Annotated in this window: 96 protein-coding genes, 3 rRNA genes and 4 pseudogenes (2 of these 103 running past the window's edge); 67 read left to right on the top strand and 36 right to left on the bottom strand. The window is 68.1% G+C overall.

Going from position 1 to position 115,343, the window contains the following annotated elements:
- Positions 1-1,679: the 3' portion of an RNA/DNA-binding domain-containing protein gene (locus QP029_RS03615; protein ID WP_284875499.1), read on the top strand. It extends 82 nt beyond the left edge of the window; only the last 1,679 of its 1,761 coding nucleotides appear in the window; its start codon lies off the left edge, out of view; the stop codon is at positions 1,677-1,679.
- 10 nt (positions 1,680-1,689) lie between these two features.
- Positions 1,690-2,604: an oxygen-dependent tRNA uridine(34) hydroxylase TrhO gene (trhO, locus tag QP029_RS03610; RefSeq protein ID WP_284875498.1), complete on the top strand. Its 915-nt coding sequence runs from the start codon at positions 1,690-1,692 to the stop codon at positions 2,602-2,604.
- On the opposite strand, the gene QP029_RS03605 is transcribed toward trhO, so the two are convergent.
- From QP029_RS03605 to QP029_RS03590, 4 genes are all read right to left on the bottom strand, one after another.
- Positions 2,601-3,149 carry a hypothetical protein gene (locus tag QP029_RS03605; RefSeq protein ID WP_284875497.1) on the bottom strand — a complete coding sequence of 183 codons (549 nt, stop codon included), beginning with the start codon at positions 3,147-3,149 and terminating at the stop codon, positions 2,601-2,603. The two genes, trhO and QP029_RS03605, sit on opposite strands and share 4 nt — an antisense overlap.
- 34 nt (positions 3,150-3,183) lie before the next feature.
- Positions 3,184-4,137, bottom strand: a complete 954-nt coding sequence (locus QP029_RS03600; RefSeq protein WP_284875496.1) for a universal stress protein — start codon at positions 4,135-4,137, stop codon at positions 3,184-3,186.
- 49 nt (positions 4,138-4,186) lie between these two features.
- On the bottom strand, positions 4,187-4,648 hold the full coding sequence (locus QP029_RS03595; protein ID WP_284875495.1) for a MarR family winged helix-turn-helix transcriptional regulator: 462 nt from the start codon (positions 4,646-4,648) through the stop codon (positions 4,187-4,189).
- A 65-nt stretch (positions 4,649-4,713) separates the two neighbouring features.
- The gene (locus QP029_RS03590; RefSeq protein WP_284875494.1) at positions 4,714-5,805 is read right to left on the bottom strand and encodes an inositol-3-phosphate synthase; all 1,092 of its coding nucleotides are present in this window, start codon (positions 5,803-5,805) and stop codon (positions 4,714-4,716) included.
- 170 nt (positions 5,806-5,975) lie between these two features.
- On the opposite strand from QP029_RS03590, the gene QP029_RS03585 reads away from it, so the two are divergent.
- The 9 genes and pseudogenes from QP029_RS03585 (at position 5,976) to dnaB (ending at position 14,439) form a co-directional block, all read left to right on the top strand.
- Positions 5,976-6,338 carry a DUF5318 family protein gene (locus QP029_RS03585; RefSeq protein ID WP_284875493.1) on the top strand — a complete coding sequence of 121 codons (363 nt, stop codon included), beginning with the start codon at positions 5,976-5,978 and terminating at the stop codon, positions 6,336-6,338.
- A gap of 123 nt (positions 6,339-6,461) precedes the next feature.
- Positions 6,462-8,657 carry a transglycosylase domain-containing protein gene (locus QP029_RS03580; RefSeq protein WP_432418700.1) on the top strand — a complete coding sequence of 732 codons (2,196 nt, stop codon included), beginning with the start codon at positions 6,462-6,464 and terminating at the stop codon, positions 8,655-8,657.
- A gap of 14 nt (positions 8,658-8,671) precedes the next feature.
- Positions 8,672-10,135, top strand: coding sequence for a glycosyltransferase family 87 protein (locus QP029_RS03575; protein ID WP_284875491.1), 1,464 nt, complete (start codon positions 8,672-8,674; stop codon positions 10,133-10,135).
- Positions 10,132-10,320 (top strand): hypothetical protein, encoded by a 189-nt coding sequence (locus tag QP029_RS03570; RefSeq protein ID WP_284875490.1) that lies wholly within the window; start codon positions 10,132-10,134, stop codon positions 10,318-10,320. The genes QP029_RS03575 and QP029_RS03570 overlap by 4 nt, the downstream gene beginning before the upstream one ends.
- 17 nt (positions 10,321-10,337) lie before the next feature.
- A complete protein-coding gene (locus QP029_RS03565; protein WP_284875489.1) occupies positions 10,338-10,667 on the top strand; it encodes a hypothetical protein in 330 nt (109 codons plus the stop codon).
- A 136-nt stretch (positions 10,668-10,803) separates the two neighbouring features.
- On the top strand, positions 10,804-11,091 hold the full coding sequence (gene rpsF / locus QP029_RS03560) for a 30S ribosomal protein S6 (RefSeq protein WP_284875488.1): 288 nt from the start codon (positions 10,804-10,806) through the stop codon (positions 11,089-11,091).
- A 94-nt stretch (positions 11,092-11,185) separates the two neighbouring features.
- The gene (locus QP029_RS03555; RefSeq protein ID WP_284875487.1) at positions 11,186-11,791 is read left to right on the top strand and encodes a single-stranded DNA-binding protein; all 606 of its coding nucleotides are present in this window, start codon (positions 11,186-11,188) and stop codon (positions 11,789-11,791) included.
- Positions 11,792-11,879: 88 nt separating this feature from the next.
- Entirely contained in the window at positions 11,880-12,332 is a 453-nt protein-coding gene (rplI, locus tag QP029_RS03550; RefSeq protein ID WP_284875486.1) for a 50S ribosomal protein L9, read from the top strand.
- 623 nt (positions 12,333-12,955) lie between these two features.
- Positions 12,956-14,439, top strand: a pseudogene (gene dnaB / locus QP029_RS03545) (replicative DNA helicase).
- Here the strand turns inward: dnaB and QP029_RS03540 are convergent.
- Positions 14,436-15,599 (bottom strand): MFS transporter, encoded by a 1,164-nt coding sequence (locus QP029_RS03540; RefSeq protein WP_284875485.1) that lies wholly within the window; start codon positions 15,597-15,599, stop codon positions 14,436-14,438. The pseudogene dnaB and the gene QP029_RS03540 sit on opposite strands and share 4 nt — an antisense overlap.
- 378 nt (positions 15,600-15,977) lie before the next feature.
- Here QP029_RS03540 and QP029_RS03535 point away from each other — a divergent pair, with 378 nt between their 5' ends.
- Positions 15,978-16,148, top strand: a complete 171-nt coding sequence (locus QP029_RS03535; protein ID WP_284875484.1) for a hypothetical protein — start codon at positions 15,978-15,980, stop codon at positions 16,146-16,148.
- 7 nt (positions 16,149-16,155) lie between these two features.
- Here QP029_RS03535 and QP029_RS03530 read toward each other — a convergent pair whose 3' ends face one another.
- The 4 genes from QP029_RS03530 to QP029_RS03515 form a co-directional block, all read right to left on the bottom strand.
- Entirely contained in the window at positions 16,156-17,511 is a 1,356-nt protein-coding gene (locus QP029_RS03530; RefSeq protein WP_284875483.1) for an MFS transporter, read from the bottom strand.
- 63 nt (positions 17,512-17,574) lie between these two features.
- Positions 17,575-19,860 carry a heavy metal translocating P-type ATPase gene (locus QP029_RS03525; protein WP_284875482.1) on the bottom strand — a complete coding sequence of 762 codons (2,286 nt, stop codon included), beginning with the start codon at positions 19,858-19,860 and terminating at the stop codon, positions 17,575-17,577.
- Positions 19,861-19,970: 110 nt separating this feature from the next.
- A complete protein-coding gene (locus tag QP029_RS03520) occupies positions 19,971-20,180 on the bottom strand; it encodes a heavy-metal-associated domain-containing protein (protein WP_284875481.1) in 210 nt (69 codons plus the stop codon).
- A 76-nt stretch (positions 20,181-20,256) separates the two neighbouring features.
- The gene (locus QP029_RS03515; protein ID WP_284875480.1) at positions 20,257-20,478 is read right to left on the bottom strand and encodes a heavy-metal-associated domain-containing protein; all 222 of its coding nucleotides are present in this window, start codon (positions 20,476-20,478) and stop codon (positions 20,257-20,259) included.
- Between the two features lie 135 nt (positions 20,479-20,613).
- Between QP029_RS03515 and trxA the strand changes: the two genes are divergently transcribed.
- The gene (trxA, locus tag QP029_RS03510; protein ID WP_284875479.1) at positions 20,614-21,003 is read left to right on the top strand and encodes a thioredoxin; all 390 of its coding nucleotides are present in this window, start codon (positions 20,614-20,616) and stop codon (positions 21,001-21,003) included.
- 224 nt (positions 21,004-21,227) lie between these two features.
- Positions 21,228-22,166 carry a PspA/IM30 family protein gene (locus QP029_RS03505; protein WP_284875478.1) on the top strand — a complete coding sequence of 313 codons (939 nt, stop codon included), beginning with the start codon at positions 21,228-21,230 and terminating at the stop codon, positions 22,164-22,166.
- Here QP029_RS03505 and QP029_RS03500 read toward each other — a convergent pair.
- The gene (locus QP029_RS03500; protein WP_284875477.1) at positions 22,148-23,521 is read right to left on the bottom strand and encodes an NYN domain-containing protein; all 1,374 of its coding nucleotides are present in this window, start codon (positions 23,519-23,521) and stop codon (positions 22,148-22,150) included. The genes QP029_RS03505 and QP029_RS03500 overlap by 19 nt on opposite strands.
- Before the next feature lie 213 nt (positions 23,522-23,734).
- Here QP029_RS03500 and QP029_RS03495 point away from each other — a divergent pair, with 213 nt between their 5' ends.
- The 6 genes from QP029_RS03495 to rrf all read left to right on the top strand — a co-directional run bounded on the left by QP029_RS03495 (position 23,735) and on the right by rrf (position 31,876).
- Positions 23,735-24,109 carry a GntR family transcriptional regulator gene (locus tag QP029_RS03495; protein WP_284875476.1) on the top strand — a complete coding sequence of 125 codons (375 nt, stop codon included), beginning with the start codon at positions 23,735-23,737 and terminating at the stop codon, positions 24,107-24,109.
- Positions 24,106-25,134, top strand: coding sequence for an AAA family ATPase (locus QP029_RS03490; RefSeq protein ID WP_284875475.1), 1,029 nt, complete (start codon positions 24,106-24,108; stop codon positions 25,132-25,134). Before QP029_RS03495 ends, QP029_RS03490 begins: the two co-directional genes overlap by 4 nt.
- Positions 25,135-25,180: 46 nt before the next feature.
- Positions 25,181-25,945: a hypothetical protein gene (locus QP029_RS03485; RefSeq protein WP_284875474.1), complete on the top strand. Its 765-nt coding sequence runs from the start codon at positions 25,181-25,183 to the stop codon at positions 25,943-25,945.
- 664 nt (positions 25,946-26,609) lie between these two features.
- A 16S ribosomal RNA gene (locus QP029_RS03480) occupies positions 26,610-28,134 on the top strand.
- Between the two features lie 394 nt (positions 28,135-28,528).
- Positions 28,529-31,621: ribosomal RNA gene (locus QP029_RS03475) — 23S ribosomal RNA — on the top strand.
- A gap of 137 nt (positions 31,622-31,758) precedes the next feature.
- Positions 31,759-31,876 (top strand): 5S ribosomal RNA (gene rrf, locus QP029_RS03470).
- The 16S, 23S and 5S rRNA genes sit together here, the layout of an rRNA operon.
- Before the next feature lie 65 nt (positions 31,877-31,941).
- On the opposite strand, the pseudogene QP029_RS03465 reads toward rrf, so the two are convergent.
- A pseudogene (locus tag QP029_RS03465) lies at positions 31,942-32,945 on the bottom strand (pseudouridine synthase).
- Between QP029_RS03465 and QP029_RS03460 the strand changes: the two are divergent.
- From QP029_RS03460 to QP029_RS03445, 4 genes are all read left to right on the top strand, one after another.
- A complete protein-coding gene (locus tag QP029_RS03460; protein ID WP_284875473.1) occupies positions 32,938-33,084 on the top strand; it encodes a hypothetical protein in 147 nt (48 codons plus the stop codon). The pseudogene QP029_RS03465 and the gene QP029_RS03460 sit on opposite strands and share 8 nt — an antisense overlap.
- 126 nt (positions 33,085-33,210) lie before the next feature.
- Entirely contained in the window at positions 33,211-34,107 is an 897-nt protein-coding gene (locus QP029_RS03455) for a universal stress protein (protein ID WP_284875472.1), read from the top strand.
- Between the two features lie 290 nt (positions 34,108-34,397).
- Positions 34,398-34,655, top strand: coding sequence for a GlsB/YeaQ/YmgE family stress response membrane protein (locus QP029_RS03450; RefSeq protein WP_284875471.1), 258 nt, complete (start codon positions 34,398-34,400; stop codon positions 34,653-34,655).
- A 191-nt stretch (positions 34,656-34,846) separates the two neighbouring features.
- Positions 34,847-35,479, top strand: coding sequence for a TetR/AcrR family transcriptional regulator (locus tag QP029_RS03445; RefSeq protein ID WP_284875470.1), 633 nt, complete (start codon positions 34,847-34,849; stop codon positions 35,477-35,479).
- Here QP029_RS03445 and yidC read toward each other — a convergent pair.
- Positions 35,406-36,611 (bottom strand): membrane protein insertase YidC, encoded by a 1,206-nt coding sequence (yidC, locus tag QP029_RS03440; RefSeq protein WP_284875469.1) that lies wholly within the window; start codon positions 36,609-36,611, stop codon positions 35,406-35,408. The two genes, QP029_RS03445 and yidC, sit on opposite strands and share 74 nt — an antisense overlap.
- A gap of 106 nt (positions 36,612-36,717) precedes the next feature.
- Here yidC and QP029_RS03435 point away from each other — a divergent pair, with 106 nt between their 5' ends.
- Both QP029_RS03435 and QP029_RS03430 read left to right on the top strand, forming a co-directional pair.
- Positions 36,718-37,530 carry a class E sortase gene (locus QP029_RS03435; RefSeq protein WP_284875468.1) on the top strand — a complete coding sequence of 271 codons (813 nt, stop codon included), beginning with the start codon at positions 36,718-36,720 and terminating at the stop codon, positions 37,528-37,530.
- Complete coding sequence (locus tag QP029_RS03430; protein WP_284875467.1) at positions 37,531-37,683, top strand: hypothetical protein; 153 nt, start codon at positions 37,531-37,533, stop codon at positions 37,681-37,683. It begins immediately after the preceding gene.
- 6 nt (positions 37,684-37,689) lie between these two features.
- Here QP029_RS03430 and QP029_RS03425 read toward each other — a convergent pair whose 3' ends face one another.
- The gene (locus QP029_RS03425; protein WP_284875466.1) at positions 37,690-38,331 is read right to left on the bottom strand and encodes a DUF2020 domain-containing protein; all 642 of its coding nucleotides are present in this window, start codon (positions 38,329-38,331) and stop codon (positions 37,690-37,692) included.
- Here QP029_RS03425 and QP029_RS03420 point away from each other — a divergent pair.
- The gene (locus QP029_RS03420) at positions 38,330-39,658 is read left to right on the top strand and encodes a sensor histidine kinase (RefSeq protein ID WP_284875465.1); all 1,329 of its coding nucleotides are present in this window, start codon (positions 38,330-38,332) and stop codon (positions 39,656-39,658) included. The two genes, QP029_RS03425 and QP029_RS03420, sit on opposite strands and share 2 nt — an antisense overlap.
- Complete coding sequence (locus QP029_RS03415) at positions 39,655-40,293, top strand: response regulator (protein WP_284875464.1); 639 nt, start codon at positions 39,655-39,657, stop codon at positions 40,291-40,293. Before QP029_RS03420 ends, QP029_RS03415 begins: the two co-directional genes overlap by 4 nt.
- 3 nt (positions 40,294-40,296) lie before the next feature.
- On the opposite strand, the gene QP029_RS03410 is transcribed toward QP029_RS03415, so the two are convergent.
- Positions 40,297-40,641, bottom strand: a complete 345-nt coding sequence (locus QP029_RS03410; RefSeq protein ID WP_284875463.1) for a histone-like nucleoid-structuring protein Lsr2 — start codon at positions 40,639-40,641, stop codon at positions 40,297-40,299.
- A gap of 172 nt (positions 40,642-40,813) precedes the next feature.
- On the bottom strand, positions 40,814-41,449 hold the full coding sequence (locus tag QP029_RS03405) for a DUF6474 family protein (RefSeq protein ID WP_284875462.1): 636 nt from the start codon (positions 41,447-41,449) through the stop codon (positions 40,814-40,816).
- Positions 41,450-41,654: 205 nt separating this feature from the next.
- Here QP029_RS03405 and QP029_RS03400 point away from each other — a divergent pair, with 205 nt between their 5' ends.
- Positions 41,655-43,079: a TM0106 family RecB-like putative nuclease gene (locus QP029_RS03400; protein WP_432418717.1), complete on the top strand. Its 1,425-nt coding sequence runs from the start codon at positions 41,655-41,657 to the stop codon at positions 43,077-43,079.
- Here the strand turns inward: QP029_RS03400 and QP029_RS03395 are convergent.
- Positions 43,076-44,287 (bottom strand): MFS transporter, encoded by a 1,212-nt coding sequence (locus QP029_RS03395; protein WP_284875460.1) that lies wholly within the window; start codon positions 44,285-44,287, stop codon positions 43,076-43,078. The two genes, QP029_RS03400 and QP029_RS03395, sit on opposite strands and share 4 nt — an antisense overlap.
- 71 nt (positions 44,288-44,358) lie before the next feature.
- On the opposite strand from QP029_RS03395, the gene QP029_RS03390 reads away from it, so the two are divergent.
- Complete coding sequence (locus QP029_RS03390) at positions 44,359-45,252, top strand: LysR family transcriptional regulator (protein WP_284875459.1); 894 nt, start codon at positions 44,359-44,361, stop codon at positions 45,250-45,252.
- A 171-nt stretch (positions 45,253-45,423) separates the two neighbouring features.
- Here the strand turns inward: QP029_RS03390 and QP029_RS03385 are convergent.
- Positions 45,424-46,027: pseudogene (locus QP029_RS03385) on the bottom strand (superoxide dismutase).
- Between the two features lie 238 nt (positions 46,028-46,265).
- Here QP029_RS03385 and QP029_RS03380 point away from each other — a divergent pair.
- Entirely contained in the window at positions 46,266-47,543 is a 1,278-nt protein-coding gene (locus QP029_RS03380) for a plasmid pRiA4b ORF-3 family protein (RefSeq protein ID WP_284875458.1), read from the top strand.
- A gap of 9 nt (positions 47,544-47,552) precedes the next feature.
- Positions 47,553-48,224 (top strand): peptide-methionine (S)-S-oxide reductase MsrA, encoded by a 672-nt coding sequence (msrA, locus tag QP029_RS03375; protein WP_284875457.1) that lies wholly within the window; start codon positions 47,553-47,555, stop codon positions 48,222-48,224.
- Between the two features lie 4 nt (positions 48,225-48,228).
- On the opposite strand, the gene QP029_RS03370 is transcribed toward msrA, so the two are convergent.
- Positions 48,229-48,918 carry an HAD family hydrolase gene (locus tag QP029_RS03370; RefSeq protein WP_284875456.1) on the bottom strand — a complete coding sequence of 230 codons (690 nt, stop codon included), beginning with the start codon at positions 48,916-48,918 and terminating at the stop codon, positions 48,229-48,231.
- 115 nt (positions 48,919-49,033) lie between these two features.
- On the opposite strand from QP029_RS03370, the gene QP029_RS03365 reads away from it, so the two are divergent.
- Entirely contained in the window at positions 49,034-50,758 is a 1,725-nt protein-coding gene (locus tag QP029_RS03365; protein ID WP_284875455.1) for an alkaline phosphatase D family protein, read from the top strand.
- Here QP029_RS03365 and QP029_RS03360 read toward each other — a convergent pair.
- Both QP029_RS03360 and QP029_RS03355 read right to left on the bottom strand, forming a co-directional pair.
- Entirely contained in the window at positions 50,748-51,647 is a 900-nt protein-coding gene (locus tag QP029_RS03360; protein ID WP_284876139.1) for an alpha/beta-hydrolase family protein, read from the bottom strand. The genes QP029_RS03365 and QP029_RS03360 overlap by 11 nt on opposite strands.
- Positions 51,648-51,815: 168 nt before the next feature.
- Positions 51,816-52,465 (bottom strand): annotated as a pseudogene (locus QP029_RS03355) (alpha/beta-hydrolase N-terminal domain-containing protein); the annotation flags it as partial.
- A 214-nt stretch (positions 52,466-52,679) separates the two neighbouring features.
- Here QP029_RS03355 and QP029_RS03350 point away from each other — a divergent pair.
- From QP029_RS03350 to QP029_RS03335, 4 genes are all read left to right on the top strand, one after another.
- Complete coding sequence (locus QP029_RS03350; protein WP_284875454.1) at positions 52,680-53,633, top strand: L-lactate dehydrogenase; 954 nt, start codon at positions 52,680-52,682, stop codon at positions 53,631-53,633.
- A gap of 97 nt (positions 53,634-53,730) precedes the next feature.
- Complete coding sequence (locus tag QP029_RS03345; protein WP_284875453.1) at positions 53,731-55,623, top strand: pyruvate kinase; 1,893 nt, start codon at positions 53,731-53,733, stop codon at positions 55,621-55,623.
- Complete coding sequence (locus QP029_RS03340; RefSeq protein ID WP_284875452.1) at positions 55,620-56,339, top strand: glycerophosphodiester phosphodiesterase family protein; 720 nt, start codon at positions 55,620-55,622, stop codon at positions 56,337-56,339. The genes QP029_RS03345 and QP029_RS03340 overlap by 4 nt, the downstream gene beginning before the upstream one ends.
- An 18-nt stretch (positions 56,340-56,357) precedes the next feature.
- Positions 56,358-57,272 carry a DUF5926 family protein gene (locus QP029_RS03335; protein ID WP_284875451.1) on the top strand — a complete coding sequence of 305 codons (915 nt, stop codon included), beginning with the start codon at positions 56,358-56,360 and terminating at the stop codon, positions 57,270-57,272.
- A 64-nt stretch (positions 57,273-57,336) separates the two neighbouring features.
- On the opposite strand, the gene QP029_RS03330 is transcribed toward QP029_RS03335, so the two are convergent.
- From QP029_RS03330 to QP029_RS03320, 3 genes are all read right to left on the bottom strand, one after another.
- Positions 57,337-58,404: an LCP family protein gene (locus tag QP029_RS03330; RefSeq protein ID WP_284875450.1), complete on the bottom strand. Its 1,068-nt coding sequence runs from the start codon at positions 58,402-58,404 to the stop codon at positions 57,337-57,339.
- Between the two features lie 334 nt (positions 58,405-58,738).
- Positions 58,739-59,482, bottom strand: coding sequence for a CPBP family intramembrane glutamic endopeptidase (locus QP029_RS03325; protein ID WP_284875449.1), 744 nt, complete (start codon positions 59,480-59,482; stop codon positions 58,739-58,741).
- On the bottom strand, positions 59,479-60,723 hold the full coding sequence (locus QP029_RS03320) for an amidase (RefSeq protein ID WP_284875448.1): 1,245 nt from the start codon (positions 60,721-60,723) through the stop codon (positions 59,479-59,481). The genes QP029_RS03325 and QP029_RS03320 overlap by 4 nt, the downstream gene beginning before the upstream one ends.
- A gap of 34 nt (positions 60,724-60,757) precedes the next feature.
- On the opposite strand from QP029_RS03320, the gene pheA reads away from it, so the two are divergent.
- Positions 60,758-61,708: a prephenate dehydratase gene (gene pheA, locus QP029_RS03315; protein WP_284875447.1), complete on the top strand. Its 951-nt coding sequence runs from the start codon at positions 60,758-60,760 to the stop codon at positions 61,706-61,708.
- Positions 61,709-62,401 carry a histidine phosphatase family protein gene (locus QP029_RS03310; protein ID WP_284875446.1) on the top strand — a complete coding sequence of 231 codons (693 nt, stop codon included), beginning with the start codon at positions 61,709-61,711 and terminating at the stop codon, positions 62,399-62,401.
- Between the two features lie 7 nt (positions 62,402-62,408).
- On the opposite strand, the gene QP029_RS03305 is transcribed toward QP029_RS03310, so the two are convergent.
- The 3 genes from QP029_RS03305 to QP029_RS03295 all read right to left on the bottom strand — a co-directional run bounded on the left by QP029_RS03305 (position 62,409) and on the right by QP029_RS03295 (position 64,676).
- Complete coding sequence (locus QP029_RS03305; protein ID WP_284875445.1) at positions 62,409-62,756, bottom strand: metallopeptidase family protein; 348 nt, start codon at positions 62,754-62,756, stop codon at positions 62,409-62,411.
- 10 nt (positions 62,757-62,766) lie between these two features.
- Positions 62,767-63,837 carry a septum formation family protein gene (locus QP029_RS03300; RefSeq protein WP_284875444.1) on the bottom strand — a complete coding sequence of 357 codons (1,071 nt, stop codon included), beginning with the start codon at positions 63,835-63,837 and terminating at the stop codon, positions 62,767-62,769.
- 65 nt (positions 63,838-63,902) lie between these two features.
- Entirely contained in the window at positions 63,903-64,676 is a 774-nt protein-coding gene (locus tag QP029_RS03295; RefSeq protein WP_284875443.1) for a GntR family transcriptional regulator, read from the bottom strand.
- A 196-nt stretch (positions 64,677-64,872) separates the two neighbouring features.
- Here QP029_RS03295 and serS point away from each other — a divergent pair, with 196 nt between their 5' ends.
- The 4 genes from serS (at position 64,873) to glpK (ending at position 69,625) form a co-directional block, all read left to right on the top strand.
- On the top strand, positions 64,873-66,144 hold the full coding sequence (gene serS / locus QP029_RS03290) for a serine--tRNA ligase (RefSeq protein ID WP_284875442.1): 1,272 nt from the start codon (positions 64,873-64,875) through the stop codon (positions 66,142-66,144).
- 12 nt (positions 66,145-66,156) lie between these two features.
- A complete protein-coding gene (locus tag QP029_RS03285; protein ID WP_284875441.1) occupies positions 66,157-67,098 on the top strand; it encodes a lysophospholipid acyltransferase family protein in 942 nt (313 codons plus the stop codon).
- Between the two features lie 7 nt (positions 67,099-67,105).
- The gene (locus QP029_RS03280) at positions 67,106-67,930 is read left to right on the top strand and encodes an HAD family hydrolase (RefSeq protein WP_284875440.1); all 825 of its coding nucleotides are present in this window, start codon (positions 67,106-67,108) and stop codon (positions 67,928-67,930) included.
- Positions 67,931-68,071: 141 nt separating this feature from the next.
- Positions 68,072-69,625, top strand: coding sequence for a glycerol kinase GlpK (gene glpK / locus QP029_RS03275; RefSeq protein WP_284875439.1), 1,554 nt, complete (start codon positions 68,072-68,074; stop codon positions 69,623-69,625).
- Here the strand turns inward: glpK and QP029_RS03270 are convergent.
- The gene (locus QP029_RS03270; protein WP_284875438.1) at positions 69,622-71,718 is read right to left on the bottom strand and encodes an N-acetylmuramoyl-L-alanine amidase; all 2,097 of its coding nucleotides are present in this window, start codon (positions 71,716-71,718) and stop codon (positions 69,622-69,624) included. The two genes, glpK and QP029_RS03270, sit on opposite strands and share 4 nt — an antisense overlap.
- A 193-nt stretch (positions 71,719-71,911) precedes the next feature.
- Here QP029_RS03270 and glf point away from each other — a divergent pair, with 193 nt between their 5' ends.
- Positions 71,912-73,111 (top strand): UDP-galactopyranose mutase, encoded by a 1,200-nt coding sequence (gene glf / locus QP029_RS03265; protein ID WP_284875437.1) that lies wholly within the window; start codon positions 71,912-71,914, stop codon positions 73,109-73,111.
- 239 nt (positions 73,112-73,350) lie between these two features.
- On the opposite strand, the gene QP029_RS03260 is transcribed toward glf, so the two are convergent.
- Positions 73,351-73,635 carry a hypothetical protein gene (locus QP029_RS03260; protein ID WP_284875436.1) on the bottom strand — a complete coding sequence of 95 codons (285 nt, stop codon included), beginning with the start codon at positions 73,633-73,635 and terminating at the stop codon, positions 73,351-73,353.
- Between the two features lie 343 nt (positions 73,636-73,978).
- Between QP029_RS03260 and QP029_RS03255 the strand changes: the two genes are divergently transcribed.
- The 4 genes from QP029_RS03255 (at position 73,979) to QP029_RS03240 (ending at position 76,461) form a co-directional block, all read left to right on the top strand.
- Positions 73,979-74,620, top strand: coding sequence for an arsenate-mycothiol transferase ArsC (locus tag QP029_RS03255; RefSeq protein WP_284875435.1), 642 nt, complete (start codon positions 73,979-73,981; stop codon positions 74,618-74,620).
- A 15-nt stretch (positions 74,621-74,635) separates the two neighbouring features.
- Positions 74,636-75,181: a phosphatase PAP2 family protein gene (locus QP029_RS03250; RefSeq protein ID WP_284875434.1), complete on the top strand. Its 546-nt coding sequence runs from the start codon at positions 74,636-74,638 to the stop codon at positions 75,179-75,181.
- Positions 75,178-75,588 (top strand): VOC family protein, encoded by a 411-nt coding sequence (locus QP029_RS03245; protein ID WP_284875433.1) that lies wholly within the window; start codon positions 75,178-75,180, stop codon positions 75,586-75,588. Before QP029_RS03250 ends, QP029_RS03245 begins: the two co-directional genes overlap by 4 nt.
- A 234-nt stretch (positions 75,589-75,822) precedes the next feature.
- Positions 75,823-76,461: a three-helix bundle dimerization domain-containing protein gene (locus tag QP029_RS03240; protein WP_284875432.1), complete on the top strand. Its 639-nt coding sequence runs from the start codon at positions 75,823-75,825 to the stop codon at positions 76,459-76,461.
- 15 nt (positions 76,462-76,476) lie between these two features.
- On the opposite strand, the gene QP029_RS03235 is transcribed toward QP029_RS03240, so the two are convergent.
- Both QP029_RS03235 and QP029_RS03230 read right to left on the bottom strand, forming a co-directional pair.
- Complete coding sequence (locus tag QP029_RS03235; RefSeq protein WP_284875431.1) at positions 76,477-77,130, bottom strand: hypothetical protein; 654 nt, start codon at positions 77,128-77,130, stop codon at positions 76,477-76,479.
- The gene (locus tag QP029_RS03230; protein ID WP_284875430.1) at positions 77,055-77,948 is read right to left on the bottom strand and encodes a DUF5129 domain-containing protein; all 894 of its coding nucleotides are present in this window, start codon (positions 77,946-77,948) and stop codon (positions 77,055-77,057) included. The genes QP029_RS03235 and QP029_RS03230 overlap by 76 nt, the downstream gene beginning before the upstream one ends.
- Positions 77,949-78,079: 131 nt before the next feature.
- Here QP029_RS03230 and QP029_RS03225 point away from each other — a divergent pair, with 131 nt between their 5' ends.
- From QP029_RS03225 to QP029_RS03145, 17 genes are all read left to right on the top strand, one after another.
- Complete coding sequence (locus QP029_RS03225) at positions 78,080-80,020, top strand: glycosyltransferase (protein WP_284876138.1); 1,941 nt, start codon at positions 78,080-78,082, stop codon at positions 80,018-80,020.
- Positions 80,017-80,520 carry a phosphatase PAP2 family protein gene (locus QP029_RS03220; RefSeq protein WP_284875429.1) on the top strand — a complete coding sequence of 168 codons (504 nt, stop codon included), beginning with the start codon at positions 80,017-80,019 and terminating at the stop codon, positions 80,518-80,520. The genes QP029_RS03225 and QP029_RS03220 overlap by 4 nt, the downstream gene beginning before the upstream one ends.
- Before the next feature lie 80 nt (positions 80,521-80,600).
- Complete coding sequence (locus QP029_RS03215; RefSeq protein ID WP_432418716.1) at positions 80,601-81,560, top strand: decaprenyl-phosphate phosphoribosyltransferase; 960 nt, start codon at positions 80,601-80,603, stop codon at positions 81,558-81,560.
- A 62-nt stretch (positions 81,561-81,622) separates the two neighbouring features.
- Positions 81,623-83,596, top strand: coding sequence for an arabinofuranosyltransferase AftB family protein (locus QP029_RS03210; RefSeq protein ID WP_284875428.1), 1,974 nt, complete (start codon positions 81,623-81,625; stop codon positions 83,594-83,596).
- Between the two features lie 206 nt (positions 83,597-83,802).
- Positions 83,803-84,831 (top strand): alpha/beta hydrolase, encoded by a 1,029-nt coding sequence (locus tag QP029_RS03205; protein WP_284875427.1) that lies wholly within the window; start codon positions 83,803-83,805, stop codon positions 84,829-84,831.
- Positions 84,832-85,222: 391 nt separating this feature from the next.
- The gene (locus QP029_RS03200; RefSeq protein ID WP_284875426.1) at positions 85,223-87,160 is read left to right on the top strand and encodes an alpha/beta hydrolase-fold protein; all 1,938 of its coding nucleotides are present in this window, start codon (positions 85,223-85,225) and stop codon (positions 87,158-87,160) included.
- A 2-nt stretch (positions 87,161-87,162) separates the two neighbouring features.
- Entirely contained in the window at positions 87,163-87,708 is a 546-nt protein-coding gene (locus QP029_RS03195) for a hypothetical protein (RefSeq protein ID WP_284875425.1), read from the top strand.
- 4 nt (positions 87,709-87,712) lie between these two features.
- On the top strand, positions 87,713-88,624 hold the full coding sequence (locus QP029_RS03190) for a cutinase family protein (RefSeq protein WP_284875424.1): 912 nt from the start codon (positions 87,713-87,715) through the stop codon (positions 88,622-88,624).
- A 172-nt stretch (positions 88,625-88,796) separates the two neighbouring features.
- Positions 88,797-90,647 (top strand): FadD32-like long-chain-fatty-acid--AMP ligase, encoded by a 1,851-nt coding sequence (locus tag QP029_RS03185; protein ID WP_284875423.1) that lies wholly within the window; start codon positions 88,797-88,799, stop codon positions 90,645-90,647.
- A gap of 194 nt (positions 90,648-90,841) precedes the next feature.
- Complete coding sequence (gene pks13 / locus QP029_RS03180) at positions 90,842-95,683, top strand: polyketide synthase Pks13 (protein ID WP_432418715.1); 4,842 nt, start codon at positions 90,842-90,844, stop codon at positions 95,681-95,683.
- 41 nt (positions 95,684-95,724) lie between these two features.
- A complete protein-coding gene (locus QP029_RS03175; RefSeq protein ID WP_284875421.1) occupies positions 95,725-97,299 on the top strand; it encodes an acyl-CoA carboxylase subunit beta in 1,575 nt (524 codons plus the stop codon).
- Positions 97,300-97,425: 126 nt separating this feature from the next.
- Entirely contained in the window at positions 97,426-99,669 is a 2,244-nt protein-coding gene (locus QP029_RS03170) for a GNAT family N-acetyltransferase (protein WP_284875420.1), read from the top strand.
- Positions 99,669-101,147: a flippase gene (locus tag QP029_RS03165; protein WP_284875419.1), complete on the top strand. Its 1,479-nt coding sequence runs from the start codon at positions 99,669-99,671 to the stop codon at positions 101,145-101,147. Before QP029_RS03170 ends, QP029_RS03165 begins: the two co-directional genes overlap by 1 nt.
- Entirely contained in the window at positions 101,147-101,971 is an 825-nt protein-coding gene (locus QP029_RS03160) for a polysaccharide deacetylase family protein (RefSeq protein ID WP_284875418.1), read from the top strand. Before QP029_RS03165 ends, QP029_RS03160 begins: the two co-directional genes overlap by 1 nt.
- Positions 101,968-103,353: an O-antigen ligase family protein gene (locus tag QP029_RS03155; RefSeq protein ID WP_284875417.1), complete on the top strand. Its 1,386-nt coding sequence runs from the start codon at positions 101,968-101,970 to the stop codon at positions 103,351-103,353. The genes QP029_RS03160 and QP029_RS03155 overlap by 4 nt, the downstream gene beginning before the upstream one ends.
- Positions 103,354-103,572: 219 nt before the next feature.
- Positions 103,573-104,634, top strand: coding sequence for a hypothetical protein (locus tag QP029_RS03150; RefSeq protein ID WP_284875416.1), 1,062 nt, complete (start codon positions 103,573-103,575; stop codon positions 104,632-104,634).
- Positions 104,606-105,715, top strand: a complete 1,110-nt coding sequence (locus tag QP029_RS03145; protein WP_284875415.1) for a glycosyltransferase — start codon at positions 104,606-104,608, stop codon at positions 105,713-105,715. Before QP029_RS03150 ends, QP029_RS03145 begins: the two co-directional genes overlap by 29 nt.
- A gap of 1 nt (position 105,716) precedes the next feature.
- Here QP029_RS03145 and QP029_RS03140 read toward each other — a convergent pair whose 3' ends face one another.
- Positions 105,717-106,757, bottom strand: a complete 1,041-nt coding sequence (locus tag QP029_RS03140) for a glycosyltransferase family 4 protein (RefSeq protein WP_284875414.1) — start codon at positions 106,755-106,757, stop codon at positions 105,717-105,719.
- Positions 106,754-108,229, bottom strand: a complete 1,476-nt coding sequence (locus tag QP029_RS03135) for a sugar transferase (RefSeq protein ID WP_284875413.1) — start codon at positions 108,227-108,229, stop codon at positions 106,754-106,756. Before QP029_RS03135 ends, QP029_RS03140 begins: the two co-directional genes overlap by 4 nt.
- A 428-nt stretch (positions 108,230-108,657) precedes the next feature.
- On the opposite strand from QP029_RS03135, the gene QP029_RS03130 reads away from it, so the two are divergent.
- The gene (locus QP029_RS03130) at positions 108,658-109,773 is read left to right on the top strand and encodes a glycosyltransferase family 4 protein (protein ID WP_284875412.1); all 1,116 of its coding nucleotides are present in this window, start codon (positions 108,658-108,660) and stop codon (positions 109,771-109,773) included.
- Positions 109,766-110,857 carry a cellulase family glycosylhydrolase gene (locus tag QP029_RS03125; protein WP_284875411.1) on the top strand — a complete coding sequence of 364 codons (1,092 nt, stop codon included), beginning with the start codon at positions 109,766-109,768 and terminating at the stop codon, positions 110,855-110,857. The genes QP029_RS03130 and QP029_RS03125 overlap by 8 nt, the downstream gene beginning before the upstream one ends.
- 164 nt (positions 110,858-111,021) lie before the next feature.
- Here QP029_RS03125 and QP029_RS03120 read toward each other — a convergent pair whose 3' ends face one another.
- The 4 genes in view from QP029_RS03120 to QP029_RS03105 are tightly spaced (at most 24 nt apart) and all read right to left on the bottom strand, a layout consistent with a single transcriptional unit that may run on beyond the window.
- Positions 111,022-111,483 carry a DUF3054 domain-containing protein gene (locus QP029_RS03120; RefSeq protein WP_349293715.1) on the bottom strand — a complete coding sequence of 154 codons (462 nt, stop codon included), beginning with the start codon at positions 111,481-111,483 and terminating at the stop codon, positions 111,022-111,024.
- A 5-nt stretch (positions 111,484-111,488) separates the two neighbouring features.
- Positions 111,489-112,550, bottom strand: coding sequence for a lysylphosphatidylglycerol synthase transmembrane domain-containing protein (locus QP029_RS03115; RefSeq protein WP_284875410.1), 1,062 nt, complete (start codon positions 112,548-112,550; stop codon positions 111,489-111,491).
- A gap of 4 nt (positions 112,551-112,554) precedes the next feature.
- Entirely contained in the window at positions 112,555-114,966 is a 2,412-nt protein-coding gene (locus QP029_RS03110; RefSeq protein WP_284875409.1) for an MMPL family transporter, read from the bottom strand.
- Between the two features lie 24 nt (positions 114,967-114,990).
- Positions 114,991-115,343, bottom strand: the 3' portion of a protein-coding gene (locus QP029_RS03105) for an NYN domain-containing protein (RefSeq protein WP_284875408.1). The gene runs 325 nt beyond the window's last position; the window shows 353 of its 678 coding nt (coding positions 326-678); its start codon lies off the right edge, out of view; it ends in the stop codon at positions 114,991-114,993.

The raw sequence follows: 115,343 nt of genomic DNA, 5'->3' as shown, positions 1-115,343 counted from the left end.
CGGCTGACGGTTATCCGGAGAGCTTGGATGAAACCCTCAGTGCTTTCGCCAACATGCCCGAAGGTGGACTGATACTACTTGGAATCTCGGAGGGCCCTGGGGTCATCGATGTCACAGGAGTCGGTGATGCCGGTGCATTGATGGATGCGCTCGGAGCGAAAGCTAGAGGGAGGATCAATCCACCCATCAGGCTCGGAGCCGTCGAAAAGCATGTCATCGACGGGAAAGACGTCGTCGCCTGTGTCGTGCCACCTCAGGCGCCTGAACTTCGGCCCTACAGGGTCGGAGAAAATGGTCCCGCGTACATTCGCTCTGGTGACGGTGACCACCAACTGAGTGAGCACGAAGTGCGGATCATGGTGGCACACCAGATGGCACCGCGATTCGATGTACAGCCGGTGCACGGTGCTGACGTGGATCGAGATCTGGATCCACAGTTACTGGATCAGTACCTTTCGCGGCAGCGTCAACGTGCACCGCGTTTAGATGGACTTGATCGAAAGACCCTTCTTGTCAGGACCAATGTTGTGGATCCGGAATCGGGGTCGCCTACCGTGGCAGCGGTCTATGCGATGGGCATTCATCCACAGCAGTTCCTCCCTACGCTGTCGGTCAAGGCCCGAGTCATCCCCGGCGAGGGTAGTGAGTCTCAGTTTCGGCTCCGGAACCAGCGGGAGGGCGCCGGTCCCATCCCTGATCTCCTGGAGTCCACGGTGGACTGGTTGGCGGAGAATTCCGGCGTTTCAGTGGTTTTTGATCCGGAAAGCGGTCATGGTCGCGATATACACGACCTTCCTCTGGTGGCTCTACGGGAGATCGTCGCAAACGCACTCGTTCATCGGGATCTGTCAGCTGCTTCGCAGAATTCCTACATCAACGTCGTGAAGAAGCCGGGCAAACTCTTTGTGACAAACCCAGGCGGCCTTTGGGGGCTGACAGTGAGGCAGTTGGGTAGAACCGGGCCCAGCGCGAGGAATCCTGTGCTCTATGAGATGTGCAGATCCATTACGACGAGCGATGGCAATCGAGTTATCGAAGCGAGCGCGACGGGCATACCCTCGATACGTTCCGAACTCGAGAGGGCGCACCTTCCGGAACCCAGGTTTCGGGACAAGGTCGTCTCTTTCGAGGTTGAGCTGTCGTCAGTTTCCTTGTTCTCCGCAGAGGAGCTGGAGTGGCTCCAGTCCGTTCCCGGACTCTCTCAACTTAGTGTCGGGCAGCGCGTGGCACTGGTTGCGCTGCGTAAAGGTGAGAAGATCACGAATGCCAGTTTCCGAGCCGAGTTTCCGACGATGGACTCGGTTGAAGCTCGACGCCAGCTACAGGAACTAGTCCAGTTCGGCCTTGCTCGTGCCCGTGGCGAGCGCGGTGGCACTGTCTACGTTTATCGGGACGCCTCCTCATCCACCGGCATCGACCAGCCCGATCTCCCCAAGTCCGGAGGGACTGGTCGAGTCCCAGCTCGGGAGCGGCGACGGCGAGTGGTGGACACCCTTACCGGAGCATCTGAGCCGCTGTCCAAGGAAGAGCTCAAAGAGGCAACCACCTTGAGGGATGGGCAGATCAACCCAATTCTCCAGGACCTCAGGAAGCAAGGGGTGGTGGAGTTCACCGAACCGGCTCGGTCACCGAACCAGCGGTACCGCCTGGTCGATCAGAGCACCGACGACGCCGACTAGACTCTCTGCCGTGGCCATCAGCAAAATCCTCCTGTACTACCGTTTCACCCCCGTCGCGGACCCGAAGGCGGTCATGCTCTGGCAGCGTGACCTCTGCGAGTCCCTCGGGCTGCGCGGCCGGATCCTTGTCTCCGAGCACGGCATCAACGGCACGGTCGGCGGCGACATTGACGCGTGCAAGCGTTACATCCGCAAGACGCGCGACTACCCGGGCTTCCACGACATGGAGTTCAAGTGGTCCGAGGGCGGGGCGGAGGACTTCCCGAAGCTGTCGGTGAAGGTCCGGGACGAGATCGTCGCGTTCGGCGCGCCGGGTGAGCTGAAGGTGGATGAGGACGGGGTCGTCGGTGGCGGCGTCCACCTCAGCCCCGAGGAGGTCAACGAGCTTGTCGACGCCCGCGGCGACGACGTCGTATTCTTCGACGGCCGCAATGCGATGGAGGCGCAGATCGGCCGTTTCCGCGACGCCGTGGTCCCGGACGTGGCCACCACCCATGACTTCATCGGGGAGATCGAGTCCGGCAAGTACGACTGGATGAAGGACCGTCCCGTGGTCACCTACTGCACTGGCGGGGTGCGTTGCGAGGTGCTGTCGACGCTGATGAAGAACCGCGGGTTCGGGGAGGTCTACCAGCTCGACGGGGGCATCGTCCGCTACGGGGAGAAGTTCGGCAACAAGGGTCTGTGGGAGGGCTCGCTCTACGTCTTCGACAAGCGGATGCACGTCGAGTTCGGCGAGGACTACACGGAGCTCGGGCACTGCATCCACTGTGATGCCGCGACGAACAACTTCATCAACTGCGTCAACGAGGACACCTGCCGGAAGCAGGCCCTGGTGTGTGAGACCTGCGCCGCCGGGGTGGCCACCGCGCACTGTGGCCGCCCCGACTGCGCGGAGGTCGCCGCCGAGCTCGCCCGGGCCTAGCTGTTCAGGGCGGTGATGAGGATCTGGCCGGCGGTGATGAGCCAGATCATGCAGAAGGGGATCATCACCCAGAACACGCCCATCCAGGGGCGCCAGCGGGTGTAGTTCTTCAGCTTGTGGTTCATGATGAACGCGCAGCCCAGCACGCCGACGATCGGCGGGATGCTGGTGATCACGGACCACCAGATCTGCGCGTCCCGGGTGCACAGGAACGCCGCCTGCCCGGCGTCACAGGCCGGCCCGCCCATGACCCGGAAGATGATCCCGAGAATGAGGGCCAGGGCGAAGGTGACCGCCGGGATGGCGATGAGCCACTGGATGGCCTGTCGGGTGGACTGCGTGTTGCGCGCCGCCTGCACGGCCGGGTCGACGGAGGAGGCCAGCTCCTCGGGGGAGTGTGGTTCCGGGCGGCGACGGTTGGCGAAGTCGGCGTCCGCGGTCAGATCATTCTCGGGGTGCTCGAGGAATCCGCGCCACCGCCCGTTCCGGCGGCCGGAATCGGGGGAGGTGGGATCATGGGGGTCGTCCGGGTGTGCGCCAGTCATGCCCTCGAGCCTAGTCCCCGGGCGGGCAGAAAACTTATGCGTTGGGGGAGGGGTGGATGACCACGGGCACCTGGACGTGGCGGAGGAACTCCGTGGCCGTCGAGCCGACGAAGACCCGCTCGATCGCGCCCATCGGGTTTGACCCGAGGATGAGCAGGTCGCCCTTCTTCCACTTGAGGGCGTCGATCGCTCCGGCCCAGCCGACGCCGGTGCCGATCTCCGATTCGACGGGCAGATCGGGGTAGGCGTCGTGCACGGCGTCATGGGCCCGGTCGAGCATGGCCAGGGAGTGTTCCCGCCATTCGTCCACGAGCTCCCGGGAGAGATCGAGTTTGTCGTTGAACGGCATGTCCGCGATCCCGGAGGGGGAGAAGGCGAGGATCCGCAGGCTCACGCCCCACTTCGCGGCGAGGCCGGCGGCGAAGTGGAGGGAGGGGTCATTCTCAGTGCCCAGGCTCTCCAGGAACGCGAAGTTCATCCGGGTCACGCCCCGCTTGGACAGCTTCACCGCGCGCGGCGCCAGGCCGAGCGGCTTGGGGGAGGAGTGGAGCAGGGAGTCCGCGGTCGTCCCGGCAAGGAACCGTCCCTTGGGGGCGGCGGCGTCCGAACCGAGGATGACCAGCTGGGCGCCGAAGGCGTTGGCCGCCTCGGTGAGCAGCACGGATTCGGAGGGACCGTCGGCGAACACCGAGATCTCCTCGTCCCAGAACTCCCGGTCGACCCCGGCATCGGTGAGCGCGTTCTTGACCGCCTTCTCTGCGGCCGCCGCCTGCCGGGCCACCCACTTCCGGTACTTCCCGCCCAGTTTGCTCAGGGACGAGGACGGCCACGGGCGCACGAAGGTACTGACGACGCGGATGCGGACGTCAGTGGTGCGGCTGAGCCAGGCGGCCAGTTCCAGTGCCTCGGTGCCCGGGGTGTCCGGGTGCCAGGCAATGAGGAGACGGGCGGGGGCGTCAGAGTCAGAGGCAGGGAGAGTGGATGCCATTCAGGATGATGGGGTCGGCGGACGTGGTGTCACAGCCCATTATTCCCGGTCACTCCGTGGTCGTGTCAATCAGGTTCGCGCCGTAGGCGTCCGCCAGTTCGTTGATGACCTCCGCGAGCTCGTCCGCCCGCTTGAGGCCCTCCTCGTCGAGGGTGCCCAGCATCTCCGCCAGGTACGTGGTCCGCTCCTCACCGACGCGCTGGAGCTCGCTGGCCCCGAGGTCGGTGAGGGTGACGCGGACACCGCGCCGGTCCGACTCGTCGCGCACCCGCTCGACCAGCTCACGCTGCTCCAGCTGGTGCAGCGCGTTCGAGGCGGTGGGCATGCGGATGCCCTCCTGCTTGGCGATGTGGCTGATGCGCGAGGGGCCGTTGTCCTTGAGGCGGGCCAGGATCGACAGCTGGGGGCCCGTGAGGTCGGACTGCTCGGCGATGCGGAAATACATCACGTACAGCTTCGTCAGTGCCGGGCGGATCCGGGCGGCAATGTCCTCAGGGGTCGGGTTAGTCATGGCAACCATGATAGACATGTTTGCCCCTGAAATTGTCCAGGGGACCACATGCGGGGTGGGTGTCCCTAGTCATCGGCACCGATGATGAAGGCCTCGAGCTGGGCGCGGGCCTCGTCGTCGCCGAGCTGCACCGGCGGGGACTTCATCAGGTAGGCGCTGGCGGGCAGGACCGGGCCGGCGACCTTGCGGTCCAGGGCGATCTTGGCGGCGCGGACCGCGTCGATGATGATGCCGGCGGAGTTGGGGGAGTCCCACACCTCGAGCTTGTACTCCAGGTTGAGCGGCACCTCACCGAAGGCGGTGCCCTCGAGGCGGACGTAGGCCCACTTACGGTCGTCGAGCCACTCGACGTAGTCGGACGGGCCGATGTGGACGTTGCGGTCGGCGGTCTTGCCGGCGATGGGGGAGTCGACGAGGTTGGAGGTCACGGCCTGCGTCTTGGAGATCTTCTTGGACTCGAGGCGGTCACGGTCGAGCATGTTCTTGAAGTCCATGTTGCCGCCGACGTTGAGCTGCATGGTGCGCTCGAGGCGGACGCCGCGGTCCTCGAAGAGCTTGGCCATGACGCGGTGGGTGATGGTGGCACCGACCTGGGACTTGATGTCGTCGCCGACGATGGGCAGGCCGGCGTCGACGAACTTCTGGGCCCACTCCGGGTCGGAGGCGATGAACACCGGGAGGGCGTTGACGAAGGCGCAGCCCGCGTCGATGGCGGCCTGGGCGTAGAACTTGTCGGCCTGCTCCGAGCCCACGGGAAGGTAGGAGACGACGACGTCCACCTCGGCGTCGCGAAGCGCGGCAGCGACGTCCACCGGCTCGGCCGCGGACTCGTCGATGCTGTCGCGGTAGTGGGTGCCCAAGCCGTCGAGGGTCGGGCCGCGCTGGACGGTGACGCCGGAGGTGGGGACGTCCGCGATCTTGATGGTGCAGTTCTGGGACGCATCGATCGCCTCGGCGAGGTCCTTGCCCACCTTCTTGTCGTCGACGTCGAAGGCGGCGACGAACTCGACGTCGCTGACGTGGTAGTCACCGAACTTGACGTGCATGAGGCCCGGGACCTTCTCGTCGACAGCGGCGTTCCGGTAGAACTCGACGCCCTGGACCAGCGAGGTGGCGCAGTTGCCCACGCCCACAATCGCTACGCGAACCTTGCTCATGGATGGATCCACTCCTCGTACTTTGGGGGTACCGCTACGGGGCACGGGTGTGCCCCACACATAAACGGCCATCGTAGGCCGGGTGTGTGGTCAAACCCGCATTCCGACCCCGCCTGATCGATCAAGAAGCCTGGTCACGGCCCCGGGCGTCGGGCGCTACGATGGCGGGCGTGGCTGTCTATCGCAATGAGGTGTCCCATGAATGGGAACGGCGCGACCTGCTCCGGCGGTGGCGGGCCGGCGCGGTGACCCGGGCGGAGATCTGCGACGCGGACTTCCTCCTCGTCACCGCCGCCACCCACCACGGTCGCCCGGCGGACCGACCCTGCCCGGTGTGCGGGGGAGACGACCTGCGGGTGGTGCGGTGGATCCACGGTGAGCAGCTCGGCCGGATGTCCGGCACCGCCCGCAGCGACGAGGAGATCGACCGGATCGTCGCCACCGGGAAAGAGGCCACCGTCCACACCGTGGAGGTGTGCCCGCGCTGCCGGTGGAACCATCTGCTCACTGCGGTGACGGCGACGGCGTCGTGAAGCACGGCGGGGACGGGGCGCCGGCGATGTGTCGCCGGGTACAAAAGTTTCCACGAATGCCTGCATTGGAAGTAGTGTTCACAGTTGTATCAGTGTCATCAGCAATAGCAGCGGGGTCGACAGGTGTCTGAAGATAAAAGGAAGCCCTCCACCAGCCGGAAGGGTGGGGGCAGTTCGAAGGCGTCGGCGGAGACGCGCTCCGGGAGCCGCGGCAGGACCGTGCTCCTGTGGCTGCTGGGCATTCTCGCGGCGATCATCCTCATCCCGTTGGGTGTGTTCGTCGTCGCCTACACCACCTATGACGTGCCGGAGCCGGAGGAGCTGACCTCGAAGCAGGTCTCCTCCATCTACGCCTCCGACGCCTCCACCGAGCTCGCCCGCGTCGTCCCCCCGGAGGGCAACCGCCGTCAGGTGCCGCTGGATGAGGTGCCGGAGCACCTGCAGAACGCCGTCCTCGCCGCCGAGGACCGGGAGTTCTGGACCAACAGAGGCTTCTCCCTCACCGGCTTCGGCCGCGCGGTCATCGGCCAGCTCACCGGCAACGACTCCGCCGGCGGTGGTTCCACCATCACGCAGCAGTACGTGAAGAACGCCCTGGTCGGCGACGAGCACTCCTACGTCCGCAAGGCCCGTGAGCTGGTGTACTCCATCAAGATGACCAACGAGTGGAGCAAAGAGGACATCCTCTCCGCCTACCTCAACACCGTCTACCTGGGCCGCAACGCCTACGGCATGGAGGCCGCGTCCCACGCCTACTTCAACAAGCCCGTCGCCGAGGTCACCCCCGAGGAGGGGGCGGTCCTGGCCGCCACCATCCAGCTGCCCAGCCAGCTCGACCCGTGGACCAACCCGGAGGGGGCGGAACAGCGTTGGAACTACGTCCTCGACGGCATGGTCGAGATGGACGCCCTGCCGGCGGAGCAGCGCACCGGCATGGTCTACCCCGAGACCCGCGACCCGGCCGAGTACTCCGCCTACACCGAGGCCACCGGCACCAACGGCATGATCAAGAACCACGTCATGGAGGAGCTCCAGCGGGTCGGCATCACCGAGGACGACGTGACCACCCGTGGTCTGCGGATCACCACCACCATCGACATGCAGGCGCAGAACGCCACCCTCAACGCGGTGGAGACGCAGATGGCCGGCCTGCAGGAGGATGCGCGGGCCGCGGTGGCCACCGTCGAGCCGGGCACCGGTGCCGTGCGTTCCTACTACGGCGGTGAGGACGCCGCCGGCTGGGACTACGCCAACGCCGCCCTGCAGACCGGCTCCACCTTCAAGATCTTCGGCCTGGCCGCTGCCCTCCAGCAGGGCATCCCGCTCAGCGCCCAGTACGACTCCTCCCCGGTGCAGCTGCCGGGCGGTATCACCGTGAACAACTGGGACAACTCCTCCGCCGGTTACACCACCATCGCCGAGGCGCTCAAGCGTTCCTACAACACCAGCTTCATCCGCCTGCAGGACGACCTGGAGAACACCACCCAGGACACCGCCGACATGGCCCACGCCCTCGGTGTCGCCCGCAGCCTGCCCGGCATCCCCGCCACGCTCACCGAGAACGGCGGTCAGCCCTACGAGGGCATCATCCTCGGCCAGTACCAGTCCCGGGCGATCGACCTGGCCACCGCGATGGCCACCATCGCCAACCGTGGCGTGTGGCACGAGACCCACTTCGTCGAGCGGGTCGAGACCGGCACCGGTGAGGTCCTCTACGAGCACCAGGCGGGTGACGGTGAGCGCCGCGTCTCCGAGGTCGTCGCCGACAACCTGCTCTCCGCCATGGGGCCGCTCGCCGCCTACTCCAACGGCAACTCCCTCGCCGGTGGCCGCCCGTCCGCCGCCAAGACGGGTACCGCCCAGCTCGGCGACACCGGCAACAACAAGGACGCCTGGATCATCGGCGCCACCCCCCAGCTGGCCACCGCCGTGTGGGTGGGTACCGCCGACAACACCACCGCCATCTTCAACGAGTGGGGCGGCAACATGTTCGGCTCCGGCACCCCGGCCCGCATCTGGAAGTCCACCCTCGACGGTGCCCTGGAGGGCAAGGAGATCGAGCAGTTCGCCTCGCCCGCACCGATCAACTTCGGCACCGGCCCGATGGGTTACGCCCCGGCCCCCGCCTACACCCCGCCGCCGGTGGCCACCGGCCCGGCCGAACAACCCGCCCCGGCCGAGGAGCCGTCGCCGGAACCTGAGCCGGCCCCGGAGCCCGAGCCGGCGCCGGAGATCCAGCTGCCCGAGCTGCCGCCCCCGCCGGGTGACGGTGGCGGCGTGGAGATCGCGCCGGGCATCGTCCTGCCGGACCTGCTCTAGCGCCGCGTCGCCTGATGAGCACCCCGGTGCCCACGCCCTCGCGCGTGCGCAGATCCCGCGTGTCCCCGGCCCACACCGAGCCGGTGGCCCGCGGGTTTCTCGGATTCCTCGGCGGCCCTGTGGGGTACTTCGCCGCCGTCGGCCGCCAGCGGTGGTGGACGCCACTGCGCACCCTCATATTCACCGCCCTGATCTTCCTGTCCTTCGGCTACCTGTCCAAGGCGAACTGCCTCGGTGCGGCGGTCGCCGAGGACGGCACGGTCAGCCTCGACTGGTCGGGCAACCGCCAGTACACCTCCGCCTGTTACAACGACATCGCCCCGCTCTTCGACGGCCGCGGCCTCAGCCAGGGCGGATTCCCCTACGCCTGGTCCTGGACGGAGGGTGATCTCACCCGGTACATGGAGTACCCCGTCCTCGCCGGGTTGTTCCAGGGCGCCATGGCGTGGGTCTCCCGCCTCACCTACCCGCTGGTTGACGTCCTGCCCCTCCCCGTCGCGCCCGCCGCCTGGTACTTCGCGGTCACCGCGCTGGTCATGTCGGCGCTGTGGGTGCTCACCATCCGGCTCGTCGTGGACCTGGCCGGCAACCGGGTGTGGGACGTCGTCCTCGTCGCCGCGTCCCCGCTGGTCATCGTGCACGCCTTCACCAACTGGGACATCCCGTCCATCGCCGCCACGGCCGCCGCCCTCTCCGCGGTGCGCCACGGCCGTCCCGGCTGGGCCGGTGTGCTCATCGGGATCGGCACCGCCGTCAAACTGTGGCCGCTGTTCATTCTCGGTGCCTACCTCATCCTCGCCGTCCGCAGCTCCCGGTGGCGGCCGTTCCTGCTCATGCTCGCCACCACGGTGGCCACCTGGCTGGCCGTCAACCTGCCGGTCATGCTCGCGTACCCCGCCGCCTGGGGTGAGTTCCTGCGCCTCAACCGGGAACGCAGCTGGGAATGGACCACCATCTACGCGATGCTCGCCCGTGGCACCGGCTGGTCGGGCTTCGACGGCGACGGTGTACCCGTCATCCTCAACGCCGTCACCTTCGCGCTGTTCGCGGTCCTGTGCCTGGCGATCTTCGTCCTGGGTGTCCGCGTCACCCGCCGCCCCCGCGTCGCCGAGCTGGTCTTCCTCATCCTCGTGGCCTTCCTCGTGGTGAACAAGGTGTGGTCCCCGCAGTACTCGCTGTGGCTGCTCGTCCCGGCGGTGCTCGCCCTCCCCCGCTGGCGGCTCCTGCTCACCTGGATGCTTCTCGACGCCGCCGTGTGGCCCCTGCTCATGTGGTACATGCTGGGCGCCGAGAACAAGGGCATCCCCCACGAGCTTCTCGACGCCGCCCTGCTCACCCGCCTGCTCCTCCTCACCGTCATGGTGGTCCTGGTGATCCGGCAGATGCTCGGCCGGGAGGCCGACCCGGTCGCCGACGCCCACCACGGGCGCGACCCGCTGGCCCTCTCGGCCGCGGATGATGGGAGGATGAGGGCATGAACACCGCGACGATCATCGGCATCATCTCCATCGCCATCGGCGCGGTCTGCGTGGCCAGCGCCTTCGCCGCCTACATGTACAAGAAACCGACGTACGTCCCCGTCGCCCTGGGGATCGTCGCCTTCGTGACGCTGACCCTCATCCCGGTCTTCCTGGCTGTGTTCTACGCCACATCGCCGGGATAATCTCTACACTGGCGGGCATGACCACCACGACGATCACCCACCGCCCGCTCCGCCTCACCGCCATCGCCCTCACCGGTGCCGGGGCCCTCCTGCTCACCGCCTGTTCCGGCTCGGACGACAACGCCGGGCCCGAGCAGCCCTGCCAGGTCGCCAGCTACACCGAGGACGCCCAGGAGCAGCTCGACGATGAAGGTGTCTCCGCCGAAGAGGTCGCGGCCGTCGTCGCCGAGACCTGCGCCGGTGGCGGTGACAAGGAGTGGGACGAGGAGGGGTACTGGGACCTCGAGCACGACGGTGTGGAGGTCAGGATGCAGTCCGACGGGGTGGTGACCCGGGTCGCCGATTAGGTCCGGCCCGGTGGATTTCGGCCCACCCCGTCACTGGGGTACGGTGGTGGGGTTGCTTGACGCAACAGACCCTCCTGCCATGCCCACAAGGGGCGTGGCCGATTCAAAACCAAGACCACAGGAGGTGATGAGGTCCGTGCGTCACTACGAAATCATGATCATTCTGGATCCTAGCCAGGATGAGCGCACCGTTGCCCCGTCCCTGGACAAGTTCCTCGAGATCGTCCGCAAGGACAACGGCAAGGTAGCCAAGGTTGATGTGTGGGGCAAGCGTCGTCTTGCCTACCCGATCAACAAGAAGGAAGAGGGCGTCTACGCCGTCGTCGACCTCGAGTGCGAGTCCGCAACCGTGCTCGAACTCGACCGCGTTCTCAACCTGAACGACGACGTCATGCGCACCAAGGTGCTGCGCAACGACGCCTAAGAGCGGATACTGGGGAGACGAGCACCACGCCCGTCGCCCCGACAGGCACGTCACCAACGGACACGACCACCGCGCAGCAGGAAGGCAGTAACACATGGCACAGGGAGACACGAACATCACGGTCGTCGGCAACGCCGTCAACGACCCGGAGCTCCGCTTCACCCCCTCGGGTGCGGCGGTGGCCAACTTCCGTATCGCCTCCACCCCCCGCAAGTTCAACTCCCAGACGAACCAGTGGGAGGACGGCGAAGCCCTGTTCCTCACCTGCAACGTGTGGCGCCAGGCCGCGGAGAACGTCGCCGAGACGATCTCCAAGGGCATGCGCATCATCGTGACCGGCCGCCTTCGTCAGCGCTCCTTCCAGACGAAGGAAGGCGAGAACCGCACCGTGTACGAGATCGAGGTCGACGAGGTCGGCCCCTCCCTCAAGTACGCGTCCGCCCAGGTCAACCGCAACCCTCGTGAGGGTGGCGGCAACTTCGGCGGCGGCCAGAACCAGAATCAGGGTCAGCCCCAGAGCCAGCCGCAGGGCGGGTTCGGCGGTGGCCAGGGTAACCAGGGCGGTTTCGGTGGAAACCAGAACCAGCCCCAGCGGAACCAGAGCAACCAGGGCAACCAGATGCCGAACAACGACCCGTGGGGTTCCGCCCCGCCGGCCGGTGGTTTCGGTGGTGCGGCCGACGACGAGCCTCCGTTCTGATCGACAAGCATTCCCACACATCATTTGTCCCGCCCCGCCGCCGGATCGGCGTGCGTATTGGTGGGACCCACAACGAAAGGCAGGGATCATGAAGCTGATCCTCACCGCTGCCGTTGAGAACCTCGGAGTCGCAGGCGACATCGTCGAGGTCAAGAACGGCTACGGACGCAACTACCTGCTTCCCCGCGGACTGGCCATCGTGGCCACCCGCGGTGCCGAGAAGCAGATCGAGGGCATCCAGCGTGCCCAGGAGGCTCGCGCCATCCGCGACCTCGATCACGCCCGCGAGGTCCGCGAGCAGCTGGAGGGCCTCACCGGCGTCTCCGTCGCTGTCCGCACCTCCGACAGCGGCAAGCTCTTCGGCTCCGTGAAGGCAGACGACATCGCCGACGCCGTCAAGAAGGCAGGCGGCCCGACCCTGGACAAGCGCAACATCGAGCTTCCCAAGGGACTGGTCAAGAAGACCGGTAACTACCAGGTTCAGGTCAAGCTGCACGACGACGTGACCGGCAAGATCAACTTTGAGGTCGTCGCCGCGTAACTCACGCGCCAGACGGCGGCTGAGCCCCTCACCGGGGATGACTCGGCCCAACGACAACAGCAGGCCCGCGGCCCCGCTCCGACACCCATGGTGCCGGACCGGGGCCGCTGGTCTGCCACGGGTGGACCCGACCGGATCTCCGGCTGTGGACAACTGTGGAGAACTGGGGATGATTCACCTGGTGGCCACCCCCGCGTCGCCCCCACGATGTGTCCCGGCATTCTTCATGAATGAAGTAGCGGTCTTTCCGGGGTCTGTCAAACAGGCTGGTAGGGGCAGTTGTCCACTGTGGAGACCTCGTTGGTCACAGGTGTCACAGTCCCCGTGACCTGCGGTTTCCGCCCCGACGGCGCCGGGAAGAGGTTGGTTTGTCCACAGGTTGTCCACAAGGCGGCCGGGTCCCGGTGGAACGTTCACCGCCGTTAACCTGAATAATCCACAGGGGTTGTGGATAACCGGCGGATCCCCGGGGGTGATCCGGCTGTGGACAACCGCTCCGGGACGCCTGCGGGGAGGGGTGGTTACCCACAGCCGACCCCGGATTCGCTTGGGCGTGCCGGGGTTCACGGGGATACACTGCGGACAGCACGGCGACCAGCCGGCGGCAAGGAAGGATAGTGCCCATGACCACGGGATTTGGCGGAGCAAGCTTCGACGACGACTACGTTCCGCCGACGGAACCCTCGGAGCCGGACGATTCCGCCCTGCCCGTTCCCCAGGCCCAGTCGGGGAGGGGCCGTCCCGGCGCTACCGTGACAAGTCGGCCGCCCCGACGAACTACGGCGAGTTTCGCCAGCCACCACATGATCGGGAGGCGGAGCAGGGCGTCCTCGGCGCCATGCTGCTGAGCCCGAACACGGTGGTGGAGATCATCGGTGATCTGGACCCGGAGGACTTCTACCACCCGGCGCACCAGCTGATCTACACCGCGATGATCGACCTGTTCGGCGAGAGCAAGGACATTGACCCGGTCATCGTCGCCGGGCGACTGGACCGCCACAACGAGCTCGAGCGGGTCGGCGGGGCGCCGTACCTGCACACCCTCATCTCCTCGGTGCCCACGGCCGCCAACGCCCGCTACTACGCAGAGATCGTCGCGGAGAAGGCCATTCTTCGCCGCCTCGTCGACGCCGGTACCCGCGTGGTCCAGCTCGGCTATGAGGGGACGGAGGGCGCGGAGGTGGAGACGGTCCTCGACCTCGCGCAGCAGGAGGTCTTCGCCATCGCCCAGCGCACGGAGACCGAGGACTACGCGGTCCTGGCCGACATGATCGAACCGACGATGGAGGAACTGGACAAGATCGCCAACCTCGGCGGCCTCGCCCAGGGCGTGCCCACCGGCTTCGTCGACCTGGACAACCTCACCAACGGCCTCCACGGCGGGCAGATGATCATCGTCGCCGCCCGACCCGGTGTGGGTAAGTCGACCATCGCGCTCGACTTCATGCGCTCAGCCTCGATCAAGCACGGCAAGGCCTCGGCCATCTTCTCGCTGGAGATGAGCAAGTCGGAGATCGTCATGCGACTGATGTCCGCCGAGACGGAGATCAAGCTCTCCGACATGCGTGCCGGCCGGATGAACGACGAACAGTGGACCAAGCTGGCCAACCGGGTCGGCCAGATCTCCGAGGCGCCGCTGTTCATCGACGACTCACCGAACCTCACCATGATGGAGATCCGCTCCAAGGCCCGGCGACTCAAGCAGAAGCACGACCTGCAGCTCATCGTGCTCGACTACCTCCAGCTGATGAGCTCCGGCAAGAAGGTCGAGTCCCGCCAGCAGGAGGTCTCGGAGTTCTCCCGACAGCTCAAGCTGCTGGCCAAGGAACTCGATGTGCCGCTCATCGCCATCTCGCAGCTCAACCGTGGACCCGAGGCGCGTACGGACAAGCGCCCGCAGCTGGCCGACCTGCGTGAGTCCGGTTCACTGGAGCAGGACGCCGACATGGTCATGCTGCTCTACCGCCCGGACTCCCAGGACAAGGAGAACGAGCGCGCGGGCGAGGCCGACATCATCCTGGCCAAGCACCGTGGCGGGCCCATCGACACCGTCACCGTGGCCCACCAGCTGCATTACTCCCGCTTCGTGGATCTGGCCCGGGGTTAGTCGGTGTCGGTCGGCCGGGCAGCGACGCGGGTGACCGGGATGATCGACGCCGCGGCGACGACGGCGCCGATGAGGAAGACGGTCTGGTAGCCGATGAAGGGGCCGACGACCGACATGACGAACGGGGCGAAGAAGCCCACGTAGGTCAGCGAATAGAACACGCCTGTGGCGGCGCCGAGGTCCTCGGGCGGTGCGATCGCCCGGACCTCGCGCAGCCCGGAGACCATAATGATTCCGTAACTGGCGCCCAGCAGGATCGCGGCCGGGATGACCAGGTGCGGTAGTCGGGTGGCGGCGACGGCGGCGGAGGCGAGCATGCCGGCGATGACCAGCGCCAGTCCCAGGACGGCGGGCGGGACGAGATCGCTGCCGAAGCGGGTGGCCACCGGCTGGATGAGCACCCCGGTGAGCATGGTGACCGCGGCGATCATCCCGGTGAACGCCACCGGCCAGGTCACCTCGTCGAGAACCAGGTCCGTCAGAGTGGCGAAGGCGGTGGTCACCGCGCCGAAGCCCCATGGTGCCCAGGCGGCGACGGACCACAGGAAGCGTGGTGTGAGAACGCTGCGGGGGAACCAGGCCCGCCGCTGGGCGTCAGGGTGGGCCGTGCCGCCTGCGGCGTTCCAGGACCAGGGGGAGATGAGCCCGAGCAGCACCAGGTGGACCAGATAGGGGAGGAGGTCCGGATACGGCAGAAGCTGCGCGACGAGCCCGCTGGCCAGGGGGCCGAGCCCGAACCCGGCGGAGAGGAAGACCGTGGCACGGCGGGCGCCGACATGAGGTGGTCCGGTGGACAGTTCCTGGAGCCAGGCGGCACCTGCGGCCATCACCAGCCCGATGGCGGCGCCGACGACGAAGCGGCCGACCGCGAGCACGAGCACCGACCCGGTGACGCCGAGGATGAGGATGAGGGAACCGACGGCGGAGAGGACGAGGGCGGGGCGGATGAGGGCCTTACGCCCGCGGACGTCGGACAGCGGCCCACCGATGAGCAGGGCGGGTACGAGACCGGCGACGTAAATGGCCAGGAGGAAGGTGACGTGGGACTGGCTCAGTCCGGCGACGGCGCGGTAGGCGGGCAGCAGCGGGGCGAAGAGGTTCGCGCCGAACGCGATGATGAATAGGGCCAATCCGACGCGCATCCAGCTGCGCTGTCCCATCGGTGTCTCCTCTTCCCCCACGCGCCTGTGATCGGCGGCACGAACGCGGACCGGGTGTGGTCCGCGACGCGGGTACGTTACCACCCGGAGTGACGGGCGCACGGTGACCCCTAATCAAGCCAGGGGATTGCCCTGGCGCCGGGTCACCCCCGGAATGGGGTGGCCGGAGGTGTGACCCACCTCCAGGAAAGTCGCCAATAAGTGAGGAGGGTCACGCCGATCGCCCTTGATTTCCTGCGGATTCCCACGCTTTAGGCTGACCTATATAAGGGCCAGGTTACTAAGGACTGGCTTACCAATGGTGCCTGAGCTGCGAAAACTTCCTAGACTCACCTTCATTGAACGACCACCCGTCGTGGACCAGAAAAGGAGTGAATCATGACCTGCCGTACCTTCGACCCCCGGACCGCAGCTTTCACCAACCACGTCTCGGTCGAACGCACCGAACGCGCGACCATCCTCAACGTGCCGCGTGAGCTCGACGCCTTCGCCGTCCAGACGAAGCCGACCTTCGGCGACCGCCTGGCCCGGATGTTCTCCTTCAGCTAGCGCCCCACTAGTCGATAACCTTGCCGCGCTGCTCGGGGAGTGTCAGCGTGGCCACCGCCGCGATGGCGAAGGCGAGCGAGAAGAGCCCGAACAACAGGATCGAGCCACCGAACGCCAGCAACGGGGGGACGATGAGCGGAGCCGCGATGGACGCGAGCCGACCGAAACCGGCCGCCGCACCGGTGCCCGCGCCACGGATGTGCGAGGGGTAGAGCTCCGGGCCGATGGCGTAGAGCGCGCCCCAGGCGCCGAGGTTGAAGAAGGACAGCAGGCAGCCCGCGATAATGATCATCGCCTCGGAGTCCGCAGTGCCGAAGAACATCGCGGAGGCCGCTGATCCCGCCAGGAACGTCGCCAGGGTGGAGCGCCGCCCCCAGGCCTCGATGAGCCAGGCGGCCACCGCATAGCCGGGCAGCTGGGCCAGGGTGATGATGAGCGTGAAGGTGAAGGACTTCACCAGGGTGAACCCGTCGGCGACGAGCAGGGACGGGATCCAGATGAACGCGCCGTAGTAGGAGAGGTTGACGCAGAACCACACGACCCACAGGGCGGCGGTGCGGCGGCGCAGGACGCGGTCCCAGATGGAGGTGGCGCCCTCGACCTCGGGGCGGCCTGCGGTGGGGGATGCGGTGGTGGCGGCGTCGATACGCGCGAGGTCCTCGGCCGGGACCTGCGATTCGAAGGAGGAGACGACCTCTTCGGCCTCCTCATGCCGGCCCTTGTCCTCGAGGAATCGGACGGACTCCGGGAGTCCGTGACGCACGACGAGGGCGTAGACGGTGGGGATGGTGCCCAGGGCCAGGGCCCAACGCCAGCCGTCGTCGGAGGCGGTGACCACGAAGGCACCGATCATCGCGGCGAGAATCCAGCCGATGGCCCAGAACGCCTCGAGGATGACCACCATGCGGCCACGGATACGACGCGGGGCGAACTCCGAGACCAGCGTGGACGCGACGGGCAGTTCCGCGCCCAGGCCCAGGCCGACGATGAAACGCAGGGCGATGAGGACGGCGAGGCTGCCGGCGAGCGCGGAGGCGCCGGTGGCCAGCCCGTAGACGAACAGGGTGAGGGCGAAGACCTGGCGGCGGCCGATGCGGTCGGCGAGCAGGCCGCCGAACGTCGCGCCGAGGGCCATGCCCACGAAGCCGATGGATCCGAGCCACGAGGACTCGGTCGGGGTCAGCCCCCAGTGGACGGTCAGGGCCGCCATGATGAAGGAGATGAGGCCCACGTCCATGGCGTCGAGCGCCCAGCCGATGCCGGAGCCCACGAGCAGACGACGGTGCTTAGCGGTCACCGGTAGACGGTCGAGGCGTTGATTCCGGGTGAGTTCGGTGGTCGGCTGCGGGCTCGCGGCGTCCATGCGGCTTCCCTTCGCGGGGGTCAGAGCGACAGTTGGTTGGAGGAAACTGTACTCCGACCGCGGTTAGGACTGTTCGTGGGAGGAGCGGAAGCTGCGCAGTCGCAGGGAGTTGGTGACCACGAACACCGAGGAGAAGGCCATGGCCACACCCGCGAGCATGGGGTTGAGCAGTCCGACGGCCGCGACGGGGATGAGCACGACGTTGTAGGCGAAGGCCCAGAACAGGTTGCCCTTGATCGTGCCCAGGGTGCGGCGGGACAGGCGGATGGCGTCGACGGCGGAGCGCAGGTCGTTGTTCATGAGGGTGATGTCGGAGGCCTCGATGGCGACGTCGGTTCCCGCGCCCATGGCCAGGCCGAGGTCGGACCGCGCCAGGGCGGCGGCGTCGTTGACGCCGTCGCCGACCATGGCGACGTTGCGGCCCTCCGTCTGCAGGCGCTCCACGACGGAGACCTTGTCGTCGGGCATGACCTCGGCGATGACGTGGTCGGCGTCGATGCCCACCTCGGCGGCGACCGCGCGGGCGGCGCCGGAATTGTCGCCGGTGAGGAGCATGGGGGTCAGCCCGAGCTCCCGCATGCCGGTGACCGCCTCCCGGGAGGTGGCCTTGACGGTGTCGCGGACAGCGATGACGCCGGCCGGCTGGTCGTCGATCGTCACCACGACCGGGGTGCCGCCCTGCTCCTGGGCATCATCGAACGCCACCCGGAGTTGCGCCGGCAGGGTCTCGACGGGCCGGCCGACGGTGACGGTGTGCCCGTCGACGGTGCCGGTGACGCCGGAGCCGGCGAGGTTGCGGAAGTCGGTCACCTCAGCCACCTCCCCGCGGGCGGCGCGGACGATCGCCCGGGCGATGGGGTGCTCGGAGGCAGCCTCGACGGCGGCGGCCGCGGCGAGCACGTCGTCGTCGGCACGGTCGGCGGCGGCGGTGACGCCGGTGACGGACATCGCGCCCTCGGTGACGGTGCCGGTCTTGTCCATGACGATGGTGTCCACGCGCCGGGTCGACTCGAGGACCTCCGGGCCCTTGATCAGCAGGCCCAGCTGGGCGCCGCGGCCGGTGCCCACGAGCAGAGCGGTCGGGGTGGCCAGGCCGAGGGCGCAGGGGCAGGCGATGATGAGCACGGCGACGGCGGCGGTGAAGGCCGGGGCCAGCCCGTTGCCCAGGGCGAGGTGGGTGGCCAGGGTGATGAGGGAGACGGCGATGACGACGGGCACGAAGATCTGGGAGATCCGGTCCACCAGGCGCTGGACGGGGGCCTTCTTCGCCTGGGCGTCGGTGACCAGTTTCGCCATCTGGGCCAGGGTGGAGTCGGCGCCGACGCGGGTGACCTCGACGAGCAGGCGGCCGGAGGTGTTGACGGTCGCGCCGGTGACGGTGGAGCCGACGGTCGCCTCGACGGGCACGGACTCGCCGGTGAGCATGGATTCGTCGATGGCGGATGTGCCGTCGATGACACGGCCGTCAGCGGCGATCTTCTCGCCCGGGCGGACGATGACGGTGTCCCCCACCTGCAGGCGGGAGACGGGGACGCGGGTCTCGCGGCCGTCGACAAGCACGGCGGCGTCCTTGGCGCCCATGTCGAGCAGGGCGCGCAGCGCCACGGAGGACTGACCCTTGGCCTTCGTCTCGAACCAGCGGCCGAGCAGCAGGAACGTGATCACCACGGCGGTGGTCTCGAGGTAGATCTCGTCCATCGTCGTGTCCGAGGGGAACAGGTGCATCTCCATGGTCATGCCGGGATGGCCGGCGTTGCCGATGAACAGCGCCCACAGGCTCCACAGGTAGGCGGCGGAGGTGCCCAGCGTGATGAGGGTGTCCATGGTGAACGACCCGTGCCGCAGGTTGATGAACGTCGCCCGGTGGAAGGGGGCACCGCCCCAGAAGAACACCGGGGTGGTCATGGTGAGCACGGCCCACTGCCAGTTGGTGAACTGCAGCGCGGGGATCATGCTCAGCAGGACGATCGGCACCGTGAGCAGCGCGGAGACGGTGACGCGGTGCTTGAGATCGGCCGCCTCCCGGGCGCGGGCGGCATCCTGGGGGCTCTCGCTTATCGACGCCCCCGCGTCCCCCTCCTCGGCGGAATCCTCGGAGGCCGCGTCGGAGTCCGCGACGGTGAACGCGTCATAGCCCGCCCCCCGGACGACCTCGATGAGGGCGTCCGGGTCGACCTTGGCGGGGTCGTAGGACACGCTGGCGGATTCGGTGGCGAAGTTGACGGTGGCGTCGGCACCGTCGACCTTGTTGAGCTTGCGTTCGACGCGGGCGGAACAGGACGTGCAGGTCATGCCGGTCACGCTGAGGTCGATCTGGAGCAGATCCGTGGCTGGGTGCGTCTGTGTCATGCCCTCACCATATACCCCCATGGGGTATATGGCAAGGGGGCGGGTGCCGCGGAAACGGCAAGACCCGGCCACCGGACGCGGGGTCCGGGGCCGGGTCATGCCGGGTGAGGTCAGTTCCTGACCGTGTAACCGGCCTCCTCGACGGCGGCGACCACCTGCTCGTCGGTGAAGCCGTCGCCGGTCACGGCCACGCGGCCGTTGGCGGCGCTGGCCTCGACTGCGGTGACGCCGGCGATCTCACCGACCTCCTCCGTGACGGAGGCTTCGCAGTGGCCGCAGGTCATGCCCTCGACCATGTAGTTCTTCGTGATGGCGCTCATGGAACGGTCCCTTCGCTCGGTGATGGTATCGCCGAGCATATACCCCTTGGGGGTATCGGGCAAGGGGTGGGGCGGATCAGAGTCCGGCGACGTCCGGTTCCTCCTGGACCGTAAAGCCGGCGTTCTCCACCGCACGGATGATGTCTGCGTCGGTGAACACCTCACCGGTGACGGTCACGTTTCCGGTCTCCACATCGACCTCGACACCCTGGGTGCCGGGAAGCTCGTTGATTTCGTCCTCGACGCTTACCCTGCAGTTCTCGCCTGTCATGCCCTCGACGACGTAGTGCTTGATCATGGAGGATCCTCTCGATCGGCGGCCCCCGTGGCCCTGATGGAATAGGGAGTGGCCGGGTAGTGTTGGTACATAGCGAAGCCGCCTGACGGTGGCTGTTGTGTACGACCTTACAAAATGACTTTCTAGGAGCTTCCCTTGGCAACCATTGACGTCACCGAGTCCACATTCGAGCAGACCGTTACCGGCGAGGGCATCGTCCTCGTGGACGCCTGGGCCTCCTGGTGCGGCCCCTGCCGTTCCTTCGCCCCGACCTACGAGGCGGCCTCCGAGAAGCACGAGGACGCCACCTTCGCCAAGCTGGACACCGAGGCCAACCAGAACCTCGCCGCCGCCCTGGAGATCCAGTCCATCCCGACGCTGATGATCTTCCGCGACGGCATCATGGTCTACCGCGACGCCGGCGCCCTTCCCCCCGCGGCCCTGGAAGACCTCATCGGCCAGGTCAAGGGCCTGGACATGGACGATGTCCGCCGGCAGGTCGCCGAGGCCAACTCCGCCCGCGACGCCGAGCAGCCCGGCCAGTAACCTCACCGGCACCTGACCCCGGCCCGCCCTCCCTGTTCGGGAGGGCGGGCCGGGGTTTCGTGTTGCCCCGGGGACATGGCGGGATGGGGGCGGACACTGGGCGGCTCACATATGCGGGGTCATATATACAGTGCCCGGCACGGCCCGGGTGTTCTCCGTAAACTGTGGGGGACAACACGGTTCGCTCCGCGATCACCAGCAGAACAGAAAGCGAGACCCTCGACATGGCTAATCCACTGAGCAAGGGCTGGAAGTACCTCATGGCCTCCTTCGACTCCAAGATCGACGAGAATGCTGATCCGAAGGTCCAGATCCAGCAGGCCACCGACGCCGCCAAGCGCCAGCACCAGCAGATCACGGAGCAGGCCGCGGCCGTCATCGGCAACCAGAAGCAGCTGGAGATGAAGCTCAACCGCCTGCTCAAGTCGCAGGAGGAGCACCAGAATCAGGCCCGCACCGCCATCCAGGCGGCTGACCAGGCCGCCGCCGGCGGGGACAGCGCGAAGGCGCAGGAACTCAACAACACCGCCGAGATCTTCGCCTCCCAGCTCGTGGCCGTCGAGCAGCAGATCGAGGAGACCCGTCAGCTCCACGCCCAGGCGACCACCGCCGCCGAGCAGGCCCAGCGCCAGCAGAAGGAGTCGGAGGTCCGCCTCAAGGAGCAGCTCGGCCAGATCGACGAGCTCCGGGCCCAGGCCGACCAGGCCGCCATGCAGGAATCCACCACGCGCGCCATGGACACCATGAACGAACTGCGTCCGGACGACAATGTCCCGACGCTGGACTCGGTGCGGGAGAAGATCGAGCGTCGCTACGCAGACGCCCTCGGTGCACAGGAACTCACCCAGCACTCCGTCAGTGACCGGATGGCCGAGATCTCCCAGGCCGGGACCGATCTCCGTGCTTCTGAGCGCCTCGCTGAGATCCGCGCCTCATTGGGCACCGGCGCCGCAGCCGCCGGGGCCAACCAGCTGACCACCGGTGAGGATGTCGCCGCTGAGAATGCCGTGGCCGAGAATGCCACGGCTGAGAAGGCGACCGAGGATGAGACCGCGGAGGCCGACGCCGCCGCAGAGGGCATGGGCACCGCCCCGGGCGCCGAGCAGAACGAGCAGGACGCCGAGGCTGGCGAGCCGGTCGAGGATCAGGGTCCGACGCGGTAGTTGATCAGCACCCCGCGGATTCCCGAGTGGAATCCGTCCCGGAGGTTGACCCGCTGCGTCTCGCTGAGCGTGTACTCGTGGAGCGTCTCACATGCGAACTGCAGCAGCGGCCGGTCGATCTCCGGGGGAAGCCCACCGCCGGAGAGCAGGTGCGCCTGGTCGCGCTGTTCCACGGAGGCGGCGTTCTCGAACCACCACGTCGCGTACTGCTGACCCACGTCGAAGGGCGTCTGGAACCCGGCCGAGGACCAGACCTCCTCCGGTAGCGGCACATAACGGGACCGCAGCTTGCGGCGCGGCGCCATCATCGACGGCTTGGGCACGCCCGGTTTCGGCGCCTCCGGGGTGGGGGTCCCGGACTGTTCCGGGCCGGCCGCCGCCCGTGCGGGACCGGGGCGGGGAGCGCCGGGTTTCGGAGCGGGTCGGCTGTGCTCGTTGCGGTTCTGTTCCTCCGTCTGCTGACGTTCCTCCATGTCGCGGGCGAGTTCCGCCTCGACGACGGATTCCCGGACGGACACCGAGGCTGCCGCGGAGACGTCGGGATCCGCGGCCCGGGCGGTGGGCGTGGCGGGGTGGGCCGTGCGCTGCGCGCTGGGCTTGGGGGCGTCATCACCGTGTTCGCCGGCACCGGTCTCAACGTTCGGGGCCTCGACGGTGGTGGTGTCCTCGGATGTGGTGGCGTCCTCGGTCCGGGGGGCCGGGGGCTGCGGGGCGTAGATCTCGCCGTCGCTGACGGCGGTCATGCCCGGTTCCTCGATCGGCTCGGCGTCGCCGAGCGGGCGGGAACGGACGACCGGCGGCAGGGGCCCCTCGAGGACCTGCAGCTGCATGGCGTCGGCGAAGTCCTCGCGCGGATCGAGGATGGTGGTCGAATCACAGGCGTGGCGCAGGGCGGAGGACATGGAGTCCCAGCCGAAGCCGTAGAGGTGGACGCGGACACCGTTGGTGGTGGCCTCCTGGACGCCGGGGATCATGTCGGCGTCCCCGGAGACGAGCACCATGTCGGTGAACTGCTGGCGCACCGCGGTGGAGACCATGTCGGCGACCAGCCGGGTGTCCACCGCTTTCTGGGTGCGGCGGTCGCCCCACTCGATGAGTTGGCCGGCGCGCAACTGCACGCCGTCGCAGGTGCGCAGGGCGCGCTGGTAACGGTGGGGGCCGGAGTCGGGGATGCCGTCGTACCAGAGCTGGCGGTGGATGGGCTGGTGGAGCTGGTTCTGGATCATGGACCCGAGGACGTTGACCACCTCGGGCAGATCGATCTCTAACTGGGAGCGGGCTCCCGTCTCCCACGAGTTGTAGAAGCTCGCGAGGAGGTAAGAGGTGTCGACGAAGACGAGTGTGCGTTCAAGCATGGCTCCTAATTTCTGTGGTTGTCGGTGAATCTAAGTTGTTTTCTTCCACACCAGCATGCCCTAACAACTGCGGTCACGTCGATGTCGAACCACATTTTCCCGGCAGATTCGCAGGTGGGGGAGGGAATGCGGAGGTGACAGGGGTTGCCGATCTGAGCCATAGGTTCTACGGTTGATTAGGCAAGTAACTAACCAACTAACGGAGGAGGTCCCGTGGACGAGGCCACCGCGCCACTGTTCCGGCAGATCGCCACGTTCGTCGAGGACTCGATCGTCGACGGCACCCTCTCCCCCGGGGACCGTGCGCCCTCCACCAACGAACTGGCGGCGTTCCACCACATCAATCCCGCCACCGCCCGTAAGGGCATGACTCTGCTCGTGGACAACGGCGTCCTGGAGAAACGACGCGGGATCGGCATGTTCGTCACCGCCGAGGCCCGCACCCTCATCATCTCCCGTCGCCGGGACGACTTCGCGGAGGCCTACCTCGCCCCGCTCATCGACGAAGCCGTCATCCTCGGGTTCACCCGGGCCGACATCCACCGCCTCATCGACGCCGTCGCAGAAAGCCGAGGACTCTACCGATGACCACCGACCTCATCCACGGCCTCATCGGCCCCAACGGTGCCGGCAAAACCACCCTCCTCCGGGTCCTGGCCGGCCAGCTGCGCTCCGAGGGAGACCTCACCGTCTTCGGCGAGCGCCCCTTCGACAACCCGGAGGTCCTCGACCGCGCCGTTCTCGCGGGTATCGACGCCCCGATCCCCGCCAGCTGGCCGGTCCGCAAGATCCTCGCGGTGGGCAGCGCCCGCCACGTCACCTGGGATGCGGACCGCGCAGAGGAGCTGGTCACGCGGTTCGACCTGCCCACCGGCCGGAACTACTCCGAACTCTCCCGCGGCCAGAAATCCGCCGCCTCCCTCGTCTTCGCCTGTGCCTCCGGCTGCGAACTGATGCTTCTCGACGAACCGTACCTCGGCCTCGACACCGCAAAACGGGAGGCCTTCTACCGCACCATCCGGGAGGAGATGGAGCGCCTTCCGCGCACCATCACCATGTCCACGCACCACCTGCACGAATCGGAGAGGCTTCTCGACACCGTCCTCTACCTCGAGGACGGGCACCTCACCCTCGCCGGCCCCGTCGAGGACCTTGCCGAGCAGATCCTCGAGCTCACCGGTCCGGCCGAGGAGGTCAACCGGGTCATCAGCCGCCTGGGCAACGTCCCCGAACTGCGCCGTGAAGACATGAGCATCGGCCGCCGCAGCATCATCGACCTGCGTGCCACTCCCGAGCGTGCCGACGCCGCCTTCGACACCGCCCGCCAGACCGGCGGCAAGGTGCGTGTCTCCGAAGTCACCCTCGAACAGGCCGTGCTCGCCCTGGAGGTGATCACCGATGAACCACGTCGCCGACAACGCCCGACTGTTCCGACTGCTCACGCTCACCGACGTGACGGTGGTGTCACGCCTCGTGGCACTGGTGATCCTGTCGTTCGCCGCGGCCTCCGCCGACGGATTCGGACTGGCAGGCATGGGATGGTCGGCGGCGGTAACCGCACTCCTGGCCCCCCTTGCTCCCACGTGGGAGCGCTACCGGGCGATTGGGCTTGACACGCGGTACTGGCGCCACCACCACCGGTTACTCGTCTCCGCAACCGTGATCGTGCTCCTTCTGCTGGCGGTCGTGATGTGGTCGCTCACGCCCATCCACATCCAGCCGGTGTTCCTCCTCGGTCTCGTCGTCGGTGGCGGAATTGCTCTACTGCGGAAAGACGGTGCTCACCAGCATCGTGGGCAGGCGATGCCCGAGCGCTCCCGCTTCCCCCTCACCCCGGTCGTACAGATGATCCGGGAGCCTCAGGTGACGGCCTGGGCATTCCTCTGGGGTGGCGCACCCGTACTGGTCATTGTTCTTGGGCTGCTCGTGCAATACGCCCGACTGGAGTCGGACCTGGCGGGGATCTTCTTCACCGTCGTCTTCGTCCAGGGCGTGTTCGTCATCATGGGCGAGTTCGGCCGGAGCTTCCGCGAATGGGTCGGCTTCGGAGGCCACCGTGCCGTCTGGGCACGGGAAACAGCTGTCATCGGATTCATCAGCCCGGTCTGCGCGTTGGTTCTCGGTGTCCTCGCTGCACTGGTGTCCGGTCAGCTGCTGACCACGGAGATGGTGGTGGTGCCGGTGGCCGGCGCCCTGCTGCTGGCGATAGTCGTGGTCCTCGCCGAACTGGCGAGCGGACGCACCTGGTGGGTACCGATCGCCTATGTCGGTGCCGGGGTCGGCGTGGTCGTTCTCTGGGCCACAGGCCATCTCCCCGTCGGCATGGTGCTGGCGTCCGGCATCGTGCTGTATCTGCTCCACGCCCTCACGTTGCCCGCGGTGGCCCGACAGGCGGTACCCGGATCCTCCGGCGCGAGTGCTTAGCTCGGACTGCGGAAGCACGCGACGGCATAGAGCGTGTTTCCTAGTGTGTTGAAGGGGCGGGTTTTACGGGCTCTGACCTGGGGAGTTGTGTCCGTCAGTCGTGGTGTGTAACTTTATGTGAGTCAGCGCGACCGACAGCGCCCCGCAGAGATGCGAGCAGGCGAGAGGAAAACAGGCCCTGACGAAAAATATCCCGCCAACGGATTGACCACGAACATGTGGTTGGTGTCGTGGTGTGGTGATGTTGTGTGAGAACTCAATAGTGTGCCAATGTACTTTTGTTTTTTGATGATGATTGTGCTGGTCAACCCCCTGTAGCCGGTCTGATACTGGTTGTGGGTGGTGCGTGCCGGGTGGTACCTGATGTTCACTTGGAATGGGTGCCACTGTAAACAACGCGCCACACTGTGTGTGGTGAACTGTTTCGGGTGCGGATGCAGCATTGGTCTCATCTGTTATTTGTTACCTGGTGTCTGCTAATCCCCGTCGGGACAGGCACCGGTGGCCGGATCACCAGCTGATCCGCTCATACTGCTGTTTGTGGTGTGGGTGGTGTGGTGGTTCGTGATTTTTCGGACAATTGATGAATCATTTTTGAATCGTCGGTTGTTTGTTTTTGGTTGGGTTTGGGCTTTTCACAGCCTTTTTCTTCTATCAGAAGTTTTTTGTGGAGAGTTTGATCCTGGCTCAGGACGAACGCTGGCGGCGTGCTTAACACATGCAAGTCGAACGGAAAGGCCTTCAGCTTGCTGGGGGTACTCGAGTGGCGAACGGGTGAGTAACACGTGGGTGATCTGCCCTGCACTTCGGGATAAGCCTGGGAAACTGGGTCTAATACCGGATAGGACCCTCCTTTAGTGTGGGGGGTGGAAAGTTTTTTCGGTGCAGGATGAGCCCGCGGCCTATCAGCTTGTTGGTGGGGTAATGGCCTACCAAGGCGTCGACGGGTAGCCGGCCTGAGAGGGTGGACGGCCACATTGGGACTGAGATACGGCCCAGACTCCTACGGGAGGCAGCAGTGGGGAATATTGCACAATGGGCGCAAGCCTGATGCAGCGACGCCGCGTGGGGGATGACGGCCTTCGGGTTGTAAACCTCTTTCGACAGGGACGAAGCTTTTTGTGACGGTACCTGTATAAGAAGCACCGGCTAACTACGTGCCAGCAGCCGCGGTAATACGTAGGGTGCGAGCGTTGTCCGGAATTACTGGGCGTAAAGAGCTCGTAGGTGGTTTGTCGCGTCGTCTGTGAAATTCCGGGGCTTAACTCCGGGCGTGCAGGCGATACGGGCAATACTTGAGTGCTGTAGGGGAGACTGGAATTCCTGGTGTAGCGGTGAAATGCGCAGATATCAGGAGGAACACCAATGGCGAAGGCAGGTCTCTGGGCAGTAACTGACGCTGAGGAGCGAAAGCATGGGTAGCGAACAGGATTAGATACCCTGGTAGTCCATGCCGTAAACGGTGGGCGCTAGGTGTAGGGGTCTTCCACGACTTCTGTGCCGTAGCTAACGCATTAAGCGCCCCGCCTGGGGAGTACGGCCGCAAGGCTAAAACTCAAAGGAATTGACGGGGGCCCGCACAAGCGGCGGAGCATGTGGATTAATTCGATGCAACGCGAAGAACCTTACCTGGGCTTGACATACACCGGACCGGGCCAGAGATGGTCTTTCCCTTGTGGCTGGTGTACAGGTGGTGCATGGTTGTCGTCAGCTCGTGTCGTGAGATGTTGGGTTAAGTCCCGCAACGAGCGCAACCCTTGTCTTATGTTGCCAGCACGTGATGGTGGGGACTCATGAGAGACTGCCGGGGTCAACTCGGAGGAAGGTGGGGATGACGTCAAATCATCATGCCCCTTATGTCCAGGGCTTCACACATGCTACAATGGTCGGTACAACGCGTCGCGACATCGTAAGGTGGAGCTAATCGCTGAAAGCCGGCCTCAGTTCGGATTGGGGTCTGCAACTCGACCCCATGAAGTCGGAGTCGCTAGTAATCGCAGATCAGCAACGCTGCGGTGAATACGTTCCCGGGCCTTGTACACACCGCCCGTCACGTCATGAAAGTTGGTAACACCCGAAGCCAGTGGCCCAACACTTTTGTGGGGGAGCTGTCGAAGGTGGGATCGGCGATTGGGACGAAGTCGTAACAAGGTAGCCGTACCGGAAGGTGCGGCTGGATCACCTCCTTTCTAAGGAGCATAAAAAAGTCCTGCGTCACTGTGTGATGTGGGCATCTGCTGGTTGGTGGTCACGCGTGTTGACCCGCCGGCATCAATGAATCGGGTGGACGCGTACCGTGTGGGTGACCACAAAAAATGCATGATCGGTTATCAGAAAACATCATCGTGCCCGTTGTGGTGGGTGGGGTGCGTTGGCATGCTGTTGGGTGTCTGGGGCAACATTGTTCCCGGTGATCACCCCAGGTCGTATCGCGCACGCAGGTGTGTGGTGTGGGTGGGGTGGTGTGTTGTGTGAGAACTGTATAGTGGACGCGAGCATCTTTATTTTTTGTTTTGTGAGTAAGTCATGTTCACCAGTCGCATCGTCGGGTTCCCTTTTTGTGGGGTCTGGTGGTGTGGTTGTTGTGTGTTTGTGTAAGGGCACATGGTGGATGCCTTGGCATACTGAGCCGATGAAGGACGTGAGAGACTGCGTTATGCCTCGGGGAGCTGTCAACTGAGCGTTGATCCGAGGATGTCCGAATGGGGAAACCCGGCCATCGTTATGGGTGGTCACCCTTCAGTGAATTCATAGCTGTTGTGGGGGTTGACGCGGGGAAGTGAAACATCTCAGTACCCGTAGGAGAAGAAAATAACAATGATTCCGCTAGTAGTGGCGAGCGAACGTGGATGAGGCTAAACCGTGTGTGTGTGATACCTGACAGGGGTTGCGCATGCGGTGTTGTGGGATGCAACGGCCTGGGTCTGTCAGCCTGGGGCGACCAGTTGAGTGTTTAGCGGAAGTGGTCTGGGATGGCCTGCCGGAGTAGGTGAGAGTCCTGTACGTGTAGGGCGCTTGCTGGTTGTTGTTGTTTTTCCCGAGTAGCAGCGGGCTCGTGAAATCTGCTGTGAATCTGCCGGGACCACCCGGTAAGCCTAAATACTCAGTGTGACCGATAGCGGATAGTACCGTGAGGGAATGGTGAAAAGTACCCCGGGAGGGGAGTGAAATAGTACCTGAAACCATGTGCTTACAATCCGTCAGAGCACCTCTTGTGTGTGATGGCGTGCCTTTTGAAGAATGAGCCTGCGAGTCAGCGGCATGTCGCGAGGTTAACCCGTGTGGGGTAGTCGTAGCGAAAGCGAATCCTAACGAGGGTGTTGTTAGTGGCATGTCCTGGACCCGAAGCGGAGTGATCTACCCATGGCCAGTGTGAAGCAGAGGTAAGACTCTGTGGAGGCGCGAACCCACTTAGGTTGAAAACTGAGGGGATGAGTTGTGGGTAGGGGTGAAAGGCCAATCAAACTCCGTGATAGCTGGTTCTCCCCGAAATGCATTTAGGTGCAGCGTTGTGTGGTGCTTGCCGGAGGTAGAGCTACTGGTTGGTTGAGCGGGACTACAATCTTAGCAATGTCAGCCAAACTCCGAATGCCGGTTTAAGTTAGCGCAGCAGTGAGACTGTGGGGGATAAGCTTCATAGTCGAGAGGGAAACAGCCCAGATCGCCGGCTAAGGCCCCTAAGCGTGTACTAAGTGGAAAAGGATGTGGGATCGCGAAGACAGCCAGGAGGTTGGCTTAGAAGCAGCCATCCTTGAAAGAGTGCGTAATAGCTCACTGGTCGAGTGGTTCTGCGCCGACAATGTAGTGGGGCTCAAGTACACCGCCGAAGCCGCGGCAACAATCCTGTCCTTGAGGCAGGTGTTGGGTAGGGGAGCGTCGTGCACTGCTGTGAAGCCGTACCGTGAGGGGCGGTGGAGTGTGTGCGAGTGAGAATGCAGGCATGAGTAACGAATAGACAAGTGAGAATCTTGTCCGCCGGATGACTAAGGGTTCCTGGGTCAAGTTCGTCTTCCCAGGGTGAGTCGGGACCTAAGGCGAGGCCGACAGGCGTAGTCGATGGACAACGGGTTGATATTCCCGTACCCGTGTATGTGCGCCCATGTGTGAATCAGTGATACTAACCACCCACAATCACGATCACGGGAAGCTTTGCTTGTCGTGTTGTGTGCGTGCGTGGGGCCTGAACTGGTAGTAGCCAAGTGATGGGGTGACGCAGTGGGGTAGCCGAGCCATTTATTGGATTGTGGTGTAAGCGTGTAGCACGAGGGGAGAGGTAAATCCGCCCCTTGGATGTGTGAGACGTGATGCGTAGCCCCTTGTGGGGTGATGTCGGTGATCCCGTGCTGTCGAGAAAAGCCTCTAGCGATGTACATATATGGCCCGTACCCTAAACCGACACAGGTAGTCAGGTAGAGAATACTAAGGCGTTCGGGTGAACTGTGGTTAAGGAACTCGGCAAAATGCCCCCGTAACTTCGGGAGAAGGGGGGCCACTGTCGGTGACCCATCTTGCATGGTGAGCTGGTGGTGGTCGCAGAGAATAGAGGGAAGCGACTGTTTATTAAAAACACAGGTCCGTGCGAAGACGCTTAAGTCGATGTATACGGACTGACGCCTGCCCGGTGCTGGAAGGTTAAGAGGACCTGTTAGATCATTTCGGTGGTCGAAGCGGAGAATTTAAGCCCCAGTAAACGGCGGTGGTAACTATAACCATCCTAAGGTAGCGAAATTCCTTGTCGGGTAAGTTCCGACCTGCACGAATGGCGTAACGACTTCCCTGCTGTCTCAACCACAGGCCCGGTGAAATTGCAGTACGAGTAAAGATGCTCGTTACGCGCGGCAGGACGAAAAGACCCCGGGACCTTCACTATAGCTTGGTATTGGTGTTCGGTTCGGTTTGTGTAGGATAGGTGGGAGACTGTGATCACATGACGCTAGTTGTGTGGGAGTCGTTGTTGAAATACCACTCTGATCGGATTGGATACCTGAACCTTGGCCCATGATCTGGGTCGGGGACAGTGCCTGGTGGGTAGTTTAACTGGGGCGGTTGCCTCCTAAAGAGTAACGGAGGCGCCCAAAGGTTCCCTCAGCCTGGTTGGCAATCAGGTGGTGAGTGTAAGTGCACAAGGGAGCTTGACTGTGAGAGTGACAGCTCGAGCAGGGACGAAAGTCGGGACTAGTGATCCGGCACCTACTTGTGGAAGTGGTGTCGCTCAACGGATAAAAGGTACCCCGGGGATAACAGGCTGATCTTCCCCAAGAGTCCATATCGACGGGATGGTTTGGCACCTCGATGTCGGCTCGTCGCATCCTGGGGCTGGAGTAGGTCCCAAGGGTTGGGCTGTTCGCCCATTAAAGCGGCACGCGAGCTGGGTTTAGAACGTCGTGAGACAGTTCGGTCTCTATCCGCCGCGCGCGTAGAAACTTGTGGAAGGCTGTCCCTAGTACGAGAGGACCGGGACGGACGTACCTCTAGTGTGCCAGTTGTTCCGCCAGGGGCAGGGCTGGTTGGCTACGTACGGAAGGGATAACCGCTGAAAGCATCTAAGCGGGAAGCCTGTTTCGAGATGAGGTTTCTTTTGAGGTTCCCTGGAGATGACGGGGTTGATAGGCCGGATCTGGACGCACAGTAATGTGTGGAGGTGACCGGTACTAATTTACCGACGTAACACACACCCTGTTGGGTTGGTGATGTGTTGCTTGCGTTTGTAACAAAACAAATTATTTGATCGCACCAGTGATGGTGTGGTTCGCGTCCACTATGCAGTGTCTGACACGACACACGCACCGGAACGGTACTGTTCCCGCATGTGTGTCGGTGGTTGATAGCGGCAGGGAAACGCCCGGTCCCTTTCCGAACCCGGAAGCTAAGCCTGTTCGCGCTGATGGTACTGCACCTGGGAGGGTGTGGGAGAGTAAGTTGCCGCCGACCAAAAACTTAATCGAACGACGGGAAAGCCCGGTACGGATCTGATCCGTACCGGGCTTTCCCGCGATTCAGGCACGTTCCGGGAAGAGGCGTTCCGGGGCGGTGAAGCTGCGGGGCTTGCCGCTCAGCGGATCGGTGAACGCCAGTGTCCGGGCGGTGAGATGCATCGGAACGGACATATCCTCCTCTTCCTCGGTGTGGATCCGTGGATACACGGGATCCCCGAGGATAGGGACGCTGGCGGCCCACATGTGGAGGCGGAGCTGATGGGTGCGTCCGGTGGTGGGCTGCAGAATGTACCGGGAGTGCGCAGGCAGGGGCCCGTGGACCGACTCCAGCGCCGCATGTTCGGCATCGGTGAGGGGGAGGGCGTCGATAAGCGTGGTGTGCGCATTGGGTGCGCCCTCGACGATGAAGCCCTGGATGTCCCCCGGGGTCTTGATCATGCGGTTGTGCCACTCCAGTGGCGGGATCAGGGACGGGGACGTCTGGGCGATGGCCTCGTAGGTCTTGGTCACCTGCCGGTCGGCGAACAGTCGCTGGTAGGCCCCGCGGACGTCGCGGCGGAGAGTGAACAGCAGGACGCCGGAGGTGAGCCGGTCGAGGCGGTGGGCGGGGACGAGGTCGGGGAGGTCGAGCTCGCGGCGCAGTCGGACGGTGACGGTTTCGGTGATGTGACGTCCGCGGGGCATGGTGGCCAGGTAGGGGGTTTGTCCACGACGAGGATGTCGTCGTCGCGGTGGAGAATGTCGATGCGGTAGGGGACGGGGGTCTCCGGGGCCGGGGTGCGGTAGAAGAAGACGTCCTGTCCAGGCAGAAGGACCGTGTCGGGTGCCAGGTGGAGGCCACCGCGGAGGAGGACCTCGCCGGCGTCGAAACGCTCCTGCAGCGCCGTGGCGTCATCGTCGGGGTGGCGGTGACGCTGCGTGGCGATGAGGTGGCCGACGAACTCGGCGGCGGTCATGTCGGTGACGTCGGCGGGGACTCGCGCCCTGGTGGCGGTGAGACCGTTCTTCACCGGCAACGGTGACTTCTGCCCGCGCGGGTGTACTACTGTGTCTTTCATGAACATCGACGACATTCTCGCTCAAGCAACTGCCTTCTCCTCTGAAGGTATCGGTCAGGTCCTGCTGCAGATCGCCCAGGCCTTCTACACCATCCTGTACCCGTCCAACTCCGATGCCGCGACGCCGGTGGAGATCCCATTCTAGATCGCTGGCGTCATCGCCCGGTACGGGGTATCAACTGGTTGTAACAACCCACTGAAACCTCATACCAACAGCTACACTTGAAGGTGACACGAAAACCTTCGATCCTTAACTGAAAGGGCGATCGAGATGACCCAGGAAGACATCGTCGTCGTAGCCGTCGACGGCTCCCCCGCCTCCCACAACGCCGTGCGGTGGGCCGCTAACACCGCCAACAAGCGGGGCATCCCGCTGCGACTGGCCTCCTCGTACACCATGCCCCAGTTCCTCTACGCCGAGGGAATGGTGCCGCCGCAGGAGCTGTTCGATGATCTCCAGGCCGAGACCATGGAGAAGATCGACGAGGCCCGGGCCATCGCCCACGAGGTCGCCCCGGAGATCAAGATCGGTCACACCATCGCCGAAGGTTCCCCCATCGACATGCTGCTGGAGATGGCGAAGGAATCCACCATGATCGTCATGGGTTCCCGTGGCCTGGGCGGACTGTCCGGCATGGTCATGGGATCGGTCTCCGCCGCCGTGGTCTCCCACGCCACCTGCCCGGTCGTCGTCGTCCGTGAGGACAACGTGGTCAACGAGTCCACGAAGTACGGCCCCGTCGTCGTCGGTGTCGACGGCTCGGACGTGTCCCAGAAGGCCACCGAGATCGCTTTCGCTGAGGCGGATGCCCGGGGTGCAGAACTCGTCGCCGTGCACACCTGGATGGACATGCAGGTCCAGGCGTCCCTGGCCGGCCTGTCCGCCGCCCAGCAGCAGTGGGAGGATGTCGAGCGGGAGCAGATCGAGATGCTCACCGAGCGCCTCGCCCCGCTGACGGAGAAGTACCCGGACGTGCAGGTCCGCAAGGTGATCACCCGGGACCGCCCGGTCCGCGCCCTGGTGGAGAACTCCGAGGGTTCCCAGCTCCTGGTCGTCGGCTCCCACGGCCGCGGTGGCTTCAAGGGCATGCTGCTCGGCTCGACCTCGCGCGCCCTGCTGCAGTCGGCTCCCTGCCCGATGATGGTGGTCCGCCCGGACGACCAGTAGGCAAGACATGTGACGGGCTTCCGTCGCCGGCGGCGGAACCGTTGCCCTGTGGCCCCGTTCCCGGGAGTGTCCTGGGGACGGGGCCATGACGGGTTGATGTCGGTTCGGTTAAACTTTGTTCACTGATCGGAAACAATCCGGTGAAGTCGGACTGTCCGAGTAGGCATTGTAGACGTATCCATGAAATACTTGTCATGTGATTGTGCTGCGGTACCGGCTCGTCCGGATCCCGGCAGTCGCAGCCCCGCGCTCGTGGGGTCTATCCACCAGACTAACAAGGAGAAACGAACATGCTCGGAATGGGAATCCTCGGCTGGATCATCATCGGCGGCCTGGCTGGCTGGATCGCCTCCAAGATTAAGGGCACCGACGCTCAGCAGGGCATCCTCCTCAACGTCATCGTCGGCGTTGTCGGCGGCCTCCTCGGCGGCTTCCTCCTCGGCCTTTTCGGCGTGGACGTGGTCGGCGGCGGTCTCATCTTCAGCTTCCTGACCTGCCTCCTGGGCGCGGTCATCCTGCTGACGATCGTCAACGCCGTCCGCAAGTAACCTCTGCGAACAAGCAGGTCACACCCGCTCCTTCCTCCGGGAAGGGCGGGTGTTTCCTGTTGGCTGCGCCGGTGCCGGGGGAGGGGTCGCGGTGCCCTCCGGCGCACCCTGCCTGTTGCTGGACGTACCGGTTTGTCTATTGTGGTGGGAGACACCTCACCGCTAGACCGTCAGGAAGGACGGGTTTTCCCGTGGCCCAAGGTTCCGCCCCGAAGAAGTCCGCCGGCAGCCGCCGCCGAAACCGGCCCAGCCCCCGGCAGCGCCTGCTGGACTCGGCCACCAACCTGTTCACCACGGAGGGCATCCGGGTCATCGGCATCGACCGCATCCTGCGGGAGGCGGACGTGGCCAAGGCCTCGCTCTACTCCCTGTTCGGGTCGAAGGACGCCCTGGTCATCGCGTACCTGGAGAATCTCGACGAGCAGTACCGCCGGCGCTGGGCGGAGCGCACCGAGGCTATGACCGACGCGGAGGACAAGATCCTCGCGTTCTTCGACCTGGCCATCGCGGAGGAACCGGACAAGGACTTCCGTGGCTCGCACTTCCAGAACGCCTCCAACGAGTACCCGCGCCCGGAGACGGAGTCGGAGCTGGGCATCATCGCCGCGTGCATGGCGCACCGCACGTGGATGCACCGCACCATGACGGACCTGCTCACCGCCAAGAACGGCTATCCCTCGGCGACGCAGGCCAACCAGCTGCTCATCTTCCTCGACGGCGGCCTGGCGGGAGCGCGGTTCGTCCGGGACGTCAGTCCGTTGCAGACGGCCCGCGATCTGGCTCGTCAGATGCTGCTGGCTCCGCCGGCTGATTACTCGATCTAGCCTTCTTCTCCTGCCGCTTCCGCCGGTTGGCCTCCAGCCTCTCCTTGGTCAGCTGGCTACGGGCCTCCTGCTTCGCCCGGGCGATCTCCTTGCGGCGGGCCTTCTCCGCGGCGGTTTTCTCCCGTTGCTGCACCCGCTCGGCCTGCAGTTCGCGGCGGATCTCGGGGATCTTCCACGGCTGCACCGCGCCCGCCGCTTGACGACGTCGCACGTCCCACTTCTGCGTGCGCCTCTCCCGCAGCTCACCGCGGACCTTCTCCCGGGTGGCACGGTGTTCGCGCCGGTAGTCGTCGTCGAGGGGCATCTTCCGGCTGACCACCACCCGGATGAGGGCGGTCTGGACGAGGGTCCACAGGTTGTTGGCGAACCAGTAGAGGACGATCGCCACCGGGATGGGCCCGAAGAAGGTGAGGCTGAGCAGCAGGAAGGGCACCAGCACAGTCATGCCGATGAGCATCTTCTGCGTGCCACGCGCGAGCGAGGACTCCCAGTCCAGCGTCTCGAGGTTCCGGTAGATCGAACCTGCGAGGTTGGCGGTGGTGAAGATGACGGCGAGGATGACGATGGGCAGGATGAACCCGCGGACCTCATCCCGCGTCGTGCCCAGCTGGGCGAGCATCTCCTGCGGCATCGACAGGTAGGCGGGCAGCGGGATGCCGCGGATCTCGGCGTTGAGGAACGCGGTGATCTCCTCGGCGTTGAGGAAGCCGATCCGCGTGTCGGGGGCGACCTCGAGGTTCTCCGACGGCCGCGCCATCTGCAGGACCGTCCGGTACAGGCCGATGAACACCGGGATCTGGATGAGCATGGGCACACAGCCCGCCGCCGGCCGGTGGTTGTACCGCCGGGACAGCTCCTTGCGTCGCCGTTCGTGCTCGGCGACGGACTCCTTGTCGGTGCGGTCGGCGTACTCGGCGTTGAGGGCGGCCAGCTCCGGCCGCATGATCACCGACGTCCGTGCCGTCCGCATCTGCATCCACGAGAACGGGGCGATGAGCCCGCGCACGGTGACCACCAGGCCGATGAGCGCGAGCACCCAGGCGGTGGAGTCGTCGAGACCGAGGACCGAGTTGAGCAGCAGGTGCCAGAGTTTCAGCACCCCCGAGACCAGGTAGATGAACGGATCCAGCACGGTGCGGTGACCATCCTTACACGAGCGGAAGATGCGGAACATTGTGGGACGGCCCAGTAGGCTGAGCTGTGCCCCGATCCTATCGTCGCCCGCGAGGAAGAAACGAATGAGCCGTCACGCCACCCCGGTCAGGTCCAGGCTGAGCGCCAGCCAGGTCCTCGGGGAACTGCTGCTCACCGTCGGTGTCCTGCTCCTGCTGTTCGCGTTCTATGAGGCCTACTGGACCAACCTGAATTCGGCACGCCTGCAGTCGCAGGCGGACGAGCAGCTGGCGGAGCGCTGGGGTGAGGATGACTCCGGCGAGCGGGTCAACCCCCGCCAGAAGCTCACCCCGGAACTGGGCGAGGCGTTCGCCCGCATGTACATCCCCTCCTTCGGCTCGGACTTCCAGTTCGCCATCGTCGAGGGCACGGAGGACGCCGACCTCATGGCTGGTCCGGGCCGCTACACCACGACGCAGATGCCCGGGGAGGCCGGAAACTTCGCTGTCGCCGGTCACCGGGTGGGCAAGGGCGCCCCGTTCAACGACCTGGACAACCTCGAGGTGTGCGACGCCATCGTCGTGGAGACCAGCACCGAGTGGGTCACCTACCGGATCCTGCCCATCGACTCGGACGGTGACGCCCGCCGGGCCGAGGCCGCCGAGTGTCTCACGCCGGAGCAGGCGGAACGGGTGACCACCGGCGACTACGCCGGGGTGCTGGGCCGCCACATCACCCTGCCCGGTCACATCGAGGTGATCTCGCCGGTCCCCGGCGGCCCGGAGGCCGCCCCCACCGACGGGCTCGAGGGTCTGATCACGCTGACCACCTGCCACCCGCAGTTCTCCAACGCGGAGCGGATGATCGTCCACGCCATGGAGGTCGAGTCGACCCCGAAGATACCGGGACAGCGCCCGGCCGTACTGGAGGAGACCTAGATGTATGCCGCTTTGTGGCGGGCCCTGCCAGGGCCGTGGCCGCTCAAGCTCGTGATCACCCTCGTTCTCGTGGCGGCGGTGTTCCTCCTGCTCATGGAGGTGGTCTTCCCCTGGGTGACCACTCTCATGCCCTACAACGACGTGGCTGTCTGACCGCAACTAACCGCCGAGGGTGTCGATGACCTCCTTGGCCACCAGCTCCGCCTTGAGGGACTGGTCCTGGTTGGTGAACACCACGACCGCCCGGTTGTCCTTCTGCACGGCGTAGAGGGCGCCGTCGTGGCCGGTGGGCAGCCCGCCGGGCACCATGCCCGCGCCGGCGCGGCCGCCGGACCAGCCCTCGGGTTCCTCGGCGGGTTCGGTGGAGTCGATGGGGGCGGCCCAGTCGACGACGGCGATGGCGGCGGCCTCGTCGGGCATGTCGCGGACGATGACGGTGAGCTGCGGGGCGTCCGGGTAGGACCAGTAGACGCAGGCGGGGGTGTCGAAACGCGGGTCGGTGCCCACGCCGAGGACGCGCTGGCCGTTGGTCTCCTCCACCCACGCGGTGTCCAGGTAGGGGCAGTCCTCCCAGGATTCCCGGCCGCCGGGGATCTCCGGCAGGGCGTCGTGCGGCAGGCCGGAGTCGGCGGGCGCGGCCTCTGTCACCTGCGGGGATGCCTCCGATGTGGAGTTCGCGGCGGTGCCGGGGGTCCCCGGGTCCTGTGCGGCGACGCCGCAGCCGCCGAGGAACAGGGACGTGCCGACGATGACTGCACCGGCGGCAGAACCCCGGTGTGGGCTGGGTAGGCTCGAACGCATGGAGACCAGCCTAGATGCCCACGCGGGTGGGTCCACCCCGGCACGCACCGTGGCGCCCGACGAGGATGTCCTCACTGACGGGGTCCACATCCTCACGGCGGTGCTCCTGGTCGTCGCGCTGCTGTCGTCCGTGCAGCTGCCGTTCGGGGAGGCGGCGCTCAACCTGCTGTTGTGCTCGGGGTTCGCGGTGCTGTACTTCTACGGTTCGGCGCAGCTGCCGGAGTGGCGGGAACCCGCCCGGATGGTGTGGCTCATGGCGCTCACGGGCCTGTGGATCATCGCGATGCTCGTCGCCCCGGTGGGTATCTACCTGGTGTTCTCCCTGTTCTTCCTCTATCTGCGGGTGATGGATGACATCCGCGGGGTGGTCTCGGTCATCTTCGCCACGGCGATCGCGGTGATCACCCAGATCCCCGGTGGGTTGACCGTCGGCGGGGTCATGGGGCCGGCGGTGTCGGCGGCGGTGGTACTGGCCATCCACTACGCGTTCCGCACGCTGTGGCGGATCAACCGGGAGCGGGAGGAACTCATCGACCAACTCATCGCCACCCGCAGCCAGCTCGCGGAGACCGAGCGCGCCGCGGGTGTCGCGGAGGAGCGGCAGCGCCTGGCCCACGAGATCCACGACACCGTCGCCCAGGGCCTGTCGAGTATCCAGATGCTGCTGCACTCCGTGGAACGGGACCTTACCGGTCTGGGTCTGGCGGAGGATCGGCTGGCGAAACCGCTGCGGATGCTGGAGCTCGCGCGGACCACGGCGGCGGACAACCTGGGGGAGACCCGGGCGATGATCGCCACGCTGCAGCCGGCGTCCCTGTCGGAGACCTCCCTCGGAGATGCCCTGGAGCGGATGGCGGCCGGGTTCGCCGCGGCCGGTGAGCTGGCGATCGTCGTCGACGTCGAGGGGGACGGCCGGCAGCTGCCCATGCGCACCGAGGCCGCCCTGCTGCGCATCGCGCAGGGGGCGGTGGGCAACGTGGCCAAGCACGCCGGGGCCACCCGGTGCCGGGTGACTGTCACCTATGAGCCTGATGAGGTGCGTCTCGACGTCGTGGACAACGGCCGCGGCTTCGACCCCGCGGAGGTGCAGACCCGCCCGGCCGGGCTCGGCCACATCGGCCTGGCCGCCATGCGGCAACGCGCCGTGGAACTCGGCGGCGTCCTCGAGGTGGAGGGCACGCCGGGCGCGGGTAGCGCGGTCTCGGTGGCGATCCCGCTCGCCGACGACGCGGCGGGCCCCACCGGTGATCAGGTCACCGGGGACCCGCCGTCTACACTGAATGCGCAATCAACCGAGGACGACACCGACGAGGGGTGGCAGGCATGATCCGGGTGCTGCTGGCAGATGATCACGAAATTGTCCGGCTGGGACTGCGGGCGGTGCTCGAGGACGCTGACGACATCGAGGTGGTCGGTGAGGTCGCCACCGCGGAGGCCGCCATCGCCGCCGCGCAGGCCGGCGGGATCGACGTTCTGCTCATGGACCTGCGCTTCGGCGCCGGCGTGGAGGGCACCCGGGTGATGAACGGCGCGGAGGCGACCGCGGAGATCCGCTCCACCATGTCCACCCCGCCGAAGGTGCTCGTCGTGACCAACTACGACACCGACGCCGACATCCTCGGCGCCATCGAGGCCGGGGCTGTGGGTTACCTGCTCAAGGACGCCCCGCCGACGGAGCTGCTCGCCGCCGTGCGTTCGGCCGCCGAGGGTGATTCGACTCTGTCGCCGATCGTCGCCGACCGGCTGATGACGCGCGTGCGCACCCCGCGCACGTCGCTGACCCCCCGCGAGCTCGAGGTGCTCAAGCTGGTGGCCGCCGGCTCCTCCAACCGGGAGATCGGGCACTCCCTCATGCTGTCGGAGGCGACGGTCAAGTCGCACCTGGTGCACATCTACGACAAGCTCGGCGTTCGTTCCCGGACCTCGGCCGTGGCCGCCGCCCGGGAACAGGGCATGCTCTGACCGCTACTTCTGGTGCGCCTCGTTGTAGGCGTCGACGATGTTGGCGGGGATGGTGCCCCGGTCGGCGACCTTGAAGCCCTCGGCCTGGGCCCACTCGCGGATGGCGCGGGAGTTGGAACGCTTGGCACCGCCGGAGGAACGGGAGCCGGAACGACGGGAGCTCGGGGCCGGGCTGGCGACCTTCACGTAGGGTGCGAGCAGTTCGCGGAACTCGGCGGCGTTCTTCTCGGAGAGATCCAGAACATAGTTCGAACCGTCAATGCTGAAACGAATGCTGTTGACTTCGTCCTCCGACAGGGGGGTGTTGTCAATGTCATCGATGAACTGGGTGATTTCGCGACGTGCCATGGGGGATACTCCTGGAGTTTCCGTAGGGGCCCTTCGTGGTTTATTCACTCAGGGTGTTCATTGTTCTGCCCCATTGTGCACTAATTTGATTCAACATGCACATCTGTTATTCGGGGATAGATTGACGGGGCTGTTTCAACTGACACAACCCCGTCAATAACGTGTGAGAAACCTACGGACGGCGAATGCGATCCTGAATCTCCTGCGTCACGGAATCAATGTCCCGGGAAATGGCGTCGTGTGCGCGGCGGCGCTGATCCGCGGTCATGAACTCGGAGTTGTCCACCGCCCGGTCCAGTTCATCGAGGCGGTCCCTGACGTCGAGGACGAAGCCGTGGGCGTGGTAGTCCTCGTCGAGGGTGCTGCGGACTCCGTCGATGCGGGCCTTGAGTTCCGCGCCGTGGCCGGAGAAGCGGGCCAGCTGGTCGGTGGTGACGCCGACCCGGCGGGCCTTCGCGCCGACCAGCTGTTCGCGGGCGACGGTGACGCCCCGGTACAGCAGCGGCAGCAGCATCGGTAGCGCGAGGCGGGCGACACCGGCGTAACGCTTGAAGTTGTTGGAGTTGATGCGGCCCTGTTTCATCTGTTCGAGGGTCTTCTCCGCCATCTTGCGTTCGTGCTTGCGCTTCGCCTTCAGGCCCTTCTTCTCTTCCTTGAGAAGATTCTTCTCGGCCTTGGCCAACAACTGTTCCCGCTTGAGTTCGAGCTTCGCGGCTTCCTTGGTCTCACTGCGTGCCCGGACTTTCGCGGCCTTGATCTCGGCCTTGGTCCTGGCGCGGCTCTTGCGGATCGTCTCGAGAATGCCCATGGTGTTCGGGACCTTACTTTCCTGAAGTTCAGTGCGGACTGGTTGTTCTGGTTCAACACTACCTGTGCCGGTGGGTTATGCTCACGCCATTGTGAGTGCACGAGGTTCCAGCCGCCGGGTCACGGCCGCCGATCTGGTCGGCTGCCGGTACCGCCTGGTGCAGCGGAGTCGGCACCCGGAGGTGCCCCGCACCCGGCCCGCCCTGATGCGTGGGGAGCGTGCGGGGCTGGCCCGCCGCGCCGTGTGGGAGCGCCTGCCCGTGGGCCCCGCCCGCGGTGACAGCCGGGCCCGGCGTTTCCTGCGTATCGACATCCCGCCCGTCCCCCTCGACGGCGACTCCTTCGGCGCCGAGCTCGCCACGCTGGAGGCCGTCGCGGCGCAGGCGACCCTCATCACCGGTGCCGTGTTCGCCACCGACAGCTGGCGGGTGGACGTGGACATCCTCGCCCGGCAACCGGACGGGACCTACCTGCCGGTGATCGTGAGCAATCACCGGGTGGCCCGCTCTGCCGAGGGTGAGGCCACCCCCGTCATCGCCACCGCCCGCCTCGGCCTCGGCGGGCCGCTCGACGCCCCCTACCGCCTGCGCCACCACGTCGCCGACGGTTACCGGCTGGCCCTGGCGGCCCGGGCGCTCGAGGACCTCGGCGTCGACGGCGGGTGGGGCGCGGCCATCGGACAGGACCGTACCCGCGCCTTCCTCACCCCGACCGCACCGCTGCAGCCTGCGCTCACTGCCGCCCTGGCCGAGATCACCCCGGAGCGGCTGCCCACCGTGCCGCGCCGGGTCAAGGAGTGCGCCAGCTGCCGGTTCTGGCCGATGTGCGAACCTGAGCTCGTCGCCATGGACGACATCAGCCTGTTCCTGCCCGGCGACCGCGCCCGGGCCTTCCGGGACCGGGGCATCACCACCGTCACCGGGCTCATCGACGCGGACCTCGGTGAACCGAGCCGCCTGGCCCGGGCGTGGCGCGACGGGGTGCCCCTGCTGCGCCGGACGGACACGGTCACCGCCCCGCGTGCCGACGTCGAGATCGACGTCGACATGGAGGCCTATCTCGACCAGGGCGCCTACCTGTGGGGAGCGTTCGACGGGGCGGAGTACCACCCCTTCGCCACGTGGACCCCGCTCGGCGGGGACGACGAGGCGGAGAACTTCGCCCGCTTCTGGGCCTGGCTGCAGGCCCGCCGGGCGCAGGCACACGACCTGGGACTGAGCTTCGCGGCCTACTGCTGGTCCAACCACGGCGAGAACCACTGGCTGACCATGAGCGCCCGGCGTTTCGGCGGTCGCCGCTACGGCGACGTGGTCGTGCCCGATGAGCAGGAGGTCGCCGAGTTCATCGCCTCCGACGAGTGGATCGACCTGTTCCGCACGGTGCGCTCCCAGCTCATCGGCCCCTTCGGCCTCGGCCTCAAGGTCGTGGCCCCGGAGGCGGGGTACACGTGGGCGGACGGTGATTTCGACGGGGAGGAATCGGTGAATGCGCGGAGGTTGGCGCGCGGCGTCGATACGCAGGCGATGGAGATGCGCGAACGCCTCCTGCGCTACAACGGTGACGACTGCCGGGCCACCGCGGCGGTGCGGGACTGGCTGCGACGCGGTGCGCCGGGCACTCCCCGGCTCTAGTCCGAGAGGATCGTGCTGCGGCGTTCGCGGCGGCCCGCGAGCAGCGCGACACCCACGAGCAGCAGCAGGACCGCCGACAGCGTGAGCACGAACCCGGTCCACGACAACCGGGCGAAGACCAGGCCCGCCGCCGCGCCGATGAGCGAGGAACCGGCGTAGTAGCTGAACAGGTACATGCTGGAGGCCTCCGCGCGGTGCGAGGTCGCCGCCAGCCCGATCCAGCTCGAGGCGATGGAGTGCATGGCGAAGAACGACGCCGTGAACACCAGCAGCCCGAACAGCGCCAGCGGCAGCCAACCGGACGCACACGCCAGCGCACCGACCAGCAACAGGACCGTGCACATCGTCATCGTGGGACCTCGGCCGTGCCGGTCGGCGATGACACCGGCGCGCGCCGCACTCCACGTGCCGGACAGGTACATGACGAACACCAGACCCACCAGCGCGGGGGAGAGCCCGAAATGGTCGATCATGCGGAAACCGAAGAAGTTGTACATGGACACGAACACACCCATGCCCAGGAACGCCGTGGCGAACAACGCCACCAGCTGCGGATTGCGCAGATGGCCGAGCATCGCCGCCAGCTCGGACCCGAACCGGATCTTCTTCGGGTGGAAACGCCGCTGGTGGGGCAGCAGCACCGCCATGACCAGTGCGATCGCCAGCGCGACGCTGGAACTGACCAGCACCGCCACCCGCCAGTCGACGAGCTCGAGCATGCCCGCCGGGATGAGACGGCCGGTGAGCCCGCCCACGGTCGTGCCCGCCACGTAGACACCCATCGCCCGCCCCAGGTCGGCGGGGTGGATCTCCTCGGACAGCCACGTCATGGCCACGGCCGGGACGCCGGCGGCGGCGATGCCCTGGAGTGCGCGCAGCGCGATGAGGGTTGCGCCGTCTGGGGCCAGCGGCAGGCCGAGGCCGATCGCGGTGGCCAGCAGCGCGGAGATGACGAGGATCCGGCCGCGACCGAAACGCTCGGACAGGATCGAGGCGGGGACGATGCAGATGGCGAGCATGCCCGTCGTCGCCGACACGGTCAGCGCCGCGCCGGTGGGGGTCATGCCGAGGTCGTCGACGAGGATGGGCAGCAGCGCCTGCGTGGCATAGAGCGCGTTGAAGGAGGCCAGGCCGGCGGCCAGCATGGCCAGGACGGCCCGCCGGTAATCGCGGTCGCCCCGTCGCAGGCCCTCATACGTCTCACTCATGCCCACCATCGTCCCCCACCTAGTCTCATGTGTAAAATGACATTTCTCGTTGGTTTGGATACGCTTTGTGCATGAGTGAGTTCACCCCCACCGACCTGCGCGGATTCATCGCCGTCGCCGAATCCGGCCACCTCACCGACACCGCGGCCACCCTCGCCGTCCCCCAACCCACGCTCACCCGCCGCATCCGGCGCATCGAACGCGCCCTCGGCGCCGACCTCTTCGACCGCGCCGGCCGCCGCATGACACTCAACACCCGCGGCCGTGCCTTCCTCCCGCACGCCCGGGCCATGGTCACCGAACTCGCCGACGGCACCGCCAAGGTCGCCCGCCTCATGGACCCCGAACGCGGCACCGTCCGCCTCGACTTCATGCACTCCCTGGGCACCTGGCTCGTCCCCGACCTCCTCCGCGACTACCGCACCCTCCACCCCGGCGTCGACTTCCGCCTCCACCAGGGCGCCTCCCTAGACCTCGTCGACCGCGTGCGTGCCGACGCCGCCGACGTCGCCCTCGTCGGCCCCCGCCCGGCCGGCGTCGGGCAGGACCTCGGCTGGCACCAGCTGCGCCTCCAGCGCCTCGCCCTCGCCGTCCCCGAGGACCACCCGCTGGCGGAGGCCGGGCCCCAACCGGTCGACCTGCGGGCCGCCGCCGGCGAGAACTTCATCGGCATGCTCCCCGGCTACGGCACCCGCCTGCTGCTCGACCGCCTCGCCGGCGACACCGGCTTCACCCCGCGCCTGGTCTTCGAGTCCATGGAGCTGACCACCGTCGCCGGCCTCGTCTCCGCCGGCCTCGGCGTGGCCCTCCTCCCTCTCGACGACCCCTACCTCGCGCCCCACGGCATCGTCCTGCGCCCCCTCGACCCGCCCGCCCACCGGGAACTGGGCCTGGTGTGGCGCGCCGGGTCCGACCCCGCCCCACCCGTGGACCAGTTCCGGGCCTTCGTCATGGGGGTTGGCTGAACGGCCGGGCACCGCCGTCCCAGGCTCGCGCACCTGGCTCTGACTGACGGCGGAATCCCGTCTTTTCGGGACAGGATGCGCGGGCCTGGGACAGCAGCGGGATAACGGGACCCGTGAATCGCAGAAACCGCCGCCCCCGGTAAGGGGAACGGCGGTCAGCGGTGGAACGGGTTACTTGGCGGCCTCGGCGAGGCGCTCGGCTACGTCGTCCCAGTTGAAGACGTTCCAGACTGCCTTGACGTAGTCAGCCTTGACGTTCTTGTACTGCAGGTAGAAGGCGTGCTCCCACATGTCGAGCATGAGCAGCGGGGTGAAGTTGATGGAGATGTTGCCCTGCTGGTCGGTCAGCTGCTCGATGATGAGGCGACCGGCGATGTGGTCGTAGCCGAGGACGGCCCAGCCGGAGCCCTGCAGGCCCATGGCGGCACCGGTGAAGTGGGCCTTGAACTTGTCGAAGGAACCGAAGTCACGGGTGATGGCGTCAGCCAGCTCACCGGTCGGCTCACCGCCACCGTTGGGGGAGAGGTTCTTCCAGAAGATGGAGTGGTTGGTGTGGCCACCCAGGTTGAACGCCAGGTTCTTGGACAGGGCGCGGATCTTGTCCGGGTTGGCCTCGCCGTTGCGCTCCTCCTCGAGAGCCTCGGAGAGCTGCGTTGGCACCGGCCACGTAGGTGGCGTGGTGCTTGTCATGGTGCAGCTCCATGATCTCGGCGGAGATGTGCGGCTCAAGCGCATCAAAAGCGTAATCAAGTGCGGGAAGTTCGTAGACTGCCATGGTTTCTTCGATCCTTTCGTCGTTGTCGCACCCACCGTCTCGGCGGTGCGCTGTCCCCCATGATAGGCATTTTCGGTGATTCGGCAACGATGATGTTCCGAAAATGGGCGTGGCGGCGGAGGTGGTGGCGCACAGTGCTGGCCCGTGGTGTGCTTGGGGCATGACGTCACCGACCTCGTTCTGGTTTGATCTGCCTCCCCGCCGTAGTCCTGAGATAGCCGATCCGCCATCGAGTCCGGTGGCCTTCCGAGTTCGGGTGGATCTGCTGGACACGAGCCCGCCGGTGTGGCGTCGCCTGGTCATCCCCGGGGCACTGACCATGGACCGGGTGCATGAGGTGCTGCAGGAGGCGATGGGCTGGTTCGATTCCCACCTGCACCAGTTCTGGACGGGCACGCAGTTCGATCGTCGGGAGCTGCTCAACAATTTCCAGGTCTCCGAGAAGGAGGAGGGCGTCTGGGAGGGTGAGGTGCGGCTGGATCAGATCATCCACGAGGTCGGCGACATCCTCCGTTATGACTATGACTTCGGGGACGGATGGGATCACCGGATCAAGGTGGAGGAGGTGTTTGTCGGTGTCGCGGACGTCCCCGAGGTCCCCCTCTGTGTCACCGGCCGGAAGGCGTGTCCCCCGGAGGACTGCGGCGGAACCGGTGGCTATGCGGAGATGGCGCGGTGGGTCCGGGCTGGCCGACCCGACACCTTTGACAGTGCGTGGTTCGATCCGGTCGAGCTGCGGGACTGGTTGGACGAGGACTGGCATCCGGACGAGTTCGACGCGGACAGGGTGAATGTGAATCTGGCTGCGCTGTTCGGGCCCCGTCCCGCCCTGGCGGCGGGGTTCCAGGGAGTCCTCGACATGTTCCGCGGACGTCCGCTGCTCGTGGAGGAGTTTCTCCGGGGACCGGAATGGACGACACCGGAAGAGCCGAACCCGAGGGCGGTGGCGGAGATCGCCGCTCCCTTCCAGTTGCTGCTGCAGATCATCGGCCAGGAAGGGGTGAAGCTCACCGCTCAGGGGTATCTCCCGCCTGCGATCGTGCAGGCATGGGGTGAGGGAATGGGCTACCACAAGAGCTGGATCGGCAATATCAACCGGGAGTCGTTGTTCCCGCCGGCCGGTGATGTCCACGACTGGACGAAGCGGCTCGGGCTGGCACGCAGGTACAAGGGGGTGCTCAAGCCGACGAGGATCGGGTTGCGGGCTGCGGACGATCCGCTGGTGGTCTGGGATGCGCTCGTGGATTCCCTGTCCACGTTCCCGGATGAGTTCCAGGAGCACGCGGGGTGGATGACGTTGGTCGTCGTCGGATCCGAGGTGCCGGAGGGCTCCTGGGTGGCCACAGTGCGGGCGCTGCTCACCGATCTGGGCTGGGCTTCGGACGGTGGCGGTGAGGTCCCGCCGTGGAACGAGACGCTGAGGCTGCTCAACTTCCTTGACTACGGTGACCGGGACGGCGGGGCGGAGGCGGTGGCGGCGCTTGCACGCGGTGTCGTGAAGCAGTGTGAGGCGTAGAGTGGCGCCATGTCTTGGATGTTTGCGCGAACCCCGGAACTGGTCCCCGACGATGAGGCGCTCACGGGCGGCAGCGCCCCCGTGCTGCCCCACCCGGCCAACCATGCCGTGCTGGGCACTCCCATCACGGGTCCGTGGAAGGACAATCAGAAGTCGGTGCTGGTGGGCATCGGCTGTTTCTGGGGTGTGGAGCGGATGTACTGGGAGACCGAGGGCGTGGATTCCACGTCGGTCGGCTACGCCGGAGGCGCGACGAAGAATCCCACCTATCGAGAGGTGTGTTCCGGGCGGACCAACCATGCCGAGGTGGTCGAGGTGGTCTACGACCCGGAGGTGATCACGCTGGCGGAGATCGTCAAGCAGGCACTGGAGGCGCATGATCCGACGCAGGGCATGCGCCAGGGCAATGACGTGGGTACGCAGTACCGCTCCTGCTTCTACACCGTCGGTCCGCAGGCCGAGCAGGAGCGCGATGAGATCCAGGCGATCGTCGACGCCTACGCCGAGCAGCTGTCCGGTCACGGTTTCGGCGAGGTGACCACTGAGGTGAAGACCCTGGCCGACACCACCTCGGGCACCTACTACCTCGCCGAGGATGAGCACCAGCAGTACCTGCACAAGGTGCCCGACGGGTACTGCCCGCACCACTCCACCGGGGTGGCCTGCCGCCTGCCCGGGTAGGGGTTCACTCCCAGACGATCTGTTCCAGTGACGAGACCACCGGCTCATCCCGGGGCACGTGGCGTTCGCGTGCCACGCCGTCACGGAGGAGATAGATCGCGGACATCCCGGCCCGGCGGGGACCCGCGACGTCATTGGGCCAGGAGTCGCCGATCATCACCGTCTCCCCGGCCCCGACCCCCAGAGCGCTCATCGCACCCGAATACGCCTCCGGACTGGGCTTCGGGGCCCCGAGTTCCACGGTGGCGAGCATGACCATGCCGTCGAGCCACAGGCCGGTGGCCTCGAGTTTGCGGCGCTGCATCGTCTCGGCGCCGTTGGTGAGGATGCCCACGTGCAGCCCCCGGCTCAGGGCCTGCGTCAGGGAGGGGAGGGCGTCGTCAAACGCGCGCCAGCTCGCCCGGTAGACGGTGAGGTAACGCTCGTAGAAGGCCAGGGCCTCCTCGTCGCTGAGGTCGGGGCGGCCGAGGAACTCCCGGCAGCGTTCGATGCGTTGGCCGAGGTGGCTGACCCGGCCCTGTTCGAAGCGGGTGAACCAGCGCCGTTCGATGTCGCGCCAGCGGTCCCACTGGCCGTCGGGAAGACCGAGTTCGGCGCACCAGGCGTCGACACCGGCACGGGCGGCGTGGTCATGGTCGACGAGAGTGCCGTCGAGGTCGTAGAGGATTGCGCGGGTTCCGGCCGGGATGAGCATGCCGGTCAGTCTAGGGCCCGCCACGGGGCCCGCCAGGTGGCCCCGAAGTTACGCGCATGTGAAATGTTGTCTGCCCAGGTAGCGGGGCCGGGTGGTGGGGGCGACAATGCGGGTTGTGACGGAATTGACCCGGCGGCAGACCACCAGGCAGATCACCCGACGGAGCCTGTTGCAGGGCTCCCTCATCGCCGGTGCCGCCGCGGTCGCCCCGAGTTCCCTCAGTCAGGTGCAGGCCACCGGCCTCCAGTCCTACACCGACGCGGACCTGGCGGAGCTCCATGCCCCAGTGCCATACGCGGACGCCGAGCATCATGTGTTCATGCACGGGGTGGCCTCGGGTGACCCGCTGCCGACGTCGGTGATCCTGTGGACGCGGGTGACCCCGACCCCGGAGGCGGTACCGGGATCGGGCGCGGGTCCCGCGGTGCGGGTCGGGTGGGAGGTCGCCACCACCCCGGAGTTCACGGAGGTGGTCCGCAGCGGGGTCGCCACCGCGACGGCCGCGACGGATCACACCGTCCACGTCGATCCTTTCGGCCTGGCGCCGGACACGGTGTACTTCTACCGATTCACCGTGCTGGACGGGGAGCACGCCGGCCGGGTCTCCCGCCTCGGGCGCACCAGGACGGCACCGCCGGACGACGCCATACCCGGGCAGGTACGGCTGGCGGTCTGTTCGTGCGCGAACTTCGAGTCCGGCTACTTCGGCGCCTATTCCGACATCGCGCGGCGGGCGTGGGCGGATGAGATTGACGTGGTGGTCCACCTGGGTGACTACATCTACGAGTACGCGTCGGGGGAGTACGCGGGGAAGTACGGGGTGGTACGCCCGCATGTGCCCACCTGGGAGATTCGCACGCTGCCGGACTACCGTTCCCGGCACGGCCACTACCGGCGGGACGCGGCCCTGCAGGACGCGCACGCGGCGGCGCCGTGGGTGGTGACGTGGGACGATCATGAGATCGCCAATGACGCCTGGTCGGGTGGTGCGGTCAACCACGGCGACGTCCACGGCGAGTGGGGTACCCGGCGGGACGCCGCGATGCAGGCCTACCTGGAGTGGTTGCCGGTGCGGGGCACGTCGCCGTCGCGGGGCGGTCACATCTACCGCACGCTGCGGTTCGGCCGGTTGGCGGAGCTGCACATGCTGGACCTGCGGTCCTACCGGAGCGCGCCGGGGGTGCTGCGGCAGGGGCAGCGGACGAGTGCGGACCGGACGATCATGGGGTCGGAGCAGTTCACGTGGCTCTCCCAGCGCCTGGCCACGACGGATGTGCGGTGGAATCTCGTCGGCACGTCGGTGATGATGGCCCCGCTCAACCTGGTCAACGTCGAGCAGGTGGTGCGCCGTCCCCTGCTGGACATGGTCGGCGTGGACATCGCGGGTACCCCGGTCAACGCGGACCAGTGGGACGGGTATGCGGCGGACCGGGACCGGCTGCTCGGTCAGCTCGGCACGCAGCACGGTCACGGCCGCACCGTGTTCCTCACGGGGGACATCCACTCGGAATGGGCGAACCACATTCTTATCGACGACCGCGTCATCGCCGCCGAGCTCGTCTGCACCTCCGTCACCGCCCCGAACGTCGACGAGATTCTCCGGCTCGAGGAGGGCAACGTCGTCTCCCGCGCCGCCGAGGGTCACGTGCTCGCCCAGAATCCCCACATCACCCACGTCAACCTCGACGTCCACGGTTTCAGCACGCTCACCGTCACCGCCGACGGTGCGGACATGGCGTGGCACCGCGTCCGTGACGTCCACCTCGCCGGCACCGGTGTCGACGACGGCCCCAGGATGCGTTACGACGGCGCGCGGCTCACCGCCGCGGTCACCTCCTGACCGAATCCGTCACGATGAACTCGCGCGCCCGGGACGCGATCTCGTCGGTCATGCGTACCGCCGCGTGGTCGCCGAGCACGGCGTCCCAGTACCAGAGCATCTCGTCGTGGTAGTTGTGTCCGTGGCCGCCGGGAACGTGGAGTGAGGTCAGCTGGTCCAGGCCCACCTGCCAGGCGGTGATGAAGGGCACCCAGCGCATGCCGTGGACGACGTCGAGACGCTGCCCGCGGGGCGCCCGCACGCCACGGGAGCCGGGTTCGGTGAGCCAGTCGGGCCGCTGCCACACCAGACGCAGATTCCACCACACGATCGGGTCGGAGGCATGCTGGGCGATGACCGCCCGTGGGTGGCGCCAACGGTGGGGGTAGTTCACGCCACTGTGGTTTCTGCGCAGGTGATCGGGGTGGGCGACGAAGCGGACATGTCGCCCGCCGTCGACGACGGGCAGGCGCTCCGGGGTGCCGGCGTCCCGGGCGGCGGTCAGCTCCCGGACGAGCCGGGTGAAGCGGGGGGAACCGGAGAACACGGCGCCGTCGGTACGCGTGAGCAGGTCATCCAGGTCGTCGAAGGACGCGGCGATGCCGTAGCCGCCGAGGGACTCGCCGGCGACGTAGACCTTCGGACGGTCGTCGGCGGGCATCTGGTCGATACGGCCGAGCACCGCCTCGATGAGCTCGCGGGAGGCGAGGATCGGGGAGTCACGGTCCATGACGTAGGACACCGCCGAGGGCAGGTAGGAGTACTGCATGGACACCGTCGCGCAGTTGCCACCGGTGAGGAATTCATAGGCGCACACGGACCAGTCGGTGATCCAGCCCGTGCCGGCGGAGGTCTGGATGACGATGGTGTCCCGTCGGAACGCCCCCGTCCGGTCCATCTCCGCGAGCACCCGTCGTGCCGACGCGGCCAGCGACCGGCCCGGCACCAGCCCGGCGAAGATGCGGATGGGTTCGTGGACCTCCGCCAGCCCGGTGACGTCGGTGATGTCGCGGGCCCGGGGGCCGAGCGCCAGGACCGCCCGGCCCTGCGCCCCGACGCTCGACCACGCCTCATACGACCAGGGGCTTCCGGAACGCTCCGGCTCCCAGGGCATCATCGTCCCGGGGAAGACGGACCGGTTGAGCTCGGCGGCGTTGCGGGAGAGCGTGTGCAGGGTCCGGCGGACCAGGACCCGGTCACTGAGCAGCGCCGCGAGATAGCCGACCAGGCCGGCGGCCAGGGCCAGCTCACCCAGATCGGCATGTAGCGGGACAGCCGCGCGCCGAGGCGGTCGACGCTGACCTGGGCGGCGTCGCCAAGCAGCAGCAGCGCACCGTAACCGGCGGTACCCACGACACCCCCGATGAGCGCGTGGCGCGCGCCGCGACGCCCGCCGAGGTCGACGAGGCGCGCCTGCTCCGGCTGACGGCGCAGGCTCAGCGCGATCGCCGCAGTGGTGATCGCCGCCAACGTGGCGTGCGTGAGCTGCATCGACGCCACGGTAATGAGGTAGTGCGGGCGGCGCCCGAACCGGTCGAAGGTCCGGGACACGCTGAAGGACAGGCCGGTGGCCACCACGTGCCCGACGCCCTGACAGATGGCCACGTTCGCCGCCGTCACCCACCACGGGCGCGGCAGCAGCGACGGCGACACCGCCCACCACGTGGCCACCTCCGCGCCGAGGACGCCCGCGAACAGGCTGCGTGGCAGGCGACGACGCCGCGTCATCCGCACCCCCGGCGTGAGGTCATGGGCCACATCGAGAGCGAACAACGCACCGCGGGCGGCCCCCGTGACGGCGACCGACAGGGCCCGGAGCGCGAGCCGACGATGAAGCCTCATGCGCCCGAGTGTGGCAGAGGATCAGGCGTCCTGCAGCGCGGTGCAGGTCAGTGGATAATGGGACGAGGCAGTTCCACCCCCATCCTAAGGATCGGATCTCATGCGCAAGACCATCGGCAACAAAGTGGTGCTCATCGGCGCCGGCGACGTGGGCGTGGCCTACGCCTACGCACTGGTCAACCAGGGCACCGTCGACCACCTGGCCATCATCGACATCGACGCGAAGAAGCTCCGCGGCAACGTCATGGACCTCAACCACGGCGTCGTGTGGGCCGGCTCCCGCACCCGCGTCACCGAGGGCACCTACGCCGACTGTGAGGACGCCGCCATCGTGGTCATCTGCGCCGGCGCCGCCCAGAAGCCGGGCGAGACCCGCCTGCAGCTGGTGGACAAGAACATGAACATCATGAAGTCCATCACCGACGAGATCATGTCCAACGGCTTCGACGGGATCATCATCGTGGCCACCAACCCCGTCGACCTGCTCACCTATGGGGTGTGGAAGTACTCCGGCCTCGACCACCACCGGGTCATCGGCTCCGGCACCATCCTCGACTCCGCCCGCTACCGCTTCATGCTCGGTGAACTCGACCACACCTCGCCGATGTCCATCCACGCCTACATCATCGGCGAACACGGCGACACGGAGCTGCCCGTCGTCTCCTCCGCCACCGTCGCCGGCGTGCCGCTGAGCGTGCGCGCCGCCAAGGAACCCGACTTCGGCGAGCGGATCGAGCGGATCTTCGAGGAGACCCGCGACGCCGCCTACGAGATCATCGACGCCAAGGGCTCCACCTCCTACGGCATCGGCATGGGCCTGGCGCGGATCACCAAGGCCATCATCCGGAACCAGGACGTCGCGCTGCCGGTGTCGACCTACCTGGAGGGTGAGTACGGGGTCGACGACGTTTACATCGGCACCCCGGCGATCATCAACCGCACCGGCGTGGCCCGCGTCGTCGAACTCGACCTCAACGAGCACGAGTCCGAACGATTCCGCCACTCCGTGGACACCCTGCGCGCCATCCAGGAGGAGTTCTTCCCGCGGCAGTGAGTCCGCTCGAGATGCCCGCCCACCGGAACGCGGGCACAATGAGGAGGGTACGGAGCAACCCCGGCCCGGGGACGGGCCCACTGACGAAGGACGGCACGTGGACGCCAGGCTGACAGAACTCATCGAGGACGTCGATGCACTGATCGACACGCTGGAGAAGGCGGCCGACCGCCAGTCGGAGGCCATCTCCCGCGTCGCCGAGACCCACCGCCACGGCGCCCGCAACCTCGTCCACTACCTGGAACTGCGGCGCCACGACATCCGCAAGATCCAGGGCGGACTGGCCGCCATCGGCGCCACCCGCCTGACCACCACCGAACCCGCCGTCCTGCCCCGGCTCCAGGCCGCCCGCAACGTCCTGTCCGCCTACGCCGGCGAGGACCTCAGATTCGCCGGCTCCGAGGTCAGCGACGCCTTCGCCCTCGCCGACGACATCCTCGAGGACCACGCCGACCTCCTCTTCGGGCACTCCTCCGAGGACACCCACTCCCGCATCATGGTCACCCTGCCCACCGAGGCCGGCGACGACCTCGACCTCGTCCGCGGCTTCGTCGAGGCCGGCATGGAACTGGCCCGCATCAACTGCGCCCACGACGGGCCCGAGGTGTGGACCCGGATGATCGACCACGTCCACACCGCCGCCGAGGAGGCCGGCCGGGAGGTCAAGGTAGCCATGGATCTTGCCGGCCCGAAGGTGCGCACCGGGGCCATCGCGCCGGGCCCCGAGGTCGGCCGCGCCCGCGTCACCCGCCTGGAGACCGGGCACGTCCTCACGCCCGCCAAGCTGTGGCTCACCCCGGTCGGCGCGGAGGTCCCGCCCATCCCCGAGCTGCCCGGCCGCCCCACCCTGCCGCTGCAGGTCGACCCCGCCTGGCTGTCCCGCCTCGAGGTGGACTCGACCATCAACCTCCACGACAACCGCGACGCGAAGCGCCAGTTCACCGTCACCCGGGTCATCCCGGGAGAGGACGGTGCAGGGGTGCCCGCAGCCGTCCTCGCGGAGGGCCAGCGCAACGCCTACATCTCCAACTCCACCCTCCTCGAGCACGACTGGGAGAAGACCCGGGTCAGTGGGGTGCCCGCCACCGAGCAGAAGCTGCGCATGCACGTCGGCGACCACCTCATCCTCACCGACGACCAGGCACCCGCCGAACCCGCGCCGGGATGGACCCCGACGATCAGCTGCACCCTCCCCGAGGCGGTCGCCGCCATCGAGGTCGGCCAGCGGGTCCTCTTCGACGACGGGTCCATCGCCGCCACCGCCCTGGACAAGCAGGTCGACGCCGACGGCCACACCCGCATCACCCTGGAGGTGACCTACGCCAGCGGCAACGGCACCAACCTCGCCGCCTACAAGGGCATCAACCTCCCCGAGACCGACCTGCCGCTGCCGAGCCTGACGGACGAGGACATCGAGGCACTGCGCTTCGTGGCGGCGCACGCGGAGATCGCCAACGTCTCCTTCATCCGTAACGCCGCGGACGTCGCGTTCCTCCTGGACACCCTCGAGCAGATCGCCGGCGAATCCGAGGACCCGGAGCGGGTGCGCGGGCTCGGCCTGGTGCTCAAGATCGAGACCATCCCCGCCTACGAGAACCTCGCCCAGGTCCTGCTCGAGGGCATGCGCCACGCCAACCTGGGCATCATGATCGCCCGCGGTGACCTCGCCGTCGAACTCGGCTTCGAGCGGATGGCCGAGGTCCCGCGCCTGATCGCCCAGATGGCGGAGGCCGCGCACGTGCCCACCATCACCGCCACCCAGGTCCTGGAGAATCTGGCCAAGTCGGGCCTGCCGTCGCGGGCGGAGATCACCGACGCCGGCTACGCCCTGCGCAGTGAGGCGGTCATGCTCAACAAGGGCCCGCACATCACCGACGCGATCCGCATCCTGGAGACCCTGTCCAAGAAGCTGGGGCGGTCCCAGCGGAAGAACCGCCAGCTGCTGCGCCGTATCGGCAGCTGGGTTCCCCAGGAAGCGGTCTCGGAATGAGGATCGTCGCCCACCGCGGGTACTCCGCCCGCTACCCCGAGCTGACCCGCCGCGCCTTCGAGGCGGCGCTCGACCTGCCGATCCACGGCGTCGAATGCGACGTCCGCCTGACCCTCGACGGCGAGGTGGTGGTCATCCACGACCCCGTCATCGACCGCGTCGCCGACGGCCGGGGCCGCGTGTCCACGCATACCCTGCCCCGCCTGCGGGACTACAACTTCGGCACCGCCGACGACCCGCAGGAGGTGCTCACCCTCGGCGACCTGCTCGACATGGTCACCGAGCACGACGACAAGCACATCTACATCGAGACCAAGCACCCCATGCGCTACGGCCGCATCCTCGAGGAGCAGGTCATCCGCTGCCTCCAGCACCGGGGTCTGGCCGATGACCCCCGGATCCACGTCATGTCCTTCGCGGCCTCCGCCATCGTCCGCATGCATCACCTGGCTCCGCAGATCGACCGCATCCACCTGCGGCGCAAGATCGAACGCTGGCTCAACCCCGTGGACACCCACCCCGGCAGCCCCACCGGCCTGGGGCTCTCCCTCGCCCGCGCCCACCGTAACCCCGGCCTCATCGGGCGTTACGACGTCCCGACGTACATGTGGACCGTCAACGAACCCGCCGACATGCGCTGGGCCCGCGATGCGGGTGTGGACATCATCGCCACCGACGAGCCCGAACTGGCACTGAGCGTCCTCGGCACCGGGTGAGCCGGTATCTTGGACGCCATGGCCAAGAAGAACAAGAAGAACAATGAGGTTCTGCCCGAGGGCATGAGCCGCCGGCAGGCCAAGCTTGCCGCCCGTGCCGCCGAGCGCGCCGCCCTGGACCGCGATCCCCGCCCCTACGGCGGCCTCGCCGCCGAGGCGGACCTGGTGGCGCTGCAGGAGTTCGTGCCCTCGGCCGTCGCGAAGCTGGACATCACCGGCGTCGACCGTGACGTCTACGTCGCCACCGTCCTCCCCGGTGGCGGCCCGGCGATGGTGCGTGACAACGGCGACGCCTTCGTGGCCCTGCAGACCCAGTCCCGCAGCCACAACCCCGGCCGCGACCTGGCCTACGCCCTCGCCTGGGTCAAGGACGCCGCCCCCGGCTCCACCCTCGACTCCGCCGTCGCCGACGGCAGCGAGCCCAAGCTCACCGACCTCATCGCCGCCGACGCGGAGCTGGAGATCACCGAACACCAGGACTTCAACTGGTGGTTCCCGGAGGGCAGCACCCTCGACGCCATGACCGCGCAGGCCCTGCAGACCGCCAACGACGCCGTCGTGGAGTCCCACCGCGTCGACGCCGACGTCCCCGGCGCCGTGTGGTGGGTCGACCCGGGCAGTGGCAAGGCCCACATCCGCTGGGTCCGCACCGACGACAACGAGGACGCCCTGCTCAACGCCCTGGCCCGCATCGCCGCCCGCGGTGAGCTCAACCTCGGCGAGGACACGAAGTTCGCCGGTGTGTTCCGCACCCACGGCATCCTCGTCCCCGTCTTCGACCTCGACCCGACCGTCACCAGCGGCGAGTACGACGATGAACTCGCCCGCCTGGACAAGGCCATCGCCGCCGAACTGGACAACGACGCCCAGCTCAGCGCCGACGAGCGCAAGCAGCTGCAGAACATCAAGTCCCGTCAGGTGACCATCCGGTAGGCGTCACGGCGACGCCGAAGAAAGGGGAGTGCGCATCCGCGCACTCCCCTTCACTGTTTCCCGTCTACTTCATCGAGTCCCACAGCGCCTGCGTGCCGGCCTCGTCCCACAGGACGACGTTGCCCACGGCGTAGTCGGCGAATCCGGCGACAGGCACGGTCTCGGTCTCCACACCGGAGCGCATGGCCAGGGCGACGCGGGCCAGGTGCCACACGTGGTCGCCGTCGCCGACGGTGAAGGACCGGGCGGTGCTGGTGACCAGTGGAACGATCCGGACCGGGTTGAGGAGGGTGGAGGCGTTGGTCATCGTGTCGATGAGCGCGGCGAAGAACTCCCGCTGCCGGTCCACCCGGTCGAGATCGCCCATCGGGGTGGCGCGGGTGCGCACGTATCCCAGGGCGGTCGGGCCGTCCATCTCCTGACAGCCCGCCTGGATGTTGAGGTTGGCCAGGGGATCGTCGATGGGGTACTCGGGGCACAGTTCGACCCCGCCGACGGAGTCGACGACATTGGCCAGTCCACCCATGCCGATCTCGGCGTAGTGGTCGATGTGCAGGCCGGTGGCCTGTTCGACGGTGGCGGTCAGTAGCGTCGGCCCGCCGTAGGTGAAGGCGGAGTTGATCTTGTCCTCCCCGTAACCGGGGATGGTGACGTAGCTGTCCCGCGGCAGGGAGACGAGGCGCGCCTGGCCACCGGTGGGGATGTGCAGCAGCATGATCGTGTCGGTGCGGCCGACGCCGATGTCACCGCCTGTGCCCAGGCGGTCGACGTCCTCGTCGGAAAGCCCCTGCCGGGAGTCCGAGCCGACGAGCAGCCAGTTGGTGCCGCGGGTGTCGGCCACCTGCTGGGACGGGGTGGATTCGACGCGGTTGAGCTGGGCGTCGGCCCACAGCGTCACCGCGAGGGTGAGCACGAGAACGATGGCGACGACCCAGCCGAACGCGCCGAGGCACCCGGGGGCGCGGAAGCGTCGGCCACCTCCGGAATGTCCGGCGGCGCCGGCGGCGGTGCGACGGCTGATCCGTCGCGGTACCTCGACCGGCTGCTGCGGCTGCGGGGGGAAGCGGACGACGCTCGGGAACCGGCTGGCGGGGCGGGACGTACTGCCGGGGGCGTTCACCGGGGCGTTCACCGGGCCGGCCGGACGGTGCCTGGCGGGGCATGTCGTAGCGGGTCTGATCGGCCCGGGGCGGCACAGCGCGAGGTGCCTCCACCCGCGGGCGCTCCGACCACGTCGGCTCCTGCCGGCGGGGCCGACGCTGCGGGGTGCGGCAGGGATCCTCCTGCCGCGGCGGAGTGGGGCGACGGCGGACGGGGCGCCCGTAGCGGTCGACGAGTGGCTTGCCGTCGCGGCCCCGGACGATGTCGTCGGGCAGGGGCCGCTGTCGGTCATGGCGCCGCTCGCGATCAGTCATGCGTCATAGCGTAGCCACCCACACCCGTCACAGGCGACACACCCGCACACCTCACAGGCCCAGCACAGACAGGTCACCGCCGAGGGCGGAGTAACCGACGAAGGCGACGGCGTCGATGAGGAAGTGGGCGATGACCAGCGGCCACACCCGTCCCGTGCGCCAGTAGAACCAGCCGTAGACTACGCCCATGATGATGTTGCCGAAGCCCGCCGAGATCCCCTGGTAGAGGTGGTAGCTACCGCGCAGCACGCTGGAGGCGGCCAGGGCCGCGGGCAGTCCCCAGCCGAGCTGGCGGAGGCGGGTGAGCAGGTACATCACCACGACGATCTCCTCGCCGAAGGCGTTGGCCGCCGACCACAGCAGCAGCACGGGGATCTCGGAACCGGGGTGTTCGAGCGTGGTGGGGATGACCTCGCGGGACAGGCCGAGGTGCACGGCGGCGGCGTAAAGGGCGAGGCCGGGCAGCCCGATGACCGCGGCGAGGACGGCGCCCCAGCCGAGATCGCGCCACGTCGGGGCGAGCAGCCGGATGCCGTCGCCGGCGAGGAGGAACAGGGCGAGGCCGCCGTAGGCGAGCAGCACACCGGCCGAGCACAACTGCAGTCCGAGGTCGAGCCACAGGCTGTGCGACTGCGTCGTGCTGAGTGCGACCTGCTGCTCGTTGAGCGGGACCGGGTCGATGAGGGCATCGGCCAGACGCAGCAGTGCCCGGATCCCGGAGATGCCGAAGGTGACGGCGAGGACGAGCAGGATCTCGGCCCGTGTGCGCCGCGTATCGACGCCGCCCCCGCTCACCGGTGCAGCTCCCCGGCGAGGTGGAGCAGGGCGGCGTCGTCAAGCGTCAGGGCGCCCAGGTGGACGCCCACCGGCGGGTGGCCGGGGACGGGCCAGGGCAGGGACACCGCGGCCCGGCCGGTGACGTTGAACAGGGAACCCCACGGGGACCAGCGGGTTTGTGCGAGGAAGTTCTCCTCCGGCGGCAGGGCGGCGAAGTGGCCGATCGGTGGCGGGTCGGTGGTGGTCATGGGGGTGAGCAGGGCGTCGACGCCCCAGTGGTCGGCGAGCATGGGTCCGAGCCGGTCGGCATGTTTCTCGGCGGCGACCAGCCGGTCGCGGGTGACGGCGCGGCCGTGGGCACGCAGCCAGCCGACGATGCCGTCGGCCGGGCCGGGCAGGCCGACGAGCTTGGCGGTGAAGATGGTGCGGAACGCGGCGAAGGTGTCCTCGCTGCCCGGGTAGGCGGAGACCTCCACCACCTCGTGGCCGGCCTCGCGCAGGCGGTCCGCGGCCCCGGCGACGGCGGTGAGCATGACCTCGTCGACGTCCGTGCCGAAGAACAACGGCTGCGTGAGCACGCCGACCCGACGCCGGCCGGGAGCGGGGTCGAGCTGATGGAGGAATGCGGTGTCGGCGAGCGAGGTGGTGAGAAAACCCTGCGCCGCGAGCCGCGGGGCGGACGGCTTGAATCCCACGATGCCGGTCGCGGCGGCGGGGACACGGATGGAGCCGCCGCCGTCGGAGGCGTGGGCGGCGGGCACCAGGCCCCGGGCGACGATGACGGCCGCCCCACCCGAGGATCCGGCCGGGGTGCGTCCGGGCCACAGCGGATTGTCGGGGACGGGCAGGCCGGGCGGCTCGGTGTAGATGGTCAGTCCGAGCTCCGCGGCGGCGGACTTGCCGGGGATGATCGCGCCCTGGTTGATGAGCTCCGCGGCGACGGTGTCGGTGGCGGCGGCGCGCCGGGTCCGCAGCGCCGACCCGAAGGTCGTGGGCATGCCCTCGACGTGGGTGAGGTCCTTGACCGGCAGGAGCAGCCCGTGGAGCCGACCCCGCTGCGGTGGCGGGACCCGGTCGGCGCGCTCGGCGGCGTCGTGGGCCCGCTCCAGGGCGAGGTGGCTGAAGCCGTGCTCGGCGGGACTGAGGCCGGCGAGCCGGTCGGCCAACGCCGCCACCTGGGAGACCGCGGTGACCTCGCCGGTGCGCAGGGCCGCCGCCAGGTCGGCGAGGCTGGTCTGCTGGTCGGCGGTCGTGGTCATGCGGACCAGAATACGACTGGATAGGCTGGCGGTCATGACTGAACCCAGTGGTGTGACGGTGGCCTACCTCGGGCCGGCCGGCACCTTCACCGAGGCGGCCCTGCTCAGGTTCGCCGACGCCGGGGCGTTCGGCGTCCCCGAGATCACCCAGCTGCCCGTCGCCTCCCCGCGTGAGGCGCTCGACGCCGTGCGGGACGGGCGGGCGCAGTTCGCGTGCGTGGCCATCGAGAACTCCGTCGACGGGGCCGTGACCTCCACCTTCGATGCGCTCGTCGACGGCGGCGGGGTGCAGATCTACCACGAGCTGGAGATCGAGATCGCCTTCTCCGTCATGGTCCGCCCCGGCACCGCGCTCGAGGACGTGCGCACCTTCGCCACCCACCCTGTCGCCCACCAGCAGGTGCGTCGCTGGCTGGCCGACCACCTCCCGGACGCCCGTTTCGTGCCCGCCTCCTCCAACGCCGCGGCCGCCGAGGCCGTCGCCGAGGGACGGGCCGACGCCGCCGCGGCCCCCGACCGGGCCGCCGCCCTCTTCGGCCTCGACGTCCTCGCCTCCGAGGTGGCGGACATGGCCGGGGCGCGCACCCGCTTCGTCGTCGTCGGCCCCACCGGGGTGCCCACCCCGCGCACCGGGCACGACAACACCACCGTGGTGTTCACCCTCCCCAACGAACCCGGCACCCTCGTCGGCGCGCTCACGGAGTTCTCCCTGCGTGGGGTGGACATGTCCCGGATCGAGTCCCGGCCCACCCGCCGGGAATTCGGCACGTACCACTTCTACGCCGACCTCGTCGGCCACATCGACGACGCCCCCCTGGCCGAGGCGCTACGCGCCCTGTGGCTGCGCGCGGAGGACATCTCCTACCTGGGATCCTGGCCCTCCGTGCGGGGGCAGGCGGATCCCCACGGGCTCGACGACAACCTGGAGAAACTCCAGCAGGCCACGGACTGGGTCATCGCGGCCCGGGAAGGAAAGGAACTCTAGATGGCGGGACGCCTCATTCTCCTCCGGCACGGACAGACCCACAGCAACGTCGCCCACAAGCTGGACACCCGGCCACCCGGTGCCGAGCTCACCGAGCTGGGCCGCCGGCAGGCCCGCGACGTCGGCGCCGAGCTCGCCGAGTACTGCGGCGCCGGCGGCGGCAGCGCCGGGCGTCTGACCATGGTCGGCTGCTCCATCGCACTGCGCGCCCAGCAGACTGCCCTGCTGGCCATGCGGTCCTTCGAGCAGACCGCCGCCCTGCCGGAGGAGTCCACCCGTATCTCCGTCCTGCCCGACATCCACGAGATCTTCGCCGGCGACCATGAACTCCTCGGCGACGAGGAGTCCCACAGCATCTACACCACCGGACTGCGCGGCTGGCTGTCCCGGGACGAGACCGCCTGTCTGCCGGGCGGGGAGACCCTCCCCGACCTGCTGGGCCGCTACCAGCCGGTGCTGGAGAACCTCGTGCTCGAGCACTTCGGGGAGGACGGGGACGGCGACGGCGACGTCCTCGTGGTCAGCCACGGGGCAGCGATCCGTACCATCGCCACGCATGCTGCCGACGTCGACCCGGACTTCGCCTTCGCCGGTTACCTGGGCAACTGCCGCTACATCGTCCTCGAACCGGGCGGCCGGCCCTTCGGCAAGTGGGATCTGCTCCGCTGGGCGGACCTGGATCACCAGATCTGAGCTTCCTTCACCCCCAGCCGAGGTGGTGGAGCTGGTCCTCCTCGATACCGAAGTAGTGCCCCACCTCGTGGAACACCGTCACCATGACCTCGTGGGCGAGTTGTTCCTCCGTGTCGCAGACGTCCTCGAGGGCGCCCTTGTAGATGGAGATGGTGTCCGGCAGGTACCCGGTGTGGTCGAAGGTGCGCTCGGTGAGAGCCACCCCCTCGTAGAGGCCGAGGATCTCCGGGTTGTCCTCGTTGCGGTCGCCGACGAGGACGACGACATTGCCCATGCGGCGGGCGAACTCCTCGGGGATGAGATCGAGGGCGTCGTTGACCATGTCATCGAAGACCTCGTCGCTGACGTGCACCATCGCCCGGCCGTCAGACCTGCGGGACGGTGGGTGGCAGCGCGCCGGGGTTCGGCGGGGCGACCGGGGGTTCGCGCAGCGGGTCCCGTGGCGGCTGCTCCGCCGGGGGTTGGCCGTCGATGGTGAAACCGTCCCGGCCGGCGGTGGCGGTGCCGTTGAGGACGGAGAAACCGCCATTCGAGTTCGCGTGCGTCAGTGCACAGTTGACGGAATGGGAACCGCCGATCCACGAGGCCTGCTCCAGCGCGGTCCAGTAGGGCTGCAAGGTGGACTGGTAGAGGTTCTCCTCGCCGTCGAGGTAGTCGATGGCGGCCTGGGTGCACACCTCGGCCAGGTGGGTGTCCTGGTCCGCGACCGACGGGGTGCCCTCAGGGAACACGGGGGCCAGGTCGACGGTGGCGGTGGCCTCGAGGTGGTGATCCTCGGCGCAGTCGACGGTGCGCAGGGCACGGGAACCGTCGACGAACAGGCACTCACCGGGCTCGGCGACCCGGGCCTGGTCCTGGTCGGCGGCGGCGCCGGTGGTGAGCTGAGGGACGCCGTCGGCGTCGGTGGACTGGATGCCGCACAGCATCGTCCGGTCGCCGTTCTCCCACGCGTCGGCCGACGGCAGGATGGGGGCGATGGAGTACCGGCCGACCGGGTCGAAGCGGCCGTCGAGGTAGCGCAGGGTGGGGGAGTGGCACAGCTCCTCGCGTAGCTGGGCCTGGCGCGTCAGGTCCGGCATGGGGGCGTCCTCGCCGAACTCGGAGGAGGGGTAGGTGGCGAGGTTCTCCCGGGCGGAGATCTCGAACCGGTGCTCGCCCTCGCAGGGGGCCTGCTCGAACTGGGTGACCTCACCGTCGGCGCCGATGTCCCAGGTCAGGCACGCCCCGACGTCCGCGCTGGTGAACGGTGCCGCCTCGCCAGTCTCCGGGTCGGTGCCGCCACCGCCCGGGCCGGTGGTCTGGGAACCGGAGGCGGAGGTCCCGCCGTCCTGACTGGTGGAGACAAAGTCATAGGCACCGATGGCCACGGACGCGGCGAGCGCGGCCACGAGGCCGGTGCGCACGGCGGCCGCTGAGCGGGTGGTCCTGTTCGTCATAGTCCCCCCATTGTGCCCCTCAATTGGCCGTCATACCAACGACCATGCCGATCAAGGGGCAGGTGTCAGCGGTCCAACGCCCGGGTGACGCGGGTGTTGAGGTGGTAGCGGTCGGTCCGGTACAGGGAGGAGCACCACTCGATGGGCAGGGACCCGGAGCGGGAGAACCGCACGATGTGCAGCAGGGCGGTGCCCACGGGGACGTCGAGAAGCGAGGCCTGACGCTCGTCGGCGGAGACCGCGGTGACCACCTGGTCCGCCTCCGTGATGGGCAGGTGGTAGGACATCTCCACGATGGAGTAGACGGAGTTGTAGACGTCATTCTCCAGCAGATCGGGCACGTGCGCGGCGTTGTACCAGCCGTCGTCGATGGAGTACGGCTCCCCGTCGCCCAGGCGCAGGCGCCGCAGGTGGGTGTGGAGCAGGTTGTCGGTGTCGGGGCCGAAGAACTCCGCCACCTCCGCCGGCGCAGGGGCCCGCCCGGAGAGCAGGATCTTCGACGACGCCGTCACCCCCTGTGCCGCCATCTCGGAGCTGAAGGAGGCCAGGTGCAGGCGGGAGACCAGCGGATTCGGGGCGACGAAGGTGCCCTTGCCGCGAGCGCGACGCAGCCGGCCGGTGGCCACGAGATCCCCGATCGCCCGGCGCACCGTGATGCGGGAGACGCCGTAGGTCTCCTCCAGAACACGTTCACCCGGGAGCAGGTCGCCGGGGTTGAGATCGGTGGTGCACATGTCCTCGAGGATCGCCCGGAGTTGGGCGTGCTTCGGGGTGGGGCCGTCGGTGATAGACCGGACGGGCAGCTCCGCGGAAGGGGTGGCGCTCGATCCTGTGACCATGCTGTCCATCATAACGCCTCTGGTTATTACCAGTAATCTGAACTGGGAAAACATGGGCGGGATCACGGTCCCGGGGCGCTGTGGCGCGGCCCGCGCGGGTGTGAGGGCTACGGCACGGATCGCGCTCACCGTGACCCCCACCGCAGCCACCGGGCCAGGGGGACATCACCACGTCCCGCGCGGTAGGCTCGACGGCGTGATTGATCTCAAATTCCTCCGCGAGAATCCCGATGCCGTCCGTGCCTCCCAGGTGACCCGGGGCGAGGACCCCGACCTGGTTGACCAGCTGCTGGCCGCCGACGAGACCCGCCGCGAGGCGATCCAGGCGGCGGACGCCCTGCGGTCGGAGCAGAAGGCCTTCGGCAAGAAGATCGGCCAGGCCGCACCGGAGGACCGCCCGGCGCTGCTCGAGGGCTCCAACGAGCTCAAGGCGAAGGTCAAGGAGGCCGAGGAGAGCCAGAAGAACGCCGAGGAGCAGGTCAACGCGCTGCAGATGCGTCTGTCCAACGTCGTCGAGGGCGCTCCGGCCGGAGGCGAGGACGATTTTGTCGTGCTCGAGCACGTCGGGGAGCCGACCTCCTTCGACTTCGAGCCGAAGGACCACCTGGAGCTGGGCACCTCGCTCGGGCTCATCGACATGGAGCGCGGCACGAAGGTCGGCGGCTCCCGCTTCTACTACCTCACCGGCGACGGCGCGTTCCTGCAGCTGGGCATGATGATGCTCGCCGCGCAGAAGGCCCGCGCCGCCGGCTTCCAGCTCATGATCCCGCCGGTGCTCGTGCGTCCGGAGATCATGGCGGGCACCGGTTTCCTCGGTGACCATGCGGAGGAGATCTACTACCTCGAGCGCGACGAGCTCTACCTCGTCGGCACCTCCGAGGTGGCTCTGGCCGGCTACCACAAGGACGAGATCATCGACCTGTCGAAAGGCCCGGTCAAGTACACCGGCTGGTCGTCGTGCTTCCGTCGGGAGGCCGGTTCCTACGGCAAGGACACCCGCGGCATCATCCGCGTCCACCAGTTCGACAAGCTGGAGATGTTCGTCTACTGCAAGCCGGAGGAGGCGGCAGCCCAGCACCAGGCCCTGCTCGACATGGAGCGAGACATGCTCTCCGCTGTCCAGGTGCCCTACCGCATCATCGACATCGCCGGCGGCGACCTCGGCCAGTCCGCGGCCCGCAAGTTCGACACCGAGGCGTGGGTGCCCACCCAGAACACCTACCGTGAGCTGACGTCGACCTCGAACTGCACAACCTTCCAGGGCCGCCGCCTGCAGACCCGCTACCGCGACGAGAACGGCAAGGCGCAGGTGGCGGCCACCCTCAACGGCACGCTGGCCACCACCCGCTGGCTCGTGGCCATCCTGGAGAACAACCAGCAGGCCGACGGTTCCGTCGTCGTCCCGGAGGCGCTGCGCCCGTTCGTGGGCAAGGACGTCCTCGAGCCCGTCCGTAAGTCCGGCAAATAGGAGCGTGGTCCCATGGCCATCACCAGCGGTTTTGATAAGCGAGAAGGATTCCACGTCCCCGCCGACCTGCCCGAGGTGCCGGATCACCCGACCGAGGCGGCGGAAAACCCCTACGGTCGGGTCATCATCCCCCTGGTCAAACGACTGTTGAAGGCGCAGGGTGTCCGCCTGACGGTCTTCGGGGCGGAGAACATCCCCACGGACGGTCCGGCCCTGCTGGCCATCAACCACACCGGCTACTACGACTTCATCTTCGGTGGCATCCCCGCCTACCTGCGGGGCCGGCGCCTGGTCCGGTTCATGGCGAAGAAGGAGATCTTCGACGCCCCCGTCGCCGGCCGGCTCATGCGCGCCATGAAGCACCTGCCGGTGGACCGGTCCGCGGGCGGTTCCTCCCTCCCGGTCGCCGTCGAGCGTCTGCAGGAGGGTCAGCTGGTGGGCATCTTCCCCGAGGCGACGATCTCCCGGGCCTTCGAGCTCAAGGAGTTCAAGAACGGTGCGGCCCGCATCGCCGACACCGCCGGCGCGCCGCTCATCCCCGTGGTCATCTGGGGTTCCCAGCGCATCTGGACCAAGGACAACGCGAAGAAGCTGGGGCGCAGCAACATCCCGGTGTTCATCCGGGTGGGCACCCCCGTCGACCCCTCCGGCGATCCGGACGAGGCCACTGACCGCCTCAAGACCGCCATGGGCGTCCTCCTCGACCAGGTCCGGCGCGACTACGACCGCGCGTACGGCCCGTTCCCGGCCGGTGCGTTCTGGCGTCCGGTGTCCCAGGGCGGCTCCGCCCCCACGCTTGCCGACGCCGCCGTGCTCGACGCCGAGGAGCGTGCGGCGCGGGCCGCGAAGAAGGAGGCGAAGGCCGCCGAGAAGCTGGACAAACGTGCCGACGCCGCACTCGGCAACGCCCGCACCTTCATCGACGGCGTGAAACAGAAGTTCCGGAAACAGTGATGCGACCGTGAACACCCCCAGGCTCATCGCCAGCGACGTCGACGGCACCCTGCTCACCCCGCAGGACCGGATCACCCCGCGGGTGCGTGACGCCATCGTCCGCGCCGTCGGCGAGGGCACCGAGGTGGCCCTGGCCACCGGCCGACCGCACCGCTGGATCTTCCCCGTCCTCGATCAGTTGCCCATCCGCCCGGTGTGCGTCACCGCCAACGGCGCCGTGCTCTACGACTCCGCCAATGACCGGGTCATCCGCTCCCACGTCCTCGACCCGGACACCATGGCCGAGATCCTCGAATCCGCCCGCGAGGCGTTCGCCCCCTTCGGCGGAATCTCCATCGGCTGCGAACGCGCCGGGGAATCGGCCTTCGACCCGGAGGAGGAGAGCTTCGTCGTCGACCCGAACTTCCTCCACACCTGGGAAGCCCAGGGTTTCGGCGTTCAGCCCGCCCACGAGGTCATCGCCGCCCCGGCGGTGAAACTGATACTCCGCAACGAGTCGATGACCGCGCCCGAGATGTACGAGGTGCTCTTCCCCTTCATCGACCCGGAGGTCGCCCACGTGACCTTCTCCATGAACGAGGGACTGCTCGAGGTCGCCGCCCCCGGCGTGACCAAGGCCCTCGGCGTGGCCACCCTCGCCGAGATGCACGGGGTGGACCAGGCGGATGTCGTCTGCGTCGGCGACATGCCCAACGACATCGAGATGCTCCAGTGGGCCGGCCTGGGCGTGGCCATGGGCAACGCCCGCCCCGAGGTCAAGGACGCCGCCGACCTGGTCACCGGCACCAACGAGGAATCCGGGGTGGCACAGCTGCTGGAACGTTGGTTCTAGGTGGTGAATCTGCCCAACAGGGAAGGGAAAATGGACCGTGAGCAGGGTGTACCCCCATCACCTCATCGGCGGGTCACCACCTGAGCTTTTCCGCCCGATTTTCGGGGCCATGACTGCCGGGCCCTCTGGCACACTTGAGCCATGACGGGCCCGCATCCGAAGAAGTATGTCGCCGCGATCGACCACGGGACGACCTCCACACGCTGTGTCATCGTCGACCACGACGGGGAGGTGGTCTCTTCCGCTCAGGTGGAGCATCGGCAGATCATGCCGCGCCAGGGCTGGGTCGAACATGACGCGATGGAGATCTGGTCGAACACCCGCCACGCCGTCGCCGAGGCGATGGTGGACATCGACGTCTCCCCAGCCGATGTGGTGGCGCTGGGTCTGACCAACCAGCGCGAGACCGCTGTTGTGTGGGACAAGTCGACGGGCCGCCCCATCCATCACGCGATCGTGTGGCAGGACACGCGTACCTCCGCTGTCGCCGGCGATGATCCCCGTCGCTGGCTCGACCGCACCGGCCTGCTGGCCAGTTCCTACTCCGCCGGCCCGAAGATCGCGTGGATCCTCGACCACGTCGACGGGGCCCGTGAGCGCGCCGAGGCCGGGGAGCTGCTCGCCGGCACGATGGACACGTGGCTGTTGTGGAACCTCACGGGCGGGGCGAGCGGTGACGACGGCGAACCCGCCGTCCACGCCACCGACGTCACCAACGCCTCCCGCACCCTGCTCATGGACCTGCGCACGCGGCAGTGGGACGAGGAACTGTGCGCCGAGCTCGGTGTTCCACCGCAGATTCTTCCGGAGATCCGCCCCTCGGTCGGCGAGTTCGGCCACGTCCGCCGCCGAGGCACCCTGTCCGGGGTCCCCATCACCGGTGTACTCGGCGACCAGCAGTCGGCGATGTTCGGCCAGGGCTGCTTCGAGGTCGGCGATGCGAAGAACACCTACGGCACCGGCCTGTTCCTTCTGCTCAACACGGGTACAGAACCGACGGTCAGCGAGCACGGGCTGCTCAGCACCGTCCTCTACGAGATCGACGGGGAGGATCCCGTCTACGCGCTCGAGGGCTCGGTGGCCGTCGGCGGCTCCCTCATCCAGTGGCTGCGCGACCAGCTGGGCATCATCTCCTCGGCCGCAGAGGTGGAACGGCTGGCCGCCGAGGTCGAGGACAGCGGGGGAGTGGTCATCGTCCCGGCGTTCTCCGGACTGTTTGCTCCGCGTTGGCGTTCCGACGCCCGCGGCGTCATCGTCGGTCTCACCCGTTTCGCCGATCGTCGCCACCTCGCCCGCGCGGCCCTGGAGGCCACCGCCCTGCAGACCCGGGAGGTCGCCAGCGCGATGGTCGCCGACTCCGGCATCGAGTTCACCCAGTTGCGTGTCGACGGTGGCATGACCGCCAACGACCTGCTCATGCAGCTGCAGGCCGACATTCTCGACGCCGAGGTCATCCGCCCCGCCAACATCGAGACCACCGCCATGGGCGCGGCTTTCGCCGCCGGCCTGGGCGTCGGCTACTGGGGCTCCCTCGACGAGGTCTGCGGCCTGCAGAAAGCCGACCGCTCCTGGTCGCCCGAGTGGACGGCGCAGGAGCGGGAGGAGATGGTGGCCCGGTGGAACCGGGCCGTCGAGCGTTCCCTGGACTGGGAACAGTCCGGGGAGCCTGACCCGGTGGGCCAGGCGTCCAACTAGGTGAGCTTCACGTCCACGTCACCGGTGGCCGGATCGACGGTGATGTAGCCACCCTGGAAGTCCACTCGGACCAGGTCACCCTCGGAGTACTGGTCGCTGAGCGGCAGGCCCAGCGGGCCGAGGTCGAAGCCCTGGGCGGCCCAGGTGTCGGCGACGGTGCCCCACAGGGCGCGCGCCTGGGTCTCGTCCGAGTCGAGGATGATGCCGTTGTCGAAGAGCGCGTACTGCGTGCCTGCGGCACCGGCGGTCGGGGTGATGCCGCCGCGCGGGTTACCCAGGACCGGGCCGACGGTGGTGGAGACGCGGTTCCAGGTCTGCTCGATCTCGGAGTCGCCCGACATGGACACGAGGGTGTCCACGACCGGCTTGAGGTCGGTGATCTTGACACCGTCGAGCACCTCGACGTCACCGATGCGGGAGACGCCGTCGGGCAGGGAACCGCCGGCGGCCAGGGCCGTGACGGCGATGGCGGCGACGGTGCCGAACACGGCGAGGATGGCGTTGGTGTCACCGTTGGCGGCGCTGCTCAGCGTGGCCAGCGCGTTGTTCGGGGACGGCGCCGGGCGCGTCGGAGCGGGCTGGGTCGGGGCCGGCGGGTTCGGTGCCGGGTTCGACGGAGTTCCCGGGTTCGACGGGGTGCTCGGCGGGGTGGGGTTGGTCGGCTGATCCGGGACGACCGCCCCGCCCTTGATGGCGTTGTACTTGGTCATCGCGTGGGCACGGATGTTGTCCATCTGGGCGTAGCCGTAGCGGCCCGGGCAGGCGTTGTTGTGGGCGTCGCGGTGGGCGAAGATGTTCGGCAGGTTGGCGGTGGTGCCCGCCGGGTACTTCGAGCCCTGGAAGCCCTGGGTGTAGTACTGGTTGCGGCCGGTCGGATTGAAGCCGGAGATCGCGGCCTTCCAGCCGATCATCTCGCCGACGGACTTGATCATGGCGGGGGTCGTCTCGGCGACGTCGTAGTTGCCCATCATGGAGATGCCGAAGGTGCCCTTGTTGAAGCCGCCGACGTGGGCACCCTGGACGGCCTTGTCCAGGCCACCGAAGCGACCCTCGTAGATGGTGCCGTACTTGTCCACGACGGCGTTGTAGCCGATGTCGCACCACCCGAGCTGGCGGGCGTGGTAGTCGTACATGCCGCGCATAATGCCGGCAGCCTGGGCCGGGGTGTAGTTGTTGGAGCCGGCGGTGTGGTGGACGGTGGCGGCGACGACCTTGGGGTCGATGGTGGTGCCTCGGCAGCGCATGCCCTCGTTGGCGCCCCAGCCTGCGCGGGAGACCACGTTGGGCATTCCGTAGGAGGTGGAGGTGGTGGCCAGGTCGATGCCGCCCTCCTGGGCGTTGCCGTCGATGAACACCACGTCGAGATCGTCCGGGGACGCGATGTCCGCGACCGGCTGGATGTCACCGTAGTTGGTGGGCAGGGGAGCCAGTCCGTCGTCGGCGGACTCGACCGGGGCTTCCTCGACCGGGGCCTCCTCCGCGGGCGCGTCATCAGCAATCGGCGCAGCCGGGGCCTCAATGCCGGCCACCGGGGCGGCGGCGGGAGCCTCGGCGGCCGGGGCCTGCTCGGCGGGCGCCTGGTCGTAGGTCTCGATCTCGGGGGCCGGGGCGTCGCCGTAGATGTCGACGCCGGTGATGGAGACCTGGACGGTGTTGGTCGGTTCGACGAAGAGCAGCTCGGTGCCGTTCTCGCCGTTGGGGCCCGACTGGCCGACCGGCTCGGCCGGGTACCACTGGCGCCAGGAGCCGTCGGCGTTCTGGGAGCGGACGAAGGCGGCGATGTCGCGGTCGCCGGTCCAGGTCACCGCGAACATGGAGAATTCTTCGTCGCGGGTGAATTCCTTGACGGTGCGGGGGCCAGGTTCGCCGCCCTGGGCGGCGATGGCGGCATCGTCGACCACGACGTTGTCACCGGAGGCGAAGGATGCGGTCGCCTGGGACACGTCGATGGGGCCGGAGCCGGCGTCCTGGGTCTGGAGGATCTGGTTGCCACCGAACGCGGCGGTGACCACGAGGGCGATGGACAGGACGACAGCCAGCGTCGGACTGACGCTGGCCTGCCGGGACGTGGCGATTCGGCGTCGTTGCTGCACGATGGGAACTCCCTGCAATAGCTGATACACGTGTTATCCGTGAGGTCAACAGTGAACTCTAGTACACAAATGTGCTCAGTGGTACTGGTGTGACTCAGAACGTCTGGCGTGTCGCGCCGCAGGCGCGGGCGTGCGGACGCGGGGTGGGTGTTGCGCACGGTGCGGGGGTGGGGCGTCGATTAGCCTGGTCCGCATGACGGATACCTATGACCTCATCGTGGTGGGCTCGGGCCTGTTCGGCCTGACCGTGGCGGAGCGGGCGGCGAGCCAGCTGGGCAAGCGGGTGCTCATCGTCGAGCGCCGCAACCACCTGGGCGGCAACGCCTACTCGGAGGCAGAGCCGGAGACCGGCATCGAGATCCACAAGTACGGTGCGCACCTGTTCCACACCTCCAACAAGAAGGTGTGGGACTACGTCAACCAGTTCACCGACTTCACCGGGTACCAGCACCGCGTGTTCGCCATGCACGACGGCACCGCGTACCAGTTCCCCATGGGCCTGGGCCTGATCAACCAGTTCTTCGGCCGCTACCACTCCCCGGACGAGGCCCGCGAGCTCATCAAGGAGCAGGCCTCCGAGATCGACTCGGCCGACGCCACCAACCTGGAGGAGAAGGCGATCTCGCTCATCGGCCGCCCCCTCTACGAGGCGTTCATCCGCGACTACACCGCCAAACAGTGGCAGACCGACCCGAAGAACCTGCCGGCCGCCAACATCACCCGCCTGCCGGTGCGCTACACCTTCAACAACCGCTACTTCAACGACACCTACGAGGGGCTCCCCGTCGACGGCTACACCGCCTGGCTCGAGCGCATGGCGGAGCACGAGCTAATCGACGTCTCCCTGGACACCGACTGGTTCTCCGTCCGGGATGAGCTCCGCTCGGCGTCCCCGGACGCCCCGGTGGTCTACACCGGCCCGCTCGACCGCTACTTCGACTACTCCGCCGGCCAGCTCGGCTGGCGCACCCTCGACTTCAACACCGAGGTCCTCGATACCGGCGACTTCCAGGGCACCCCGGTGATGAACTACAACGACGCCGAGGTCCCCTACACCCGCATCCACGAGTTCCGTCACTTCCACCCCGAGCGGGAGGACGTGTACCCGAAGGACAAGACGGTGATCATGAAGGAGTACTCCCGCTTCGCCGAGGAAGGCGACGAGCCGTACTACCCGATCAACACCCCCGACGACCGCGAGATGCTCCTGGCCTACCGCGAGCTCGCCGCCGCCGAGGCCCGCGACAACAAGGTCCTGTTCGGTGGCCGCCTGGGCACCTACCAGTACTTGGACATGCACATGGCCATCGCGTCGGCGCTCACCCTGTTCGAGAACAAGCTCGTGCCGTTCTATGAGGAGGGCGTGGCCCTGGAGCAGGAGAGAGGGCACTAGCCGTATTGCTCTTGGCTGACCGGGTCTCCGGTGGCGGCCCGCCGCATGCGGAAGGGGGTCGGTGGTGAGCGGGTCATGCAATCACCGCCCTCATGCGCGTCTGCGTTGCAGTTCCGATAAAGGGCACCGCACTCGACGTGCGGTCACTGATCCGCCCGGGCATCTGCACGGGACGATCAACGTGCCCAGATCTGGGAAATCAGTACATGTCGGCGGCCCGGGCTGCCCCGACGTTCTGGTCACTGTTGTCGGCGGACGAAGAATCTTCTGATACTGCTCAGGGCAGCGAGGCCCACAACGAGAGGGACCAGAACTGGAAGCGACTTCACGAAGGCCTTTCCATTCTCCATGACCGACGGAAGTCCCAGTTCCGCCAAATCCTGGTCGATCTCTTCCCTGGTCCTCCCGGGGTCTTCTCCGATTACTTCCCTACTGGCTGAGATCTCCGGCTGGTAGAAGGCGGTTCTCCGCATGCGACGGTCGGCCTTTTCAGTCAGTGAATCAATCGCTCTCAACAGTCCCATAACACGGACTGTAGGGAGCTTCGTCCTGTGTGTGGCCAGAAGCGGATGGTCGGCTACCACCGCGTCAGCTGCGTACTCTCGCTCGATTGAAGGGGGGAGTCCGGCCAGGTATGGAAACACGTGGAGGGTGCCACCAGGTCAGTCTGTGGTGCCCTGAGGAGGGCGGGAACCGTCCGTTGCTGCGATCGTATGGCTAGTTTTCGAGCGCCAGAGGGCGGTCCCTGGGGGTAATCCCGGGAGCCCATTCTGAAGGGCTCGTTCTTTGCTCCGGTTGGACTTGTGGGTGAACGTGCCGGGACGGTAAAGTTAACGCCAGGTTAACAACAACGAAAGCGTGAACATTATGATCACTCCTGGCAGCAACATCACCGACCGTTTCGCCATCGTCCGCGAGGACATGCACCGCCGTTACGGTCAGTACTTCTACGCCGACACCATCGACGCGCTGCTCGACGAGAAGATCGCGCAGGCCAAGGCCACGGCCAAGATCGAGACGTTCCTCCCGGTCACCGTCGAGCGCGAGGTCTCCTCCGAGCTGGAGCAGCGCGCCGAGGCCGCCGGTCGTAGCGGTACCGCGCGTCCGGAGATCCTCTTCGTGTGTGAGCGCAACGCCGGCCGCTCGCAACTCGCCTCCGCCATCACGCACCAGGCGGTGGGTGACCGGGTGTTCGTCCGTTCCGTCGGACTCAATCCCTCCGGCGGCATCGACCCGCAGGTCCTCGAGGTGCTGCAGGAGCGTGGCGTGCCCACCGGGCACATGTACCAGAAGGAGATCGTGCCGCGCACGGTCCACCGCGCGTCCGTCGTCGTGCTCATGGGCGTGGACGAGGTCCCGGGCATCCCGGGTGACCGCGTCGTCCGCTGGGACATCGCCGATCCGGCCGGCCAGCCCATCGAGAAGGTCCGCGAGATCGCCGACGACGTGGAGGCCCACGTCAAGAACCTGCTCGACGAGCTGGGCAAGACCAACTTCAACGCCGCCTGATCTACACTCTGACCGGTGTACCCCGGTTCCGGATTCGCCCCAGACGATGCCGTCTGGGGCTTTTTCGCGCCCCTGCCCGGGCAGCTGCCGGGGATGGTCACCGACGTCACCGTCGCTGTGACCACCGTGACCGGCCCTACCGCGATGGCGGTCCTCGCGCTTCTCATCGCGATGGTCGACTACGGGCGCACCCGGCGGTGGGCGGTGTGGCTCCTGCCGGCGGCGGTCCTCGCCGCCAACCTGGCCAGCCACCTGCTCAAGGCACTCATCGGCCGGGAACGCCCACCTGAGGTGTACCGCCTCATCGTGGAGACGAGCCCGGCGTTTCCCTCCGGTCACGCCACCGGGGTGGCGGCGGTGGCGGCGGTGCTCACCCTGTGGTGGTGGCCGCGACACCGCCGGGGAGTCACCGGTGTGTGGGTGGGCGCGGGGATCGTCTGCCTCACGCGCCTGTACCTGGGCGTCCACTGGCTGACCGACATCGTCGGTGGCATCGCGCTGGGAACCGGGGTCGCGCTCGCCGTCACGGGGTGGATGTGGCGGCCTAGAATCGGCGCATGACCACCTGGATGACTCCCTACCTGCAGTTTCCCGGCACAGCCCGGGAGGCGATGACCTTCTACCACTCCGTCTTCGGCGGACACCTCGACCTGCTCACCGGTGCCGAGTTCGGCATCCCGGACGCGGGGGAGACGATCATGCACGCCCACCTGACCATCGACGGCGGATGGAGCGTCCTCGCCTCGGACTGTGAGGACACCGGTGGCACCGGCGACGGGGACCCCTCGCGCAGCCTGTGCATCGGCTCGGACGTGCCCGCCCCGGCGGCGCTCGAGTGGTTCGAGGCGCTGGCCGCGGACGGTGGTGAGGTACTCATGCCGTTGGCGGATCAGGCGTGGGGTTCGGTGTACGGGCAGGTCCGGGACCGCTTCGGCATTCGGTGGATGTTCAATCTCGCTGCGGGATGATGGATGTGGCGTGACCGGCGACACGCCGAAGGGGAACGTGACGTGTCGCTTAAGTTAACGAAAAATGAACGGCTGTGACCTGCGAAAATGTGGAGCGCGTGCCGAAACTCCCAGGACGGATGTTGAAGAATCCCAGCTCGCTCGGCTAAGGTGAACGCTAGGTTAACAAAAGGTGCCGGGAGTTAACCTCCCGGACCGACCCAGCAGACACTGAAACGAAAGCGAGTGATCCCCATGATCGACACCACCTTCTCCCTCGTCCGCCGCGACCTCTACGGCCGCTACGGCCACACCTGCGCCTCGCAGGTCATCGACACCATCCTCGACGAGGTCATCGCCGAGCACGAGGCCACCGCGACCGTCACCGACTTCCTGCCTGTCCTCGTCGCCCGGGAGGCGTCCGAGCGGATCGAGCACTACCTGTGGACCCACGGGGACGTCGGTACGCCACGAAAGCGGATCCTCTTCGCCCACCGCGGTGACGCCGCCGTCGCCGTCCTCGCCGCCGGCTTGGCCCGCCGCCTCTCCGACAACGCCGTCGTGGCCACCGTCGCCGACACTCACCCGGAGAACCGCGAGAACTCCCTCATCGAGTGGATCATCGACGAGCGCGGCCTCGACCACGCCTCCACCGTCACCCGTCGCCAGGACCGGACCCTGGACGCCCCCGACGTCGTCGTCTACCTGGGCATGGACGAGGAGGCCGACCTGCCGGGGCGCCGCTACGTCCACTGGCACGTCGCCTCCACCGAGGGCATGGACATCGAGACCGGCCGTCGCCTCGCCGATGAGCTCGAGGGCGCCGTCGGCCGTCTGCTCGCCGACCTGGACGTCCGGGTCGTCTCCCGTGACGCCGAGCGCCTCGCGGCTTAACCAGGCTGGAAGTAGCTAGAACCCCCGCGACCCGCCGCCGCCGGAGAAGCTGCCGCCCGAGTACCCGGTCGTCGCAGAGGATGAGGAGGCCGCGGATTCGGCGGCCTGCTGGTCCTGGGAGTGCCACGAGTGGACGATCCCGAAGGGGATGTAGTTGCCGTAGCCGTAGCCCGGCCGCCAGCTCGACTCCCACACTGCCGGCGCCCGGCGGTCCTCATCCTCGGACTCGTCGACCCCGGACTCGGCGTAGAGGTGACGTTGGGCGGCCTCGACGAAGACGCGGTGTGCGCTGATGAGGTCGGCGAACTCGTCCATGAACGTCGGCGAATCCAGTCGGGAGCGCAGGTCGAGGATCCGGGAGTCCAGGGCCCCGAGCTGCTCCTTGAGGGTGGGATCCTCGAGAGAGACCTGCGCGGCGAGGGCGTCCTCGTGCATCTCGGTGAGTTCGCGGCGGCGGACCTCGGCGTCGCCGTGCTCCATCCGGGCGAGCGTCTCGATGTTCTCCTCGGCGGTTCTCATCCGGGTGACCTGCTCGTGGGCAGTGGCGATCGCCGTGCGACGGCGCCGGAACTCGGCGTCGTCCGAGTCGGCGGTCAACCCGTCGAGCTCGTCGAAGGTGGTGTTGAGGCCGAGGAAGCCGGTCTTGACGTCCTCCCACTGCCCGCGCAATGCGTCATTGGCCAGGGAGAGGTCAACGAGTGGGCGCGGACGTCGATGGCCTGCAGATCCTGGGCCACGCGACCGTAGTCCCGCTGCACCTCGTCGAACTGGTCCCGGGCGTCGGCGACCTGCTTGCGCCGCATGGACGCGACGGCCACACCGCCGACACCAAGGGCGAGGGCGCCGGTGCCGCCGCCGATGGCCCAGCCGAGCCAGCCGGCACCGCCGTCACCGGAGCCACCGGAACCACCGGAACCGCCGTCGCGCCGGGCGGACGGGTCACCCGAGGCGATCGCGCCCTGGAGCAGGCCGGCGGCCCAGTTGCCGTCGCGCAGCGGGCCCTCCATCCGGTCGAGGATGCCGTCGAGGCGCCCCGAGTCGTAGATGCCCACCGAGGCACAGACGTCATCACCGCAGTACACGCCCATGCGACGCGGGTCGAGGCCGACGGCGACGATGAGCTGGCCTTCGGCCCACTTGTCCCGTTCGGCGGTGATGAGGTCGGAGCGTTCATCCTCGGCGAAGGCGCGGACGGTGTCATTGAGATTGTCGTCATTGTCCGGGAACAGAATGTAGGTCACCTGCGTCACATCCGCGGGCAGGGTGATCTCCGGGGTCTTGTTGCCCAGCATCCGCTCATCGGACTCGGACAGCTCGCCCGCCAGGTCGACGATCTCCACCGACCGTTGGGCCGCCGGGGCCGTCACCTGCCCGGATGCCGGCGCAGGCGTGGCGGCGGTGGCGGGCACGGCGGCGTCGACAAGCAGCGGAGCGGAACCCGCGGCGACGGTGACAGCGGCTGCCACGGCGAGGAGGAGACGTCTCATGCGCCCGAGGATACGGGGCCGGGGGGAGCGTGTGCAGCGCGGAAAACGGGCCGGGGCCATTACCCTTGATGCGAAGATCAGTCGTCGAAAGGCAGAGTCAACCAACCGTGAACGACACCGGAGACCGAAACATGCGGGAGATGCTCCAGCGCATCCTGCTGCCCAGGCGCGGCGAGCCGCATGACGTGCGCAGCCTCTACCTGCAGGAGGCCGAGCAGAACAAGGAGCGCCTGACCTGGGCGGACCGCGTGACCGTCACCGTTCCGGCGGGCGCGGAGGTCTCCTTCGAGACCTACTTCAACGCCTTCCCCGCCAGCTACTGGCGCCGCTGGTCCCAGCTGGACCACGTGCTCCTGCGGATGAACGTCGAGGGCCAGGCCAGCGTCGACGTCTACCGCTCGAAGATCGACGGCACCCGCGTGTCCGTCGACGGGCAGCTGGTCACCGACGACATCGTCGAGTTCAGCATCCCGCTGTCCCACTTCGAGGACGGTGGCTGGCTGTGGTTCGACGTCACCGCGGAGACCACCACCACCATCACCGAGGCCGGCTGGTACGCCGACGTCGCCCCCGGTCCGCAGACCATGCCGGACGGGACGCAGGTCGGGCCCTTCGACAAGCGCGCCACCGTGGGCATCCCCACCTTCAACCGCCCGGCCGACGCCGTCGCGGCACTGCAGGCCCTGGCCGAGGACCCGCTGGTCGACGCCGCCATCGACGCCGTCATCATGCCTGACCAGGGCAACCAGCACCCCGCCGACGAGCCCGGCTACGACGAGGCCGTCGCCCACTTCGGTGACCGCTTCCACGAGTTCCGCCAGGGCAACCTCGGAGGTTCCGGCGGCTACTCCCGCATCATGTACGAGGCCCTCGGTGACGGCGCGGCCGGTGCCGCCGAGTCCCCGTTCATCCTCTACATGGACGACGACATCGAGATCGAACCCGAGTCGATCCTGCGCTCCATCCAGGTCGCCCGCTACGCCGCCAGCCCCATCATCGTCGGCGGCCAGATGCTCAACCTGCAGGAACGCAGCCAGCTGCGGACCATGGGTGAGATCGTCAACCGCGCCGACTTCATGTGGGGCCCGGCCCAGCACGCCGTCACCGACCACGACTTCGCCCGCTACCCGCTGAACTACCTCGGCGACCCCCGCGACGAGAAGGACCCGGACGCCGTCAACTCCCGCGACCTGCACCGCCGCATCGACGTCGACTACAACGGCTGGTGGATGAGCATGATCCCGCGGGTCGTGGCACAGGCCAACGGCCAGCCGCTGCCGCTGTTCATCAAGTGGGACGACAACGAGTACTCCCTGCGCGCCGCCAAGGCCGGATTCCCCACCGTCACGTGGCCCGGCGTGGCCATCTGGCACATGGCGTGGACCGACAAGGACGACGCCATCGACTGGCAGGCCTACTTCCACCTGCGCAACCGCCTCATCGTCGCCGCCCTCAACCATGACGGCCCCGTCGACGGCCTCATCACCTCCCTGCGCAAGTCCACCTTCAAGCACGTCATGTGCCTGGAGTACTCCACCCTGGCCATCCAGATCGAGGCGATGCGGGACTTCCTCGCCGGTCCGGACCACCTCTTCGACATCCTCGAGTCCTCCCTGCCGCGCATCGCCGCGATCCGCAAGGAGTACCCGGACGCCGTGGTCCTGCCCACCGCCGCCGACCTGCCCACCGCCTCCGGCGCGCCGGGCGTGCCCATGAAGGACAAGGGCGGTCGCCTCAACAAGGTCCGCAAGGTCAACTGGCTGCTCAAGGGCCTCAAGCACTCGCTGCGCAAGGAGGACCCGCGCCACCACGACGTACCGCAGGCCAACCTCTCCCCGGACCAGGCCCGCTGGTTCACCCTCTCGCGTCTCGACGGCGCGACCGTCACCACCGCAGGCAACAACGGCGTCGCCTACCGCAAGCGCGACCGCGCGAGGGCGAAAGAACTCCTCGCCGAGACCTGGGGCCTGCAGGACGAGGTCGCCGAGCGCTTCGACGAGCTCCGCGACGCCTACCGCGCCGCCCTGCCGGACCTGGTCAGCCGCGAGTCCTGGGGGGAGATCTTCCGGTGAGCACCGAGGTTGATCTCCTGCTGGGTCTCCAGCGCACCATCGCCCACCGCCCCGGCGTCCTACCGGCCGCGCGGGCCCTGTCACACGTCGGCGAGCACGCCCTCGGCTGGCTCGCCCTGTCCGCCGTGGGCATGGCCGCCGACCGGGAGCGCCGCCGCCAGTGGGCCGCCCTCGGCGTCTCCGCGTTCACCTCGCACGCCGCATCCGTGGTGATCAAACGCATCGTCCGCCGCACCCGCCCCCACGACCCGCGCATCCGCGTCGGTGTGGGCACCCCGTCCCGGCTGTCCTTCCCGTCCTCCCACGCGACCTCCACCTCCGCCGCGATGACCTCCCTGACGGAGATCACCGGCTCGACGGTGCCGCTGGCCTGGATTCCGGTCATGATGATCTCGCGTATGGTCCTGGGAGTGCATTACCCCACCGACACGATCGTCGGCGCCGCCCTGGGCATCGCGACCAGCCGTGCCGTCCACACGATTGAGAGGAAGACCGCGTGAGCGTGAGCAGGGAGAACGAACCGGGATCCACCCCGGCGAGCCAGATCGCCGGCCCCAACGGCGAGGAGGAGCCCACCGGGCTGTTCTACTCCGAGCCGCACACCGAGGGCATCGACAACACCCGTAAGCGCCAGCCCCCGAAGAACCTGGCGGACGCGATGGTCAAGTCGCTGCGCCCGAAGCAGTGGGTCAAGAACGTCCTCGTCGTCGCCGCCCCCGCCGCCGCCGGCGCGGAGGCGCTCCTCGACGGGCGCACGCTTCTCGACGTCCTCCTCGCCTTCGTCGTCTTCTGTCTCGCCGCCTCGTCGATCTACCTGGTCAACGACGCCAAGGACGTCGACGCGGACCGCGAGCACCCCACCAAGCGCTTCCGCCCGATCGCCTCCGGCATGCTGCCGATCAACCTGGCCTACGCGATGGCGGTCATCCTCATCGTCGCCGCCGTCGGCCTGTCCTTCTTCGCCTCCTCCGGCTGGGGCCTGGCCGCCGTCGTCGCCGTCTACATAGCCCTCCAGCTGGGCTACTGCTTCGGCTGGAAGCACCTGCCGGTCATCGACATCGCCCTGGTGTCCTCCGGCTTCATGCTCCGCGCGATGGCCGGCGGTGTCGCCGCCGGCATCGACCTGTCCCAGTGGTTCCTCCTCGTCGCCGCCTTCGGCTCGCTGTTCATGGCCTCCGGCAAGCGCTACTCCGAGCTGCTGCTCGCCGAGCGCACCGGCAAGAAGATCCGCCGTTCCCTCCAGGGCTACACCCCGACCTACCTGCGCTTCGTGTGGACCCTGGCCGCCACCGCCGTGGTGATGAGCTACGCCCTGTGGGGCTTCCAGCTCTCCAACTCCGTCGAGGGCATGGCCGGCGTCTGGTACCAGATCTCCATGGTGCCGTTCACCATCGCGATCCTGCGCTACGCCGCAGACGTCGACCGCGGCCACGGCGGCGCCCCGGACGAGATGGCCCTGTCCGACCGGGTGCTCCAGGCCCTGGCCCTGCTGTGGATCGTGTGCATCGTCATGGCGGTCTACCTCGTGCCCGCCCTCTAGATCCGGCCAGGTAGCTCCTGCGATACCTGTAGGGATATTTCCCCCTGGTAACATCTGCCACCATGACCACAGCTGTTCGGGAGGGCGGCCGCCGGGCGGGCAGCACCAGGTCCGCCACGAGGGCGAGCCGGGTATCCGTCACCGCCCTCACCGGCGGCGTCAGTGCGATCATCTTGGGCGTCCTCGCCTTCACCGGCGGCTGGACCCGCCGCTGGATCAGCGATGACGGCCTCATCGTCCTGCGCACCGTCCGCAACCTGCTCGCCGGCAACGGCCCCGTCTTCAACGCCGGTGAACGCGTCGAGGCCAACACCTCCACCCTGTGGCAGTACCTGATCTACCTGGTCGCCCTGGTCACGGACGCACGCCTGGAGATCATCGCGATGTGGCTCGCGCTCATCCTCACCACCATCGCACTGGCCGCGGCCGCGTGGGGCACCACCCTGCTCCACCGCCGCCACCGCGCCCTGGTCCTCCTGCCCGTCGGCGGCCTCGTCTACCTCGCGCTGCCGCCGGCCCGGGACTTCGCCACCTCCGGCCTGGAATGGGGACTGAGCGTCTGCTGGATCGCCGTGATGTGGCTCCTGCTCATGACGTGGGCGCAGCCCGCCCGCCCGGTCGGCCGCCACCAAGCCGGCGGTGACCGGGACCTCATCGTCTACGGCGTCGCCGCCTGGGCGGGTCTGTCCTGGCTCGTCCGCCCGGAACTCGCCCTCTACGGCGGTCTCGTCGGCCTCCTGCTCCTGTTCGCCGCCCGCTCCTGGCGGGTCCGCGGCCTCATCCTCGCCGCCGCACTGCCGATCCCGGCCGCGTACCAGATCTTCCGGATGGGCTACTACGGGCTGATCACCCCGCACACCGCCGTGGCCAAGTCCGCCGGCGACGCCCAGTGGGCCGAAGGATGGGACTATCTGCGCGACCTCGCCGACCCCTACCACCTGTGGGTCGCCCTCGCGCTGGTGCTCGCCGTCGCCGCCGTGATGCTGTGGCGACTGTCCGTCTCTGACGCGCCCCCTGCGGCTTCCGCAGACGACCGCTCCCCGCTGCGCACCCCGGCCGTCGGCGTGGTGCTCATCCTGCTCGCCGGCACCCTGCACCTGCTCTATGTCCTGCGCGTCGGCGGGGACTTCATGCACGGTCGGATGCTGCTGCTGCCCATCTTCGCCCTGCTGCTCCCGCTGGCCGTCGTCCCCGTCATCGACCTGACCCATCCGCGGCGGATCTTCGACGTGCTCCTCGGCGCCGGTGTCGTGGCCGTGTCCTGGTGGGGGATCGCCACCGTCATCGACGGCCACGAACTCGACTGGGAGACGGAGTACGAGGGCGACCTCGGCATCGTCGACGAACGGGACTTCTGGGCCTACGCCACCTTCCGAGAGCAGGGGGACCCGCCGCTGGTGGCCGAGGACTTCCGCAGCGCCCTGGCGATGAACGACTACGTGGACACCGCCACCCGCACCGTCGACGAGGACGCGGCCCTGATGTACCAGTTCCGGCTGGACCAGGAGAGCTACTCCTGGGGGATCAGCCCCCGCCCCGCGGAGCCGCCCGCCGAGGATCCGTCCGGGCTCAGCCAGCTGCCGCCCACCGTCTACCACCTCAACCTGGGCATGACGAGCATGAACGCCCCGCTGGAGCTGCGCGTCCTGGACACCGTGGGCCTGACCACCCCGCTCGCCGCCCGGCAGCCCCGCGACCCGGACGCCCGCGTCGGCCACGACAAGTGGCTGCCCTTCGACTGGCAGGCGGCGGACACGGCGACGGCCCTCGAGGATCTGCCGCCCTGGTACGACAGTGACGCCGTGGCCAAGGCGCGCCAGGCATTGCAGACCCCGGAGATGGCGGAGCTGTTCGCCACCTACCGGGCGCCGATGACCATGTCCAGGTTCCTGGACAATCTGGCTTTTTCGCTCACAGCGGGACGTACGTTGGAATTCAGTCTCGACGCAGACGAGGTCATCGAGGATTTCGGCCCCACAGACCCCGCCACCCCCGTGGCGTGGCCGATGAATATAAATGCCGAACCGCGCAGGTGAGACCGCAAAATGGTCACGAACCGATAACAAACAAATGAGTAATCGGAAACAATCTGGTCTATGCTGTCTCCAGCTGACTGTGGAACCGCCTGTGGGCCGGAGCGTCCGGGACTGTTTCGGACTGTTAACGAATGTCCAGCCGGCACCGATAGACCCCGATAGATCCACAGTGCGTCCAGAGCACGACCGTTGAGCCGAGGAGAACAATGACCTACCAGACCGGAGCCCGCCGCGCGGGCCTCATGATCATCGCGGTGATCGCCGCCGTCGCCACCGCACTCGCCCTCATGGTGACCGTCGGCGCCGGCACCGCCAACGCGAACAACCGCGGCTGGCTGCGCCCCGACGCCACCGGTTCCTGCGACTGGGACGCCGTCGGCTTCGGCGTCCAGCGCTGTGACGTGTACTCCCCGTCCACCGGCCACAACATCACCGTCCAGGTGCAGCCCGCCGGCCGTGGCGGCAACGCCGGCTTCTACCTCCTCGACGGTCTGCGCGCCACCAACCACGCCAACGCCTGGACCGTGGACGTCAACGCCCCGCAGGTCTACAACGACACCAACATCACCCTCGTGATGCCCGTCGGCGGTGCCGGTTCCTTCTACGCTGACTGGCAGGGCCCGGCCACCTACGACCTCAACAACCCGGTCACCTACCAGTGGGAGACCTTCCTCACCAACGAGCTGCCGGGCTACCTGCAGCAGCACTTCGGCGTCGCCCCGAACAACAACTCCATCGCGGGTCTGTCCATGGGTGGCACCGCCGCCCTCAACCTGGCCGCCAAGCACCCGGGCCAGTTCCGTCAGGCCCTGTCCTGGTCCGGTTACCTCACCCAGACCATGCCGGGCATGCAGACGATGATGCGCGTCGCCCTGCTCGACGCCGGTGGCTTCAACCTCAACGCCATGTACGGCACCATGATCGAGCCGCGTCGCTACGAGAACGACCCGTTCCTCAACATGGGCGGCCTGGCCAACACCGACGTCTACATCTCCGCCGCCACCGGTATCCCCGGCCCGGAGGACGCCCACTACCCGGCCAACCTCAAGCTCTCCGGCGCACCGCTCGAGATGCTCGCCCGCGTCTCCACCCACCTGTGGGAGGGCAAGGCCCGTCTGCAGGGCCTCAACCCGACCGCCGACTACCCGGTCACCGGCATCCACAACTGGACCCAGTTCGGTAGCCAGCTGCACAAGACCAAGCCGCGCGTCCTCGACGTGATGAACGCCTGGTAAGTGCCACGAGACGGCCCCGGAGGACATCCTCCGGGGCCATTTTGTTCTTTCGGGCACATTCCGTCGGTGTGTCCCCACCCAAACTCTCAAGTTCAACTTAAAGTTGATCTCGACCTGCGGGACGTACCCGCGGCCGGGCCCACACCCGGTCGAGGAGATGATCCCGCACAGGCGACAGAACCGAATATGGCATCCGACCACGCACGACGGTGGCCGGGACAGCACCGCGGTGAGTGACGCGGGCGTCGACAAGCGAGAGATCCCGGGGGAGGGGAACCCCGGGGCCCACGCTGACGCCCCGCGCACCCTGCGGCGTTGCACCGGCCCGTGCCCTCGTCCGTGGGCGGAACCGCGACACCGACCTCCATCACAGAGAACCAGGACCCTCCACATGCGCGACACCGCATCCCGTTCCCCACAGCGCCGCCACCGCAACCGCGCCTGGCTGGCCGCCGCCGTCCTCCCGACCACTCTCGCCCTCGGCGTCTCGCTCGCCCCGGCCGCCACGGCCCAGAGCAGTGGCAGCTCCTTCTCGGACCAGATCCGCCCGTCCGACCCGCCGCAGCGCACCCCGATCTCCACCGAGTACCCGAGCGTGGACAACCTCCCCGCCGGCGTCGAGGTCGACCGCGTCGAGTGGATCACGGATCGTCGTATCGCCATCTTCATCAAGTCCGCCGCCATGCCCGGCGAGCTCATCCAGGTCCAGATGCTCCTCGCGCGAGACTGGCACTCCAGCCCCGACCGCGACTTCCCGGAGGTGTGGGCCCTCGACGGCCTCCGCGCCCGCGAGGACGAGAGCGGCTGGACCATCGAGACCAACATCGCGCAGTTCTACGCCGACAAGAACGTCAACGTCATCCTCCCGGTCGGCGGCGAGTCCTCCTTCTACTCCGACTGGCAGCGGCCCGACAACGGCAAGCACTACATGTGGGAGAGCTTCCTCATCAACGAGCTCATCCCCACCCTGGACAACGGCTTCCGCTCCAACCAGAAGCGTGCCGTCGTCGGTCTGTCCATGGGCGGCACCGCCGCGATGAACCTCGCCCAGCGCCACCCGCACATCTTCGACTTCGTCGGCTCCTTCTCCGGCTACCTGGACACCACCTCCACCGGCATGCCGGCCGCCATCAAGGCCGCCCAGGCCGACGCCGGCGGCTACAACTCCGACAACATGTGGGGCCCGCCGAACCACCAGGACTGGATCGACCACGACCCGAAGTACGGCATCGAGAACCTCAAGGACATGTCCGTCTACGTCTCCGCCGGCTCCGGCACCGACGACTTCGGACGACCGGAGTCCGTGGCCACCGGCCCGGCCAACCCCGCCGGCATCGGTCTCGAGGTCCTGTCCCGCATGACCAGCGACACCTTCGTCCGGAAGGCCCGGGAGGCCGGGGTCGAGCCGATCGTCCACTTCCGCCCCTCCGGTGTCCACGCCTGGCCCTACTGGCAGTTCGAGATGTCCCAGGCCTGGCCGCACATCGCCAACGCCCTCCAGCTCTCCGAGGACGACCGCGGCGTCGACTGCACCACGGGCGGCGCCATCGCCCCGGTGGCCGCGAACGTGAGCGGCACCATCGGCGGCTGCGTGACCAACGAATACCCCGTCGGCGACGACGGCGCCCGCCAGGACTTCCGCAACGGCTCCGTCTACTGGTCCCCGGACACCGGCGCCCACGCCCTCTTCGGCCGTATCCACGCCCGCTACCAGGCGGTCGGCGGACCATCCAGCTGGCTCGGCTTCCCCACCACCGGGGAGAAGACCACCCCGGACGGCAAGGGCCGCTACGTCCACTTCGAGAACGGCTCCATCTACTGGACCGTGGGCACCGACGCCTGGGAGATCCCCGGCGACATGTTCAACTACTGGGGCACCACCGGCTGGGAGGGCGGCCCGCTGGGATACCCGACCGGTGCAGCCGAGGAGATCAACGGCGGATTCGTCCAGCCCTTCCAGAACGGCTCCGTCGTCCGTACCCCGGAGGGGGAGAACCACTGGGTCCGCGGCGCCATCGCCGCCAAGTACGGCGAGCTGGGCACCGCCGCCCACGAACTCGGTTTCCCCACCTCCGATGAGAAGCTCATCCGCGGCGGCGCCTTCCAGGAGTTCCAGAACGGCAACATCTACTGGTCCGCCGGCACCGGCGCCCACGTCATCAAGTACGGCAAGATCTTCGACGCCTGGGGTGCCAAGCGTTGGGAGCAGGGCGAGTTCGGCTACCCGACCGCCGACCACGCCGCCATCCCCGCCGGCGGTGAGGTCGTCGAATTCCAGAACGGCACCATCCGCGAGATCTTCGGCCGAGTCCAGGAGGATCTGAACTAATCATGCGTACACCGGTAACAACCGGGTTGATCGCCGCCACCCTCATCGGCGCCCTCAGCCTCACCGCCTGCGGTGGAGCCACCGTCGAGGACACCGGGGCCACCGCCACCTCCGTGGCACCGCTCGACCGTGCCCCGCGGTCCACCGAGGCCAGCTCCGAACAATCCTCCGAGAAGGAGGCGGAGGACGCCGACGAGTCCGCCGCCGCATCCTCCTCACGTGAGCCCGGCCCCGACCGCCCCGCAGCACCGCAGCCCCAGGACCAGGGCGCCCGCGAGGTTGACGAGGTCCCCGCCCAGGAGGCCGCGCGGTCCCCGCAGGACGTCGACTACCTCGGCGCCCTCACCGACCAGGACATCGACGTCGCCGGAGTCGAGGACCAGCTCATCGGCACCGCCACCGTCGTCTGCAACCCCGAGGGCACCGGCATCGACCAGGCCACCGTCCCGGCCGTGGCCGGGCAGCTCGTCGAACAGGGCCGCACCGACAAGTCCGCCGAGGAACTGACGCAGCTGATTGTGGATAACGCGCGTCAGGCGTACTGCTAGAGCAATGAGAAAAGTACTCACCGTCCTGGCGGTGCTGATCCTGGTGCTCGTCCTCGGCGTCGGAGCCATCCAGTGGTTCCGGACCAACACCGACGTTCCCCTGCCCCCGGAGGCGGAGGAACCGGTGGAGGAGCTGCTGCAGCCCGACTGGTGCCCGGCCGTGGAGTTCATCTCCGCGCCCGGCACCTGGGAATCCGCCAAGGGTGACGATCCCGTCAACCCCACCGCGAACCCGTGGAGCTTCATGCTCTCGGTCACCCAGCCGCTGCAGGAGCGCTACTCCCCGGAGGACGTCAAGGTGTGGACCCTGCCGTACACCGCGCAGTTCCGCAGCGTGAACTCGCCGAACGAGATGACCTACGACGAGTCCCGCCAGGAGGGCCTGGCCACCCTGGAAACCGAGCTGGTTACCATGCACGACCAGTGTCCGTACACCGACTTCATCCTCGCCGGGTTCTCCCAGGGCGCGGTGATCATCGGTGACGCGGTGAACAGGATCGGCCACGACAACGGCGCTGTACCGGCCGACCGCATCAGGGGTGTTGCCCTGGTCGCGGACGGACGACGGGAACCTGGTGTGGGCCAGGTCCCCGGCAACCCGGTCGCCGGCGTCGGTGCCGAGGTCTCCCTCGAGGCCCTCAACCTGCTCGTCCAGCCCATCGTCCCCGGTGCCACCATGCGCGGCCCGCGCGACGGCGGTTTCGGCTCCCTGCAGGACCGCACCTTCGACATCTGCGCCCCCGACGACAGCATCTGTGATGCCCCGCTGGGTGTCGGCAACGCTCTGGAGCGGGCCCAGCAGCTGGCCGCCGCGAACGGGGTCCACGCCCAGTACGCCAGCAACCCCAACGTGATTCCCGGCACCACCACCAACGCCTGGATCGTTGACTGGGCCACCGGCCTCATCGACCAGTGAGCCAGGTAACCTCTAGAGGTAACGGAACTGTCACGACGATGGACTAACAGGTGGCGGGACCGCTCTGTTACGTTGGCACGTAAAACCATATAGACACAGTTCACCACCACCACAGCACCACCGCACCGCACCGCCGCCGGCAAGGCACGGTACGGCACACAGAAGGAGAAGCATGGATCTGAAAGCGGCGATGAGCCAGTTCTTCAATGACAAGGGCGAGATCGTTCTCGCTCCCCAGCTCACGCTCGCCGGACTGGCTGAGCTGATGTACCAGGGCGATCTGCAGCTCGGTGGCGGTGAACGACCCTGCCTGCGCTTCTGGGACTTCTCCGAATCCCGCGAGGGCGCCCCGGTGGACTTCACCCGCACCGAGATCAACACCCGCATCAAGGCCGTCGCCGCCCGCCTGCAGCAGGTGGGCAAGATCGGCGACCGGGTGGCCATCCTGGCGAACAACTCCCCGGAGTACATCTTCGGCTTCGTCGGTGCCCTGTACGCCGGCATGACCCCCGTGCCGCTCTACGATCCCTCCGAGCCCGGCCACGCGGACCACCTCAAGGCCGTCTTCGCGGACTGCGAGCCCTCCTTCGTGCTCACCAACACCGGCTCGGCCCAGGCCGTGCGCGAACACTTCACCGAGATCCCCTCCCGGGAGCGCCCGCGCATCATCGCCGTGGACACCCTGCCGGACACCCTCGCCCCGTCCTACATGAACCCCATGATGACGCTGCAGGGCCAGCAGCTCATGGCCTCGGCGACCACCATGCCCGTCGACCAGCCGGCGTTCCTGCAGTACACCTCCGGCTCGACCCGTACCCCGGCCGGCGTGCTGCTGACCAACCGCTCCATCCTCACCAACGTGCTGCAGATCTTCACCGCGGCCCGCCTGCGCACCCCGCTGCGCCTGGTGTCCTGGTTGCCGCTGCACCATGACATGGGCATCATCCTGGCCACCTTCGTCACCATCCTCGGCCTGCCCAACGAGATCATGACCCCGCGTGACTTCATCCAGCAGCCCAAGCGCTGGGTCGAGCAGCTCACCCGCCGTGACGGCGACGACGGCGTGTCCGTCTACACCGTCATCCCCAACTTCGCCCTCGAGCTGGCCGCCCGTTACGGCGCCCCGAAGGACGGGGAGACCTACGACTTCTCCGCCGTCGACGGCATCATCATCGGTTCCGAGCCGGTCACCGAGAAGGCCCTGGAGTCCTTCTACTCCACCTTCGGCCAGTACCAGCTCGAGCGCACCGCCCTGCGTCCGTCCTACGGCCTGGCGGAGGCCTCCCTGCTGGTGACCACCCCGCAGACCACGGAGCGCCCGCTCATCTCCTACTTCGACCGCGATCAGCTGGCCGAGGGCACCGCCGTCACCGTGGACAAGGACTCCGACAAGGCCGTCGCCTTCGCCTCCAACGGACAGGTCGTCCGCCCGCAGGCGCTGACCGTCGTCGACCCCGCCACCCGCGCCGAGCTGCCGGACGGTCAGGTCGGCGAGCTGTGGGTCAAGGGCGACAACCTCGCCGCCGGCTACCTCGGCCGCGAGGAGGAGACCGCCGCCACCTTCCACAACACTCTCGGTGAGCGCCTGGCCGACGGCTCCCGCGTCGACGGTGCCCCGGACGACGGCTGGATGGCCACCGGTGACCTCGGCGTGATCGTCGACGGCCACACCTACATCACCGGCCGCCTCAAGGACCTCATCGTCATTGCGGGCCGTAACCACTACCCGCAGGACATCGAGTTCACCGTCATGAACGCCACCGACCATGTCCGCCCGGACTCGGTCGCGGCCTTCTCCGTCGAGGGCGATGACGTGGAGAAGCTCATCCTGGTCATCGAGCGCGACGACAAGGCGGACGCCTCCGGTGACGCCGCGGCCACCGAGGCCGTGCGTGCCGCGGTGACCTCCGCGCACGGTGTCACCCCGGCGGACATCCGCTTCGTCGGCCCGAACGAGATCAACCGCTCCTCCGCGGGCAAGATCGCCCGTCGCGTGGTGCAGAAGGCCTACCTCGCGGGCTAGTGGCCCGGATCCGCACCGCCGCCGGTGTAACACGCAGCAGCACACCGGCGATACAACTCTCCAGCGGATAATCAGGGCCCGCCCATCAGGGGCGGGCCTTCCGGCGGGTTCCCCGCCAATACACCGCCGTTGGAACGTCATTGGAAAAGGAACACCCCATGAGTGAGAGCCAGTCGTCTGAGAGCGTCGGAACCATGACCGTCGAACAGCTCCGAGGCTGGCTCCGCGACTGGGTCGCGGCCACCACCGGCCTGCCCGTCGAGGAGATCACCGGGGCGAAGCCGATGGAGAACTTCGGCCTGTCCTCCCGGGACGCGGTCGTCCTGTCCGGTGAGCTGGAGAACCTGCTCGGCGTGCAGCTCGACGCGACGATCACCTACGAGTACCCGACGATCGACGCGCTCGCGCAGCGCCTCATCGACGGGGAGCCGGCCACCCGCGAACGCACCCGCCCCCGCAGCCGCCACACCGGTTCCGGTGCGGCGACGCCGGGCACCCACGACATCGCGATCATCGGCATGGCGGGCCGTTTCCCGGGCGCCAACGACGTCGACGAGTACTGGACCATGCTCGTCGAGGGCCGTGACGGCACCGGCGAGCTGCCCATCGGCCGCTGGTCCGAGTACCTCGGCGACGAGGTCATGGCCCGGAAGATGGCCGAGCAGAACACCACCGGCGGCTACCTCGACGACATCTCCTCCTTCGACGCCGAGTTCTTCGGCCTGTCGCCGCTGGAGGCGGCGAACATGGACCCGCAGCAGCGCATCATGCTCGAGGTCACGTGGGAGGCCCTGGAGAACGCCCACCTGGCTCCCAGTGACCTGCGCGGCACCCCGGTCGGGGTGTTCCTCGGTTCCTCGAACAACGACTACGGCATGCTCATCACCGCCGATCCGGCGGAGGCGCACCCGTACGCGCTCACGGGCACGGCCAGCTCCATCATCCCGAACCGGATCTCCTACGCCTTCGACTTCCGCGGCCCCTCGGTGTCGGTGGACACCGCCTGCTCTTCCTCACTCGTCGCCGTCCATCAGGCGGTGCGTGCCCTGCGCGACGGTGACGCCGATGTCGCCGTCGCCGGCGGTGTCAACATCCTCGCCTCCCCGTTCGTCTCCACGGCGTTCGGCGAGCTCGGCGTCATCAGCCCCAGCGGCCACATCCACGCCTTCTCCGACGACGCCGACGGCTTCGTCCGCGCCGATGCGGCGGGTGCCGTGATCCTCAAGCGTGTCGACGACGCACTGGCCGACGGCGACGACATCCTCGCCGTGATCAAGGGGTCCGCCGTCAACTCCGACGGCCACTCCAACGGCCTCACCGCCCCCAACCCGGATGCCCAGATCGACGTCCTCGAACGCGCCTACGACGACGCCGGGGTCGACCCGGCCGAGGTGGACTACGTCGAGGCCCACGGCACCGGCACCATCCTGGGTGACCCCATCGAGGCCACCGCCCTCGGTGAGGTCCTCGGTCGCGGCCGCGAGCTCAAGCACCCGACGCTGCTCGGTTCCGCCAAGTCCAACATCGGCCACGCCGAGTCTGCGGCGGGTGCTGCCGGCCTCATCAAGGTGGTCCAGGCCCTCACTCACGGCGTCATCCCGCCGTCGGCGCACTTCGACGCCCCGAACCGCTACATCGACTTCGACGCCGAGCGCCTCGAGGTGGTCCAGGACCCGCGTGAGTGGCCCGAGTACTCCGGCCGCCGGATCGCCGGCGTCTCCGGCTTCGGCTTCGGCGGCACCAACGCCCACGTCGTCGTCTCATCCTTCGACCCCGCCGACTACGACGCCCCCGCCCAGGCGCAGGAGTCCCAGCTCACCGACCCCGAGCACCCCACCGCGGTGGCGCTGCCGGTGTCCGGCCTGCTGCCGTCGCGGCGTCGACAGGCGGCCGAGGATCTCGCCGAGTTTCTCGAGGGCCGCCCCGACACCGACCTCGTGCCGCTGGCCCGCTCACTGGCCCGCCGCAACCACGGCCGCTCCCGCGCCGTCGTCAGCGCCGAGACGGTGGAGGACGCCGTCAAGCGCCTGCGCCAGGTGGCCGACGGCAAGATCTCCGTCGGCATCGCCGCCGCCGACTCCCCGGCCGCCGTCGGCCCCGTGTTCGTCTACTCCGGTTTCGGGTCCCAGCACCGCAAGATGGCCAAGGAGCTCATCGAGTTCTCCCCGCTGTTCCTCGCGCGCATGGAGGAGCTCGACGCCCGCGTGGACCTGGAGTCCGGGTGGTCGGTCCTCGAGCTGATCCGCGACGACGAGCAGACCTACGACACCGAGACCGCCCAGGTCGCCATCACCGCCATCCAGATCGCCCTCACCGACCTGCTCGCCGCGTACGGTGCCACCCCGGCGGCCGTCGTCGGCATGTCCATGGGCGAGATCGCCGCGGCATACGCCGCCGGAGGCATCACCGCCGATGACGCCATGCTCATCGCCTGCCACCGCGCCCGTCTCATGGGCGAGGGCGAGAAGTCCCTGCCGGAGGATCAGCTCGGCGCCATGGCCGTCGTGGAACTGTCCACCGCCGACCTCGAGTCCCTCGGCGAGGCGGACGAGACCTTCGCCGACATCGAACCCGCCGTGTACGCCGGCCCCGGGATGACCACGGTGGGCGGACCGCGGCCGGCGGTCACCGCGCTCGTCGAGAAGCTCGAGGGGGAGGGCAAGTTCGCCCGCCTGCTCAACGTCAAGGGCGCCGGGCACACCTCGGCCGTCGAGCCGCTGCTCGGCGAGCTCGGATTCGAGGTCGCCGGGGTCACCCCACGGCCACTGACCGTCCCGCTGTACAGCTCCGTCGACCGTGGCGTGGTGCACGAGCCCGGCACCACCGTCCACGACGCCGACTACTGGCTGCGCATGACCCGCCAGCCGGTGTTCTTCCAGGACGCCACCGAGCAGGCCTTCGCGCACGGCCACACCATCCTCGTGGAGATCGCCCCCAACCCGGTGGCCATCATGGGCATGATGAACACGGCGTTCAGTGTGGGCAAGCCCGACGCACAGCTGCTCTACGTGCTCAAGCGCAAGGTCCCCACCGCCGAATCCGTCCGTGACCTGCTGGCCAAGCTCTACGCCGCCGGGCAGCCCGTCAACTTCGGCCTCGCCCACGGCGACGGTGAGGTTCTGCCGGCCCCGGGCCTGACGTGGAAGCACCAGCGCTACTGGACCAACGCGCGGCCGTCGTCCCACCGCGGCGCCGACCTGCCCGGTACCCGCGTCACCCTGCCGGGCGGCGTCACCGCCTTCACCACCAACGCCGACCAGGTGCCCTCCGCCCTCGCCCTGCTCGAGCGCGCGGCCGAGACCGTCGCACCGGAGGCCCAGCTCGTCGCCGCCGAGGAGCACGCCATGCTTCCGGCCGCCGGCGAGATCACCACCGTGGTCACCCGCACCATCGGCGGGCTGTCCATCGCCGTCCACCAGGTCACCGACACCGGCGTCACCTCGCTGCTCGCGGAGGGCTTCGCGACGTCGCTCAACCTCGGCACCCCGCGCACCACCCCGGGTGTGCAGGAACCGCAGGAGTCCCCGGCCTCCGCCGCGATGTTCCCCGAGGAGATCGAGGTCGAGGAGGTCCGCTGGGACCCCGCCTCCGGCGAATCCGTCGAGGACCGCCTGCGCACCATCGTCTCCGAGTCCATGGGCTACGACGTCGATGATCTGCCGCGCGAGCTGCCGCTCATCGATCTCGGCCTCGACTCCCTCATGGGCATGCGCATCAAGAACCGCGTGGAGAACGACTTCCAGATTCCGCCGCTGCAGGTGCAGGCGCTTCGCGACGCCTCCGTGGCCGACGTCGTCACCATGGTCGAGGAGGCCGTGGCGGCGAAGACCGCCGCCGGCGAGGGCACCCCGCTCATGGAGCCGGTAATGTCCGTCGACGCCGTCGTCGAGGCCCGCGAGGTCGCCGACTCGACCGACCCGGCCCCCGGCGCCGAGGACGGCCCGGAGGATGCCACGGGCGTCGGTGTCGCCCCGCGTGACGCCTCCGAGCGCATGGTCTTCGGCGCCTGGGCGTCCATCACCGGCACGGCACCGGCCGGCGTGACCAGCGCACTCCCGACGATCGACGCCGACACCGCCACGCAGATCGCGCAGCGCCTCACCGAACGCTCCGGCCTGGAGATCACCCCGCAGCAGGTGCTTGAGGTGTCCACCCTGGAACCGCTGGCCAACATCGTCCGCGAGGGCCTGGAGACCGAGGTCGAGGGCAACATCCGTGTCCTGCGCGCCCGCCAGGAGGGTGCCACCCGCCCGAGCGTGTTCATGTTCCACCCGGCCGGCGCCTCCACCGTGGTCTACCAGCCGCTCATGCGTCGCCTGCCCGAGGACGTCCCCGTCTACGGCGTCGAACGACTCGAGGGCAGCCTCGAGGACCGTGCCGCGGCCTACCTCGATGAGATCCGCCGCTACGCCGACGGTCGGCCAGTCGTCCTCGGCGGCTGGTCCTTCGGCGGCGCACTGGCCTACGAGGTCGCCCACCAGCTCAAGGACACCGACGTCGAGATCGCCTACATCGCGCTGCTCGACACCACCCAGCCGTCCGAGCCGGTGCCGGACACCATGGAGGAGACGAAGGCCCGCTGGACCCGCTACAGCGAGTTCGCGAAGAAGACCTACGGCCTCGACTTCCCCGTCCCCTTCGAGATCCTCGAGACCGCCGGCGAGGAGGCCATGCTCGGCATGCTCGAGCAGTTCCTCGCCACCACCGACGCCTCCGCCCACGGCCTGGCCGCCGGTGTCCTCGAGCACCAGCGCGCCTCCTTCGTGGACAACCGCATCCTGGACAAGCTGGACTTCCGACGCTGGGCCGATGTCGACGTCCCCGTCCTGCTCTTCCGCTCCGAGCGGATGCACGACGGCGCCATCGAACTGGAACCGGCCTACGCCTCGATTGACCCGGACGGCGGCTGGTCGGCTATCGTTGATCAACTGGATATCGTCCAGCTTGCAGGTGACCACCTCGCGGTCCCCGACGAGCCGGCCATCGGCGTCGTCGGCGCGCACATGACCCGGCGCATCGAGGAGCTGGACAGCTAGAAATCAGACATGGAATCGACTGGTGAATCGAGTGGTGATCAGTGACTGACAGCTCTGCGGCGAAATCGCCGGCTGACTCGACGGCCTCCAAGCTCGCCGACCTGCGGGCCCGCCTGGAGAAGGCGCAGGACCCGGGCAGCGAGCGCGCCCGCGCACGCCGCGACGAGGCCGGCCACACCACCCCGCGCCAGCGCATCAACGCGCTGCTCGACGAGGGTTCCTTCCTGGAGACCGGCGCCCTGGCCAAGACCCCGGGGGATGCCGACGCCGTCTACTCCGACGGTGTGGTCACCGGCTACGGCACCATCGACGGCCGCCCCGTCGCCATCTACGCCCACGACAAGACCGTCTACGGCGGTTCCGTCGGAGTGGCCTTCGGCCGCAAGGTGGTCGAGGTCATGGACATGGCCATCAAGATCGGCTGCCCGGTCATCGGCATCCAGGACTCCGGTGGTGCCCGCATTCAGGATGCGGTGACCTCACTGGCCATGTACTCCGAGATCTCCCGCCGCCAGCTGCCCCTGTCGGGCCGCAGCCCGCAGATCTCCATCATGCTGGGCAAGTCCGCCGGCGGCGCCGTCTACGCCCCGGTGACCACTGACTTCGTCATCGCCGTCGAGGGCCAGACGGAGATGTACGTCACCGGCCCCGCCGTCATCCGGGAGGTCACCGGAGAGGACGTCACCTCCGCCGAGCTCGGCGGCGCCCGCCAGCAGGAACTCAACGGCAACATCTCCGCGGTCGTGGGCAGTGAGGACGAGGCCTTCGACTTCGTCCGTGACCTCCTCGACCACCTCCCGTTGACCTGCAACGACCCCGCCCCGGTGTTCGGCGCCCCCAGTGACGAGGACGTCGCCGAGGAAGCCGCCCTCGACCTGTTCATGCCGGACGACTCCAACGCGGGCTACGACATGAACGATCTGCTGGTCCAGCTGGGTGATGACGACAACCTCGTGGAGATCCAGGCGAACTACGCGCCGAACCTCATCACCGCCTTCGGGCGTATCGACGGCCGTGCGGTCGGCTTCATCGCCAACAACCCCATGCACTTCGCCGGCTGCATCGACGCCGACGCCGCCGACAAGGGCGCCCGCTTCGTCCGCATCTGCGACGCCTACAACATCCCGCTCGTCTTCGTCGTGGACACCCCGGGATACCTGCCCGGTGTGGAGCAGGAGAAGGCGGGCCTCATCCACCGCGGTGCGAAGCTGGCCTTCGCCGTGGTCGAGGCGACCGTGCCCAAGATCACCCTCATCGTCCGCAAGGCCTACGGCGGTGCCTACGCCGTGATGGGCTCGAAGAACCTCTCGGGCGACATCAACCTCGCGTGGCCGAGCGCGCAGATCGCGGTCATGGGTTCGGCGGCCGCCGTGGTGATGATCCAGGGCAAGCAGCTTGCCGCTGCCCCGCCTGAGCAGCGGGACTACCTGAAGAAGATCTTCATGGACTTCTACGACGAGAACATGACCAGCCCCTACGTCGCCGCCGAACGTGGCTACATTGACGCCATGATCCAGCCGCGCGACACCCGCCTGGCACTGCGCCGCGCGGTGCGTCAGCTGGCGACCAAGGTGGAGCAGGATCTGCCGAAGAAGCACACCATCATGCCCATGTAAGGAATTTCTAAGGATGGGCACGGTTGAGGGGTCTACGCTGAACGCGAACATCTAGATGATTGCCCTCTCGACGTCGGCCGGTAGCAGGATCCGGTCGACGCTGGGGCGTGCCCCCAGGAGGTCGACGTGCCGCGGTACCTGTTCATCAATGAGAACATCGGTGGCCACCAGACCGTCCACGCAGCCCTCCGCCGCATCTTCGCCGACGTCGAGGGAATCGAGGTCGACTTCGTCGACGGCCAGCCGCCCGGCCTGCTGGGTAGGATCCTCCGCGCCCCCGTGCCCGGCCTCGCCAGGCTGGACCTGGACCTGCAGCCCCTCCGCTCCCAGCTCGTGCACTCCGCCGGGATCCGTCGCCAGGTGAAGAAGCGGCTGGCCGACGGGAACGTCGACGCCATCCACCTGTACACCCAGAACGCCATGCTCGGTGGGTCCCGGCTGCTGGCGCAGCTGCCCACCGTCATCACCACGGACAGCACCGGCCGACTCAACGCGTTCAGCCTGCCCTACCGCCCGCCGACGCGGTTCTCCGCAGCCATGAGTCGCGTCGCCCTGCTTTTCGAACGACCCGTCCTCGAGCAGGCGCACATGGTGTTCGCCAACACCCGGCAGGTCGTCGAGTCGCTGCGCTCGGCCGACTACCGGTTTCCCGCCCAGCGGGTCCGCCACCTCGAACTGGGCATCTTCTCGCCCTACCTCGGGCAGCCCCCGGCCCCGCGTGACCCGGGCCGCCGCCCCACCATCGTCTTCATCGGCGCGACCCTGGAACGCAAGGGCGGGACCGTGCTGCTCGACATCTGGCGCGAGCACCTCCGGGAGCTGGCGGACCTGCCCCTCATCACCTTCGAGCAGGTGCCCGCCGAACCGGGCCTGACCGTGGTCAACGACCTGCGCCAGGGCGACCAGCGACTGTGGGGCATCCTCGCCGACGCGGACCTCATGTGCTTCCCCTCGGTCATTGACCAGGCCCCCAACGCCGTCCTCGAGGCCATGGTCGCGGAACTGCCCGTCGTCGCGCACCCGGTCGGTGCCATCCCCGAGATGATCGTCGACGGAGAGACCGGCATCCTCGTCGAGCCGGGGGACACCGACGCCCTCACCGAGGCCCTGCGCCAGCTGATCACGGACACCGAGCTGCGGGCCCGGATGGGCCGGGCGGGGCGCGAGCGCGTCATCGAGCGCTACAACATGGTCGATTCGGCCCGGGTGATCCTCGATGAGCTGGACGCCGCGACGCACGCCCGCACCGACACCGTGTCGCCGCCGGCCGGCGGCGGGGACGACGCGGATGAGCTGGTCTTCGGCATCGAGTCTGACCTCTCGGAGCAGTTCCTCGGGGAGTGGTCGGACCTGGCGGAGCGCACCGGCCGCCGTAGTGCCTCCCGACCCGCCTACGGCGCGACCTGGCAGGAGCACCTGGGTAAAGGCCGGCCGGCGATCGCCACCGTCCGACGCGCCGGTGAGCTCGTCGCCCTGCTCCCGCTCCAGGCCCGCGGCAGCGGCTCCCTGCACTGGAACACCGTCCACCGCCTCCTCGGCCACGGGCTGGGCACCGTCGGCGAGGCACTGGCCACTGATCCCGCCGCCCTGCGCGGTCTCATCACCGGCCTGCACGACAACGACGTCATGCTCGACCTCACCCACCTGCCGCAGGATTCACCCCTGCTGCAGGGCCTGCTCGACGCCGGCGACTGGTTGGTCGAGTTCACCGTCGACGAGCGCTGCCCGGTCATCGAGTGCCCGCCCGGAGTCATCGCCCGGGACCTGCGCAGCGCCAAGTCGATCCGACGATTCCGGGTGGCCCGGGAACGCACCGCGGCCGCCCACGGGGAGGTCGGCTTCGTCGTCGTCCGTACGCCGGAGGAACTGGACCGGCACTGGGCTGAGATCCGGGACCTGGCGGACCTGGCCCGGGGGGACAACCCCGGCACCCTCAACCTCCTCGGCGCAACTCACGAACCCTTCAGCCGTGACTACCTCACCCGGGAGGCCGCCGGTGGACACCTCATCCTCATCGGCCTGACCGTCGGCGACCGGTGGGTCGCCTGCTCGGTCATGGTGACCACCGGTGCCCGGGCCGAGGGCTGGTTCACCTGCCACGACCCGGAGTTCCGGGATCTCATCCCCGGCCACCAGCTCATCGAGTACATCGTCGACCACCACGACGAGCTGGGGGTGACGTTCATCGACGAGATGATCGGCGCCAGCCCCTACAAGCTGGACTGGCAGACCGGCGGGTACCAGGTGGGTACGGTCCGGGCCGTCCCCGTGCGCCCCGGAGGGCGCGGGCGCAGCCGGGCCCGGGCGCGGCTGCGCACCCTGGATGCGCTCACGCGCGCCACCGATATGGTGGGGAGGCTGCGACGCTGATGCAGCAGGACAGGACAGAAGAGACCGCGTCCGAGACGAAGCGGCTGTTCAGCAGCAGCACCGCCCTCATCATCGGGCGGCTGGCCACCGCCGTGTTCGGCTGGGCCGGCAGCGTCATCATCGCCCGTACCCTCAGTCCCGATGACTGGGGCCGCTACTCCTTCGTCTTCGCCCTGCTCGGAATCACGTCCGTCATCACCGACCTGGGCGTGGGCCGTGTCGTACTGGCCCGACTCAATTCCGAGGACCCCGACGAGATCGCGGGGATCTCCGGGTCCTTCATCGCGCTGCGCACCACCCTGGGATTCCTCGGCTACGGCATCGCCGTCGGCTACGCCTGGCTCACCGGCCTCGCTCCGCTCGTCGTGCTCGCCGCCGCCCTGGCGGGGTCGACGGTGGTGCTCGCCACCCCGGCGAACGCCCTGTTCGTGCTGTACCAGAGTCGACTGCGACTGACGTACGTGGCGGTGTGGGACATCATCGGCCAGATCATCCAGTTCCTGGGAATCCTCGCGGTCGCGACGTGGCACCCCTCGCTGCTGTGGTTCATCCTGCCCGCCATCCTCCGGGAGGTCGTGGTCATCATCGCCCGGGCCGTGGGGGTGCCGGGCCTGTTCGCGCCGGGCGCGCGGCCGTCGCGACGCCACCTCACGCGCTACTGGGGGGAGATGCTGCGGGAGGCCATCCCGATCTCCATCGGTTTCGCCCTGCTCACGCTGCTCGAACGCATCGACATGCTCATGCTCGAACGGCTGGGCACCTACGAGGCGGTCGGCCTCTACGCGGTGGGTTACAAGTTCTCCGACCTGCTGGCGCTGGTGGTCAGCGCGCTGGCGATTCCGTACACGACGGTGCTCATCAAGGCGTGGCCGAACCGGACCGAGGAGTTCCGGGAGCGGGTCTACCAGTCCATCGCCGTCGCCGCGCTGCTCGGTGGCCTGGCGGTGGTGGTCTTCTGGCCGGCCGCCCGGGGAGTGGTCACCCTGCTCTACGGTGACCAGTTCGCCCCGGCAGCCACCGCGGCGGCGCTGCTCGTCACGGCGAGTGCCCTCTCAGGCCTGCTCTACGTGGTGGTCTCCGCGCTCATCGCCGCCCGGAAGCTGCGGGTGTTCCCGTGGATCGCCGCCGCGGGTCTGCTCCTCAACATCGGCCTCAACGCGTTGCTCATCCCTGAGTGGTCCATCCTCGGTGCCGCCACGGCCACCCTGACCACCCAGGTGATCATGCTCGTGTCCATGCTGCTGCTCCTGCAGTTCACGCTCGGGATCCCCGGTGTCGCCCCGTGGGGACTGCTGCTGCGCCAGTGCGCGGTGGCGGCGATCGTGGCGGTGAGCGCCACCTCGCTGCACGCCGCGGGGGAGTGGTCGTGGCTGGTGGTGAGCCTGCTCGCGGGAGGGGCGCACCTGGTGATCTCGATGGGCGTCGATAAGCAGGTGCGGGCGCTGGTGCTCGCACCCCTGCGGAAGGGAAGTGACTGATGAGTCGGCTACGGAGTTTCGGGAGTCGGTTTGCGCGCTCGGGCATCGTCCTCGCGTACCACGACATCATCGCCAACGACGAGACCCCCTACCTCTACGCCGTGCGGGCCGCCACCTTCATCCGGCAGCTCGACGCCGTGGCGGCGCTGGGGTACCGCTTCGATTCCTTCGCCAACGTCGCGGCCGACATCATCGCCGGCCGCAGCGTCGGCGGGCGGGCGGTCGTGCAGTTCGACGACGCCCTCGTCGGTGTCATCCGGCACGCGGCGCCCATCCTCGCCGAGCGAGGCATCCCGTGGACCCTGCTGCCCGTCACCGAGCGCACCGGCGTCTCACCCGACTGGTGGCCGGAGGCCCGCGGCGTCACCCGCACCATGACCCGCCCCGAGATCGACGAGGCCTTCGCCGCCGGCGCGGAACTGGCCGGCCACACCGCCACCCACGCCTCCCTGCCCGGCCTGTCGGACGAGCGACTCCACGCCGAACTCCACACCTCCCGGCAGGTGCTGTCCGACTGGTCCGGCCGGGAGGTCCTCGACCTGTGCTACCCCTTCGGCCACACCGACCCCCGGGTCCGTGTCCACGCCGCCCGCGCCGGATTCCGGACGGGGTGGACCTTCACCAACGGCCGCTGTGCCCCGGGCGATGACCTGTACACCCTGCGCCGGCTGGCCATGCACGAGAACGTCGTGTCCTCGCTGCTGTGGCGCAGCCTGCTGCGCCCGGCCTGGTCCTGGCCCACCCCGGTCGACCACGACCCCGGCTTCGCCCGGCCCGACGGACACGGCGGGTACACCACCGACCCAGAGGAGAAGCAGTCATGAGCGCCCTCATTGTCACCGGTCTGATCTGCGGACTCATCTTCCTCGCCGCCCTCAAACGACCGCAGTGGGGAGTATTGGCCATCGCCGCGCTCGTGCCCTTCCACGGCCTGCTCATCATCGCGCCGGTCGCGCTGAGCCTGTGGAAGGAGGCGGCGGTCCTCGCGGTCGCGGTGGCCGCGCTGCTGGCCTCCCGCGCCCGCGACCGGGCGACCGTCGCCCCGTGGCTGGCACCTGCCGCGGTGCTCGTCCTCTTCGGGGTGATCTCGACGGTGTGGGTTCTGCGGACGAATGCCGGCTTCCCCATCAAGATCGCGTTCTTCTACCTGCTCGTGGCCGTCATCGTCTACTACCACCCGTTCACCCGGCGGGACAAGGATCATCTGGTGACCATCCTGCTCACCACGGGCACCCTCAGCGCCCTGTTCGGCCTGGCACAGCAGGTCCTCGGCGGGGAACGCCTCGTGGAGATGGGCTATGACTGGAACGAGTCACTGCGTACGACGGGCCCGTTGCTGCGCAGCTTCGGCACGTTCAACCAGCCCTTCCCCTTCGGTCTCTACCTCATGCTCGTGCTGGTGGTGGTGGGCACGGTGGCGCTGTCGCAGCCGGGTCGTCTGCGCTCGCGGATCTTCTGGCTCCTTTCTCCGGTGCTGGTCGCGGCGATGCTGTCCTCAGTCGTCCGTGCCGCGTTCGTCGGGCTGATCGTCGCGGTGTTCGTTGTCGGCGTGATCATCCACCGCCGCCTGCTCATCTACGCCGGCATCCTCCTCGCGGCGGTCGTGGTGGCCATCCCCTTCGCGGTGGCGGTCGATCAGCGGGGCGTGCTCGCCGCCCTGTTCTCCTCCAGCAGTCTCGAGGACCGTGGCGGCCACTGGGCGGCGACGCTGCCGCGGATGCTCGTCCGGCCGTTGGGTGACGGGTTGGGGACCACCGGCTCCGCGGCGGAGAAGGTCCTCGAAGCCTTCTACCCGCGTACCGGCCTGTACCAGCCGGACAACCAGTACCTCAAGGTCGGCCTGGAGCTGGGTGTGCTCGGCCTGGCGCTCTACGCCGTCACCATCGGCATGGCGATCGTGGTGCTGCGCCGGGTGATCCGGGTGGTGCGCGATCCGCTCGAGCAGGGGGTCGCCGCGGGTGTTCTGGCGGCGACGGCCGCCGCGTGCGTGGCCGCGGCTTTCTCCACCTACCTGGAGATCTTCCCCATGGACTTCTTCTTCTGGTTCCTGCTGGCCGTGGCGGCGTCGCTGCCCCGGGAGGAGGCGAGGGCCGTCGGTGGCTGGCGACGGGAACGGAATCCGGAACGCCGGGCGCGGCAGGAGAGACGTGAGGCGCTGGGGGAGGTGAGACGCGGCAGGACGTACGTACCGATGATTCGTCCGTGACCCACAGGTGAGCCTGTAGTAACTTTGTATCGATATACGGGGCCGTGATCGGCCGTGAGCGTTCAGGAGAGCAACAACATGTCAGAACACAACCCCGGGGAGTCTCGTACGTCCGCAGGTGCGGACGTTGCGTCCGCACCGCTGGACATAGGACTCATTGTCCGTTCATTTCTCCGGACAGCACCCCTCGCCCTCGGCGGCGCGGTCCTCGCGAGCGCGGTGACCGCCGGTGTTCTGCTGGGCGTGGATCCGCAGTACGAGGTCAACACCGAGGTGTCCGTGGGTTCCCCGATGGACAGCAGCCTCGACTTGGAGTCCCGGGACATCATCGGCCTACTTTACGCCTCCATCGTCCAGGACCAGGGCACCCAGAACTCCGTCCGGGAAGCCACCGGCATCGACGAGTACACGGTGGCCACCCAGAAGACCTCGGTGCCGGGCGTGATCAACGTCCGGATCCGGGCGGAGAGCCCGGAGAACGCGCAGCGGGTCACGGATGCCGTGGTCGAGTCGATGAAGAACCGCAGCGACTACCTCAACCTCGAGTCCTCCCGCGTCCTCGCGGAGGGGCAGGCCCGGCAGATCCGTGATCTGGAGACGGAGATGGCGGAGCGCTTCGCCTCGGACCCCTACGCCGACGTGTCCGGTCTGCAGAGCCAGATCGACCAGATCCGGGAGAGTGACGGCGAGGCCACACAGGTGGTGCAGCCGGTCGTGTTCGCCCAGAACAACAACGGCGGGGAGGTGGCATGGCCGAAGATCGCTCCGACCAGCCTCGTCGTCGGCCTGGCCACGTTCCTGCTGCTGCAGATCCCGCTGACCATCTGGGGGCTGATGCGCAAGCGGCGGGCGGATGCCCTGTGGCTGCGGGTCACCAGTCGCCGCTTCGGGGTGGAGAGCGAGATCGCGGAGGCCGTCGACGGCGGCCTGCCGCCCCTGACCGAGTCCCGGGTGGTGGGCGTGCTGTCGCAGTGCGGCACCGTCATCATCCTCGGCGAGGTCGATCCGCACCAGGAGTTCGGCGACCACGATCCGGACCGGGTCCAGCTCGCCGACTTCGACGCGAAGTGGTGGCGGGAGATCCCGCCGGACGCCATCAACCTCGGCATCGTGGTCATCGACCAGGGTGACCGGTCCGCGGAGATGGCCACCGACGCGGTGGAGCGCCTCGTGGAGAGTGACATCCCCACGATCCTGGTCATGCGCCGCAAGAGGCGGGACCACCCGCGACCGACGGAAGAGGAGGAGTTCCATGCAGCCACGAGTGGCGATCGCGCATGAGCGCCTGACCGACGTCGCCGGCAGTGAGCACGTCGTCGAGCAGCTCGCCCGGACCTGGCCGGGCTCCACCGTCCACGTGCCCTTCGCCCGGGAGGAGGGCATCCCGCCGGGCATCACCGGCCGCGTCCACACCAGCCCCGTCCAGCGCCTCTACGACGCGCTCGGGCAGCGCGGTCACGCCCCGCTCATGCCACTGGTGCCATGGGCCCTGCAGCATGCGTCACTGGACTCCTCGCTTATCGACGCCCTCGTGGTCTCCCACCACGCCTTCGCCCTCGCTGCGGTGGGCGCCGTGGACGTTCCCTCCGTGGCCTACGTCCATTCCCCCGCCCGGTGGGCGTGGGATCCGCAGTTCCGCCGCGGTGAGGCCGACAACCGGGTCAAGTCCGCCGCCCTCACCGCCCTGTCCACCTGGGCCCGCCGCAACGAGCGCCGCTGGGCCCCGGAGGTCACCTCCGTCGTAGCCAACTCCACGGCGGTGAAGGCCCGCATCGAGAACTGGTGGGACCGCGAGGCCCAGGTGGTCCACCCGCCGGTGGACACGAGCTACTTCACCCCGGACCCGGCCGTGCCCAAGGGCGACTACTTCGTCGCCGTGGGTCGCCTGGTCCCGTACAAGAAGGTGCCGTTGGCGGTCGAGGCCGCCGTCCGTGCCGGGGTCCGGCTCATCGTCGTGGGTGACGGCCGGGACATGGCGGCCGCCCGCGCCGTCGCGGGCCCGGGCGTGGAGTTCACCGGCCGGGCGCCGGGGGAGCAGATGCGCGACCTCATGCGCGGGGCACGCGCCCTGCTCATGCCCGGCGAGGAGGACTTCGGCATCGTGCCCGTCGAGGCCATGGCCTGCGGCACCCCGGTCATCGCCCTGGGTCGGGGCGGGGCGGTGGACACCGTCCGGCCGGGTGACACCGGCGTCCACGTCCACGGCGAGACGGACGCGGAGATCGTCGCCGGGTTCGCCGAGGCGATGCGGGACTTCGATGACGCGAGGTTCCGTACCGACCGGCTGCAGGAGTGGGCCGCGGACTTCTCACCCGCCAACTTCCGGCGTCGGATGGCCGACGTCGTGGCGCAGGTGCTGTAGCTCAGCGCAGGGTGTCGTAGACGGCCATCGTGGCTGCGGCGGTGTTCGCCCACGTCAGGCTGGCCACCTGCTCGACGGCGCGGGTGCGCAGGTCGGTGCGGAAGGCGGCGTCGTCAAGCGCCGGGGACAGCGCCTCACGCCAGCGGTCCGGATTGAGCCCGCCGACGACCACCGCGCCGTCACCGACGGCCTCGGGAATGCCGCCGACGGCGCTGGCCACGACGACCGCGCCGCAGGCCATGGCCTCCACCGGGGGCAGGCCGAACCCCTCGTAGGAGGACGCGTAGGCGACGACCGTCGCCGCCCGGTAGAGCGCCGGGATGTCCGCCAGGTCGATGTATCCGAGACCGATCGAGCCCGCCGGGCGGTGCGGGCTGTCGGTGTTCCCGCCGGCCAGGACGAGGGGCACGCCGAGACGGCTGAGGGCATCATTGACGATGTCCGGCCGCTTCCGCGGTTCCAGTGTCCCCAGCTGCAGGACGAAACGCTCCGGCAGCCGGTACTTCTCCCGGACCTGCGTCACCTCCTCCTCGGCGGGGATCCGGGCCCACGGTGCCGGTGCCAGGGGGGTGACGGTGGCGGTCCGGCCGGTCAAGGCCTGGATCCGCTCCGCCGTGAACTCCGAGACCGCGATGAGTGCATCGGCGCGCCGCAGGGAGGATCGCAGCAGCTGCTGCTCGCCCACGGCTCGCAGGCGGGACATGGCCCAGGGGGTGTCGAAGACGGACATGTCGTGGACCGTGCTCACCGTGGCCGAGCGCTGCCGCAGCGGCAGGTCGACGTCGAGGCCGTGGAAGATGTCGGCCTCGACCGGGCGCAGGCCCTCGAGGGCGCGGCGCACGCCGGAGGCCACCGGACGGGTGACCGGGGTGACGGTGTCGGGCAGTTCCGTGGTCGCGTCCTCCTGCACCACCGCCGACAGGCTGAGGTCACGGGCGTCGGCGAGGGCGGCGACCTCACGGACCAGCTCCCGCTGGTAGGTCTGGACCCCGCTGCCGTTGGGGCGCAGCGCCAGGGCCCCGAAAACGAGGCGGCGGGTCATGCGCCGGTGCCGCCGACGACGGCGCGGAAGGTGAGGACGAGGATCTTCAGGTCCAGCCAGGGAGACCAGTTCTCGATGTAGTCGTTGTCGTAGAGGACCCGGTCGGCGATGGAGGTGTCCCCCCGCAGGCCGTTGATGGCGGCCCAGCCGGTCAGCCCCACCGGGACACGGTGGCGGGCGTGGTAGCCGGCGTACTCCTCGCCGAAGAGCTCGACGAACTTCGGGCGCTCCGGTCGGGGCCCGACCAGCGCCATGTCGCCGCGGATGACGTTGAGGATCTGGGGGAACTCGTCGAGGGAGAATCGTCGCATGATGCGACCGAGCCTACTGATCCGCTGGTCGCCGGCGATGCTCCACCGGGTGTCGCCCTCATTCGGCGTGGCCGGCGACATGCTGCGGAACTTCAGCAGCTCGAAGGGTTTGCCGTCGAGGCCGATGCGGGTCTGCCGGAACAGGACGGGGGCGGACGGGTTGTCCAGCTTCACCAGTAGTGCGAGGACCGCCATGACCGGCGCGAGCGGGATCATCGCCAGCAGGGAGACGACGATGTCGAAGGGGCGCTTGAGCTGCCACGCGAGACTGCGGTGGGCGGAGCGGTTGATCCGGCGCAGCGGGACGGCGCCGATGGACTCGGTGAGCTCATCCCGGTCATGCACCTGGTGCAGGCGGGGGATGATGTAGAGATCGGACTCCTCGCGGACGCAGGCCCGGAGGGTGGAGACCAGCTGCTCTTCGTTGTAGTCCGAGAACGCGATGATGACCGTCTCGGCCTGGTGCTGCTGCAGCAGCTTGGGGAAGTCGGAGTCGAGGACGTCGACGGCGATGCTGGGGACGTCCGGCGACAGAGCGGAGGCCCGGTCGACGATGGCGAGCGGGCGCAGGCCGTACTCCGGGTTCTCCCGCAGCGTCGTGCCCAGATCCCGGCCCAGGTCACAGGAGCCGAGGATGAGGGTGCGCTTGAGCAGCTCCGGGCGACGCCGGCGGATCCAGCGCTGGACGACGGTGCCGACGATGCGCACGGCCCCGAGGGACACCGCCATGAGGGCGGCGAAGGTGAGGATGTCGCCGGACTCCGGGCCCGGGTTGATGAGCGAGACCGCGATGGTGGCGATGGCGGCCGCGGCGACCAGGCGGCGGGGAAGCTCGTCCAGGGAGGAGATGCCCAGCCGGAAACGGTAGATGTGCGGGAACACCGAGAAGGCGATGCCCACAGCCAGGGCGGTGAGGATCGGGTACGGCAGGCCGGACACCGCGCACACCAGGGCGATGACCGTGAGGTCGGCGAGGCGCTGCCACGGCTCCGCCACGTAGGAGTGCAGCCGCATCCACATCGAGCGGTGGCTGCCCTGTCCGGGGACGGTGGGGGAAGTGGGGGTGTGCGCGACGGTGTTGGCGTCGGCGGGAGAGTCAGCTGGCTCTGCGCCGTGGTCTCCGGTGGTGGGGAGATCAGGCCGAGTGAGCAGCTTCTTCATTGTGGTGCCTTTCTTGCTCCGGTCGTCTGGACCGGCACCACCGCAGTGCGCCCCGCTGGGCCCGGTGGGTCGATCAGGCGTCCGAGCTCTTCCGGATCTACTTGTCTTGACGAACCGACTATGCCCGTCCGCGAAACAACTTGCAAGCGCGAATATATGAATGAATAACACTCAGGCGTTGTTATCGTGAATGGCATCAAAAACGGCTGTTACCAGCCTTAACGCAATGCTCGGGAAGTGCGCCCTGGGTTAGAATGCGCATGTTTTTGAGTACAAGAAAACTAAAGGTAACCTGTTATACGCATATGTGTGCCTCCCGGTCCTCATGCCGATCCCGCCCAGGTAGGGTGTGGAAGATCTATTCCTCCCCGCCGGCCGCCGCCAGGAGCCCGGGCGGGCGGGGCTGTCCGAGGAAGGGAGCCAGGCCGGTGAAGATCGTGGCGGTCAATGCCGGAGCCGACGTCTCCGGCGCCGAGAAGGTGTTGGCACAGCTCATCGCCGTGGCAGTGGCCGGTGGCGACGAGGTCGTCCTCGCCTGCCCGGAGGGAAATCTCCCCGACATCGTCGACCCGGCCGTCCACCACGTCCCGGTTCCGCTGTCCCGGCTCGGACGCTCCCGGGGTCGGCTCGGGCGACTGGCCGCCATCGCCGGTCTGCCGGTGTCGTGGTGGCGCACCGCCCGAATCCTGAGAATTGCCGCACGGGACGCCGATGCCGTCATTCTCAACTCCACGTTCGGCCTGCCGGCCGTCGGACTCGCCTTCCCCGGCCACACCTGGCTGCGGGGGAGCGGCCGCCGCCGTCCCACCGTCACCTGGCTCGTCCACGACACCATCCATTCGCCGAAGCAGAAGGTGGTGGCGCTGCTGGGAACCCATGCGATCACGCGGGCCGTCGGGGTCTCGGAGGTCACCGCCGCCTCCGTCCGCCGGCTCGTACGCCGGGCCGAGTCCCGTCCCAACGGGGTCCGGATCCCTGCCACCCCGACCGGGGCCACGACCACGGATCCGGCCCGGCCTGTCGTGGGCATCCTCGCCGTCCTCGCGGCGTGGAAGGGCCATGACGTGCTCCTGGAGGCGGTCGCCCGGGTGCCGGAGGTGCACCTGGAGATCGCCGGCACCGCCTTCCCCGGATCCGAGGACTGGGAACGGCAGCTGCGCGGACGCGCCGCTCAGCCGGATCTCGCCGGCCGGGTCCGATTCCTCGGCCACGCCGACCCGGCGGAGGTGTTCCCCCGCTGGGATCTCATCGTCTCGGCGTCGACCTCCCCGGAGGCGGGGCCCCTCGGTGTGCTTGAGGCGATGGCGGCCGGGGTGCCTGTGCTGGGCACCGGTCACGGCGGGACCGCCGAGTATCTGGCCGGTGGCTCCGGCCGGCTCGTCCCGCCCGGCGACGTCGACGCCCTGGCCGAGGCGATGCGGGAGCTCATCCACGATCCCGACGGCCGCGCCCGGCTGCGTGACCGGGCCCGGCAGGTCGCCGAGCGCGACCATGATCTCACCACCACGCTGCCGCGGATGCTGGAGGCCCTGACCCGTGCGTGACCGGAAACGCGGTCGGCGACGATTCGGATGGGCGGTGTTTCTGGTGTCGGTGCTCGTCGGTGGACTGCTCGCCGCGGTGCTGCTCACGCGGAGCAGTGAGGACGGCCCGCCGGTGTGCGCCCGATTCGGGGTCGCCGCCCCCGCGGACTGGGAGGAGATGAGCGAGGACGAGTTCCGGGCCATGATCGACGAGCAGGTGTACCTGGGTGCCCGGGACATCCGTCTCGCCGCCGTGTGGCAGGACATCGAGCCACGCCCGGGCGACTATGAATGGGAGGCGCTGGACGGGCGCCTGCAGATCGCGCTCGACGCTGGTCTGACTCCGCTGCTGCTCATCCACACCCACCCCGACTGGGTGACCGGGTTCGGGGAGATCGGCAGCGGCGCCGCCGAGGCCTACGGGGACTTCGCGGGCGAGGTCGCCCGCCGTTACTCGGACCGGGTCCACGCCTACGAGATCTGGAACGAACCGAACCTTGAGAGGTTCTGGCCGGACCCGGACCCGGACGCGTTCGCCGAGCTGCTCGCCGCGGCCGGCCCGCGGATCGCGGCCGCCGATCCGGAGGCGGAGATCGTCTCCGGTGGCCTGTCCCCGGCGACGAACCGGGAGAACACCTCGGTCGCACCGGTGGACTTCCTCCGTCGGCTCTACGAGCTGGGCGCGCAGGAGTACTTCACGGTGGTCGGCATGCACCCCTACTCCTACCCGGAACGACCCTCGGGTGGTTCGGACTGGAACGCCTTCGGCCAGATGGCGCAGATGACGGCCCTCATGGATGAGGCCGGTGACACGGACACGCAGATCTGGGTGACGGAGATCGGCGCGCCCTCCGACGGTGACCGCGGGGTGGGGGAGTCGGCGCAGGCGGATCTCATCGCCGAGGCCCTGGAGCTGATCGACGAGGATCCCCGGCTCGGGCGGGCCTACCTCTACACCATGTACGACATCGATCTGGGGCAGGACAATCCGGAATCCCACTTCGGGTTGCTGAATGCCCCGGGGGAGCCGAAGGAGATCGCCCGGCGGCTGGCGGCCGGCACCGGCGCTGAGGCGTCACCCACCTGCGACTTCCCGGGGATGTAACGATTCTGTTACCGTACGCCGATAGACCCTAATGACACTGCAACGTTGACCACGGCATCACTGCCTGAATAGGAGCTCCCCATGCTGAGCCTCGCACTCGACCTCTCCGGCGACATCATCAACCTCGTCGTCATGATCATCAACCAGATCACCCACTCGATCGGCTAAGCGCCGACGCGGTCACCTACGCCGCCGACTCCCGCACTCCGGGGTCGGCGGCGTTCGTGCGTCCGGCCCGGGTGGTCGCGGCCACCCCGGCCACCCCGGCGGCCCCGGTGGCCCGCGATCAGGCGCCAGCCGAGCAGCAGCAGACCGGACATGATGGTGGCCACGAGGATGAAGGACCAGTGGGGCAGCTCGCCGTTGCGCAGCGACCAGATGCCCAGGCCGACGACGGCGGTGATCGCCCAGGTGGCCACACCGGCGGGGGCGATGCGGGCAGCGTCCCAGCGGGCGACGGCCCCGATGAGTGCGGCGGCACCGACGCCCAGGAGGAAGGGCCACAGCGTGGAGGCCCAGCCGCCGACGGTGAGCGGCATCTCGTCGGTCTGGTGGGCGACGCGGGCGAGGAACGCGAAGACGGCGATGGCGACGACGTCGAGAAGCAGGGCGGTGATCCGGTTCATGCCGCCTACTGTAGTGGGCCGTCTGCCGCGCGGGCCGTCACGCCCCGGCGGGCGTAGTGCAGGGTGTAGACCACCCAGCCGACGGCGGTGATGAAGGCGAAGGAGATGAGGCGGTAGATGATCGCGGTACCCGTGGCGTCGACGGCGGTCATGCCGGAGGCCACGAGCGTGGCGATGATCGTCACCTCCACCGTGCCCAGCCCACCCGGGGTGACCTGTGCGGAGCCGGCGATCTTGGCGGTGGTGTAGGCGAGCAGCACGCCCATGATCGTCGTGTGGTCCGGCTGGGCCTCCAGCCAGGGCAGGTCGCCGGTGACGGCCCAGATGCACGCCCACAGCGACAGGGCGTCGAGCAGCCGGTTGGCCAGGGACCAGCCGGCGGCGACGCTGAACCGGGTCCGCGAGAGCTGCACCGTCTCCAGCTGGTGGATCTGGTCGAGCGCCGTCTCCAGCCCGGCCGCCGGGTCACGCCGCAGCAGGCGGTTGACCCGGGGCAGCAGGCGTCGGGCCCACCCCTCGAGGCGCTGGGGGTGGCGGGCGGCCCAGTACACCGCGCCGGCGAGGGCGATCATGGCGACGAAGGTGACCACGAGCGACCACACGCTGAACTGGGCGCCGAGGAAGAGGACGGCGGCGCCGCCGATGAGGACGAGCCACATCGTCGACAACGCCGAGGACAGCAGGAAGAACCAGCCGCAGAGGATGACGCTCGCGCCCCAGCCGCGCTGCACCTGATAGGTGAGGATCGCGGAGAACGCCGGCCCGCCGGGCAGGGTGGTCGACCAGGAGTTGGAGGCCAGGGTGATCGCGGTGGTCTCCCGCAGCGGGACCCGGGTGCCGCCGGCGCCCATGAGCAGGCGCATGACCTCCGCCATCGCCACCAGCGAGGCGCCGGACGCCACGAGAACGAGGAGCACCCCGCCGAGGTGGGCGTCACGCAGGCGCCGCACACCGTCGGCGAGGAAGGGCATCTGGTCACGGAAGGCGATGCCGAGCACGATGAGCACGGCCAGCGGCGCCAGCCATCTCACCCACCGGTTCGCCGCCAGCTGCCGCAGAAACCGCATGTGATCAGCGCTCCAGTCGCTTGGTGTCCCTGTCCTCCTGCAGCCGCCGCATGAGCTCGGCGAAGGGCACCAGTTCCTCGTCCTCGCTGGTGGTGCGGCCACCGCGGGCGGCCTCGGACTCGTCGACCACGACGGCGTGGTCAAGCAGGAGCTCACCCTCGTGGACCTCATGCGTGTCGACGCCCGCGTGCCTCGGCGCCGGCTCCTCCCACACCGGTTCCTCCCGCGCCGGCTCCACCGGAGTATGGACGGGGGCCGGCATCTGGGCCGGCGCCGGAGTCGGGGTGGCCCCGTGGCCGAGCTTCTCGTACGCCTTCTTGATGATGCCCGGGGCCCACCAGTTGTCCTCGCGCAGCAGATGCATGACGGCGGGGACGAGCATCATGCGGATGATGGTGGCGTCGATCGCCAAGGCGAAGATCATGCCGAAGGCGATGTACTTCATCATGACGATCTCGGAGAAGCCGAACGCACCGGCGACGACGATCATGATGAGCGCCGCGGCGGTGATGATCGAGCCGGTGTGCGCCGTGCCGTACTTGATGGCGTCGTCCGTCGTGTCACCCCGGTCGCGCGCCTCCACCATCCGGGAGACGAGGAAGACCTCGTAGTCCGTGGACAGGCCGTAGACGATGGCGACGATGAGGACGAGCACCGGGGACATGAGCGGGCCCGGCGTGAAGTTGAACAGGTCGGCGCCCAGTCCCCCGACGAACATGGCGGTGAGGATGCCCAGCGTCGCCCCCAGTCCGAGGACCGTCATGATGATGGCCTTGGCCGGCAGGATGAGTGAGCCGAACACCAGCGCCATGAGGATGAACGTGGCCACGACGATGTACAGCGCCATCCACGGCAGCTTCTCCAGGAGCGCCTCGATGGACTCGATCTCCATCGCCGGGGTGCCGCCGATGTAGGCGGTGACCCCCTCGGGCACCTCGATGGCACGCAGCTGCTCCACGACGTCGCTGTTGAGGTCACGGTCCTCGATGCCCGCCGAGAGCACCGTCGTGCCGTCGACCGTGCCCGAGTCCGGGGTGAACGGTGACGACAGGCCGGTGATCTCCCGGGTCTGCATGTAGATGTCCACCAGCTGCTGTTCGTCCGCACCGGTGACCACGAGTTTGACCGGCTCGGTGCGGAAGGCGGGGAAGTTCTCGTTGAACTCGTCCTGCGCGACACGGGTGTCATTGTCCGGCGGCAGGTAGGTCTCGTTGATGCCGCCGAAGGAGATGCCGGTCAGCGGGATGGTCAATGCGATGAGCAGGCCGGCGACACCGACGGTGACCAGCTTGGCGTGCTTCATGGCCCACGCCGGGATCCGGAACCAGATGGTGTCCTCCAGGCGGCGGGCGGTGCGCTTCGTCCGCCGGATGGTCCACTTGTCGATGTTGTGGCCGAGCATGCCGAAGATCGCCGGCAGCACCGTCACCGACAGCAGCGCCGCCAGGCCGACCGCGGAGATGGCGCCGTAGGCGACGGACTTGAGGAAGGCCTGCGGGAACACGAGCAGTCCCGACAGCGCGACGGCGACCATCGCCGCCGAGAACACCACCGTCTTACCCGCCGTCGCCGTCGTCGTGGCCACGGCGGTGGGCACGTCCTCACCCTTGTCCAGCTCCTCCCGGAACCGGGAGACCATGAACAGGCCGTAGTCGATGGCCAGGCCCAGACCCAGCAGGGTGACCACGGACTGGGCGAAGACGTTGACCTGCACCACCCCGGCGAGCATGGACAGGATGCCCAGCGAACCGGCGATGGAGAGGATACCCACGATCAGCGGCATGAACGCCGCGACGACCGAACCGAACACGACGAGCAGCAGGACAGCCACCACCGGCAGGGCGACGATCTCCGCCCGCAGGATGTCGCCGGCCATACCGTCGTCGAGGGCGTCGGCCACCGCCGTGGCGCCCGCCACCTGGGTGACCACATGGTCCGGCAGGTCGTCGGTGACCAGGGCGTCCTCGACGATGCGGAAGTCCTTGAGCGTCTGCTCCGCGTCCCCCTTCAGTCCGATGGCGGCGAACGCCTGTGCGCCGTCCGGGGTGATCAGCTGGGCGTTGCGGGTGTCGAAGTAACTGGTGACATGGTCGATCTGCTCCGGGTACTGCGCCTGCAGATCCTCCAGGTGGGAGGCGATGGCGCCGAAGGTCGCCGGATCATTGAGCGTGGTCGACGATTCCTCGGTCGTCTCGTAGAGCAGGATGATGTCGCCCGAGTTGTCCCGCCCGAACGTGTCCAGCTCGATGGCGGCGGCCGCGGTGGAGGACGAACCGGGATCGTCCCAGCCCTCCTGGCTCATCCGGTCGCCGAGGCGCAGTCCGAAGATGACGTACAGCGCGAGAATCGCCGCGATGAGGATCAGCGGCACGATCCGGCGGTACCGGTAGGAAAGATAGCCCCACTTCAGGAACACGATGGTCTCCTCTTCCGGACAGGGCTAGTGCGAACGCCCCGACAGTAGTGCGGACAGCGGACGGAACGGCTGGAGCCAGGCACCCTCGTCAGGCAGGGCGTCGAGGCTGATGCGCGGCAGCGGCTCCCGGAACACCCCGGGGATCTCCTCCAGGTCCACGAAGGTGATCGTGTCGGAGGCGACAGCCCAGGAGGCGTGCTCGTGGAAACCGAGGACCGTGACGGGCAGGCCCTCGGCGACGAGCTCGTCGATGGTCTCCTTGAAGTTCTGGCCGTCCGCCGAGGCCACGACCAGGCCCTTGAGCACACCCTCGGCGTGACGCCGGCGGATGTGGGCGAGCATGTCCGGGTCGACGTCGGAATCCTCGTCGGTCTTCG

Origin of the sequence: Corynebacterium suedekumii (genome assembly GCF_030252185.1) — a bacterium.
In the GTDB taxonomy this organism is placed as follows: domain Bacteria; phylum Actinomycetota; class Actinomycetes; order Mycobacteriales; family Mycobacteriaceae; genus Corynebacterium; species Corynebacterium suedekumii.
This window is presented reverse-complemented; position numbering and strand designations above follow the sequence as displayed.

Bases quoted from the DNA above. Each gene is read 5' to 3' on its own strand.
- QP029_RS03405 (WP_284875462.1), bottom strand. From the start codon at position 41,449: ATGGGCATTCTCGAGACGATCCGCAAGAGCCGCGCCAGGACCAAGGCC.
- QP029_RS03145 (WP_284875415.1), top strand. From the start codon at position 104,606: ATGCAGCCACGAGTGGCGATCGCGCATGAGCGCCTGACCGACGTCGCC.
- QP029_RS03490 (WP_284875475.1), top strand. From the start codon at position 24,106: ATGACCACCGACCTCATCCACGGCCTCATCGGCCCCAACGGTGCCGGC.
- QP029_RS03195 (WP_284875425.1), top strand. From the start codon at position 87,163: ATGCGTACACCGGTAACAACCGGGTTGATCGCCGCCACCCTCATCGGC.
- QP029_RS03165 (WP_284875419.1), top strand. From the start codon at position 99,669: ATGCAGCAGGACAGGACAGAAGAGACCGCGTCCGAGACGAAGCGGCTG.
- QP029_RS03285 (WP_284875441.1), top strand. From the start codon at position 66,157: ATGGCCATCACCAGCGGTTTTGATAAGCGAGAAGGATTCCACGTCCCC.
- QP029_RS03430 (WP_284875467.1), top strand. From the start codon at position 37,531: ATGTATGCCGCTTTGTGGCGGGCCCTGCCAGGGCCGTGGCCGCTCAAG.
- QP029_RS03230 (WP_284875430.1), bottom strand. From the start codon at position 77,948: ATGAGACGTCTCCTCCTCGCCGTGGCAGCCGCTGTCACCGTCGCCGCG.
- QP029_RS03120 (WP_349293715.1), bottom strand. From the start codon at position 111,483: ATGAACCGGATCACCGCCCTGCTTCTCGACGTCGTCGCCATCGCCGTC.
- QP029_RS03245 (WP_284875433.1), top strand. From the start codon at position 75,178: ATGACCACCTGGATGACTCCCTACCTGCAGTTTCCCGGCACAGCCCGG.
- rplI (WP_284875486.1), top strand. From the start codon at position 11,880: ATGAAGCTGATCCTCACCGCTGCCGTTGAGAACCTCGGAGTCGCAGGC.
- QP029_RS03525 (WP_284875482.1), bottom strand. From the start codon at position 19,860: ATGACACAGACGCACCCAGCCACGGATCTGCTCCAGATCGACCTCAGC.
- QP029_RS03420 (WP_284875465.1), top strand. From the start codon at position 38,330: ATGGAGACCAGCCTAGATGCCCACGCGGGTGGGTCCACCCCGGCACGC.
- QP029_RS03500 (WP_284875477.1), bottom strand. From the start codon at position 23,521: ATGCTTGAACGCACACTCGTCTTCGTCGACACCTCTTACCTCCTCGCG.
- QP029_RS03350 (WP_284875454.1), top strand. From the start codon at position 52,680: ATGCGCAAGACCATCGGCAACAAAGTGGTGCTCATCGGCGCCGGCGAC.
- QP029_RS03520 (WP_284875481.1), bottom strand. From the start codon at position 20,180: ATGAGCGCCATCACGAAGAACTACATGGTCGAGGGCATGACCTGCGGC.
- QP029_RS03225 (WP_284876138.1), top strand. From the start codon at position 78,080: ATGCGGGAGATGCTCCAGCGCATCCTGCTGCCCAGGCGCGGCGAGCCG.
- QP029_RS03400 (WP_432418717.1), top strand. From the start codon at position 41,655: ATGCGTGGGGAGCGTGCGGGGCTGGCCCGCCGCGCCGTGTGGGAGCGC.
- QP029_RS03460 (WP_284875473.1), top strand. From the start codon at position 32,938: ATGAACATCGACGACATTCTCGCTCAAGCAACTGCCTTCTCCTCTGAA.
- QP029_RS03455 (WP_284875472.1), top strand. From the start codon at position 33,211: ATGACCCAGGAAGACATCGTCGTCGTAGCCGTCGACGGCTCCCCCGCC.
- glf (WP_284875437.1), top strand. From the start codon at position 71,912: ATGACGGATACCTATGACCTCATCGTGGTGGGCTCGGGCCTGTTCGGC.
- QP029_RS03160 (WP_284875418.1), top strand. From the start codon at position 101,147: ATGAGTCGGCTACGGAGTTTCGGGAGTCGGTTTGCGCGCTCGGGCATC.
- QP029_RS03210 (WP_284875428.1), top strand. From the start codon at position 81,623: ATGACCACAGCTGTTCGGGAGGGCGGCCGCCGGGCGGGCAGCACCAGG.
- pheA (WP_284875447.1), top strand. From the start codon at position 60,758: ATGACTGAACCCAGTGGTGTGACGGTGGCCTACCTCGGGCCGGCCGGC.
- QP029_RS03515 (WP_284875480.1), bottom strand. From the start codon at position 20,478: ATGATCAAGCACTACGTCGTCGAGGGCATGACAGGCGAGAACTGCAGG.
- msrA (WP_284875457.1), top strand. From the start codon at position 47,553: ATGTCTTGGATGTTTGCGCGAACCCCGGAACTGGTCCCCGACGATGAG.
- QP029_RS03240 (WP_284875432.1), top strand. From the start codon at position 75,823: ATGATCGACACCACCTTCTCCCTCGTCCGCCGCGACCTCTACGGCCGC.
- QP029_RS03370 (WP_284875456.1), bottom strand. From the start codon at position 48,918: ATGCTCATCCCGGCCGGAACCCGCGCAATCCTCTACGACCTCGACGGC.
- QP029_RS03535 (WP_284875484.1), top strand. From the start codon at position 15,978: ATGACCTGCCGTACCTTCGACCCCCGGACCGCAGCTTTCACCAACCAC.
- QP029_RS03190 (WP_284875424.1), top strand. From the start codon at position 87,713: ATGAGAAAAGTACTCACCGTCCTGGCGGTGCTGATCCTGGTGCTCGTC.
- QP029_RS03335 (WP_284875451.1), top strand. From the start codon at position 56,358: ATGGCCAAGAAGAACAAGAAGAACAATGAGGTTCTGCCCGAGGGCATG.
- QP029_RS03300 (WP_284875444.1), bottom strand. From the start codon at position 63,837: ATGACGAACAGGACCACCCGCTCAGCGGCCGCCGTGCGCACCGGCCTC.
- QP029_RS03605 (WP_284875497.1), bottom strand. From the start codon at position 3,149: ATGACTGGCGCACACCCGGACGACCCCCATGATCCCACCTCCCCCGAT.
- QP029_RS03395 (WP_284875460.1), bottom strand. From the start codon at position 44,287: ATGAGTGAGACGTATGAGGGCCTGCGACGGGGCGACCGCGATTACCGG.
- QP029_RS03340 (WP_284875452.1), top strand. From the start codon at position 55,620: ATGAGGATCGTCGCCCACCGCGGGTACTCCGCCCGCTACCCCGAGCTG.
- QP029_RS03185 (WP_284875423.1), top strand. From the start codon at position 88,797: ATGGATCTGAAAGCGGCGATGAGCCAGTTCTTCAATGACAAGGGCGAG.
- QP029_RS03260 (WP_284875436.1), bottom strand. From the start codon at position 73,635: ATGGGACTGTTGAGAGCGATTGATTCACTGACTGAAAAGGCCGACCGT.
- QP029_RS03310 (WP_284875446.1), top strand. From the start codon at position 61,709: ATGGCGGGACGCCTCATTCTCCTCCGGCACGGACAGACCCACAGCAAC.
- QP029_RS03595 (WP_284875495.1), bottom strand. From the start codon at position 4,648: ATGACTAACCCGACCCCTGAGGACATTGCCGCCCGGATCCGCCCGGCA.
- QP029_RS03255 (WP_284875435.1), top strand. From the start codon at position 73,979: ATGATCACTCCTGGCAGCAACATCACCGACCGTTTCGCCATCGTCCGC.
- pks13 (WP_432418715.1), top strand. From the start codon at position 90,842: ATGACCGTCGAACAGCTCCGAGGCTGGCTCCGCGACTGGGTCGCGGCC.
- QP029_RS03140 (WP_284875414.1), bottom strand. From the start codon at position 106,757: ATGACCCGCCGCCTCGTTTTCGGGGCCCTGGCGCTGCGCCCCAACGGC.
- QP029_RS03575 (WP_284875491.1), top strand. From the start codon at position 8,672: ATGAGCACCCCGGTGCCCACGCCCTCGCGCGTGCGCAGATCCCGCGTG.
- QP029_RS03530 (WP_284875483.1), bottom strand. From the start codon at position 17,511: ATGGACGCCGCGAGCCCGCAGCCGACCACCGAACTCACCCGGAATCAA.
- QP029_RS03410 (WP_284875463.1), bottom strand. From the start codon at position 40,641: ATGGCACGTCGCGAAATCACCCAGTTCATCGATGACATTGACAACACC.
- QP029_RS03590 (WP_284875494.1), bottom strand. From the start codon at position 5,805: ATGAGCAAGGTTCGCGTAGCGATTGTGGGCGTGGGCAACTGCGCCACC.
- QP029_RS03540 (WP_284875485.1), bottom strand. From the start codon at position 15,599: ATGGGACAGCGCAGCTGGATGCGCGTCGGATTGGCCCTATTCATCATC.
- QP029_RS03320 (WP_284875448.1), bottom strand. From the start codon at position 60,723: ATGACCACGACCGCCGACCAGCAGACCAGCCTCGCCGACCTGGCGGCG.
- QP029_RS03135 (WP_284875413.1), bottom strand. From the start codon at position 108,229: ATGAAGAAGCTGCTCACTCGGCCTGATCTCCCCACCACCGGAGACCAC.
- QP029_RS03565 (WP_284875489.1), top strand. From the start codon at position 10,338: ATGACCACCACGACGATCACCCACCGCCCGCTCCGCCTCACCGCCATC.
- QP029_RS03505 (WP_284875478.1), top strand. From the start codon at position 21,228: ATGGCTAATCCACTGAGCAAGGGCTGGAAGTACCTCATGGCCTCCTTC.
- QP029_RS03115 (WP_284875410.1), bottom strand. From the start codon at position 112,550: ATGCGGTTTCTGCGGCAGCTGGCGGCGAACCGGTGGGTGAGATGGCTG.
- QP029_RS03600 (WP_284875496.1), bottom strand. From the start codon at position 4,137: ATGGCATCCACTCTCCCTGCCTCTGACTCTGACGCCCCCGCCCGTCTC.
- QP029_RS03200 (WP_284875426.1), top strand. From the start codon at position 85,223: ATGCGCGACACCGCATCCCGTTCCCCACAGCGCCGCCACCGCAACCGC.
- QP029_RS03555 (WP_284875487.1), top strand. From the start codon at position 11,186: ATGGCACAGGGAGACACGAACATCACGGTCGTCGGCAACGCCGTCAAC.
- QP029_RS03570 (WP_284875490.1), top strand. From the start codon at position 10,132: ATGAACACCGCGACGATCATCGGCATCATCTCCATCGCCATCGGCGCG.
- QP029_RS03305 (WP_284875445.1), bottom strand. From the start codon at position 62,756: ATGGTGCACGTCAGCGACGAGGTCTTCGATGACATGGTCAACGACGCC.
- QP029_RS03390 (WP_284875459.1), top strand. From the start codon at position 44,359: ATGAGTGAGTTCACCCCCACCGACCTGCGCGGATTCATCGCCGTCGCC.
- QP029_RS03415 (WP_284875464.1), top strand. From the start codon at position 39,655: ATGATCCGGGTGCTGCTGGCAGATGATCACGAAATTGTCCGGCTGGGA.
- glpK (WP_284875439.1), top strand. From the start codon at position 68,072: ATGACGGGCCCGCATCCGAAGAAGTATGTCGCCGCGATCGACCACGGG.
- QP029_RS03205 (WP_284875427.1), top strand. From the start codon at position 83,803: ATGACCTACCAGACCGGAGCCCGCCGCGCGGGCCTCATGATCATCGCG.
- QP029_RS03155 (WP_284875417.1), top strand. From the start codon at position 101,968: ATGAGCGCCCTCATTGTCACCGGTCTGATCTGCGGACTCATCTTCCTC.
- QP029_RS03425 (WP_284875466.1), bottom strand. From the start codon at position 38,331: ATGCGTTCGAGCCTACCCAGCCCACACCGGGGTTCTGCCGCCGGTGCA.
- QP029_RS03450 (WP_284875471.1), top strand. From the start codon at position 34,398: ATGCTCGGAATGGGAATCCTCGGCTGGATCATCATCGGCGGCCTGGCT.
- QP029_RS03295 (WP_284875443.1), bottom strand. From the start codon at position 64,676: ATGGTCACAGGATCGAGCGCCACCCCTTCCGCGGAGCTGCCCGTCCGG.
- QP029_RS03435 (WP_284875468.1), top strand. From the start codon at position 36,718: ATGAGCCGTCACGCCACCCCGGTCAGGTCCAGGCTGAGCGCCAGCCAG.